Raw genomic sequence first — 83,020 nt, 5'->3', positions numbered from 1 at the left:
AGGATACCGTTTACAAGACATTCTTCTTCAGTATATATACTATTTGCTTGTATCTTACAGCTAGTTTTCTACTTGATTATTTCCTCTTTAGATTTACTTTATAAATAGCCTCTTAGTGCTAACTTGTAATATTTTTAACTCCGGCTCCTCCAAGACTAACAGGACACCATGAGGCTGAATTTGGCTATAAATATGAATCGGTGCCTCTTTCAAGCTAATTAAATTAATACCTGGGAATTGTAAGTTTATTTCCATAACGATCCTCCTCTGTTGTCTAGGAGCATCAAAACTAGAGTATCTATAATAACGAAGAATGATGAATGTAAAAAATTTTATAATTTTTTATTCATCACTTTTACTTAGTATCTAATTTTCCATGCCCTGGTGTTGCGTTTTGCAGCTTTGCTCTAATCTGCTTGCGCTTTGAAAAGTTTAACAGCCAGTAAACTTACATAGCGATAAGAAATATGAAAACGATGTGATTAAGCAATTCTGTATATGTGTAGCTATGTTAAGAAATAGAATTCAGGAGCCAGGAGCCAGAATTCAGACTCCTGAATTCTTCTGTAATCAAATCCAAGAGGTGAACCACATTCGCAGTTTATAATCGTGAGGTGAGAGGGGTAAACCCAAATAAATAGGCATCCAGAAAATAAAAGCAGCCAGAATGATAAAAGTAATGGTGACACCTAGCGCCCGGAGTTGTTGATAATAACTGCGAAGGCACTGATCAACAAACCAAGCGATTGCTAAAAATATAAACACCACTGCACACATATAGTGGTATATAAAAACGCACCTTGTCACTTTTACCCAAGGTAATAAGTTAGCAGCATAATTTAGAACTAAATACAAAGCAATCCAAGTATCAACATTAAGAGTTGTAGGTACTGAAAAACGCTTTTCTTTCACCCAAAGACTTATGGGTTGTGACACCAGCATCCCTATTAAAAACAACATGGCAGCAACACCAAACCACCACAAAAATGGATTGCCCATTGCATGGACATCATAAATAACTTGTCCAGCACCGTTAGGCAAAGGCGGGCCCATCACAGGTAAGGGTTCGGTGATACTTTTAGCCGTTTGATAATAGTATGCCATTGGTCGAGTCATCAACGGCCATTTGTACCAGGCAGCACAATAAGGATGCACGTTAGGACTATTCCCACCTAGCTGTAAGTGAAACTTCAAAATTTGCTGATGTACTGCAATAAATCCATAGGTTTTATCTAGTTGAAGGTGAGGAATCCAGATGATGCTGTAAATCAAAGCTGGGATAATTCCTAGATAAAACAGCATGTGAAAAACATTTAGCTGAGTTAGGTTTTGTAGTGGTGTCTGAGATGAAGGAGATGAGGGAGAATAAGTACTAACCTCTGCTTCCTGTGCTGACTCTGCTCCTCTACTCTCGCTGCCTCCCGTCTCTTTCAATGAAGAAGATGCAAAAAAGAGTTTGGAGTTAAGAAAAGAATGTATTAAATAGATTACCCAAGCTGCTATCCAAATGAGATAAGCACCTGAGAGGAACCATAAACCGTTCCACTTAGTACCGACTGACGCACCAAAAGCAATGCCAGCAAAGATTAACCAAAAAGAACGCCGTCGATTTTGGTTATCTAATGCCAATAATAAAAACCAGTGCCCTAATAAACCAAAAATGACGATATAAATATTACTTAAAGCATAGCGAGACTCAACTAGAAAGATGCCATCACAAGCTGTAAACAAACCTGCAAGCAGAGCAAAGCTACGACGATAACTCAATTGATAAGCGATCGCAGCCACAACTAAAGGGATAAATGAGCCAGTGAGAGCATTAAACCAACGATAAGTCCAAGGTGATCGCAATGATCCTGTTAATCCATTTACTGTATCGTGCCAAAAAGGAATGTGACTGCCAATCCAAATGCCGATGCCGATCATATATTGACTTAGCGGCGGATGAGCATTAAAAAATGGCGTATGCGTGAGATAATTATTACCGAATTTGGCAAAGTAAACTTCATCAAATACCAGAGTGTTGAATCGCTCCAGCCCCCAAAACCTCAAGGCGAGTGACAGAATAAATACACTCCCCATCCCAATTCCGAACCACTTTTTAGTCATTTGTCATTTGTCATTTGTCATTTGTTATTCTCCCCCTGCTTCCCCTGCTTCCCCTGCTCCCCCTGCTCCCTACTCCCTCTCTAATCTTCAGGTGCATCTAGTTGAAACAGGAGTAGTTCAATACCGTAATACTTGTTTGTCCGCCCTATTGGTTTCATACCCAATCGTTCTGTTACACGGATTGAAGCATGATTTTCTGGCTTCACTACGGCATAAATCACTGGCAAGTTCAAAACACTAAATCCGTAGTTGAGCATAACTCGTCCGGCTTCTGTTGCATACCCTTTACCCCAAGAAGCTCGCCTCAAGTGCCAGCCTACTTCATAATCTTGAGTGGGTAAAACATCTTTGTTGGGCAATTGTTTGAGAATAATAGTTCCTACAATTGTTGTAGTTTGCTTTTCGACAATTGCCCAATATCCAGTACCATTGTTGAGTCGGTGCGAACGCTTGATGTTGTCAATCAAACGCTGACGCTGTGATTCAACACTTGTGACGCGAGAAGCTTTACCAAGAAAGTGCGTAACTTCGGGGTCATTATAAATTACAAACGCTTGTTCGGCATCGCGTTCGGGTATCCAACTGCGAATAATCAAGCGTTCGGTTTCCCAAAGATTTGTCATCTTGCTTTTGGCTAAACTAAATTGCCATTCTGCAAAATACTAAGATACTTATGGTTGAGCAGTCAAAAGTTTTATAGAGAATTACACAAACGAAATATGGCGATCGCTATGCTATGGGCAATTATCCAGAAGTTTAACTACCCTTGGCTATGCAATCGCAAATTCTGAATCTTTCCGCAGTTCTTCAGACCGAAATCCCAATACAATCCGATCCTTCGGCACACCAGCCCTTACGAATTCCGTTGCTAACCCCTCTTCAGTGCCATCACGTTGAATCCAAATTTTGTCATCAATAATATCAATGTGAATTAGACAGCCGTGAACGCGGCGTGTTGCAGTTGGAGAGAGTTCTGGCACTGGCTCTCGGCCAAGAATCATTACCAAATATCGATCCTGTTCTCGATCAAAGATAGTTTCATGCTGAATATTGCCGTAAGAGTAAGGAATCTTTGTATGTTCAGTAAGAATGCTGCAAATTAGCTGCCTGTATTGCTCCAGATTAGCCATCGGACAATAACCTCTCGCTTTGGATTAAAAACGATCAGAGGAATTTTGTAGTCTTCCAATATAAGTTTACCAAGCGGCTCTTCCTCAAAAATATCAGTAAAAACATCCTCATGAACAGCGATATACAAAACCCTATCTGGATAATTGCGGGACATTACAGCAAGGTAGGTAAAGTACTGGCCAATCGCCTGTTCTAGGTCTGCTACTTCTGAGTCGCCACTGAAGGTTTTGATTTCTACAGCAATCTTCTGTGTTCCTTTTTCTGCAATGAGCAACTTTTCGGCTGCCAAATCCACGTAAAGATCCTTTTTTCCCCACTTTAGATGAAAGGGATCGTCTGTAACAGTCCAGCCATCTTTAATTAGGGCATTCTTCAAGTTTTCGTGGTAACGGTCTCTAACTGGCATAAATTACTCGAATTACGAATTAGTACCTTCGACTTTTGCCACTTCCAGCATTGTCTTTAAAACTGAATCTGGATTCAGACTAATCGAGTCAATTCCTTGTTCAACCAAAAACTGGGCAAATTCTGGATAGTCGCTGGGTGCTTGTCCACAAATGCCGATTTTGCGATCGCATTTTTTCGCCGTTTCGATAACCATTTTTACCATTCGTTTCACAGCTGGACTGCGTTCATCAAACAATCGCGCTACCAACGCTGAATCCCTATCTATCCCCAATGTCAACTGAGTTAAATCATTAGAACCAATCGAGAAGCCATCAAATACCTCAGCAAATTCCTCAGCCAGAATAACATTACTGGGCAACTCGCACATCACATAAACCTGCAAGCCGTTAACACCCTGCTTTAAACCATTTTTTGCCATCTCTGCTAAAACCAAACGCCCTTCATCGGGAGTACGACAAAACGGAATCATCGGGATAACGTTCGTTAAACCCATATCTTCCCGTACCCGTTTGAGGGCATGACATTCTAGGGCAAAAGCTTCTCTGTAGCCTTCATCATAGTAACGTGCTGCTCCTCGCCAACCCAGCATCGGGTTTTCTTCGTGGGGTTCAAATTGTCGCCCACCTAACAAATTGGCATATTCATTACTTTTAAAATCTGACATTCGCACAATTACTGGTTTGGGATAGAATGCCGCCGCAATTCGACCAATGCCTTGGGCTAATCTATCTACAAAATACTGGGGTTTATCGTCGTAAAGTGCAGTAATTTCAGCAATTTTAGCTTTAGCAAATTCATCTTTTAACAAATCATGGTGAATCAATGCCATTGGATGAATTTGAATTTGGTTAGCGATGATAAATTCTGTCCGTGCTAAACCTACCCCATCGTTGGGAATTGCCGATAAACTCAATGCTTCTTGAGGATTACCCACATTCATTAAAATTTGAGTATGGGTACGAGGTAAGTTTTCTAAAGCAACTTCTTTAACTTCAAAAGGTAATAACCCTGCATAAACTTTTCCTTCTTCTCCTTCAGCACAAGAAATTGTTACCTCTTGACCAGGTTTTAAAATTTCTGTAGCATTGCCGCATCCGACGATCGCAGGTACACCCAATTCTCGCGCAATAATTGCTGCATGGCATGTTCTGCCCCCAGAATTAGTAACAATTGCACTGGCGCGTTTCATAATTGGTTCCCAATCAGGGTCAGTTCTTTCTGTCACCAAAACTTCCCCAACTTGGAACTGTTCGAGTTTCTGAACATCTAAAATTAGGCGTGCTTTCCCTTGACTAATAGCTTCCCCAATTGCGCGTCCTGTAACAAGAGGGATTGGGGATTGGGAATCAGGAAGTGGGGAGTGCGAAGATTTTTCCCCATTCCCTATTCCCCATTCTCTATCCCCCAATACCAACCGATAACTCCGCAGTACATTTCCCGTCTTTTGCGACTGAACAGTTTCGGGACGCGCTTGCACAATAAAAAGTTGATTAGTAATTCCATCTTTTGCCCACTCGATATCCATTGGAGTGGAAATACCGTGGACTTGGGAATAATGGTCTTCAATTAAACACGCCCAATTTGCTAGTTGTAAAATCTCTTCATCACTCAGGGCAAATTTACCTCTTTCGCTGGGTGAAACAGACACATTTTTCGTAAATTTTGAACCGTCATCATAAATCATTTTTAGTTCTTTACTGCCCAATTTTTTATCGATAATTGGGCGGAAACCAGCTTTTAAAGTTGGTTTGAAAACATAGTATTCATCAGGATTAACAGACCCCTGGACAACATTTTCGCCTAAACCGTAGGCGGCTGTAATTAATGCCGCATCCTTAAATCCGGTTTCTGTGTCAATGGAGAACATCACCCCAGAGGTTGCTAAGTCAGAACGCACCATTTTTTGCACGCCTACAGCTAGAGCAATGCTAAAGTGATCAAATCTTTTGGTGTGGCGATAAGAAATAGCGCGATCAGTAAATATGGAAGCAAAGCATTTATGGCAAGCTGCTAAAACTCCTTCAGCGCCGACAACGTTAAGGTAAGTTTCCTGCTGTCCAGCAAAACTAGCGTCTGGAAGGTCTTCGGCGGTGGCGCTAGAACGAACTGCAACATCTGTCTCTGCGTTGTATCGTTCACACAAGCTCTGGTATGCTGTAGCGATCGCCTCTCGCAATTCTACAGGAAATGGGGTGTGGATTAATAGCGATCGCGCTTTTTTTCCCCGTTCTCGTAAATTTTTGACATCTTCAACATCCAAGTCAGCAAAGAGTTTGCGTAGCTTTGCTTCTAAACCTGCTGATTTGATGAAATAACGATAAGCGTAAGCAGTGGTGGCGAATCCTGTAGGAACATTAATCCCTTTGGGCGTTAGCTGTTGAATCATTTCGCCCAGCGAGGCATTTTTACCACCAACTACCGGGATATCAGCAATACCAACTTCATCAAACCACAAAATGAGCGATCGCTCTTGGGAAGATAGAGATAATGTGCTTTTAGATACTGTAGCCATAATTACCTTGTAAATTTATACTCAGTTTCTCAGTGCGTAACCGCTAGTATATTTTTCCCATATTCAATTTTAGATATTACAGCTACTAGCGTGATTTTGTATTGTGCAATTAAATGCCAAACTATAGTCTATAAATAACAATTATTCGGGATAATAGCTGTATCGTAATATTGGATGTAATGCACAATGGCACAACTAGAACGACTGCTGAAAATGGCAGAAGATGAGTTAACAGAGTACAGCACTGATGCCCGTAAAATAGAAAAACTACGGCGCAAAATAGGTTTATCAGTGTCCGCAGCCGAACAGAGGCAGGTTAAAGAGGCATTGCTCGCTAGTAAGCAATCTTCTAATATGATTACTCAAATTGTGGAAGAACAAAGACAAGCAGCAGCTTTACCTTTTTGGGGAATTGCTGGATTGGGTTTGTTATTCGGAATTTCTTTAAATCAACCTGTATGTTTGTTAGCTGCTATAGTTGGAACTGTATTAGCTTTTAGAATTCAGAAATGGGGTTGGGAATTACAGGCAAGTCGTCTATTGTTACAAACATTGGAAGACATTGAAGCGCGTATTGCCCAACCGAATAAGTAACAAAACAGATCCGCTATATAGAGAAAATATCTCTATATATTTGTATATTAAAATACTAAATTATTGACTAGTCACTTGATTGACACCTCGTAATTACTTAACAATTCCTTTGGGATCACCATAGCAAAAAAAATTACATATTGGATTTGATTCAGATATTTATTCATATAGTTTGCGTGCAATAAATGCTACATGACCTTTTGACAGTAGGTATTTACCATAACTATGGGTTGTTTCAACTTCAAAGCCCACGCGCTGGAGTTCACTTTCAAGAGTTATCGCTTCGTATAACCGCAAGTAGTGTACTTCGTCAGATCGTCTATAATGTTCCCCTAACTTGCGGAAACTGATAATTCGACGAGTCAAAGTTATTTGCTTTTGATCTTCTTCCTTTTCAACTAATACTACCCAGCCCTCTCCTTCAGTGAATCCCTTAGTTGTGGTTCCCTGTGCAACTTGTCCTGTTGTTGCAATGTCGAAGATGAATACACCCCCAAGAGTTAAGGCATTATATATGCGGTGGAACAGTTGAACAAGAATTTGGCGATCGTTGTCTGAATCAAAGAGGTAGCTCAGGCATTCACCAATCGATGTGACAGCATTGCACGGTGGAATATCTGTCTTGAATAATGAATCAATCCGAAATTCAGCATCCGGCACTCTTGTTCGTGCAATATTAATCATCGACTCAGAAATATCAACTCCGAGAACATGATAATCAGCCTTGCTAAGTTCTTGTGCCCATAACCCGCTACCGCAACCCAAGTCAACCACTAGTCCACTATGTATTTTGTTTTGAGTCAAAATTTCTAAGATACCGGGAGCGGATTTGAGAGCGAAGTCACGGAAACCGTGATCATGAATAAATGCGAGGTCTTCTTTGTACCACTTCTTCATAAAACTTATATCTGTAATGAAGCTATTCAATAAACTATTTTCTCAACGAATAGTAAGATTTTTGATTATGCTTCTTTTTAGATTGAGGACTAAACTTAGCATCTGACAAAAAGTGTTTGGATTACAAAAATTCTTATCTTTATAGCGGTTCTCGTTTACGTAAGGTACACCCGTAAGGGCACGGCACTGCCGTGCCCTTACCCTCGCAATATAATCTTGTACCGCATCTGAATGGGAACCGCTATACTTATTACCTCTTAACAGCAATCGTATAACTAGGTAAATGTGAGGCATCTGTTTGAGTTTTCACAAGTCGCAAGTCATTATCTATATATAAATTCTCAAACACTTGAGAAGTTACTAAAGATGTTTTTTGAAATCCATTAACATGATTTATCTCTATATTGTCTAGTTTTAGAGCTTTAGGTAAAATCCCTTTTGAGGCGTTCATTTTGACTTTATTGTTAACTACATGAGTAAACCAGTTGTAGACTGATTCTAAAGTTAAAGGAATTTCTCTATTTGTAAAAGCCTGAAATCTATCAATGTTTTGAAGATACCATTTACCATTTTGAACCCCATATTTTTGGATCAACATGAAATCATAAGCTGGTAATCTTGATTGAAAATTATCGGATAAAGACTGCTCTTTGCCCATTATATAGCGAGCTACACTGGCACAGTAACCATCATGCTGGAAAATTTGGAAGGACTGCTCTTGTATTCGTTGCGGTAAACTTTCATGAAACGATATTGTAGACCAGATTGGTGTCCAAACACCCACTAAAAGCCGTAATTGCTCTGTAACACTAAAAACAGGATTCTGTTGGCTCAATTTTATAAAATAGGGAAGCAATTCAGTTTTATAAAATTTTATTTCGTCATTTAAAACTTCTGAATTTCGACCTTGAACTCGTGCCAAAATTTCATTTTTAAATTTTAGTTTTTTTGGAGCACTTAATTGATTTTTCAGTAAGAGGTCGAACATTACCATTTACCTTTCCCTCATTTCTTTAGATGACTTGGTTGGTAAGTATTAAAAACTGCTGAGTTTAGCGATTATAAAGGTACCATCTATTTTTTTATTTTGTAGCTTAAGGCTTTTTGCCCCTCTTTTTAACAGTTTTTGGGTGCTTATCTGCTTGATATTACTTATTTTAACTTACAAAGTGGTGTGATCCAGATCACTGTAAACTAAAATATATTGAAGAAGTATTTAGAAATCAGAGTATTGCATACATAGACATATAGCGGCTGACCATCTGAAATTTCTACAATTCTCTTTCCGATGCCCAAGTATTACGCTATTTTACAGTGCCTTCTTTCGTAATTACTCAGCGACGATTTACAAGTAACGCACTAAAAAAGCCAACTTGATGCGTTACGCTGACGATAACGATTTATTACATTGTAATGTTAATGACTAACATTGTAATATTGAGGATGATACAAACTTACCGCCAGAATATAAAGCTGAGGCATTAGAACAGGTAAAAGCTTTAGCAGAAGTGGGGAAAAGTCTTCAATAACCGGCACTGCAAAAGGCGGCGAAAACGGCTATTAAGATTTTAAAAAAGACGATCGCTAGTTTACCCAGTGCCACAAAGTTGTTTGAACAGTCGTAGGGGCGCAAGGCTTTGCGCCCCTATAATGCGCCGTTACATTGAACTGCGATCGCTGCGATCGCACCCTTCCCTTGTTTAACGAGAGTAAGGATTATTGAAGGTTTCCCAGGCAGCTTTTGCCGCCTTTTGCAGGCGATAGCTGAAGTCTAGTAGGTCTTTCATCAATAAATGCCAGTTTCTCTCAGCTTCATCCTGAATTATCGCCCAAGAGTCTTCTAAGCGATCGCGTTCTATCAGTTTCCTTCCTTCAATTAATTCTCGTGCTTGACGCACAGCTTTTAAATATGTTTCACGAGTGATAGTACCTGCTGAATCAGCCTCAGATTGAGCGCGTCTTTTTAGCGCCTCAATTAACGCTTTGGTTTCGCGCTTCACCTCATCAGTTTCACCAACCATTTCAGTTTCTACTAATTTGTCAGTTTCAGAACTGATTTCTACAATTACTATGGATTCGGTAGATTCAATTACTGTGGTTTGAATGGGTTCGATATTGTTAGCATTCATAGTTAAAACCTCTTTAATTGCAAAGCTTACTCTCGAATCAGAATTGCATCCTGTACTGGTAGTCATGAGTCATTGTAAATTTCACAAATAACAAATGACTCATGACTAATGACAAATTAATAAACTTTTGCTGGCAGTTGTTGCTCTAATTTTAGCAATGCTGCAACTCGCATTTGTGTAGCAGGGTGACTGGAGAACAAGTTACCCAAAAATTGTCCAGAGATAGGATTGATAATTAATAACGGCTCATAAGCTGGATTAGCATTTAAAGGCATCTGCTTTGCTGTGGCTTCTAACCTTTGTAGCGCTCTCGCTAAGGCGCGGGGATTACCAGTTAATCTAGCTGAACGTGCATCAGCAGAAAATTCTCGTGTGCGCGAAATTCCTAACTGAATAATCGTCGCAGCTAATGGCGCAAGCATTACTGTTAATAAGACTCCCAAAGGATTTGCACCTCTGCTGTCATCTCGTGAACCACCGCCAAACCATAAGCTGTAACTAACCATTTGCGCTAGGAATGAAATCGCACCAGCAACAGTAGCAGCAACAGCTTGTGTGAGGGTATCACGATTAATAATGTGGGTGAGTTCGTGGGCGATAACGCCTTCGAGTTCGTCCTCTGGCAATATCTTCAAAATGCCTTCGGTAACAGCAACAGCAGCGTGTTCTCGATCGCGTCCTGTAGCAAAGGCGTTAGCACCTTGGCTTGGAACAATGTAAACTCTAGGCATGGGAATATTAGCGCGATCGCTTAATCTTTGCACCATCCGATAAAGCCCCGGTGCTTCCCTTTCACTTACAGGCTGGGCGCGGTATGCTGCCAGGGCAATCTTATCTGATTGATACCAAGAAAACAGGTTTGTTACTGCTGCCAAGGCAATTCCGATAAGTAAGCCACCAGAACCGCCAATTACCCAGTAACTAATTGCGATCAAAAGACCACTTAGCGCAGCTAGCAAAACAGCCGTTTTCAATTGATTTGTCATATTTTCGCTCTCCTGCTAATGCTGTATTACTTTTCTCTTAAACAGCATTCATTAAGCTACATTTTGATTGTATCCAGCTAAACTTAGATATATGGTACAGAAAACCTATCAGATAAGTACGGTTTTCCTACTTAACTTCTATAAATACTAATTATAGTTCTTTTTGATATTTGTTCTTTTGGGAAGAAGATTTATCTAGGACTTACACATGAGTTAGGGAATAACGAACCACAGAGACGCAGAGGACACAGAGAAATGAGAGTTTGAAAGATATTTTGCGTAAGTCCTACATCTTTATAGATATCATAAATGCATCTATCTATAGGAATAAATTGTTTATCAAAGTAGAAATTACAAGTATGAAAAAGCAATACAAAAGTCAAAATGGTATTGTTGAATTAATTAAATAATATTTATGGCGATGGAGCTCGCCAAAACCGCCTTTCTAGTACTGGTTAAATTCATAACTGGAAGGCTGATGGCTCCTACTTTCTTCGCTGACTGCGGGAGAGTAGGGCTTGGCTAAATGCATTACCTGACTCCCCTGTAGAAAGTGTAAGTCTACAAATCGCGCCTCAAGGAGTTATGAAATGCTAGCTAGTGTATTGTGGATTTTAATGATGGGCTTTTTTGCCGGTCAACTTGCCCGTCGTTTAGTAGCTCCGCCTTTAATTGGCATGATTTTAGTGGGGATTATTCTTGGCCCCCAAGTTCGGAATGTCATCAGTTCAGATGTGCTGGGTGCTGCTGATGAGTTAAGATCTTTGGCAGTAATGATTATTTTAATGAAAGCCGGACTGGGTTTAGATAGAGAAAAGCTGTCTCAACAGGGAACTGTGGCGCTACGTTTGGGATTTTTGCCAGCAGCAACAGAAGCGATCGCGATCGCTTTTACCGCTATGATAATTTTTAAATTTGACTTTCCCACTGGGTTACTGTTGGGCTGTGTGATTGGCGCGGAATCTCCGGCTGTAATTGTTCCAGGAATGCTCAGGCTCAAAAGTTTAGGCTGGGGTGTTACTAAAGGAATTCCCGATGCAATTTTAACTGGTAGTGCTTTATCTGATGTACTGCTATTGCTAGTCTTCAGCTTACTGCTGAGTTTCTTAGGTGACGGAGGTGTTGAGCAGATTGTCCTACCTGGGGGATTCACTTTGACTGCTCTCCAACTGCTGCCGTTCCAAATTATTATGCAAATATTGCTAGGAGTATTATTTGGCTATTTAACAGCTCGTTTATTAGTTCTACTATTAATTAAACAAAAATGGGCTCAGAATATCGTTCAAGATACTGTGATTGCTGCCAGTTTAGCCTTGCTTTTGGTAATTGTCGCTCATGCCTTACCTTACTTTTCTGGTTATTTAGCAGCAATGGCTATGGGCTTTTTCTTAATTGAATTAGATGCTCCTCTAGCCCGAAGATTACGGGGCGGATTTGACAGTTTATGGATAGTAGCTGAGATTTTTTTGTTTGTCTTATTAGGGGCAACTATTCAACTGCAAGTATTAGAGAAAATTCTGTTACCAGGCATTTTAATTTTAGCAATTGGTTTACTAATTGGTCGGATGCTGGGCTGGTATCTCTCAACTTTGGGTAGTAATTGGAATTGGCGAGAAAGATTATTTTTGCTCCCAGGAAACTCAGCAAAAGCTACAGTCCAAGCTGCTATTGGGGCAATACCCCTCTCCCAAGGAATTGCGGGGGGTGAGATAATTTTAGCGATCGCAGCTCTTTCAATTTTAATTACTGCACCGTTAGGAGCTTGGGCAACCATGACTTTTGCCCCGAAATTGCTCACAAAAGGCGAAGTTGACCCCACCAAAGTCACAGTTGCTACTCGTACCTTGTTCCTGGCAGCAGTGGATACATCGAGTTTAGCCACAGAAGTTTTAACCAAAGTGGCAGATTTAGCACGCCGCAGTAATGGGGAAGCGATCGTTTTACACGTAGTTAACACTTTGAACCAGCAAAATATCCAACAAATCGAAGAACAAAGCAAACAGTTGTTATCTGATATCACGTATGAATTTTTGACTGTTACAGGTGTGATTCCAGAAGAGATTATTCGCATTGCTCAAGAGTATTGTGTCACTGCGATCGTTATGGGAAAACGCGGGCATAAACCTTGGGAGCAAGTATTAATTGGCTCAGTCTCACAAGCAGTTTTAGAAGCTAGTTTAATACCTGTCATTGTGCTGGAAAACCGTGAGCATAATGCTACTTTGGATTTTAGATTTTGAATTTTTGATTTTAAATTTACAGCAGATTGCAACTTCTCTGCGTTCCCTGCGGGATGCTACGCAAACGCGCAGCGTGTCGCAGATAGAGGCTACGCCAACGTGAGGTACAAATATATCGTAAGGGTACAACAATGTTGTGCCCCTACCGATGTACTTTATTTACATTAAGCAAATTGCCTTAAAAATTTAAAAAAGCAAGGAATATGATGTTTAGTATGATTACTTTGTTCTGAATAAAATCTTCCTATTTCTAACAATAGTTGATCTTTAAATGTCTCAACTGAAGAAGTCCAGTCACTTGGTGGTTGAATTTGGTTCCAGTAATACTTAGCTTTTTTGAATGCCAGTAAAGCTAAAATTAACTCATTCTCCTCCGTATTATTTTGAGCATTTTGAAACTGTTCTTTCCATGAATCTCTCAATTTATCTATTGCAGTACAATCTAATTCAGAGCAATGGCTAATGCGATTAGATACTTTTGATAAATTACTTTTTAAATCAGAATCAGTAATGATAGCATCTGCCATAGTCACATAAATTTCTCTAAGTAGTAGAGAATTACTATCATAAAGTGTAGAAAAAGTATCAAATACTGGTTGTAGCTCAGGTATGATAAAATATGCTTCTTTATGTATTAAACCCGTAACCCATATACGATGCTGTTTTGCATTTTCTTCGTTTATGTTGAGTTTTGTATAAAGATTACAGAAAATTGCTTCTGTATCTGAAAAACTATAATTATATTCTTTTTTTATATTTTGTGTTTGTAGATCAACATCTACGATTGCAAACAGTTTTTCTAAACTTAAATATGAATTATTTTTATTTTCATTATACAATTTTGAAAGAGTAAAATATGTATCTAATACATCTTTACGATCTCCGCAGTTAAAAAACTCTGTTCGATATTGACTCCATAATTTTGGAACACACGCCTTGTAAAAGTTAGAATCTGGCATCTGTTCCATCTTGCTATATGATTGAGGTGATGGTCTGCCTTCGGTATCCCAAATACCACCTTCGCCTTCGCACAGTACAACGATCTTATTTTTAATTCTACGAGAGCCAATGATTATTTCACAATGTTGTTTTAGTTGTTCCGGCTTAAGACTCATATTTAATTTTTAGCTTCTGGCTTTAAAAGTTTTGGTTCTAGTTCCTTAACGTGAGCAGGTGTAAGAGCTTGACATAACTCGTATGAGTGAGTTGCAAGGATATATTGATTACTGGGTGACCATTGGTTGAGGTCTGCAATTATTTGATATTGCCAATCTGGATGAAATGCTATTTCAATTTCATCCATTAGCACAATTGCATTTTCTATATTATGGTACTTTATCCACATATAAATGCTTAATCTTTTTAACTCGCCATGACTGAGGTCTTCGGGATATAGTTCTAATCCATCTTTATCTAATTTAAAACTGACACCTGATAAATCTGTATCTACATTTATATTTTTATTAGACAATATTATATTTAAATCATTTATCAGTGTTTTATAGCTATTACCATACTCGCCTTTTTTTATAGCTTCTGCAAAGTCCTCGTCTCGAGCAGACTTAAAGGCTTCAATAAGGATATCTACAGCCAGAAAATCATAGGTAAAAAAGCCTGATAGTTTAGACTTGGCTAATTTAAGCTGTGAATAGTAGTCAGTTTCGTTATCCTGCTTTTTAAATAAGAGTTTTCTAGATTCTTTAGAATTAAAAAGAAAAACTTGGGTAGAAGGAGCCGCAAGAAATATTTTTTGTGATAACTCTTTCATAAATATTTCTATTTTATTCATATCTATGTTGTTGATTCGGCAAAGTAAAACTTCTTCTTCTTCATTTTTGTTACTATTAGCTGAGTAATTACAAATATATAATAAATTTTCTGATTGCAAATATTTTAAAACTCTTTGGAGGATACGTTTAAGCTGCTCACGTTGTTCATAATATTTTTCAAGATTTAATTTAAATATATCGAGTCTTGTTTGAACTTCTTCTTTAAATTCTTCTATAGATGTATTTGTTAGTCCTAATCTCGACATTAGTTTAAGAGTTCTAAATCCAAATAGTCGAAGTTCATCGATTAAATCTCTCAATATATAACGTCTATCCTCACTACTCTCAATTTTTATCACACTATCTAATTTAGTAATAGCTTTTTCTAAATCTTGTATTTCCTTTTCAGTAATTGAAATTTTATTTATAATTTTATCTAATTGATTGGAAGCAGAGAATTGTAAATAATTATCATTATCAACCTCAGTATTATCATTTGATATTAATAGCTCCCTAAGATAAGAATCGTTATAAGATAAAAATTCAAGCTTTACAACTTTATCTTCATTCCAGATATCAATTATGGCTAATACTCTATTGTTAGAATTGTTATTAATCGTAAATCCATAAAGTATATTTTTCACAAAATCTTTTTTACCAGAATCACTAGAACAATGCAATAAAACAAAAATTAATTGCAAAAGTGTACTTTTACCACCACCATTTTGACTACCAAGGGGAAAAATACTGGGGATAAATTCTGGTTCAAAAGTTATATCAACGTTCTTTAAAATGCGAAAATCTGGAACTCGAACTCGTAGTAATTTCATAAAAAGCTCCTATTGCCAACTTGATACTAACTATCTTGGATTCTCAAGTAGGGTGGCCAGTGTCCACCCTACTTGAGACTTCCAAATTGAGTTTAACTAAGATACTTAGACTGAATGCAAAAAATGCCTTACACCTTAAACTTCTCTGTAATCCGCTTCATCGCCTCTTCGACATTCTCCCGGCTGTTAAACGCCGAAATGCGGAAGTAACCTTCACCCGCAGCACCAAAGCCAGAACCAGGTGTTCCTACAACGTTGACAGTTTGCAGTAACTTATCAAAGAATTCCCAACTGGATAAACCATTAGGAGTTTTCACCCAAACGTAAGGTGCATTCACGCCTCCATAAACTGATAATCCGGCGGCTGTGAGTTTTTCGCGGATAATTTTGGCGTTTTCTAGATAGAAATTCACCAATTCCTTAATTTGTGCCTGTCCTTCTTGGGAGTAAACAGCTTCGGCTCCCCTTTGGACGATGTAAGAAACACCATTAAATTTGGTAGACTGGCGGCGATTCCAGAGTTTCCATAGTTCCACATCGGAACCATCAGCAGCTTTTCCTGTGAGTGTCTTCGGTACTACAGTTAACGCGCAACGAGTTCCTGTAAAACCTGCATTTTTGGAGAAAGAACGAAATTCGATCGCAACTTCTCTTGCACCTTCAATTTCATAAATTGAATGCGGAATGGACGGGTCGGTAATGTAAGCTTCGTAGGCTGCATCAAAGAAAATAATCGAGTTATTAGCTTTGGCATAGTCCACCCATGCTTTGAGATATTCTTTAGTAGCAGTTGCGCCAGTGGGATTATTGGGAAAGCAGAGATAAATTAAATCGACTTTCTTTGAGGGAATTTCGGCGGTAAAGTTGTTATCAGCCGTAATTGGTAGATAAACTAAACCCTCAAACTCGCCTTTATCGTTGGCATCTGCCGTATTTCCCACCATAACGTTAGTGTCTACATATACGGGATAAACGGGGTCAGTAACGGCAATTATGTTGTCATGACCAAAGATTTCCAGAATATTACCGGTGTCGCACTTGGAACCATCGGAGATAAAAATTTCGGAAGCATCTATATCCGCTCCCCGTGCTTGGAAATCGTGAGTAGCAATTTTTTCTCGTAACCAAGCGTAGCCTTGCTCTGGGCCGTAGCCTTTGAAGGTATTGCGATCGCCCATTTCTTCCACAGCCTTTATCATAGCTGTGCGGCAAGCCTCCGGCAGAGGTTCGGTAACATCACCAATACCCAAGCGGATGATTTTAGCATCAGGATTGGCTTCTGCAAAGGCATTCACCCGTCGAGCAATTTCTGGAAACAGATAACCCGCTTTCAGTTTCAGGTAGTTGTCGTTAATAGTTGCCATGTGTAAATATGAAAAACGCCCTAAAATAGCTTACTGCTAATTTATGAGGGCGATAACTTTGTTATGAGGAGTGGGGAAGAGGGAGCAGGGGGAGAATAACTAATGACAAATGACTAATGACAAATTAGACATTTACTGGCTGTTTATTATCGGCTGAATAACTGTTGCGATCGCTAATTCCTAACTGCGTAAGCGATTCTTGACCTGTAATTAATCTTGCTCCGCGATTACGGGTGAAATAGTTCCATGCCCATTGAATCATTACTACTAATTTGTTGTTAAATTCAATTAAGAAGTAGATGTGAATCACTAGCCAAAACAACCATGCAAAGAAACCTTTCAGCTTCATAAAGCCCAAATCTACCACAGCAGAATTGTGCCCAATCATCGCTAAACTACCATAATCAACATAAGCAAAGGGCGGTAAACTGTTACCTGCAAGCCGCTTTTGGACTAGTGTTGCTACATATTCGCCTTCTTGCTTCGCTACAGGTGCAACACCAGGTAGCGGTTTACCATTTTGATGAGAAAAATTTGCTAAGTCGCCAATTACAAAAATATTGGGATGTCCCTTAATACTCAAGTCAGGTTCGACGATAATCCGTCCAGCGCGATCGCATTCAGCACCTGTGCGTTCTGCTAGCACTTTCCCCATTGCTGAAGCTTTCACACCTGCTGCCCATAATACCGTTTTTGAGGCAATTTCTTTCACTTCATCGCCTTGTTTGAGGGTAACAATGTCATTTTCAATATTCGTTACCAGTGTTTTTGTCTGCACAACCACCCCCAAGCGCGTTAAAGATGCTTCCGCTTCTTGTGATAACTCTGGTGCAAAGGGTGGCAAAATCCGATCTAGACCTTCTAATAGCAAAATCTTAGCTTCTGAGGTGTCGATGTTGCGGAAATCTTCTTTAAGAGTTTGATTTGCCAATTCTGCGATCGCACCAGCTAACTCTACACCAGTTGGGCCACCACCAACAATTACAAAGGTTAACCAAGCCCGGCGTTTTTCTGGATCGGTTTCTTTTTCTGCGGCTTCAAACGCCGTAAAAATCCGGCGACGCATTTCTATGGCATCTTCTACTGTTTTCAAGCCTGGGGCAAATTCTTCCCAGTTATCTTTGCCAAAATACGAATGCTTCGCACCTGTAGCGACAATTAACGTATCGTAATCTATTGCTTCGTCACCCACAGTCACTTGTTTTGCTTCTGGATCAATATTATTCACCTCTCCCAGCAGCACTTTCGTATTCTTGCTCTTGCTGAGGACAGAACGCAACGGTGAGGAAATATCCGCAGGAGATAGCGCACCTGTGGCGACTTGGTATAAGAGGGGTTGGAATAGATGAAAGTTACGTTTATCAATCAGAGTAACGTTTACCGCCGCCTTAGCAAGTGTTTTGGCCGCATAAAGTCCACCAAAACCACCGCCAACAATAACTACTTGATGAGGTGGATTATTGTCAAGTGAATTTACCATAAGAAATATTATCGGGTATTCCAACTATTGTAACTATTCTTAACAAATTTGTATCAAAATTGTCATCATATATTTTGTATTCCTGTTTACATTTGATGAAGTATTAAAGTAATCAAAACTACAAGACAAACAGAACTTTTCAATATGGAGGCGCAGATAATAAGAGTTGGCAATATTTGAATCGCTCTTTGCTTGTGTAAATTTATCAACGGTAGATGTAGGATTTATGCAAATTCACTCAGAAGTAGTTGATTCTGCGGTTTGTGTCGAACGTGGTGAATGCGTTCGCCGCCAACGGGTAAAACCATAGAAAAGAGCAGCAAAAATTAACAAATAAGGGCTGTAAACAATTAACCAAATACCCAGCTTGAGTAAGCCAACGGAAAATGAACTAAGGGAGTGAGTAGATTTGTTCCAAGTCTCCTGAACTTGCAAACCAAAGGCAGGTTGTGAACTGGTGCTAGAAACTGCTGCTTGTAAATTCAGCGTAATAGTGGAATAAGCAACTTGATTTTGTAGGCTTTTGAGTTGGGCATTAATTTGTTCTATTGTTTGTCTAACATTACTTAATTCTTGAGCAACAGTAAGCACATCTCTAACAGAACCTGCCCGATCCATAATTTTTTGCAAATTGGCTTCAGTTTTTTGCAAATTGGTTAATCTAGCTTGGAAATCCACCAGGCGATCGCCCACATCTTCGGCAGTGATATTACGGCTCTCTACAGTGCCCAATTTAGCTAGCCGTTCTAAAGTAGATTCCAACCGATTCTCTGGTATCCGCAATTGTATTGTTGCTGTGTAACGCGGGTTGTCGTTTTTGGGTTGTTGTTGTTTCAACCCAATTAAATCTCCTTGCTGTTTATTGATAATTTGCGAAACAGCATTAACAGTCTGCTCTACAGAGTTGACAGTCAAAGAGATTGCTGCTTTTTTGATGAGTTGGGGACGAGAACGGACTATTGATGCAACTTCGGTTTTTTGGGAAATACTTCCTTCATTAGCAAGTAATTGATTTACCGCGCCATTGGCTGCAATTGGAGGTGCAGCCTTATTTGCCGTCTGTTCGGAAGAGGCACAACTAGTGAAAATCAACCCTCCTAATAACGCACTTACAAAAAAAGCAGATGTGCGCGGTAATTTTGTTGAAGCGTACATAATCTACCCCTAGATGGATGAAGTTAACCCCAGTATTGCTGAAGTAAAACTCAAAGCCTGTATTGTTGCGATTTATGTAACAGGATTAGTCATTTTTATTTACAGAGAATGAGAATTCATCTTGATGAGATATTTCAAAAAGATTATTAGCAAGTCATTTGAGATTATTTCAAAAAATATCTGCAACAAGTCTGTTTGCCAATAGGGTCGTAAAATTGCTTTCTGGTAGTTGATCGTTTTGAAATTGTTTGATTTTGAAAACAAGTTGGATCTGCGATCGCTGCTTGCAAATCTGCCTTTATACCAATTCAAAATAGCCTACGGTATCTTGTCGGTCAAAATTCCCTGGCACTTTCAGCAGCCTGTCTCAATCCTAAAAAAGCTTCTTTTAGAGGTTGGCTAACAGCACTATCTGGTTCTGTTAGCACTAGCTGTTGGTAGGCTGATAAAAATTGCGATACCTTCGGTAAGCTGCGCTAACGCAGCCGATGGAACAAATGCAGAAAGTGACCTACAAAGCTGATACAATCCAAAACCACAATCTCTATACCATCTGTACGGTCGTACAGACTTGAGGCATATTCCTGAATAGCTTCCTCTATCACATCCGTCGTGATAAAAATATAGTTGTCAACCCGCTTGCCTGTACTGTTGATTTTTTGCAAGGCACGGTCAATATCTGCTAAGGTGACACGTCGGGTCTTCATTTCATAGCTGGTAATCACCTTCTCGTCATCAACTAAAGTAATTTCCAAATCTCCCAAAGCTCCAGTCTGCTCGTCCGCTGCATTATGGGATTCTAGAGGTAAAAAACGCTCCCCAATATATTGTTCTGCTACTTGATAGGCAGCAGCAACAATTAGTACAGGAAGACGGCTTGAACCTCGGCAAGCCAAATGCTGTTTCAGGAGTGTGATAATTTCCTCTGCTGACAAAGGTATTGCATCTTCCGACTTCTTCAGGTCGGCTAGTAGTGTTTCCATGCGCTGCCGCTTCTCGTTGCGAGCAATAATTAGACAGCGAATAGTTTGGGCTAGCAGTTCCTCAGCAGTTATTCTGCCTTCATGAACATCATCAAGTAATTCCAAGGCGACTTCGTAGAGTTTAGGCGGTCGTCCCACTAGATTGACTGCTGGGGTTAAGGTGATGTTACGATTCCGCAGGGCAGGAGTGAGGAACGCAGTAGTGGGATTGCAAGGCAACTCATGCTGGTTAATGAATGCTGTGATGTAACTTTCATCGTAGTAGCGTCCAGAGTAAGCATCTGGTGTGCCTATTTCGGTGTAAGGCTTACGGATATCAACATTCCCACGGTGAATTGCTGCCAAAGAGCAGGCCAGCAACAAACGAACTACAGCACGATTGCCTACATAGCGCGATACATAGTCAATTTTTTCAGCAATGCTGGGATTGGTGACAATCGGTTGGACTATCGATGGTTCGGCTTTTTGTAAAGCTACATCAAGGATAGCTGCTGGGGTTGTGGACATGGAGCGATTTCTTCAACAGTAAGTGTGGAAGCTTGAGGGTCATAATTGAGCCAAAGTACTTCTTGCCGTAACTGCTTGATGGAATGGCAGTGTTTCACGGGCGCTTTAATGCAGTTCCAGTCACTATATAGTTCCTGCATCAACGAACAATCATAGCCTGAAAGGGCAACTTTACCTTTGACTGAACGTAAAACATCCGCTAGTTGCCGATGCTGGTCGTCGGTCATTTCATAAGCGTAAGCCTTGCTATCCCCACGGGAATCGTGCGGGTACGGGGGATCACAGTAAAATAATGTTTCTGGACTATCGTACCGTCGAATAATATCAATTGCTCGGTCGTTCTCAATTTGCACGCGTAGCAACCGTTGCACGATTTCGGGCAGATCCTCAACACTACCAAGCCACCGGGAAACTGCACCAGCCATTCCAGCGCGGCTAGTAAGTTTGCAGTGCGCCCATCGTCCAACACTGGCGGTTTGTGCCAAGCCTGTTCTCACTTGTCGCGCCCGGACGAAAAATCGTCTAGCCTTTTCCAAGTCTGATAAACTCTCTTCTTCCTTGGTAATAGCAATCCGAAATTCTTCACGCGAAAATGGGGTTAAACCAATCGCCTCGATGAGTTGGTCTTTTTGGTCGCGTAGTACGCGAAAAAAGTTGACTACCTGGCCATCAATATCATTGTAGGTTTCCACAGGTGAAGGCTCCCGGTTCAACAACACGGCTGCTGAACCGCCAAAGGGTTCGCAGTAGTGGGTCGTTTTTGACAACAAGGGTAAAAGCCAGTCTAAATGACTGTACTTGCCGCCATACCAACCAAATGCAATTTTCTTTGCCATAAAAGCCAACCTCAAAGGCAGTGTTTTACCCAAAACCGAGGATAAGGGTAAAACGCAATTTATTATATAGTGTTGAGAAATAAAGTATAAACAAACAAGAATACTTACATTATTTTTTCAGAGAATAATGTAAATATTCTTTTTCGGTAAGGCGATCGCCAACAGTATTAGATACGTGTAATTTCCGGGAAAATAGTCTGCAAAAGTTTATCCTGTCTGAGTTTTATACCAGCCGGAGTAGAACGGAGCATCTCTAGAAGCTAATAACCTTATTCCAGATAATTGCAGTGAGTTCCATATTCTTGACTTCGGAGGTGGTACGCTCACATTCTGAAGCTACCAAGTAGGCAAGCAACCAAAAGCCATTGAACAAAGTCCAGGTAGCGGTAACGGGATGAAAGCAATCATGAGCGCTTGAGTATTGCCCTAGCGTGTATAGATACAGGTGGTATTCAGTTCAAAAAAGAGGGAATACTAAACGTAAGTGAAAGGTTACTACTTAACAATTGGATTTTTTGTTAGATAAAGAAGTTAGGCGATTATTGTCGTCGTAAACACTCCCCCTGAGTTCAAAAAGATAAATTCAATAATTGACAGTTCATCTGTGTTACTCAATTTGAGGTACAATCGTAAGCCTGCCAATAAATGACGATGCTTGCTGACAGGAGATGCTTCTATGGCCCGGATGTATTATGACGAAGATGCCAATTTAGACCTTTTGGCTGGAAAAACTATTGCTATCATCGGCTATGGTTCTCAAGGTCATGCCCACGCTCTCAATCTCAAAGATAGTGGTTTGAATGTGATTGTGGGACTATATCCGGGTAGTAAGTCAGTAGCAAAAGCTGAAGCTGCTGGGTTAACTGTGAAGAATGTTGCAGATGCTGCCAATGCTGCTGATTTCATCATGATTTTGTTACCTGATGAAGTCCAAAAAACGATTTATAAAAACGAGATTGAACCCAATCTTAAAGAAGGAAATGTGTTAGCTTTTGCCCACGGTTTCAATATTCATTTTGGGCAAGTTGTACCACCGGCTAACGTAGATGTGGTGATGGTAGCACCCAAAGGGCCGGGGCATTTAGTACGACGGACTTATGAACAGGGTGAAGGCGTACCAGCGTTGTTTGCAGTTTATCAAGATGCCAGTGGTCAGGCACGCGATCGCGCGATGGCTTATGCTAGAGGTATCGGTGGTACTCGTGCCGGTGTTCTCGAAACTACTTTCCGCGAAGAAACCGAAACAGATTTATTTGGTGAACAAGCGGTATTGTGCGGTGGTTTGAGTGCTTTAATCAAAGCTGGATTTGAAACTTTGGTAGAAGCTGGTTATCAACCAGAATTGGCTTATTTTGAATGTCTGCATGAAGTCAAGCTGATTGTTGACTTGGTTGTAGAAGGTGGTTTAGCTAAAATGCGCGATAGCATTTCTAACACTGCTGAATATGGCGATTATACTCGTGGGCCGCGGATTGTTACTGAACAAACCAAAGTTGAAATGCAGAAGATTCTCAGTGAAATTCAATCTGGGCAATTTGCACGAGAATTTGTTCTAGAAAACCAAGCTGGTAAACCAGGATTTACCGCTATGCGTCGTAAAGAAGCTGAACACAAAATTGAGGAAGTTGGCAAAGATTTACGCGCTATGTTTAGCTGGTTGAAAAAAGCCTAACCAGGCGAATGGAATTCGCAGCTATACAAACAAAACCCACCTTCGTGGGTTTTAAATTCTTTGAGTCCGCCTAGGCGGACTTGGTTTGTATAGCCGCGATTTCTAATCGCCTGGTATATTTGCAAAAGTGAGATGCTCCCTTACTGAAGTCACAGATATATGAACGAAGCCATCCTATTGCGCTGCACGAAGCACGATAGGATGGAATAATCTATGGGAAATAAAGTATTTATCCCAGGGCTAAAGTTGATGGGCTTTCTACTTTTGACACAGTAAATGCTAAAGAAAATAACTGGTTTTTTTATCCTTGTAATTGTTGCAAACATGATTATAGGATGCCTTTTAACCACTGAAATGTCGGTGCAAGCTCAATCAATATCAACAGATGTGATTTCGGTAGATGGTCGCAAGTTATTTGAAGTGAGTGAAGCAGGACAATTTAGTGCTGAAAGTCGTGCTGCGGATGCCAACTTAATTTTAAGAGAAGTAGTCCGTTTCCCAGATCCTGTGAAGGTCGAGATTGTAGAAATTAATCAATTACCTGTAATTTTGGTGAATAGCCGCCATTTACTGACGGTAACACAAGAAGATACTTTTACTGGTAGAACAAAACAAGAGCAAGCAAAAATTTGGGTACAACGAATTCGTGAGGCAGTTCAGCAAGGTCAAGAAGAACGAAGATTAAGTTATTTTTGACGGGCAATATTATTTGCAATTTTATCAGTATTGGGTGCGATCGCTCTGCATTTAATGTTAGGTTGGGTTTGGCGCTATTGGTTACGGCGGCTGCTTCCGAGAGAAGTGAATCACCCCGAAACTGGAGCGCAACCCAAAGGAGTTGAATTATTTTTAAAATTGACCCTGTTTGTAGTGCGATCGCTGTTATGGATAGCGATCGCAATCTATATTACTGACTTATTTCCTTTAACACGAGAATGGAGTAGGCGCATTGCCAACATTCTTTGGATGAGCTTAACGTCACCAGTAATTAGCATTGGGGAAAGCTCTTATTAGGTAATCAATATAATTATCTTCATCAGCTTATTTTTTGGAGTATTGGCTACAGCTGGAACTCTGACTAATTTGCTGCGATCGCGCGTACTAAACATGACCAATGTTAGCCGTGGTGTTCAAGAATCAATTGCAGTTTCTATCCAGTACAGTCTGATTTTTATCGGTACAGTTTTGTTGCTGCAAATTTGGGGTTTGGATATCAGTTCCCTAGCAATATTAGCCAGTATTTTTGGTGTAGCCATCGGGTTTGGTTTACAGGGAGTTGCTAAAGAACTAGTTAGCGGTTTTGTGATTACCTTTGAGCGTGCTATTGAAGTTGGTGACTTTGTGGAAATTGGCGAATTTATGGGAACCGTAGAGCGATTAAATGCTCGCAGTACTCATATTCGCAGTTTAGACGACATAGTAGTTATTGTACCCAATTCGCGTTTGTTAGATACAGAAGTAATCAATTGGAACCATCGGGGTTCGGTATCTCGTTTAGTATTCCCTGTGCGCGTGGCTTATGGTGCAAATATTAGTACTATCCGCTCTGCATTATTAGAAGTAGCGCATGAAAATCATGATATATTAAAAAAACCAACACCTCTTGTTTGGTTTCAACAATATGGTGAGGATTTTTTAAATTTTCAATTGCTAGTTTGGATTGCTAAACCTCGCAAACAGTTTCAGATTAAGAGCGATTTATATTTTAAAATTGACGAAACTTTCCGGCAGCAAAATATTAATATTCCTTTTCCACAACGCTCACTACATTTAGATTCTGCAAGTTTACCCTTACAACTTTCACCCCAGTTAGAAAATTCTTTATCTCAACTTTCTGAAGGTTTGATTGCTTTGTTAAAAAGCCAGTTGCAGACAGACACTTCAAATGATGCTACTAATGAATCTGCAAAAAATCAACAGGAAAAATAAACAGTAATATATTTTGTTGGATGTTGACATCAAGTGCTGTTAAGTTCATCCCATCCTTTAAAATGGGATGGGATATTTGTTATTTAGAAGTCCCTAAGTTACCACCCCATTGTTCCTGGGCTACCTTTAAATGGCCCGACAATATCAGCAGTAATCCATCCTCCGTAGAAATCACCCGGTTGAGACATAAGTAGCTCATCATTTACATAGCAAGCATCCATTAAGCTAGGGTAAAAAGCATAGTATTCTTGAATCGTTACAAAATCAGGTGTGGGTTCAATATATCGCCAAGCAGCGTTCCTTATATACTTTTCACCGATGCTGATATCAAAATATTGACACTTACCTTTCCATTCACACCAAGTTTTTTTAGGTGTTTCTATCAGATATTCTAGTTTAATGTCTTCAGAAGGAAGGTAATAAACAGGAGGATGGCTAGTTTCTAGGACTCTTTTAGCTTTAGTTGTTTCTGCTAAAACAGTACCATTACAAATTATCCGAATTGATTTGTTGCTATCTTCTAAACGAGCCGGACGGGGATAATCCCAAACTGATTCTTGACCGGGTTGTGGTGGGATTGCATTTGGTCTCATTCTCTGTAATCTCCTTTCAAATGTCTTGGGCAATTCTAAAACCAGAGTGTTGATAAAAGTAGGGACGAAACCAGTTGCGATATGTTGGTAATGCCATTGAACCATTAGTAGCCCAAGAACCGCCGAGCATCATCTGATGTTTATCATCAAAAAAGGGTGCTGCTTGATCTTCGTAAAGCGGATGAGGTTGAAATCCTGGTAGGGCGTTGAAAGTGTCCCCCAACCATTCCCAGAGATTTCCTCTGAGATCGTAAAGTCCAGAAGCACTATTAGCTGGTTTGAACATTCCCACTGGGCTGGGGGAAATGAATTGTAAGTTGAGATTATAGTTATTTGATAACTGGTTATCCTCAGAGATAAGTAAAGCTTGATTCCATTCAGCTTCAGTCATCAAGCGAATTTCTGAGCCTTGAAAACGACAAAATGCGATCGCTTCGTAGTAATTGACTTCTACAGGCCAGTCTAAGGGTAAGTCTATTTCGTCGAATGTGGCTCGATAGCGGTAGCCATCCTCGAAAGGTATCCAGAATTTGGGATGTTGGACGTTGTAGAGTTGCTTCCAATCCCAAGATTCAGCATTCCAGTAGTCTGGATTGTTGTAGCCACCAGCCTGAACAAATTTCAGATATTCGCCGTTACTGATTAGATATTGACTAGCTAAAAACGGTTTAACTTCAACAGTGCGATCGCCATATTCGCTATCCCAACCAAATGTAAGATCATCCTTGGGTTTTCCTAGTTTCACCACACCGCCTGGAATGGAGCGCATTTCATTATTGGGAATGTTCGCGTTGCTAGGTGCGTAATTCCAGCCTTGGGGACGTTTTAAGCGATCGGTAGGCAATTGACGCACCAGCATCGAAGAGGTTTCAAAGTGAATGCGACTATGTTCTATCCCCATCAGCAAAGCCCAGAAGGGATGCTGTTGATGAATGGGGAGATCCAGGGGAGTATTTTGAATTACCTTTGCGATCGCCTCTTGTGCCTTATCCCGATATTGCCAAACTTTTTCTACATCAGGCCAGCTAACCCCTTGCATAGCTGCTTCGAGTTCTGTCGGTGTTTGTGGATCAACTCCGATTTCAAATAGGGTTTCGTATTCTGAATTAATTCGAGCTTTGATTAAACCAACGGCAATTAACTTGTTGATAAAAAAAACGGCTGAATGACCAAGATAAAAAATTAGACGGTTTCTTAAAGGATCGGGGTTAAGATAAAAAGTTTCTTCCCCGACCAAACTTTTCATAAGTGTTTCTTCAAGTCGCCAAGAAGTCTCAAAGTAGTTGAGCAGGCTTTGTGAACTGCAATCATTAAGTCTGGGGACTTGAGTTGATGTCAGTTTATTTATCGTTTGAACTAAAGCCATGAGATTTTTGATATAACATTCATCAGACAAATTACATAAACTAACACTTCTTATAAAAAAAAGTTTTGTTCATCATCTTTTGTCTTGTGTCGTTATGATCAGACAATCTGCTCAATTTGTAAATACATAAAAGGTATAGTTTAAATTACTTTAATTACGGCTTGCCAAAATAATATAAATAATGTAATAACGTTGCTCAACAGGTATAGGCGAGTTTAAAACATTTATTAACTGTCTTCTTGCTATCAAGTTAAGATTGCAACTAATTAGAGAAGCATACGGCGATGCCTTCACAGTAGGCATCGCGGATTTTAGATATAAATCTAAAATCCCAAATCGAGTTACCGATTCACCGCCGCAGCTTCTCTTGCTGCTGCTGCTTGATCTGGGTGGATACCTAAGCGGGTGAGATTAATGCGACCTTTGTTATCAATTTCGCGCACTTTGATAATCACTTCATCGCCCACCGCTACTTCATCCTCAACTTTGCCAACGCGGTAGTCAGCTAGTTGTGAGATGTGGATCATCCCTTCTTTTCCAGGCAGAAATTCTACAAATGCACCTATGGGTATAATTCGAGTGATGCGCCCTGCGTAAACATCCCCTTCATGCAGCTTGCGAGTCATGCCTTGGATGATGTTTTTGGCTCTCTTGGCCTTGTTCTCATCCACAGCAGAAATCGTCACGGTGCCATCATCTTCGATGTCAATTTTTGCACCAGTTTCCTCTGTAATACCCTTAATAGTCTTGCCTCCAGGGCCGATGATCAGACCAATCATGTCTGAATCAATCTTAATTGTTAGCAGACGTGGGGCATAAGCTGAGGTTTCAGTCCGTGGCGTGTCAATGCAGGCAAGCATTTTCTCCAGAATGTGCAACCGGGCTGCTTTAGCTTGGTGAACGGCTTGGGAAATAACCTCCAACGACAAACCGGAGATTTTCATATCCATTTGCAAGGCGGTAATCCCGGTATCCGTCCCGGCAACTTTGAAGTCCATGTCGCCCAAAAAGTCTTCAATGCCCTGAATATCGGTGAGGATTCGCACTTCGTCCCCATCCTTAATCAGACCCATTGCTGCGCCACTGACGGGTTTGATAATTGGTACACCAGCATCCATCAAAGCTAGGGTGGAACCGCACACTGAACCCATTGAAGTGGAACCGTTGGAAGAAAGTACTTCCGATACAATCCGAATCACGTAGGGAAATTGTTCTTTTGACGGTAGCACAGGTAGTAGCGCTCGTTCTGCTAATGCCCCGTGACCAATTTCGCGCCTTCCTGGGGCCCGCATTGGCTTGGTTTCCCCGACTGAGAACGGCGGGAAGTTGTAATGATGCAGGTAACGCTTGTGCTGATCTAGCTGCATATCATCGTTAAGGTTTTGAGCATCCCCAGGTGTACCCAGAGTACAAGTGGATAATACCTGAGTTAGTTCCCGGTTAAATAAACCGCTACCGTGAACTCGCTTTGGTAAGACATCAACTAAACAAGAAACGGGACGCACTTGATCGAGTTTACGACCATCAACGCGGACGTTATCTTCAATAATTTGTCGCCGCATGAAGTGTTTGGTAATATCTTTAAAAGTGTTACCAAGTGCCTTCTTATTTGCAGTTGCGGCAACTCGAATTGGGTCTTCTTCTGGCAGTTCGGTAATCGTCGCGGCAATTTCATCCTTGACGACATCTAAAGCTGCATCGCGTTCGGGTTTGGTGAAACTAAATTGAGACAGGATTTTCTTAATCTCACCGCTAGCGCGATCGCGGATATAATTTTCCAGAGTTTGGTCTACTTCTGGTGGTGCTTCTTGCACTATTACCAAACCCAGTTCTGCGATTAAATCTTGCTGCGCTTTGATTAAGTCCCGCACTGCTTCATAACCAAAGTCAATCGCCTCGAGAATATCTCGCTCTGGCAACTGATTGGCTCCCGCCTCCACCATGATTACGCCATGTGGTGAACCTGCTACTACCAGATCCAAGTCTCCAGCTTCGGTTTCTGCATAAGTGGGGTTAATAATGAAATCATCTCCCACTAAACCAACCCGCACTGCTGCCATTGGCCCATTAAAAGGAATCTGGGCAATCAGGGTAGCAATTGAAGCACCTGTAACTGCTAGCACATCGGGTGGAACTAACTCGTCCATCGACAGCGTTAAGGCAATAATTTGCAGGTCATCCCGTAGCCATGAAGGGAACAGGGGACGCATGGGACGGTCTATAAGACGACTGGTGAGAATTGTTTTTTCTGGTGGACGACCTTCGCGCCGCATAATCCCTCCGGGAATTCTACCAGCGGCATACAGCCTTTCTTCGTAATCTACTGTGAGTGGAAGAAAATCAATGCCTTCTCTGGCTTGCGATCGCGTAGCTGTCACTAAAACGGATGTGTCCCCTGATTCTATCAAAACCGACCCACCTGCCTGGGGAGCTAGTAAGCCTACTTTCAGCCGAATATCCCTTCCATCGAAGGATATTGACTTATCAACTTCTGCCATTCAGTTTTTTTTCCTTCTCTTTCGCTATTCTCTTTCTGTGGCAATCCTAACATTTATGTACTATGACTGGCTTCTGGTACATACAAAGATAACTATTGACTGATGACTGTTAACGGTTAACCGTCAACAGTTAATAAATCCAAAGTGCGATACATGATCAGCGCGTCTACTACTTCATCCTCTAGCTTCGCTGCACGCTCAATGCGCCCAATGATCTCAAATCCTAACGACTGCCAAAGGGTAATTGAAGGTATATTAGTTTCAAAGACCAAATTGAACATCACTGCTTCGTACCCCAGGTTTGCTGCTATCAAGAGCATTGCCTCCCCCATGAACCGCCCAATCCCCTGACCGCGTAAGGCAGGTTGTACAATAAAACCAGCGTTGCAAATATGGCAACACCGACCGGGAAAGTTGGGTTTTAAATAAAACGCCCCTAATATTTCTTTTGGCTTGTGTGTACCATCCTGACCAGATGTCCTGACAACAAAGGCATCCTTACTCAACCAGTAAGCTGAAAATTCTGCCTGAGATAGAGGTTGCTTTTGGGGATAAGTTTTACCTTCAATAATTACAACATTGAGTAATGCTCTTACAACCTCCTGTTCTTGAGGATGCATATAATCTAGTTCCACTAATATCCCATTTTTTAAAACTTTAATTAGGGGGAAAATCATTATTAATAATTTTTAAATGAAATATTTGTTTAAATATTAATTATATGCGATTTTGAGCTAAAAAATCTTTTCGTGAAGATGTAAAAAGTAGAATAATTGCAATTTTCATTATTGAATTTTACGAGAAACTGAGTAATTAGCAAATGGCGATTTTACACTGTAATTGGTTACTAAAAAATCAAAATGGTTGTTTATTTATTTGGGGGGAAACTTGGCGATCGCCACGAGTGAATTTTGAGTCTAATGGATCTGGAGATATCCCATTACATCCATTGGCAATGACATCAGTGGAGTTGAGTGAGTGGTTGGTTTCCCAGAACATGGCAATTACCAACTTCATCCAGCAACCTCAAGTTGCGTTCGCCCCTGGCGTTGGCGGAGCCATGGCTACTACTGGGCAAACACGTAAAGCCGCCAGTCCTACCCAGATAATGCCAACGCAGTCGCAGATAATTGCCGTGCCAACTTATATCCCAGAAGGCAGTAGCGAAGGAACAGCAGGGATTTTCCCGGTACATTCTGCCAGCTTAGGGCTAGATACAGACTCCCCACAATATTTGCAACCGTGGCGAGTTGAAGGTTTTTGTCTCAACCCCAGCGAGGCGGTAAAATTTCTCGCTGCTGTTCCCTTAAATGCTGCTAAAGGGGAAGATGCCTTTTTAGGAGGAGATTTACGTTTTTGGTCGCAAGTTTCCCGGTGGAGTTTAGATTTAATCTCACGGTGTAAGTTTTTACCAACAATTAACCGACAATCAGATGGTGCTGCTGCTAAATGGCAAGTACTTTTAGATAGTGCTGTAGATGGAACTCGCTTAGAAAAATTTTCTGCGAATATGCCGTTGGTTTGTCGGACTTATCAGGAGGAACTAGGGACTGGGGACTGGGGGCTGGGGACTGGCGAGGAGTTTTCCCAATCCCTACTTTATATAAACTTCCCTACTGAACCTCAAGAATTACTTTTGGGATTTCTTAACAGTACGATAGATGCCCAAGTGCGCGGGATGGCGGGTTCTCAACCTGCAACTGAAGCTAAGGCGATTGCATCTTTATCATCTGGGGTGCGGCAGTGGTTGCAAGCTTTAACTAGTGCATCTCATACAGTTAATGCAGATTCAATTGAACTCAAACGACTGGAAGCGGCACTAAAGGCTTGGACTATGCCGCTACAATACCAATTAACTCTTAAAACTCTATTTCGTACCTGTTTTCAACTGCGTTCTCCAGAGTCTGGCGAAACAGAGTGGACATTGGCGTATTTCCTGCAAGCGGCTGATGATCCTGAATTTGTGGTGGATGCGGCAACTATTTGGAATAATCCACTTGAACGATTGGTTTATGAAAATCGGACAATTGAGCAACCACAAGAAACATTTTTGCGAGGTTTGGGGGTAGCTTCCAGATTATATCCAGCGATCGCACCCAGTTTTGAAACCGAATATCCTCAATTTTCTCGGATCACCCCCATGCAAGCTTATGAATTTATCAAAGCTGTAGCTTGGAGGTTAGAAGACAGTGGTTTAGGAGTAATTTTGCCTCCCAGTTTAGCGAACCGCGAAGGATGGGCGAATCGTTTGGGTTTGAAAATTTCAGCCGAAACCCCAAAGAAAAAGCAGGGGCGTTTAGGGTTGCAGAGTCTGCTAAATTTCCAATGGCAATTGGCAATTGGAGGACAAACTATTTCCAAAGCTGAGTTTGATAAACTTGTGGCTTTAAATAGTCCGCTAGTAGAAATTAACGGTGAGTGGGTGGAATTGCGCCCCCAAGACATTAAGACAGCCCAAACTTTTTTTACCACTCGCAAAGATCAAATGGCCCTTTCCTTGGAAGATGCCTTGCGTTTCAGTACAGGGGATACCCAAGTAATTGAAAAATTACCAGTGGTCAGCTTTGAGGCATCTGGGGCATTGCAAGAGTTAATTGGGGCGTTAAGCAATAATCAAGCGATCGCACCTTTGCCTACACCAGCAGCCTTTAAAGGACAGTTGCGGCCTTATCAAGAACGTGGTGCTGCTTGGCTGTCTTTCTTGGAACGTTGGGGCTTAGGCGCGTGTCTCGCAGACGACATGGGACTCGGTAAAACCATCCAGTTTATTGCTTTTTTGTTACATTTAAAAGAGCAGGATGTATTAGAAAATCCAACACTGCTAGTTTGTCCAACTTCTGTTTTAGGCAACTGGGAAAGGGAAGTCAATAAATTTGCACCAAGCCTGAAAATTTTGCAATATCACGGTGACAAACGCCCAAAAGGAAAAGCGTTTTTAGAAGCAGTGAAAAAGCACGATTTAATCGTTACCAGCTACTCACTGCTTCATCGAGATATCAAATCATTGCAAAGTGTCTCTTGGCAGATAATTGTTTTAGATGAAGCCCAGAATGTGAAAAATCCAGAGGCGAAGCAGTCAAAAGCAGTCCGGGAATTAGAAGCGACATTTCGGATTGCGTTGACGGGTACACCTGTAGAAAATAGGCTGCAAGAACTATGGTCTATTTTAGATTTTCTCAATCCAGGGTATTTAGGCAACAAGCAATTTTTTCAGCGTCGGTTTGCCATGCCAATTGAAAAGTATGGTGATACCGCTTCTTTGACTCAATTACGTTCATTAGTTCAGCCATTTATACTGCGGCGATTGAAAAGCGATCGCGAGATCATTCAAGATTTACCAGATAAGCAAGAAATGACCGTATTTTGCGGTTTAACTGGTGAACAAGCTGCACTTTATCAACAAATTGTAGAACAATCTTTAGTAGAGATAGAATCTGCTGAAGGATTGCAACGTCGAGGGATGATTTTAGCTTTGTTAATTAAACTTAAACAAATCTGCAATCACCCAGCCCAATATTTGAAACAGGCGACATTAGAGCAACATAATTCAGCAAAACTTCTGCGGCTAGAAGAAATGTTAGAAGAAGTTTTAGCAGAAGGCGATCGCGCTCTAATTTTCACACAATTTGCTGAGTGGGGTAAGTTACTTAAACCCTATTTAGAAAAACAGCTTGGGCGAGAAATATTCTTTTTATATGGCAGTACCAGCAAAAAACAACGTGAGGAGATGATCGACCGTTTCCAACACGATCCTCAAGGGCCACCGATTATGATTCTTTCCCTGAAAGCGGGTGGTGTCGGACTGAATTTAACACGAGCAAATCATGTATTCCACTTTGATAGATGGTGGAATCCAGCCGTGGAAAATCAAGCCACAGATAGAGTATTTCGAATTGGTCAAACCCGGAATGTGCAAGTACATAAATTTGTTTGCACAGGCACTTTAGAAGAAAAAATTCATGACATGATTGAAAGTAAGAAACAACTAGCTGAACAAGTTGTAGGTGCTGGTGAAGAATGGTTGACAGAACTGGATACAGACCAACTTCGCAACTTACTAATACTTGATCGCAGTGCAGTAATTGACGATGATGCAGAATAAGTTTGTAGTAAGGGCTTTAGTTCTTGAATTTAGGGTTATGGCTACCCACTACAAAGTAAACTCATTCTTAACTTTTATTCCTTTGCGGTCTTTGCGTTCTTCTCCCTTGGCGCTAGCCTCTCCCTTTGGGAGAAGGGGAAACGCTAACGCGAATGCAGTTCGTTTCTCACCCCCCTGATAAATAACCAAATAAACCACTAGATTAAATATGCGATATTGAATAAAGGCGAACTACCTGCTGATTTTATTGCTACGGCATTGCCCAAGGGCGTAGTCGATGTCTTGAAGCAGGGCAAAGGAAGGGGGTGTTTACGTCCTCCAGAGGCAATCAGAGGTCTTACATACCCCCTGATGGAAGCATGAGCATCTACACTTATTATCTAATTGAGCCGTTAAAGGGGGAGGCTAATAAGCCAGGGGATTCCAAAGTCATGCTCTCAAACCTGATCAATCATTTGGGTAAAACCGTACTAGAGAGCGCCAGCACCCTATGTCAGGCTGAACAGGCTCCGTTTTTTGATACGGCGATGAAAGATTTTCCTATTGCCATGCTGCGGGGGGGTTAGGTTTTTCGTGGGTTTTTCCATGACGTGAAAAGTCAGTGTTTATGTAAAGTTTCGGCAGAAGGCAGGCAGAATACTGCCTTCTGCCTCTCTTGTTAATATTTTGATAGACAGTATGCATTTCTCCTCGCTATGTTACGACTAACTGAAGTAAAGCTCCCGCTTGATCATCCTGAAGATGAGATCAAGACTGCCATCCTCAAAAAGCTGCAAATCACGGACGAAGATTTGATCAGCTATTCCATCTTCAAGCGTAGCTACGATGCCCGTAAGAAAGGAGAGATTACCCTTGTTTATATTCTGGATGTAGAAACGACTCAGGAAACTCATCTACTCAAGCGTCTGAAAAAAGATCCTCATGTAATGGTCACGCCAGACATGAGCTATCGCTCAGTGGCACAAGCACCAAGCAATTTGGCGATTCGCCCCATCGTGATTGGTACTGGGCCTTGTGGATTGTTTGCGGGTTTGATGCTGGCGCAAATGGGGTTCCGTCCCATCATTTTAGAACGTGGGAAACAAGTTCGCGATCGCACTGCTGATACTTTTGGCTTTTGGAAGAAAAAATCAGACTTCAACCCCGAATCTAATGCCCAGTTTGGCGAAGGTGGGGCGGGTACATTCTCCGATGGCAAACTCTACAGTCAAGTCAAAGATCCTCAGCATTATGGGCGCAAGGTATTAACCGAACTCGTGAATGCAGGAGCCTCACCAGAAATTCTCTATATCAACAAACCGCACATCGGCACTTTTAAACTGGTGGGAATTGTCCAAAGTATGCGTGCCAAAATCGAATCCCTCGGCGGTGAAATTCGCTTTCAAAGCCGGGTGGAAGATATCAACATCGAAAATGGGCAGGTGCGGGGAGTCACCCTCGCCAGTGGGGAATATATCGCTAGCGATCATGTGGTTTTGGCTGTGGGTCACAGCGCCCGCGATACCTTCCAAATGCTATACGATCGCGGGGTTTACATTGAGCCGAAACCATTTTCCATTGGCTTTCGGGTAGAACATCCCCAGACTCTCGTCGACAAATGTCGTTTCGGCGCTCAAGCTGGTCATAAGGTTTTAGGTGCTGCTGATTACAAACTGGTTCACCACTGCCAAAATGGTCGTTCCGTCTATAGTTTCTGTATGTGTCCGGGGGGTTTGGTGGTCGCAGCTGCATCAGAACCGGGGCGACTTGTCACCAATGGGATGAGCCAATATTCTCGCAATGAGCGCAATGCCAACAGTGCGATCGTTGTGGGCATCACACCTGAAGATTATCCGGGAAATGCTTTGGCGGGAATTGACTTCCAACGGCGCTTGGAAGAACGAGCTTTTGAATTAGGCGGTGGAACTTATGAAGCTCCAGGACAGTTGGTGGGAGACTTTCTCAACCATCGCCCTTCTACAGCATTCGGCACTGTTAAACCGTCTTATACACCTGGGGTACATTTAGGTGACTTGAGTGAGAGTTTACCAGATTATGCGATCGCAGCCATCCGCGAAGCCCTTCCCGCTTTTGAGAAACAAATTAAAGGATTTGCGATGAATGATGCCGTGTTGACTGGGGTAGAAACCCGCACATCATCACCGATTCGGATTAAACGCAATGAGTATTATCAGAGTTTAAATACAGTCGGTCTTTATCCGGCTGGGGAAGGCGCGGGATACGCCGGAGGAATTCTCTCAGCTGGTATCGATGGGATTAAGGTAGCGGAAGCGGTGGCTTTAAGTATTTTGCAAACCGTAAATCACAAAATCTAAGGCAGGGTAGCTCATATCATGTCCGGCTAATTAGTTACAGTTACCACATCTATGCAAAAATCGGAAAACCCTCTTTCCCCCTGCTCCCTGCGGTCTTAATGATAAGTCTTTAACCGGACACGATATCTATCATGTTCGACTTAATACTTATGTCATTGCGAGCGTAGCGCGGCAATCCCAAACCTTTGCGATTGCTTCATTCCACTTCGTTGCATTCGCAATGACATATTATAAGTGATTTGCCGAACATGATATCACTTGATGGTTGCTACTCTGCCTTCCTGCGGTTAGTTGCTCACCATCAAGTGAGCCACCCGTTCTGCTAAAGCAGCAATAGTCATAGAAGGGTTGCGTCCAACAGCTTGAGGTAAAATTGCCCCGTCTGCGACGTAAAGATTTTTGTAGCCAAAGACTTCGCCTTTATGATCGACAACGCCATTTTCAGCAGTTGTTCCCATTTTGCAACCTCCCAGAGGATGCACTGTCAACAAACTGCGGAGAACTGACCAGTATAAAGGAATGTAAAGTTTACCCCCGTTAGCTTGGGAAAGTTGCTTTTGCACATTCAGTATCGCATCAATTGCAGACTTTGAGCGCTGGATATTCCAGTCAAGTTTTAAGTCTGTTTCCCAAGGTTTGAGCCAGTTGCGACCGAGAGAAAGTTTTCCATCGGCAGCATCAACACCCGCACCTAGCCAAACCATAACATTGCTTAAGGGATTCTTTTCGTCCAGTCCACGTTGCAAATGGTTGCGTAAAGCTAGGGCGAATAGGCTGAATCTGCCAGAATTCACTTTGCTGCTAATGGCATTGAGCAACATATTGGGAAAACCATCATCTTCAATAATAAAACTTTCACCTTCAAAGCTACCGTCGGTAAAGTCCATACCTGCGGTAATAGTTGGGCCAATGGACTGTTTAACTTCAACATCTTTACCGTAGAAGTCGGGGGTAAGAACGTTGGCATTGGCACTCCAATTTTTACCAAGTTGCTGACTAATTTTAGGTAAAGTGCGGTACTTATCGCGGCTATTTAATAGCAACTCAGTAGAACCAAGGGAACCTGCGGCGATGACAACTATTTTGGCCCTTTCTTCACCACGAATTAGTTTGCCGTCTTCGATGCGGTCGAAGATGACGCGATAGCCGCCCTCATCTGGTTGAATATAGCGTACCAAGTGGAGCGATCGCACTTCTGCACCTTTGTTTTCTCCAGCCGGGATATAGTTCAAATCGAGGGTGTTCTTGGCGTGAACATCACACCCTAAATCACAATTACCCAGATGGATACAAGTGCCTTGTTTTTGCCCTTGGGCATTGACAAATTGCCGCGAGTGCTTTTCATTCAAGGGGTCTTCCAGTTGGTAGTTCCAGTCTGGATCGAAGGAGATTGCTAAGGGCATACTTTGGAAGCGATCGCTATATCCCACCTTTTGCGACGCTTGTTGCATCAATTTTGCCCGTTGGGTATGCTGTCCTGGAGGTATAGGACGCACACCCATCATTTTTCGCACGCGATCGTAGTAAGGCAGCAATTCACTGTAAGTAATTTCCGGTGGCCAGCCTTGCTCAAATCGCGTGGGATTTGCTTCTAAAACCACGCTGGAATAGCACAGAGAACCACCACCAACCCCCGCCCCCTGAGCTACAGCCATCCCTTTAAAGAAACGTAAATCGAGCCAGCCATTATATTTTTGCGGCTGGGTGTGTTCATAAATCCAGGCATCTTTGGCTTGACGTGGGTATTGGTCTTTAGTCCAACGCCGACCGCGTTCTAACACCAAAACCCGCGCTCCTGATTCAGCCAAACGGCAGGTAACTACTGACCCACCAAAGCCGCTGCCAATAATGATGACATCAAATTGCTGGCTCATATAATTTACTTAATCACTACAGGGTCTGAAGGGCGGGCAAGGCTATCTCTTTTTGGTACAGGGATATCGCGGGGAATCCAAAAGTGTATCCGTTTATCACAACCCTCACAGATGGCATAGTCATTCAACTCAATAACACCCAACTTCGTCCACTCTTTTTCATCGAAGTTTTTGACGTTGATGGTGTAGACCAAGGTATGGTTAGGATACTTTTCTAGCCGCAGTTCATCCCGAAAGTCTTCCGCATCGATTTTAGGTGTGCCTTCTGCCACTCTGAGCATAAACAAGTCTGGGGTAACAACCTTGCCTCCTGGCTCGACACCGAGGGTGGAGATCGGAAAGACTTGGCGAAACCCTGGTCTTTTATCTACTAGTCGGAAAATCACGCGGTTAACAAGTTTGGCTCCAATATCTGGGCCAACGTCAGGAAAGTTAGTTAACTCAGTATCGGTAATATGCTTCGTCTTGATGCCTGTCAGATAATCAACAGTCACGAAATTACCTGGTTTTGCCTTTTCATCAGGATTGAGGGTAGGATAAACCTTGCCAGCTAAACCTAAGGCCCTGCGATCGCCCCGTTTAATTCCAGCACCAGCAACGGAAAGACGAGCGAATACTAAACCTTCCGAACCCTTGCTAAAATAGCCCGTGTAAGGTGAATCCTCAGTGATTTTCCAAAGACCTGTGTAGCAAACACCATTAGCGTGGATTAGCTTGTCGTAATGGGGGCGGATATCTCGCCTGTCGAACAAATTCCGCGCTGCGTCATTAAACAATTGGACAAAGGTTGTCAGTCCCACACCTTGTTGGTAAGGCAATGGTTCACCATAGGGCCCACTAAAACCAACTTCTTTTACTTCTTTGTAGGTAGACCCGTCATACTCGAAAACATCGTTGTCTGGGGTAGAAGGTTGAGGTTTGTTGAGCATAGTCAGTATCAACAATGGGATTTGGAATAAGCACAAAACTAAGTCAATAATCCCGAAGGCAGGATAAATATTGGGGTAAAGAAAGAAAAAGAAGAGAACTCCAGGCGGGCGGGCAAAGGTCGCTAATACGGCGTTGGGAGTGTAACGGTAGGGGTCATTTGCTCCAGGAATGTAGAACAACGACAGCAGAACCACTAACAACCCAGCAAACGAAGTCCATACCGGGTCTTGGCTAGGTCTTTGGTGAAGTAATTCCAGCAACCAATTCGGTGCAAAGATCGCCGGCAAGCCAATTACCCAATCTTGAATAATACCTAGCCAGACGATGTGGCGAAACCAAACAGCATATTTATTCATAGCTTGGTTATAAAGTTTTAAGATATTCGACTAAAGCTTGTTTCTCTTTGGCGGGTAAATCAGTGCCATAGAGATGTCCTTGATTACTATTGCCGGGAACACTAATGTCGTATTTAAAACCTACACGTTGTGCTTCTTCTCCTTCGGAAATAAAGCCAACTTTTTTCTGGTCGTAAACATCAAATCCTCGGTAAAAAGATTGGGGACGATTCTCTGGTTTTTCTAACAAGTCTTGTAAGGATGGCACCGAACCGTTATGGAGATAAGGCGCTCTTAACCAAAGACCATCAAGGGAGACAGATACATAACCATTAGTCTTCCGCAACTCGCTGAAGTCCCAAGGATAGCCATCACCAAATTTGTTGTAAGTATCTGCTGCTTGCTGCGTCCACATATCTAGACGGTGGCGGTCAGTTCCCACTTCTTCAACAGGAATCACCTTACCAGTTCTTTCACCGCCAAATGCGTGACAAGATGCACAGGTACTGCTAAAAATACCTTTCCCTTGTGTAGCTAGTTGCTCATTAACTGCAAACGGATATTTAGGAGGTGGTAATTCCGAAATATAATCTTCTACCCGTTGGAGATCCTTTACTGGTAGAGATTCTTTAGTTGCACCGTCACCAATAGCGCCAGTCTGCACTGTTTCTCGCAGCGAAGTTTCTAAACCATCCCAATGCAGGGCAAAGTTTTGGTGTTGCTTCTGATTCCACAAAGGCATCATATCTGAGTTACCAATGGTGTCATCTTTAGGCAACCTTAAAGTAGTGAACTTCACAGGGTTAAACGGGTCAATTCTACCCGCCCCCCAATTGGGACGAGAATCAGTCCAAGCAAAGTCAGCTTTTTGTTGTAGCAGCCCTTTCTTTGTTTGGGGAATAATTACAAAACGATAAAGCAGGTTTTCCCACCAGGGAAACTCATGGCTATATTTAATTTCGTCAAGGATATAGTCAGCTTGAAATCTGGAGTCGCTAGCAGCGTTACTAAGAAAACGAATATAGCCTTGAGAATCAAATTTATTCGACGGCCCAGCTGCAATGATTGTTGGCTTATCTTTGAGGTTTTCTCGATAAGTAGCATTATGACAAACAGCACAAGTTATTCCAACTCTCGGAAACCCAATGGTTTTTTTAGAAAAACCCACTGGTAGCTCTTTACCTTCTTCCCATGTAATTCCTAAAGAAGTATAACCGCCTGGCCCTGGTAACTTATCGGGAAATATACGCGGCAATACTAACCAAATCCAATATGGTACACCTTGCGCCTGTTCTGTACCAATAGAACCATATTTAAAATGATCCTCTGGTGACTTGTAAACTTCGCTAGGAACTTCGCGGAAAAGGTTGTACCATCCCGCATAACCCACAACCCCAAAAAGAAGGACAATAACTACAGCAATTGAGGTGATTATTTTCCCTAATTTTGACTTAAGTATTGCCATAAACTTAGGTTTCTCCTTGCTAAAGTGTCCTTCAAAGTTTCTTCATGTACTCAACAATTGCATCTTTCTCTTCTGGGGAGAGATCAACGCCATACAAATGACCGCTATTGCTATTACCTTCAAGTTTTGTATCAAATTTGAAGTATTTTTTACCATTTTCTTCGGCAACATCAGAGACAAAGCCAACTTTTGCTCTATCAATAACGTCATAGCCCCGATAGAATACTTGTGGTCTGTTCTCTGGTTTTTCTAATAAATCCCGTAAGGTGGGGACTGAACCATTGTGTAAATAAGGGCCGCGTAACCAAACACCATCAAGGGGCATATTTGCATAGCCATTAGTCTTGCGGAAATTTTTAAAGCGCCACGGATAACCCGCGTACAAGGTATTTTGGTTAGAGATAGTTTCATAAGTAAATGAATCTAGGCGATGCCTGTCTGTTCCAATTTCTTGAATTGGAACAACTTTGCCTGTATAAGCGCCACCAAAAGCGTGACAACTAGCGCAATTACTTTCAAAGAGTGGTTTTCCTGTGGTCGCTAAAGTTTCGTTAACTTCGTAGGGATATTTTGGTGGTGGTAGTTCCCACAGCCAATCGGCGATACGATCAATCCGAGGCAAATCAATGGTGGTGGGTGTGACTCCAGTTCCTAAAGCTGCGCTCTTATTGCGTTCATCAACCGAAGTATTATTACCATCCCAATGTAACTGCAATCCTTCGCGGGGTTTTTGATTCCAAATTGAGGGGAAATCAGAAGTACCAATCAGTTCATCCTCACGCAATTTATCCATTGGAAAATGGAATTGAATTGCTTTATAAGGATTAAAAGTATCTACTCTACCTGGCCCCCAATCTGGTTGTTTTTCAACAAAATTAAGTCGATATGCCTGATTAATTAGCGCATCTCTAGTTTGGGGAATTGCAATAAAGCGATAAAGTAATTTTTGAATGGGATTAAGACCACCACTGATTTTTTCAATTTCTGGCAACATCCGGTTAGCAGTAAAGCGCTCATCCACACCAACTGCTGATAAGAATTTGATATATCCCTGCAAATTAAGTACATTAGCAGGCATCGTAGTGATCACTTGATGTTCGCTATTCGGGGTATCTCGCAGCGTTCCTGTATGACATACAGCACAATTCAACCCAATGCGATCAATAAAAACTCTCCGTTGCGAAAAACCTATAGGCAAATCTTTATCAGGTTCTTTGATAAATTCCAAGGATGTATAACCTTTACCAGGTAATTTATCTGGGAATAGTTCTGGTAAAACTTTCCAAATCCAGTAAGGGATGCCATTGATGGGTTCGCTGCCGATTGAACCATATTTAAAGTGGTTTTCAATGTCAGCATAATCCACCGGGGAGTTAGACAAAACAGGCCAAAGCAAAAAGACTGCTACTGCTACAACACCCACAATCACAACCCAAATTCGCTGGAAAACTCCCTTGATTGAAGTCGGGAGTTGGGTAGGGTTTGTTTGTTGAGTCATGAAACACTCCCTATATTGCCGAGATTATCTGTAAGCGAAATTGTCAATTTAATACCCATCGCTTTTTATCTAGATAAATTTGCAAACTCAGTTTGATGAAAGACTGACATTACTTCTGCCATCATTTCTTCATAGCTATCGAAGCGATCCTGCTCGTAACAACCTAAGGGATTTTCAATTACATTCAGCAGACATTTATTGCAATAGGTACAGGGTTTGTCTGCCAGGTCTTTACCTGCTTGAAAAGATTTAACTAGGTCATTGTTAGCAATCAGGGTACGAGCCATTGTGACGCCATCGCAATACTTATCATTAATTGCCTGACGAATATAAGAAGCCTGCTGTAAACCACCAGTACATAGTACGGGGATATTAACGTGCTTTTTAATTTCTCTAGAATCTAATAAGTTTCTGCCTTGGTTCTCTATTAATAACTGCTTGATTTTGGGATCTTTTACGTCATCACCACTAAATGCCTGAGGTGGCAATTGCTTTTTGACGCGGTTCCATAAAAGATTGAAAATTGGATGTAAAAAGGCTTTGCGGAATAAAATGTAGTTGCGTGTGGTTTCTACACCACTTGATAACATCGCGTCATAGGTTTTAGAAATGATATCAAAATTAAAATCACCAATGGGATTGAGTGGGTGCGGAAATAAGCTACCAGTTGACACATGCACGCCATCAGCTCCAGCTTCTTCCGCCCATTTACAAACTTGGATGGATTCTTCTATGGTATTACCTGGTTTTTCCCAAAAGGTAACGGCGTTGTTATAGTCAACAGCACTAATTTTGAATTGCAGGTGAAAGTCGTTGCCTACTTCTTTGCGGATTGCTCTAATTACATCTAGCAAAAACCGCGCTCGATTCTCTAATGAACTACCATATTCATCTTGGCGATCGTTAATTCCAGAACTGAGAAATTGGTTAAAAAGATATCCATTAGCACTGTGTAATTCTACTCCATCCAAACCTGCTTCACGGGCACGTCTAGCACCATCGGCAAAGTATTGGATTGTTTGTTTAATTTCTGCTAGTGTCATCGCTTGACACAAAAAGCCGTGGAATGGCTCAGTTTGGCTGGTAGAACTTAACGCTTTTTTTCCTGAGTTTTCGATACCAGCAATATCCTGCTGTCGCCCAGAATGGCTTAATTGCAAGATAAATTTACAGTCGTATTCGTGGACTTTTTCTCCTACTTTTCGCCAAAAAGGAACGGTTTTATCAGAGTCAATTGTGGCGTAATTGGGCATAATTCTTCCCCGGATGGCGACTGGGACAAAGGAACTAATAATAGCCCCTACACCACCACGAGCAAATTTTTCTTCCCAGTTGATTCGGGCTTGAGTACCTGAACCATCGTAGTTATCCCACCTGCCGGAAATACTAGAGCGAAATATCCGATTTTTTACTGTGAGATGACGAAATCTCAATGGTTCAAAAATAATATCGTTTTCCATGTGTTCCTCTGTCTTTAACTTGTTATTTTCAGTAATAAAATTAGGTGGCAGAATTTTTGGTAGCGCTAATAGCCTCGCCACAGACTGATATTTTCATCGTCTCTGGGAGGGAAGTTTTTTATGTCTACAAATCCACAGTGCAGGTTTTCGGATCAAACGCTAAGTATTAAGTTTTTGTTACTTAGTTTTACTTACCAACCTTCAACATAGATATTTACCTTTATTGGTTTTTACAGTTATATAAAGACTTTTGCAATTTGTAAACCTACGGTATTTACACAGAAATTCTTAAAAGAGATGGAAATTTTCGTCTTTTTATCTCTTTTATAAGGTTAAGGCAAGCTTAAAAGAAGCACTTAACAATCTGTTACAAAGATCACCAAATACATAGGTAACGGATATAACGATAGCAAATTGGTTATTGAACACCATTGTAAATTTACAATTTTTTAAATTTTTGGTTTATAAATGTATAAAAGTTTATTGATGACGTTTTGCGAATTTGTGTAGTAAGTTCATATATAACGAGCCTCAGTAAGGTACATTTTAAATCATCAAAATATCCCAAGACTAAATCTGGAAAATGGGAAATTATTGATGGATTATTAGTGTGCCTCTGCAAATGTGAGGTGCAGTGAATAAGGTTTAGGTCTTACAACTAGAGAGTTTTATGAAAAAGACAAGTCTCATTTTTAAGGGCTGTCTGCTCCTGCTGTTCGTGACTATGTTTATAGTCTGCGGCTTTTATGGAACGCCTACAGCTCTAGCTGATGAGTATAGTGAGACACCTGCGCCCATAAGTAGTCAATACTCCAATACTGATGCAAGTGAATATCCGGATAATTGCGAGGGTATCGGTTATCTCCCAGAGTACACAACGGAGAATTTGACAGATGCCGAGAAACGGGGCCGTTGCACTTGGTACTTATGGACTGGCGGTAACGCTAAGTACTATCGTGATTTAGCGAAGCGAACGCATGGTAGTGCTGACCTGCTAAAGCTGATTGACTCAAAAGATCATGACGAGCGATTCAAGTTATATGGCGCAATTAACGATCCTGGATGTGAAAAATCCACAGAAAAAGATGAATACGGATTGCGTCTAGATAAATGTAAAGACCCGCTTTCAACTGGCGTTATTGGGTTGCGTAAATTCCCTAACCCCAATTTCGACCAGGCAAAATGGAACCCTGACGAGTATTTCAAAACCTCAAAAGTTGAGCCTCCCTACTTGATCGGGCAATCTTGTGCCATCTGTCACGTAGCGTTAGATCCTCTCAACCCACCCAAAGACAACGAACACCCAAAATGGGAAAACCTAGTAGCAGCATTAGGTAATCAGTACATCAAAGAAAGCGAATTCTTCGGAAGAAGTATCGCTGACAATAGTTTTGTTAAGCAAGTACTAAAATCTCAGAAACCGGGGACTTCTGATACTTCGCGGATTGCCACCGATCACATCAACAATCCGAATGCGATTAACGCCATTTTTAATTTAGGCGATCGCCCCACATATCCAGAGGTGATGAACGATGGTTCAACCAAGGATGTTAATCATATTCTCAAGGATGGTGCAGACTCTACAGGAGTGGCAGCAGCCTCACTACGCGTCTACGTCAACATTGGGATGTGCGGTGATTACTGGACAAGTCTCCATGAGCCTTTATTAGGCAGAACTCCCCAAAAACCTTTTGATATTGAAAAAGCGCGGAAGGAGTGCAAAGACTGGAGAGAGACAGAAGCACGCATGGCTGATGCAGAATCATTCCTGAAAACCATCAAGCCGATGCACTTGAAAGATGCGCCAGGTGGTGAAGAGTTCTTAACTAAAGACGAGGAAGTTCTCAAACGTGGTAAACGTGTTTTTGCCAGTACTTGTGCTGGTTGCCATTCCAGCAAAAAGCCAACTGCTGAGATTGCTGCTGACCCCGAACAGGCTCAAAAATGGTACGAAGAGTCTGTACTTAGCAGTAATTTCTTAGACCACAACTTCTTGTCTGATGACCAGCGTTATCCGGTAACACTAATTGGTACTAATGCGGGGCGATCGCTGGGGACAAATGCTACCAAGGGGCATATTTGGGATCAGTTCTCCTCGAAGACCTACAAAGAACTACCATCACCAGGTAATTTGACCCTGTACAACCCCTTCGATGAGAAAAAACCCATCGAATTTAAGATACCAAACGGTGGTTTGGGATATTACCGTACACCTTCACTAATAAGTATTTGGGCAACAGCACCACTTCTTCACAACAACGCACTAGGACTTTACAATGAAGATCCTTCAGTAAAAGGGCGTGTAGCAGCCTATACGGATGCGATGGAGAAGCTATTGTGGCCTGAAAAGCGTGAAGGAATTATCAGCAGGACAAATCGAGATACCAAATTAGAGCTTCCCCCAGGAGATCCGAATCCGAGATTTAGGCTTCCTGTTCCTAAAGGTACACCTGTAAATTTACTGGCAAGCATCAATATCAGAGAGGCGATTACATCTCTCAATCTGAGTAGCCTTTTCCAAGACTTGAAACCAGGTGGTGGAATTAAGGGTAAGTTGGCACGCGTGCTTTTAAGAGCTAATAAGTCTCCTGACTTCGTTGAAGATGAGGGTCATTATTTTGGCTCGAATCTGCCAGATGAAGATAAGAAAGCTTTAATTGAATTTGTGAAAACTTTCTAACACCAATATGCCGGGGTTCATAATATTTGACCCCGGAATATCCCTCCAAGCTATGCCAGTTGCTTGACTTCAAAAGCTACGGTGTACACACAAGTCCTAAGAACTTAGCTTGATAAGGCTTGACTTGTTACTGGGCTACCGCCTGGGAATGCATTCATTGAGTCTCTGGCTTAGTTTTTGACCCCAATCGGCATTCCTAGCCTCCAGGCTAGGAATGAGTCAATACAGGACTTTGGGCTTATCTTAGTACCATTCGTATATACACCGTAGTCTTAAAAAGGTTTACTCTAATTTCCTTTTTTCTCAGAAGGTTTAGGACAGATAAAACTTTAACTCAAGCGGATTTATTTCTAAGACAAGTTGTCTTGATACTCTATACTCGTTCTCGGTTAAATCTGGGAACGAGCAAAAATATTTATTAAATAGTGAGGATATATATGCAGTATTTACCAATCATCTTTGTTCGTGGATATGCAGGTACACAAAAAGATGTTGAGCAAACAGTTAATGATCCGTTTTATGGATTCAATAATGGTTCGACTCATATTCGAGTGGATGAAAAGGAAAATCCCCAGAAGTTTTTTTTCGAGAGTCCATTGCTGCGGCTAATGACCGATCATGGTTATCAACCGATTGTTGACAATCAAAATGTGAGCAATCAAATTAAAAGATTATCTAACCAACTTTATAAAACTATTTGGATCTACCGATTTTATGATGTAACTACACCTAGTTTTGGTTCTTCAAGTGTAGTTAGGCAGGAGATGGAAGAGATAGCGAGTGGTTTAAGAAAACTGATTCAGAATGTGAAGCAAACCACAGGTGCAGCCAAAGTTTACCTTGTGGCGCACTCAATGGGAGGACTTGTTTGCCGCAGCTTGATTCAAAAGATTTATCCAGAAAAAGGTGAGAAAGCCGTCGATCACATTGACAAATTATTTACCTACGCCACACCTCATGGTGGTATTTATTTTGAGGTAGGAAGTGGGATGCTTGAAGAACTTAGAGACAGGTTCCAATTGAATAATTCTGATGACTTTGGGCCTCAACGGATGTATCAGTACTTAACACCTCGTGTCCAACGAACCGATAAGTTACCCGATAAATTTCAGCTAGAAAAACTACAAAGTTTAGAGAATAAGTTTTCGCCAGACCGCGTTTTTTCTTTAATCGGAACTAATGCACATGACTATGAAGATGCTTTTGGTCTTTCACGCAAGACTGTGGGGGTCAAAAGTGATGGTCTAGTTCAGATAGATAAAGCTTACATCGCAGGATCTCATCGTGCTTATGTTCACCGTACTCATGGTGGACGTTATGGCATATTGAACTCCGAAGAAGGTTATCAAAACCTGCAACGTTTTTTGTTTGGTGATATCCAAGTGAAACTGTCTTTGAGCAATATCCAGCTGAAAGACCGAGACAAGAATTTTTATCAACTGGAAACTAGAATTGCTTTGCGTGGTCTTCCTGTTCCTATATATGAGCAATCGATCGGTCATTATTGTCCAATCACACAAGAGTTAACTAGAACAGATAAACCCGTTCCTCTATTTACAGCTTTTTTAATACCAAGAAACTCAGCCAGTGATAATAATGTCTGTAGATATGCTCTGCGTTTAGCACTGCATTCTTTCACAAAACAAGAGACAAATTGGTTGCGTGATAGTCATCTTGACCAAGTACCCCTGTGGTCTGACTATCTAATTACTGATGTTGCCGAATCAAATAGTACTTATGGAGCTATATACAGTTGGAATTCTGATGCAAAAGAGCCATTAATCAAGTTAAATTCCAACCGAGAATCCAGTTCTGATATATATGTTGCGTATGTTCCTTTACCTGAACGTGGACAAAAAGTTTTAGGAACAAACGCGTCAGTTCGCTTGGAAATTTCGCGCTGGCAATAAATGTGATTGTTAAGTACTGTGGAGAGTGCTTGTTATAGTGTAGTCAGTGATTAGTTATAGTTAATTAGTGCTTTTTAATTATTCTGAAGAGAGAATAAGTAAGGTTAAAGAGCGTTAGGTTACTAATGACTGATGATTCATAAAACATCTCCGAAAAACTTTAATTTCTGGAGATGTCTATTAGTTTTCAACGGGTTGCGCCCTTTCTTTCCCTAACTTCTCTACGAGACCCTAGGCGAACAAGCTAAAGCTTGTCAGGGAGGAATATTAGCTCCGAGACTGGGTACAGGGAAAGAGTCTTTTTCCCAATTTGGTTAGGGTTTGAATCCTCATCAAAATTGTCCCAGTCCCCAATCCCCAGTTCAATCTGTTAAGAGAGGAAAAATTATGCAGAGTAATCGCAAACAAACGGCTCTTATTACTGGTGCATCTGGCGGCATCGGTTATGAATTCGCTAAGTTATTTGCTCAGGATGGTTACAATCTTGTGTTAGTAGCTAGAAGCGTGGACAAGCTGAATGAAATTGCTGATGAATTTAAAAGTAAATTTGGCATTGGTGTCAAAGTTATATTCAAGGATTTATCTAACCCATCAGCACCAGAAGAAATTTTCACTGAGTTAAAACAAGCATCTATCAGAGTTGATGTGCTGATAAATAATGCTGGGTTTGCTACCTACGGATTATTTAACGAAATTGACCTTAATTCTGAACTGCAATTGCTACAGGTCAATATTTTATGTCTGACACATTTAACCAAGTTATTCCTCAAGGATATGGTTAAGCAGGGGTCTGGAAAAATATTAAATGTGGCTTCGACTGCTGCTTTTCAACCAGGGCCACTGATGGCAGTTTACTACGCTAGTAAAGCATACGTCTTATCATTTACCGAAGCGATCGCTAATGAGTTAGAAGGTACAGGTGTCTCGGTGACAGCACTTTGTCCAGGGCCTACAGAATCAGGTTTTCAACAAAGAGCCGCAATGGAAGACTCAAAGCTAGTAAGCGGTCAAAAAATTATGACTGCGGATACAGTAGCCCAAATCGGCTATCGTGGTCTATTAGAAAACAAAACTGTTGTTGTTCCTGGAATTAAAAATAAGCTCCTTGCGGAATCTGTAAGATTTACTCCTAGAAAGCTAGTGACTAAATTAGTGAGAAGTATGCAGGAAAGTAAGTAAGTTTTACCATAGCAATCCTAAATCAAACGCGCAGAAACAAGATCCCGGACTTCTTAAAGAAGTCCGGGATCTGCGGGTTGCAATTCTCACGAGTCTCTAATTACGAATTATTTTAATCTCCCTGTGGATGTTCATCCCACAACGTTGTCACTTCCCGTAAACTCTGATGATTGCCATTGCCCAAAATCAGATGATCTAGTACGGGAATGCCCAAAAGCTGCGCCCCTGCTAACAACTGACGCGTCAATTCTATATCTTCTTGGCTGGGTTCAAGGTTCCCAGAAGGATGATTGTGGGCAACTATTACCCGCGTTGCGCCTTGACGAATAACTTCTCGAAAAATATCACGAGGAGAGGCTAGGGTTTCGGTTGCGGTGCCAATAGTAATTACTTGCGTACCCAATAAGCGATTCTTGACATCTAACAGCACCACTGCAAAACGTTCTTGTATCTGCCACATCAAATCTTGGCTAAGGGTAGCAGCAGCAGCAAGTGGGCTATCAATTAATGTGCCATCGTTGGGACGAGATTGAAAAGCGCGTTTACCCAATTCTATTGCCGCTAAAATACTTGTCGCCTTCGCTGGGCCAACACCAGAAATTTGCATCAACTCAGCAGGGCTAACTTCTCGCAGAACTACCAAAGGATCGCGTTGGTGTTTGCCTAATTCGCTCAAAATATATTGTCCCAAACCCACAGCAGATAATTTTCCTGGCCCTTGACCGGTGCCTAGAAGAATTGCGATTAACTCTGCTGTGGCTAAAATTTTGGCACCATGCGTCATTAATCGCTCACGCGGACGCTCATTTGTAGGAAGGTCGGCAATTCTGAGGCAATAGGTCATAGCAAACTAAGAGAATACTCACCCTAGATGGAACTATCTTTATTTATCCCTTGTTTGCTCTTAAAATCATCTTTATTTGAGAAAATCTTTAATTTTGGTAAGTTTTTATGGGTAATCTTATTTGTAACTTTCAAAGGGAACACTAAAAATAATATGATTTGGGGCGATGCCTACGGCGGTAAACTACGCTATGTTTGATGATTTATTCAACAATCTCAAAGGTTTTATTGACTCTAAAATCCAAGAAGTTGGTAACGATCTGCAAAAACGCTTCGGCGTTCCCGAACCCGCAGAGCCATTTGTGCTGATTCGTCGATTCACACCTGCCGATTTCACGGTGACAAGGGGAGGCATTGCAATTTTCGGAGAAAGTTGGCGAATTGAAGCCTATGACGACAATATTCAGCAGTTAATGATTAGTACAAATCCTTTGCGAAATGTCATCTTGTTTGAAGTTGCAGCGCCCGATGTCCAAGAGTGTGTTCTTGCTTGTCAATTTAACGCGAAAGCGCTAGACACAGAAAAACCAATTAATGTGAGTTTAGGTTTATGTAGGACAGGACAATGGGGCGAAATGAGAACAACTTGATGGTCTACAGGAGTTTCACCAACGGAAAATTTTAAGCCTTACGAAGCGCGTGCCCATTTTAAAAAAGAAGCCGATGCTGCTAAAGTTCAAATTAGCCCTCTTCTGTCACTCTCCGGGAAGGCTATCGCTAGAAGCCTCATGAGGCAATCAATACAAGTTATACTATTAGAAAAAAATAGGTCTTGTATTTGTTATTAGAAAATAATCGCGCAATCGCTTGCTATACAAAAGCTCTAGATTTTAGAAAAGGCAAATGTTTTCGGAGAGTGACAGAAGAGGGTTAGTGTGCAATTTGAGAGTAGTGGCATTCTTGAGATTAGAGATATTGAACTGCTGCAAGCACCCGTCAAGTCACTATCATGATAAGAATTAGACATAGGAGAATATAGAGACATAGCAGTGTTACGTCTCTACAAGGGTTATGGATAACGCATATTTAATTTCACTAGATGTCTACTGATAAATTTGCGTTGCTTTGAGCATGTGGTAGGTAATGATTAACTGAGTCAAAGCCAGAGGATAACTTTGCAGTGTTTCTCCAGTTGTACCAGCAATTTTACCCAGTTCTGGATTACTTTCGCGATCGCAAATACTTCGTAAATGGGGCATATCAGAACAAATAATATGCTCTAGCTTATTCACCTGTTCTAAGGTGGCGTGTCCATCAACTTCTAAGACATCCACCGGTTTACTCATATCTCTGTCTAGTCCCAGGCGAATCGCTGAGTCAGAATTACCATAACCAGGGTTGATAATCTGCGTAAAATCTGGGTGGGGAATTGACGGACGTAGTACCAAACGCACATTTAAATGTCCATTGGTTTCATCATCTTCCCCAGTAGGTGGATAAAAACTAATAACTATATCAGACCATTGCCGCTGCGGACGAATAAATTGTGCTGAGTCTGATTCCCGTTTTTCTAATTCTGCTAATACCTGTTCAGCAGTGTAACCCCGTTTTTGGGTATCCCGCTTGACTTTCCACTTAGTGCGTAGTTCTTCAGGAGGCGCAAGATAAACTTTTACATCGTAAGAGTCACGGGCAACACGGGTAGAATAACCGAGTAATCCCTCAATAATTACGAATTTATTGGGCTTGATATACTGCGGTGGTTCGAATGTGCCGGTTTTATGGCTATAAACTGGTTTGAGAATTGGTTGTCCTGTGCGTAGCAACGACAGGTGTTGCTGCATAATATCTAAGTGGTTACAATCAGGGTGGAGGGCAGTGATGCCAATCTCTGCACGTTGTTGGCGATCGTAACGGTGATAATCATCTGTGCAAATGAGCGTAACATTTTCTGGGCCGAGTACCTGAGCGATTCCTCGCGTTAGTGTTGTTTTCCCAGCAGCGCTGTCGCCTACAATACCAAGAATTATTGGACGGCTCATCATACCTCCCAGAATAAAAGCAAGTTTAGTAATAAAATTTCCCTACAATAGTTTTTATTCTAGAAGGGTTTAGGCAAGTAACTCAAGCAATGGCTTGGTATGCAATATCTCTACATATCTCTACATATAGAATGTCTGTGTGCTGGTTTATTGCATAATAATTACAAACTACATCACTTTCAGAGTCATTTGTATCCATAACCACCCGAATTCAATATATTTATTGCATAAATTCTCAAAACTTTACCTGAAACCTGATTTACTAAGGTTTTAGCTTTAGTTTTACCCCACCCTAACCATCAGTGCGATTAAGTCGGTAATGTTTGGGATTTAAGAAGAAATTCGACTTGTGTGTACACGGTATGTCTGAAGACTGGGAATGTATTCCAAATGGGCTGCCTCTTCTTTCTTGACGAGAGGCAAAGCCTCCTAGAAGGCGTTCCTAGGCTGGAGCCTGGGAACAAGGCAACACAAGACTTTGGGCTTATTTTAGTGCCATTCGTCTATGGGGTTTAGACAAAAGAGGAACGCACGGTATGACCACTCAAACACTAGGACTCGAACAAAACCTCTATGACTATTTACTGTCAGTTTCTCTGCGAGAACCAGAAATTCTAACTCAACTAAGACAGGAAACAGCCCAGTATCCAATAGGTAGAATGCAGATTGCTCCCGAACAGGGGCAGTTTATAGCGTTGCTGGTGCAGTTGTTGGGAGTTAAGAAAACTTTGGATATTGGGGTATTTACAGGTTATAGTGCCTTGGTGGTGGCATTGGCGTTACCAAGTGACGGTAAGGTGGTAGCCTGTGATGTGAGTGAGGAGTTTACAACGATCGCTCGGCGCTATTGGCAGCAAGCAGGAGTGGCAGAGAAAATTCAATTACATATTGCCCCAGCTTTAGAGACTTTGGATCGGCTATTGACAACAGGAGAAGCAGAAACATTTGATTTCGCCTTCATCGATGCAGATAAGAGCAACTATGATGGCTATTATGAGCAATCGCTGCAATTAGTGCGTCCGGGAGGACTGATTGCGATCGATAATGTCCTCTGGTCAGGCAGGGTTGCCGACCCCCAAGTGCAAGATAATAGAACTAAAAGAATTCGTGCTTTTAATCAAAAGCTGCATCAAGACGAGCGAGTTAATCTTAGTTTAATAGCGATCGCTGATGGCTTAACTTTGGCACTGAAGAAGTAATCCCAAATAAATTACCCCAAGCTGAGGCGAAGCCAACTTGGGGTTTCTACTTGTAGTAAAGAAGATATACTTATAGGTCAGAACTTCACCGTAGTAATTCCTCAACTTGATGTTGGCTCCACAAAGTTCTGTATAAACCCTCTTGTTGCAAAAGTTCCAAGTGATTGCCTACCTGGACAATTTTCCCCTTTTCCATCACAAAAATTCGGTCAGTAGCCGCCGCCGCTGATAATTGGTGCGTAATAAAAACTACTGTTTTTCGTTCAGTACCACCAGAGAGATTTTTGAGGATTTGCGTAGCTGTTTGATTATCTACACTAGAGAGAGCATCATCCAAAATTAACACTGGAGCATTTACTAGCATTGCTCTAGCTAAAGCAGTACGTTGTCGCTGACCGCCAGAAAGAGTAATACCGCGTTCACCAACAAGAGTTTCATATTGCTGGGGAAAATTGTGAATTTCTGATTCAATTTGAGCAAGTTTAGCAACAGATTCTATCTGCTCTTGTTCGCTAACAGGATCGCCGTAGCGGATATTATTTTTGATGGTGGTGCTAAATAAAAAGTTATCTTGAGGAACGTAGGCGATCGCACCTCGTAAATCTGCCAAAGCTATCTTGGTAATATCCACCCCATCTAAAAACAATTGTCCTGATTCAATATCCAACAGGCGCGGCAAAGCATTGGCCAAAGTGGATTTCCCTGAACCAATCGCCCCAACAATGGCCACGGTTTCTCCCGGAGCAATGGTAAAGTTAATATTTGCTAAAGCTGGAGTCGTGGAAGCAGGGTAATTGTAGGTGAGATTTTTAGCTGTCAGTTCTCCTTTAAGTTCAGCTATAGGCAAATGGATTGCATCGGCTGCATCTTTAATTTTCGGTGTGACAGAGAGAATAGATTCAAGGCGATCAATACTAACTTCACCCCGTTGATAGGCAGTAATTGTGAATCCTAAAAAGGCTGTAGGGAAAACTAAACGCTCTACATAAATTAGCAATACTAAAAAGTCGCCAACTTGAAGCGTCCCAGAAGATATCCGCGCCGCCCCTAGCCAGATGATTACTAGTGAACTGACGTTAGCTAGTCCGCCAATAAGCGAAAAAAGTGTATTGCGGATTTTTGCCAATTCCAAGTTAGCAGTTAATAGCTGCTGATTTTTCTTGGAGAAGGCTCGACGCTCGTTTGCTTCTTGAGCATAGATTTTTATTAAGGCAATGCCACTAATATCCTCCTGAATGAGTTCGCTGATGTCAGAGAGTTGCTCTTGGACTTCTGCTTGTTGTTTGCGTAAGCGATCGCTAAACATGCTCACTAACAAGAGCATAAAAGGGTAAACTGCCAGGGAAGCTAGTGTGAGTTCCACACTAATCGTCAGCATGACTGGCAGTGTCAAGGCGTAAGCAAAGAAGGTATTTGCCAAGCTCAAAATTGCAAAACCCAACAACCGCTTGATATTATCCACATCACTGGTAGCTCGATTAATCAAATCGCCAGCAGTATTACTAGCAAAATAAGCCGGCTCCAGCTTGAGTAAGTGTTCAAAAATCCGTTGTTTCAGGTCAAATTCCACCTGCCGCCCCACCCCAAATAGCCAAATACGGGATGCCATTCGCATTAGCCACATCGCCGAACTTAGTAATACAATGATTACTACGTCATGTATTATTTGGTTTAAGATGAAGGTTGTGGAGAGTTTGTCAACACTAGCACGAATCAACAAGGGGATATAAACGCCCAGTGCATTGACAGACAACAAAGCGAGAATGCCTAAAGACACCTCCCGCCAATGGGGTCGTAAGTAAGCACCGAGTTTAGCGATTCGTCGAGATTTTGCCATTAAAGCAATTTTGCAACTTTATCATCCTAGATTAACTGCTAGTCCAAGAAGGCAGCTATTTAGGGGAATAAGGATTGAGGATTGGGAATTGGGGATTGGGGGCTGAATCCCTGTTTAAATTTTCCCAATCTCCAGTTTTTATTTCAATGAAACCCTTGCAAATTCGTAATTTTGAATTTCGCGCAGCGTTATTAAAGCGTGGCATAGCGGTCTTTTTAGTATTTTTCTTACTTTATTACCGCTGAACACGCAAGAACCTGTAAATTTCAACGAGATAACTTTCCCAAGTTCTTGTTGTCAATTGCAACGTGTCTGAATTTGGTACAAAGTCTTCAAGCCGTAAACCTCGTGTGCGAATATCTTGGGGATTTCCTTGTAATAAGTAGGGAGGCACTCTCAAATTATAAGAAAAAATGCTATCCCCAGTCACATCTGAAATGCCCATTGTCGTGGTTTGTTGCCCCAATGCCACCAGTGTCCCAGATGTTGGTGCAGCAGTTGCTACATAAGTTTCACCTGCCATTGCTCCTAAAGGTGCCCGATAAAGGAAATAGGCAACTGCTGGTGTACTTGCTAACAGCAAAATCGTTAGTGCCCAACCGATTAAGTATCCTCCTGGTTTCTCTATTCCACCTCCTTTGATTTTCTGAGCTGCAAGAATCATCAGTAAAACAGATGCTCCTAAAGGCTTGAGTGGAAAAGACAGCATCCTCCACAGTGACGCTACAGCTGGTTCAGTGGGGTTAAGAAATGATAAGGCTACGATTACCAAGATAACGACTAAGATTAATCGCCCGACAAAGCTTCCAGAGGGATAAAATCGCTGGAACAGAGAATATACGACAGTGCCAATCAGCAGCCATAGCAGTACCCGGCTTAACAATAGAAACATACATTAACTCTCAAATTTTCTGGTGCGGTGAGCCAGTGTGGTGGTGAGGCAGCCCCCTTTAATCGGGGTTTCCATGCCACTTCTTCAACCGAGGGAACCCCGGTAACGAAGGCATTGGCTCCCCAGAAGGAACCGCCGTCCATGATTTCCCTGCATGAAACCACTGGCGACTTCTTAGCTGTAGCAACACAAGAAGCGTTACCCGTAAGGGTCAACCTAGAGGTTTCGGGAAATAGATTTATTTTATTGTCAAATTGTAATCGCACCGTTTGACTTAAGATATCTCAAACCTCACACCCAAAGACTACCGTCGTAGTGATTTTAGTGCAATTTTTTGACACTGCGTCTATTATTTATAATTTTCCAGAAGAGTAATCTGGCACCGATAAACTAAATTAATTGAGTAATCCACTCAAAAGGAAAACTATGTCGCCTGGAAAGCCTACCATTTTGGTCACGGGGGGAGCTGGATATATTGGTTCGCATACAGTGCTTGCTTTGAAGCAAGCGGGTTATAACGTTGTCATACTTGATAATCTAGTCTATGGTCATCATGACCTAGTAGAAAAGGTTTTACAGGTAGAACTAATAGTCGGGGATACAAACGATCGCGCCTTACTAGATCACCTATTTAAAACCCGTGATATTGCTGCTGTGATGCACTTTTCTGCTTATGCCTACGTAGGAGAATCGGTGACTGACCCGGCCAAATATTATCGTAATAACGTTGTTGGTACTTTGACTCTGTTAGAAGCGATGCTGACGGCATCTGTGAAGAAATTTGTCTTTTCTTCTACCTGTGCCACCTACGGGGTGCCGGAATTTGTACCCATTCCAGAAAACCATCCCCAAAATCCGATTAATCCTTATGGCGCGACAAAGCTGATGGTAGAGAGGATTCTCTCTGATTTTGATGTTGCTTACGGTTTCCAATCAGTGCGTTTCCGCTATTTTAATGCTGCTGGTGCTAATCCCAATGGCTTACTGGGTGAGGATCACAACCCAGAAACCCATTTAATTCCTTTAGTGCTAATGACAGCTTTAGGCAAACGAGAATCCATCTCAATTTTCGGCACTGATTACCCGACGCCCGATGGCACTTGTGTTCGTGATTATATTCATGTTAATGACTTGGCAGACGCCCATATTCTGGGATTGGAATATTTATTAAAAGGTGGCGATAGCGAAGTTTTCAATTTAGGTAATGGCAGTGGTTTCTCTGTTAGAGAAGTCATTGCCGCTGCAAAACAGGTGACAAGAGCTTCAATCCCAATAGAAGAACGCGATCGCCGTCCTGGTGATCCCCCAATTCTCATTGGTAGTGGCGAGAAAGCTAGAACAATTTTAGGCTGGCAGCCTCAGTATCCATCCATCCAAGATATTGTTGCTCATGCGTGGGAGTGGCATCAAAAGCGACATAAGTAAGAAAAGGGGAATGGGAAATGGGGAATGGGGAAAGACTTGTTGTAAGTTCTCACTCAAATCACCTTGTCCCCCTGCCCCCTGCCCCTACTCCCCACTCCCTACTCCCCACTCCTCCTCATATTTTGCAGTACTACAACTAAGATGCCAATAAATCCGAGGATTGGCAGTGCGATCGCCCAAATTGGTAATTGCTGAGATTCATTTTCTCCTAAATTACCATTGGCATCCCGCAAGTTTCGTGTGTTTTGTGTAGATCCGCCTGCTACAGTAACTTCAAATTTGAACTGAAATGGTTTGAATCTTGCCCCAGAGACTGGTTTACCATTTAGTTGCAACTCATAAATCCCTGGTTTGGGAAAGACAACTTCCGCACCTGGGATGCCTTGATAGCGTTCAGCTGCCACAGGTTCTAACTCTGGTTCTAAGAGTGGTGGCTCTCCGGCTGCATAAGGTTGGGCATAAACAGCCAACTGACAATTACACTGTGACAGGGGAATCACCCTTCCACCTCTGCGGGTAAGTGCAAACCAAGCTTGGCTTGGTTCTCCAGCACGGGGATTATCATTTGGTTCAATGTGGAGAGTACCGCCGACATCTCCAGATATCTCTACCTTATGAGCAGATGCAGGGTAAATATTAGTTATTGATATAACTAAGCAACTCAGGAATAATAAGTACTTTATTGTTCCTTGATTCCAGGAAATGCCTTTGAGCGGGTAACGCCTCTGTTTTTGACTCGTTGGCATGGAGCCAAAAAATAAAGATGATTTACCGCGATTTTGTTGGGGGAACATAAAACTTTTCTACGGCTAACTTTGACCAAAAAAAGCGCGATCGCACCATCAATACACTGAGTGTAATAACTATCATCAGTACTGCCGCTAATTTATTTCCCCAAGTTGATTGCAAGGAACCCAGGTAATGGGAACCAATCAACACAGCATGAATAGCACTCAAGAGCAAGGCTGGCACACCCAATAGATGAATCTGTCGCCAACGCTTGCCCAAAGATTTTTGCAACGATTCCCAACTCGTAAAAGCGGCGGGGGACATTAATATCAATGCTACAGCACCCGCAGCCATACCCCACTGAAATTCTGGCGGTAAAAAAGAAAAGGCGGCAAAATTCCATTGCAACGAGTGTTCTATCATGTGGGTAGTGTGAACCACAGAAAGCACAAAAGATCCCACCCCCAAGGCGCGGCGGTAACGCAGTGGTGAAGCCCACAAGCCACTAATGGGACGCGCAATTAGCGCCAAAATTAAGCAGATTAACGCAGCGTGTCCGGTGTAATCTACCATTGTGTCACCAGTCCGCAACAAGGTGATAATGCCAATGGTGAGTGTCACCCAACCGCCTAATCGAAACAATTGATTGCGCCTGTCTTTACTTACCAATGATGTGGAAACGCCTACACCTAGCATAGTGGGCAGGGTTCCCAAGCCAAAAGCCAGCATAGTTGCCCCACCCATCCATAAATTGCCAGTTTCAGCAGCTTTAATTTGGGCAGCATACAGGAAACCACAGGGCATTAAACCCCAAGTCATCCCCAAAAGCATTGGTGTCCACCATTTGGTTTTTAAGGAAAGCTTAACCATTCCTCTGCTGAGGCGATCGTGTAAACTACCTTGTAATAAGGGGTGTAACACGGGAATGCGCGGTAGGAAATCGGGTTTTACTTGTCCTAAACCAAACCAAATCAGCATTATGCCAGTTAAAATTGCCATCCAACGCCGGAAGTCACTGCCAACACCCGCTAGCTGTCCACCTTGCAGCAATACCGAACCCAGCGCCCCAATGCCAGCGCCGACTAAAGCATAGCTCAACATCCGCCCCAGGTTTAGCAGGATATGAAATTTTAATTGCTGTTGCCAAGTGTCGGACTTTTCTAAGGTTAATGTGCGCCCTAATGAAGCTGTGTGTGGAACTTTCGGCTGATGAGACAGGGAAAACGCCACTGTTAGCGGGCCACACATCCCAAAGCAATGCCCAAAACTCCCCAGGAACCCCAGTATTGTGATCAGCAACAAATCTACCATAAAAAAATTCCTGAGTTCTGAGCCATGAGTCCTGAGTGTCAGAATAAAGATTTTGAAGAAGTAATAATAAATTCTTTTCTTCTTTGCTCAGTACTCAGCACTCCTCTAATGGGGCACTGTAAATGAAGTTGCGATCGCTGTCAAAAGACAAGTTGTCAAACTTGATATTCACTCTAGGAAAGAAAGCTTGCGTGTAAGTAGCTTTTTTGCTTTGTTGGATAAATGTAATGTAATCACACTAGCAAAAATGACATTTAGAGAATTAAATGACAGAAACTATTTTGAAGTAAATGCTATTCATGTGGAAATTCTGCTGCCCGACATAGTAGCACTAGCCATTCCAGAAAATAAACCTGGCGCTATTTATCATATAAAGCTAGTTGTTCAGATTACTAACAACACATTGGAGCCATTTACTATGAGTTTCGATGACACTTTCATTCCAGAAGTTGTGAACTCGGACGGTCAAACATTACAGGGAGTTTTCGTTATCTATGAGCAGGAACCCACAAATCAATCAAATATATCTCAGCAGCAAAACTGGAGGCTTAAATTGAGATGCTTATTTTCAAGATTAGTTAACTTTAACAGGCGAAAATATCCTATAAATGTCAATTTCTGGTTAGTCCAGCCTGGGAGTAAGAGCGCTTCTCATTTAAATGGAAGGCTGTTTTGGCAAAGTGACTTACTGATTTTAAAATTATCTACTAAAGACTTTTCTTTAGACTTTGAATACTTTAGACCTAGAACTTATTACTATTTTAATAATCTACAACTTGGAAATTATCAGCTTCGGTTCATTTATTTAAACAAATTTAGTAGTAGCTACAATGAATCAGATGCTATAGATGTCACAAATTTACCACAAATTGCATCAAGTCATTCAACAGCAGCCTTCGTTAATTTTCGCCTGATTCAACCTGTGGAACCTAATAATAGTGCTGTAAAAGTGGATGGTATACGTTTTGAAACCTTAATGCCAGAAAGAGTATTGACACTGCCAGAAAAAAAGCGCGGTATTAAGACTTGTATGCAGTTAGGGATTCATATTACTAATAATATGCTCGAGGCAGTCCGCTTTAGCTTTTTTGCCACTATAATTCCCCAACTTGTGGGAGCAGATGGTCAAGTACATTTGCAAGGGTATTATGGTAATCACATTAAAATACGATTAGAATCAGATTTTCCATTAGTTATGCCAGGAGAAAATTTTACCTTTTTTCTCTACTCCTTATTATATTGGCAAAAGCGCGATCAGTTTATTCTTCGCATCGAAGCTGGAGATGGAGGTTATTGTATTTTTACAGATATTAAAGCGGGTGTCTATCAAATTCGGCTTACCTATAATAACAAAGATGCAATGGCAGAGATATATGACCGAGAAACTAGGAATACAAAATTAATAGAAGGTATTTGGATGGGGATAGTATCTACACCTAAAGTAGAGTTTCGTTTAGTCTAACCTTGAACTTAAACGATGTCACAATTGCTATTTTCAGAAAGAGAAACACCATTTAAAGGTATTTAATTTTTACAAGTTGAGAAAATGGTAAAAATGACAGTTTCTGAATCGAATGGTACAAGCATAGAAATCGTTAATCCTAACACAATACTTTTTCCTACTAGAATATATCCCATTCCCAAAAAACAAATTGGGATTAATATTCCAATTAAATTCAGCGTGAGTATAAACCACACTAATTCAAATTATTTTTATTTGAACCACTTACAAGCTTTGATTCCAGAGCTTTTGACATCAAATGGACAGAGAATGCAGGGACATTTAGTTACAGACGATCTAGTTACTAATCAACAAAGTAAAAAGTTATGCCTGGGGATTTGCGCTAGCCTAAGTTTGGAAGCCAAGGATAAATCACATGAGAAAATGGATTTGGCTGATGCTGTTGGTGCTGATGGCAGTTGCCGTGGTAGGTAGCATAGGTAGCACGTTTTTTGAACAGCGTCCGTCGCCAGCAATTGTTGAGCGCACTCCAGTGGAAACACCCCAACCACAGCCAGAATCAAAGGAAGTTGACAGTGCGCCGCAAGTGTCTACTAATAAGCTGTTAACCCATATCCAAAAGTTAAATTTTCAGCGCTACACAACAACAGAGCGATCGCTTACTCGCACTTATATCACAACTGAACTCACAAAATTAGGCTGGAAGCCCAAATTGGAAAAGTTCTCTGAAGGTGTGAATATTTTTGCCGAACGTATAGGAACTAACAAAGCCTCTAAAGCAATTCTCGTGGGAGCGCATTACGACACTGTTGCTTTATCCCCTGGTGCTGATGATAATGCCAGTGGTGTAGCCGTAATGCTGGAAATAGCTCGGTTGCTTGGTTCCCGTCCTACACCACGAACGTTACAGCTAGCTTTTTTTGACCAAGAAGAAGCAGGACTTTTGGGTAGTCAGGCTTTCGTTAGCAAGACAGCACGCTTGCAAAATTTAGGCGGGGCGATCATTATGGATATGGTAGGTTACGCTTGTTACACTACTGGCTGTCAAAAATACCCTGCTGGATTGCCTGTTACACCTCCTAGCGACAAAGGTGACTTTTTGGCAGTAGTCGGTGATACAGAACATTTACCTTTGCTGAATGCCTTTCAAAACCCCTCAACTGCCTTGAATAAACAGGAATCAAATTTGCCAGCAGTCTTAACACTGCCGATTCCCTTTAAAGGTTTACTGACACCCGATACTCTACGCAGCGACCATGCACCGTTTTGGTATCAGGGGGTGGGTGCTGTGTTGGTGACAGATACCGCAAATTTACGCACTCCGTACTACCACAAACCTAGTGATATGCCGACGACTATCGAGCGATCGTTCTTCACAGGAGCAGCACAAATTGTAATTAATGCTACTACTAACTTGTTAGAAAAGGCTGAAGTTTTGGAAACTCAATCACCAAGCTAAATAAGTCGATTGAACTTAAGTGGCGATCGCTGCGGCGCGTGAATGAGAACTTCTCATCAAATTAGCCGATAAAATTTAACAGGTATAAATAGAGTTAGCATAAATTGCCATCTGAGATCGGTTACGCAAATTGAGGCGGCTTAAAAGATGAGTCACATGGGTTTTGACTGTTCCTTCTGCAATGTAAAGTTGTTCAGCGATTTCACGGTTAGTCAAGCCTTGGGCAATCAAGCGCAAGACATCTTGTTCCCGTGGGGTTAACTCAGTTAATTCTTTGTGGACTGGTTTTGGTGTAACAGCGTCTGGATCTGGGACGTTAACCATTAGCTTTTCCATTAGTCCTGGCCCTAGTTGAGTATATCCAGAATAGACAAACCGAATCGCCTGCGCCAACTCTTGGGAAGGCATATCTTTGAGCAAATAGCCCCTCGCTCCCGCACGGATGGACTGAGCGACATAGCGATCGTCATCAAATGTACTCAAGACTAAGACTTTGGTATCTGGATACTGCTGACAGATAATCCGTGTGGCTGCTCTACCATCCATCACAGGCATCCGTACATCCATCAATACTACATCGGGTTGTAAAGCAGCTACCTGCTCAATGGCTGTTTCACCGTTATCAGCAGTTCCTACCACTTGCAAATCTGGTTCCAGCGTTAGCATGGCTTTCAGACCTTGGCAGATTAAACTTTGATCGTCTACCAGTAACAAGCGAATCATGTGAAGTGCAACTTTACTTAGGTAACAACTATTTAATCTACCAACGCGAGGAGCAGAATTTCTGATTATTTTTTAGATATATTTACCTACCATTAAAGACTTAATCAGTCTAGCGATCGCAATGGTAATTCAACTGTGATTCGACAACCAGAACCAGGTTCAGTTTCCAGATGAAAGTAGCCTTCTAAAGCAGCAACTCGTTCTTGCATCCCTGTGATTCCAAATCCAGTCCTTTTTTCGTTGAGACTGAATCCCCGACCATTATCCTTAACTAGAATGCTTACAATGTCATTGGTAGCGACAAGCTGAATTTTGACTTCTGTGGCTTGTGCATATTTGCAAATATTGGTTAGGGCTTCTTGGACAATTCGGTATAAAGTTTTGACGATAGGCAGTGGTACAATTACTTTCAAGGTGATTTTAGTACTGGGTGACAAACCAGTGCTTTGGCGAAAATCTTCTACCAAAGATGCGATCGCTTCTTCTAAAGGTTGATCTTCTCGTACATCTTCTCGCAATGCACTCACAGATTGGCGCACTTCCTTCATCGCCATTTCTCCTAGTCGTTGAGCTTGAGTCAGAAATGACTCGGCTGAGGTAGGATCAACAGACCAAAGTCTAACAACCGTTTGGATCTGCACGTTAAGAGCTGTCAGCGCATGACCTAGAGAGTCGTGAATATCGCGGGCGATGCGATTACGTTCTTGCACAGCAGCGAGGTCTTCTATTTGCAAAGCATACTGTTGCAGTTGCTCGTGGGCAACAGTGAGATGTTTTCGCGTCTTTTGCTCGACTAGCAATATATTCACCAATTGCAAAACCAAGAATAATCCTAATGCAAACATCAGTATCTCAGCTAATTGATGCATCCAAAATTGCTGTTGTTGTGTCGGCGGCACCACCAGGATAACGCTTTGAAGATACTGTACCTGATGCACCAAAAACAAAATAAAGCATAAACCTGCTACAACTAAACGTCCAAGTGATTCAAATAGAAAGCAACTACGAATAACTACAATCAGATACAGCGTGGGTAAGATATGCAGATATCCCAATACTGTGCCGCTAAAAATCAAAATAATTGCGATCGCAGTATAAAGCACTTTCACCCAGGCATGACCGCTTGGTAATCTCAAACCCATTAAACCAAGCAAGACCAAGATCAGCACATGTTGAACAGGTATACTTCGGCGTTCTAAACCTTCAATTACAGCGAGTGAACCGCAACAGGTGAGCATCACCCATTCAGTGTAGAGCAGAAAGCGAAAAGGATTCGGGCGGATGGGAAATAACAGACTCATAGAAGTAGCTGGATGCAAAGCTTTCTTTCATTAATACTCTCAACTGTATCTATAGCACCACAACAAGTCAGATGTTTATAACTTTCGTTGTAACAGATGTTTTGATCCATAACGAAAGTTATAGACATATTTACTTAGTGGACGACGAAAGTTATAGAGAATTTCTCTAGTTAGTTGTGGTGCGATTCGAGACGTTTTTCAGATGTTTATGTTTTGTTGAATCTCTACGATCAATACAGTTCACAAGAGATAAATTTGCAAGCGTAAAGGATAACTATGGCAGACATTACTGGAAATAACGGCAATAATGCCTTGTTTGGCACAGCCAAAAATGACTTTATTAGTGGCAGAGCGGGAAATGACACTCTTGAAGGTAGGGATGGAAATGATTACCTCTACGGTGATAAGGGCAATGACATTTTAAGAGGCGGTAATGGCGACGATTTCTTAGTTGGCGAGCAGGGCAATGACATTTTAAAAGGCGATAATGGCAACGATTTCTTAGCTGGTGGTTTTGGGATTGATACACTCACAGGTGGAGCTGGTAAAGATACTTTCGATTACGCAGATATCCTCTTTCCTAACGGCTTTCCGGCACGAGGTGCCAACGGTATTGGTGTGTTGAATCAGCCAGATAGAATTACTGACTACCAAATCGGTGTAGATGATTTCGTCTTTGAAACTGGGCAACTCGGACTTGGTTTTGGTGAGCGCGTCAAATATAAGGAAGGCGTTAGCTCTAAACTATCGGGTAATCCCAATGTACTAGTACTGCTGGATGCATTTCCAAATGCTGCCGCTGCTGCCAAAGCCATTGCTAACAACAATGCTATTACATCAGATGCAGGATTATTTGTTTATTACAACTCTACACTTGGCATTTCAAGAGTAGTGTATTCTAGTGATTTAGCTGATGCCGGCCCAATCAGCGTTTTGGCGAATCTGACTAATCTTACAAGCTTGTCTAATCAGGCTAAATTTTCGCCTCAAGACTTCTCGTTTATCACTCTGACTTAACATGAACGATCTATAGCCCAAGCGAAGCTAGCTAGAGTTTTCTAAATTCTCTCATTAAAAACAGCAAAGCCAGTAGATAGAGTACAAAATTGCGTAATTACTCTATCTAACTGGCTATATTTCGGTAAAGTTTTGATAGTTTATTGTCACATCTCATTTTCCAAAAAGCGTTATTACCCTACTTGTTATGCTCTATTTATATTAATTACCATATTTATTTGCCTACGACACGCCCCACAAAGAGACATGGGGTTATAATTACGAATTAGGTTGACTAACTTTTGGTTCCGGGAAAGTCAACGTCCAGTTCTGTTTATCATTGAGTTGGAAGTACAAACCTTGGAGAATGAGCCGCAAAGATGTTCGAGTTCTAATAAACTTTCTCACCAGATAAGTTTCTGGTTCAGCAAATATATTATCAAAATTATTTTTATGACCGAATTGGTAGGAACAATAACTGCCAGCATCTTTAACTCTGACTACAAAAAATGGAGATTGTTTGTATTTATCAGGAATCATAAAGATTCCATACACATGGTGACGACCACGCCACGGCTGAACAACAACTTTAGTAGCATATACTTGGAAATTTGTAGTTTTTGATGCTAAAAAATCGTCGAGATTGCAATCAGAATCATTCACAGGCCACCACAGTGTAATAATACTCAGAGAGAGAAGCAAAATTAAAATATAGCGGAGTCTGTGACGCATAAAGCTAATGAAGATTTTTGATGCGGCTGGTAGAATTTGATGAGTAATGATAGTGCAGCTACAACAGTAAGACTATCTACCTACAACACCCCTGCAACACGCTCTAAAGGGCAAAGACAAAATATGAAGCGATCGCTCAAACATTTCTGTGATAAAAACTTACAATCACTCAATTTAGGATTTTAGATTTTAGATTTATTCCATATATAAAATCTGGTTGCACTGGATAAAGAATTTTGGATTGTTGCTGTTACACTATTAAACCTACCGGAGAAACAATCGGGTTTTTGTGGCTGTCAACACTGAATTTAGGCTTAAATTTTTAGCTGTGATGAATTCTACAATTCGTCGCTTTTAATGTAACTTTCTTCGTGTTAGTAGATACTTTGAGGAGATCAGAACGTAGGTGTTGCCCGTCGTAGACATCGCTATAAAGTTCAGGAAAAAATCTACTTTTATTTCTAGGGAATTAATAGAGTAGTCAAATACACAAATATCCGTTATATTCCCGTAAGTAACACTTGGTATAAATATTTATGAGAATAAGTTGGGGAAGTCTTAAGGCAGTTGCGGGTTTCTTTAGCGCAATTATACTTACACAGTTCGGGGCAAATACTTCGGCCACTGCGGCTGACACAGTTGTTGTGCGTCTGGGTTTATTTACAGAATCCATCTCTCTTGCTGAGTTGCAAAAAGCTGCAAAAACTGGGGAATTACCTGAGAGTTTGCAGTCTTACACTCAAGGATTATCTGAAGAACAACGACGCTCTTTCTTGGCAGCGTTGGGGATGAATATACCGATGAATGTTGTCACACTTGATAAGTTAATTAATACTCAGATTGGCACAACTATTCTCAATGATTTCGCTACTGCCTTAGCCCGAAAGGATAAAGCTGGAGTACAAGCACTGAGAGCAGGATTGGTACTAGGTGCTACTGCACCGCAGGGTCTTTCCATACTGAGTTTTATTGCTGCTTATCCCAGTAAACGCTTAGAAATTGATTTGCCAAAAGCTTTCGTTGTTGTAGGGAGTTTGAATACAACTTTCTGGCGCACCCAACAATTTATGCTAGCGTTGACCCGTAACGGCTTGTCGTCAGACATCGCTCCCCAACTCGACCCCAGAACACCGCAGATTGCTTTTCCTTTTGACCCCAGCCAGCCGGGAGTAGCTCAAGTAAAAGTACTCAACCTCAGCCTGAATGACCAAAAGCGCGACCGTAAAATTCCAGTTGATATTTACTCTTCAACTGCTGCAACTGCCGACAAACCCGTAATTGTCTTTTCTCACGGCTTTGGGTCAGTCCGCACAGATTTGCGTTACCTGGCTGAACATTTAGCATCCCACGGTTATGTAGTAGCAGCTTTAGAACATCCTGGTAGTAATGAGGCAAATACTAATTCAGCATTACAAGGCAAAACCAGAGTCATGAAGCCTCAGGAGTTTTTGTATCGCCCTCAAGATATTAGTTTTCTCCTCGACGAATTAGAAAAGCTCAACCAAACAGCTAATCATCCGTTGCGAGGGAAACTTGCAACTAATAAAGCGATGGTTATTGGCTATTCTTTGGGCGGTAGTACAGCTTTAGCACTTGCTGGAGCCGAGTTACAACTGGAACGTCTCAAACAACGTTGTAAAGAGAACTTAACTATCTTGAGTCTGGGAGAAAATATTCAGTGTATCGCTCAACAACTGCCAGAAAATAGCTATCAACTACGGGATACCAGAATCAAACAGGTGATCGCACTCAATCCTACAACTTCTCTGATCTTTGGCGAAACTGGATTAACTAAGGTGCAAGTTCCTACCCTAGTGTTAGCAGGTTCCGCAGATAAAACCACCCCAGCTTTAACTGAACAAATTGTGGGATTTGACAAAATCCCATCTCCAAAGTGGCTAGTTGGTATAGTTGGGGCTACTCATCTGAGTGTAAAAGACCCTAGTACAACTTTGGATCAGATAGGACAACCAAATACACCGATTAGTGGCGGTGAAATTGTAGGTGAACAAGCCGCTGATGTCCGCAAGTACGTTAAAGCTATAGCTTTGGCCTTTGCTTTCCAGATGACTCCAGAAGCTAAAAACTATGCTGTCTTTCTGACATCAGATTATGCCCAGTTTGCTTCAACGACTGCATTCCCATTTCGCTTAATTACGCAGATTCCTCCTGATGCTATGGCAGTGGTGAAAGAATTTGTTGGCAAATAAGGGACTTCCAATTAAAAAAATATCCAATTTTTTTGTAGGGGAGCCAGTGTATTGCCAAGAGTTTCCTGAAGGTCAGTTTCCTCGGATAGCGTAGCCTCTTTTCTACTAGAGGCTGCGCCAACAACTCTGCGTATCCCTAGGCACATACTGCACGGATGGGATATGTTTTTAACTGGAAGTCCTTAAGCGCTAAGTTTTTGCGCGATTACGCCCCGCGGTAGGATTCCCAAAGGGCTGTAGGGCGAACGCACTACGTGTCTGGTAAAATCTTTTTTAGACATCTTCAAAAATGAATATAGAGACGTAGCACTACTACATCTCTATAAGGGTTATGGATAATGCATATTTAATTTCTGGAGATGTCTTTTATAAAAAATACTTGCTCTATACCTTGTAAAGTTTTTTATTCTGGTTCTACTGATAGCCTATACCCTTGTTAATAAATTATCAATTTTATATATATGCCTCGAAAAACTCCACCTCCATCACACTCAACTAAAGCAACTCCACTAGCTCTTTCGCAATTACATATCCGCTTACAGTTTCTAGAAAAAGAACACCAATCGCTACTTAAACAGATTAAGAGAAAGCGCACAGAACTGAAGAACTTTGTTGAGCAAACGCGAATTTTTGCAACAGAAATGTTGCATAAAGCCAGTCCCAGTTTTCAAAAAATGGCTGAGTTAGACCAGGATATCCATGCTCTATTTGATGAAATTTTTACTACTAGAAAGTTTGGGAAACAAACCCTCAAAAATATAGAGGCAGTTTATCTTAATCTTCAGTTGACGGGGATTATTAGTCTTAAACCGAGTCACAAACACTTCAATACAGAGCTAGACGAATTGTCTGACAATCCCGAATCCGATTTTTCAAGAGAAACTGCTGAAGAGGGCTATGAACATTGGCAAACACAAGAGTCTGTAAAATCTCAGTCTGGAGCTAGAACAGAAGATAAAAGAAAAATTCGTGAAACATTTCTGAGGTTAGCTGAAATCTTTCACCCTGACAAGGTAAAAGACAACGAGACACAGAAATATTATACAGAAATCATGAAATCAATCAATCAAGCCTACCAAGAAGGTGATTTAGCAAGACTTTTAGAAATTGAGCTACTTCAGCAAGTTGGGGAAGTTATTGACAATAATAGCGAGGATGATTTAACTCGGAAATGTCGAACTCTTTCTCAACAAAACCAAATTCTCCTCACTCAATATGAAAACTTGAAACGGGAACTACGTTTGGCAAAAAATACTCCCGAAGGAACGATGGTTTCCGATTCTCGTAAAGCTGCTAAAAAAGGCATTGACTCTATGGCTATTATGGTAGAAACAATAGACAATCAAATTAACGTTGTTTCTCAGATTCGGGATTTTGTCAAGGACTTTAGAGAACAGAAGATCACTATCAAAGAATTCCTCGCTGGGCCACCAAGTTTGCACGCCTTAGACGAAGAAATTATGGAAGATATTCTTGAGCAGATGTTATCAGAATTAATAAGATAAGCTAATTGTTATTCATTTTTCCAGATTGATTCGTTTGTAGTAAGCGGCTATATAGCGTTTCTCACTTAGAGGTTGTTTGAAAAGTCCTCTTGTCGGTATCAAAAGTTTTAGATCCCCCTAAATCCCCCTTAAAAAGGGGGACTTTGACTCTGGTTCCCCCCTTTTTAAGGGGGGTTAGGGGGGATCAAAAGTGCCTAAATTTACAGAGAAATACTTTTCAAACATCCTCTTACGTGAGGTACACCCGTAGGGGCACGGCATGCCCCCTACACCTTGCGATATAATTTGTACCGCATTTGAATGGGAACCGCTATAAGCTTGCTTTTATGCAATTTAAATGCTCATTAGCTTATTAATTGGAGCCAGAGGGCATGGATGGGCTGATTTGTTGCGATCGCTATAAACTATCACTAACTTATAACTGTTGGCAGATGATTTTTTCAGATCACCTCCTTATATACCAATGAATATACTCATATATAAATGTGTTTTCCTGTTCTGATCTCAGCAATTAGATGCTTGTTCAAGATATGCCTGAATGTTTTAATTTTATTAAATAATTTACAATTAAATGTTAAATGGCTCTCAATAGATTGCCCGGTAGCTTTTGTAAATTAATAACTTTCTTTATATATCTTCGGTGATAACTTCCAGTGTTATTGATGACTAAGTTTCAGTACGCTCCAACAGGAATAAGTAGTCAGACATAATTAATTACACAATTACTGTAAATATTTTTGTTCGATTACTTAGCTGATTCTGATGAAAATTTTAGTGACGGGTGCTACTGGAAATGTCGGTCAAGAAGTTTTTCGCTTACTACTATCCCAAAATTGTGATGTCTGTGCCGCAGTTAGAAATCCAAACAGCGCTAAACAGATATTAGGCAGCAATATTCAGAGCGTCCCGTTCGACTTTACCAAGCCCGACACCTTTGATCGTGCTTTTCTTCAAGTCAATAAACTTTTTTTAGTGCGTCCGCCTGCCCTGAATAACGTTCGCCAACAAATTGCCCCAGTCTTAAATGCTGCAAAACTTGCAGGCGTTGAGCATATCGTATTTCTTTCAATACTGGGAGCCGAACGTAACCCTTTTGTGCCGCACTCTAAAATTGAACGCTATATCAACCAATTGGGCATTAGAGCTACCTTTTTACGGGCCAGCTTTTTTATGCAAAATCTTAATACCATACACAGAGAAGACATCAAAGCTCGTGGTGAATTGCTAATGCCAGCTGGTAATGGCAAAACAAGTTTCATTGATGTGCGGGATATTGCTGCCGTTGCAGTTCGTACTTTAATTGAAGATGGGCATCAGGGAAAAGCATATCCCCTTACGGGTACAGAAGCCTTAACCTATTACGAAGTAGCAGACATCTTCACATCGGTTTTAGGTAAATCGATACGGTACAATCCCTCTTTACTAAAGTTTGTTCGACAAATGCGCTTATCTGGGTTGCCAATGGATTTTGTTTTAATAATGATAGCAATCTACACTACCGCTCGTTTAGGATTAGCAGGCAACATTACATCTGATACACAGCAATTGCTTAATCGTTCACCGCTAACCATACGGCAGTATGTCGAAGATTATCGACAGTTCTGGTTATAATCCCTAACGCCAAAAAGCTATCAATACAAGCTTAATCAGCTTTTTTAATCTATGCGTTTCAGCATTTCTGAAACTGAAACCATCTTATTAATGGCGACTATTATTTGGGAGGAAATATTCTTAATCTCTTTGGTTGTCGTGGCAAACAGTATTATAGCTTATACCAAATTATTGTGAAGCTGCATGAAACTACAGAAAGCTGGAATGATTGCCAAGCATACTTTCTAGCCTTTTGATTCTATGCAACTTCATACAAAATTAGTATTACTTCCATTTATTATTTATCGAGTTCATATATTTATTTGAAAAAAAATATACTAACTTGATATTAAACTCATGGTTGCTGTTAGTTTATTGAATCTATATATTTAACTAAACAAGTTTATACAAACTTGATATTAAACTCATGGTTGCTATTAAAGCAATACTAAATTTTTACAGTAAAAATAACTATCTACGCATAAACTTTATAATATTTTTGCCAAAAATAATAGAAGCTTAAGAGTATAAAAAATTAGGAGCATCTGCTGGATAATACATCTGTAACCTAGTTAAAGTGCCAAATCTATAATAAACACAAGTGCTTGGTGCAAAAGGTGTTCGTGTCTTTAGTGGCGTAAATTTATTTAAATTCATCAAAATGATAAAGTCTTTTTATCTGCTCAAAGCTACAGACAAACACAACGTGAAAAAATATTAATGCTTGATAAGAGCTTGATAAAAGCTTGCTTTTTTACTTAGTTAATAATTAGCTTTAGGCACGTAAGCCTGCAAAACTAATTTTGGATTCAGACTTAAAAAATTACCTGTTTCACTCAATCTCATGCAACTATATACAACTCGTGAAATCGAACAACTCCAGCGGCACGAAGACCTTCCTTACTTAATTGAAATTATGGAGTGGGTTAAAAATTTTTTAGGAAGACCTCATCCTAAGTTAGGAAGAACCGGCGCAGTTTGTCCTTTTGTACCTCACTCTCTCAAATCAAATAGTATTCGTTTGGCAGTTATTCACACAAAACATTTGTATCCAGAGCAATTAGAAAAGATTGTTGAACGTTACCGAGATATCTTTCTGGAGATGGATGTTAAAGGGCAAGAATTAGCAATTAACAAAGCTTTTTTACTTATCTTTCCTGACATTCATATAGAAGATGCTCCTAAACAAATAGATAGTATCCAACAAAAACTTAAGCCTTTGTTTGTTGAGTCAGGATTGATGATAGGAGAATTTCATAAACGTAATGAAAGCCCTGGTCTGCATAACCCAAACTTTCGTCCACTTCGTAGCCCTATTCCCTTGTTGGCTATCCGGTTTATGGTTGAAGCTGACCTCCCCTTTCTTCAAAGTCCGGCTGATCCACACTTACGTATTCGTTATCTGGAAGCTTATTTAAAGCGTTTTGGCCAGAATTTTACAGATGAAACAAAGTTTAGAAATGCTCATCAAGCATTGGCTTTAGCGAAAGAAGAACTTAAAAAAGAAAATTTGGTGAGTTATTGCATATAAATATGTTTGAATTGGGGATTGGGCGCAACCGATATTCACCCGTTGCTTTTCGCCTCCAGAAAAGGTGGTGAGAGAAAGTGTCTATAAATGTTCTCGCAGGTAGATGCGATACAACTCTTTTAACTTGGCGATCGCATTGCAACTTCTATTTTCAGCCCTAATTTCAGCAATCGTGTGTTACTACAATCACACTGAGATGAAAATTACGTACTGGCGATCGCAACAAGTTCAATAATCTCGCCTGAACCGATACATCCAGCCAGACTGTCGGTTCATCCATTAATATTAGCTATAAGTTTGCCACCAATACCCAGCCAGTCGTAACCTTTACTGCATCCCTTTACAGTTCTTACGAGTAGTTAATTTAGTAAGCACTTGCTAGCTGAGGCTTACAATTAAAACTAACTGTCAAAGGAGAGCTAATCGTTATTGCTCCAACTAGAAGTAGGGGCGCAAGGCCTTGCGCCCCTACTACAGAATATAAAAATTCCGATTAAGTTGATAATATTTAGTTTATAAGCATACTCTTGTTTCATACATAAAAGCAAATAGATAAAATGGCGAAAGAAATAGAACGGAAATATTTAGTTTTAGGAGATAGCTGGAGAGGATTAGCTGAAGGCAGTGTCTATCGTCAAGGATACATTGCCACACAAGACAAAGTGGCTGTACGTATACGTGTAGTAGGAAAAAAAAGTTATTTGACAATTAAAGGCCCCAGTATTAAATATTCAAGACTAGAGTTTGAGTACCCTATTCCTGTTGAAGATGCTCAAGAAATGCTTGAGACGTTGTGCGAACGTCCCTTTATAGAAAAAGTTAGATATAAAATAGAGTGGCGTGGTTTAATTTGGGAAATAGATGAGTTTGATGGTGTTAATAAAGGATTAATATTAGCAGAAGTTGAACTTAGTGATGAAAATCAACAAATTGAACTACCAACCTGGATTGGGCAAGAAGTTTCTGATGATGCCAGATATTTCAACAGTAATTTAGTAAAACACCCTTTTTCCCAGTGGTAATTACTGAAATATCGGTGAGATACTAATTTGTCTCCCCTCTCTTTGCCAAGGCTACCGTGTACACACAAGTCTGAAATAGCTTTTATCCCCTCAACACTTGCAATGCCCTGCCTCCCAACGCAGTTGCAATGAGTAATAATACGTAGCAAAAACTACCTCAGAGAACCAAGAAAAGTTTAGTTGAAATCAATACCTGTTAAGGTGTAGTTCCAGTGTATTGAGCAACTTGGGCAAGTCCTTTTGAGAAACCTGACGTGTACCCGTCTCGACTGCATCAACCCAGGAAACGCTTTTCTCCATCGTTGTAGCGAAAAACGCTCTAGACCAGCCTTTTGCTTTTCTCGCTTCTCTAATGACATTACCTGATAGAGGCTGGATATTGTTTGCACTTAGCTGATTCGAGTCCACGGTCAAGCGTTCCTGTGCTTCTGCTGGTAAATGAAAACGCCATCTAGAATTGAGTATTTGATTCCAGTAACCTATAGGTCTTTTAGCAGTTTTGCTGCTTGTTAACCAAGCTGGGCCTGTTTCCAGTTCTGCTTGCCATCCAGCTTCTTTGACAACTTTCAAGTCAGTTTCCAAATCATCAGCCATTTGCCGTCTAAGCTGTCTATCTTGCTCTGCTGTTGACACTTTCTCTGCACCGTAAGCAATCTCCATCAGAGTCTTGCCCATTACACAATCCTGCAATTCCGGTTTAATTTGGAAGGTTAGCCAAACTAGCATTCTAGCCGCGCCAGCATTTTGTTTACCAATACTAAATAGTTTCTGTACGGTTTTCTTGGTAATAATTCCAGTGTAGTAGTGGTATTTAGATTTGTTGAGGAAGTATTTTGTCCATACTCCAGCTTGACCTATTACCTTTAAACCCACTAGCTTGTTATTGCCAGCTTTATCTGTTTCAAAATCCCGTATTATGCTGATGTCCCAAATCTTTAAATCAGCAACAGTAAAAGCTCCAGCTTTCTCCTGTTTAGGCCATGCAATACAAGCTAGTACTTGAGCAGGTTGCCGTAACAAGGAGTACAAAATACTCAATTTTTCATGCTTGCATAAATCCCTGCGTTTCACAAGCCCTGTGTATTCAAGTAGTTGCTTGTCATCAATTACAAAATTGCCTGACCAAGGTTTATCTAAGCTAGCTACTAGGGCACAGTAAATCAGGTGAATAGCACAGGCCCTTGGATCAAATTCGTCTATAACAACTAAAGCTGCCTCTTCTGCCAGAGTTTCTGGTTGTGGAGTTTCGGGATTATCTGTTACATAGTAAAAGATTTTTCCTTTTCCAGTTTCAGCTTCTTTTTCGTAACTAAAAGTATTATTTACCTGACTTTTCCATGACAGATTCATTTTTTGAGATAAGACTTCAGCAACTCCATACAAAACTAGCGACAATGCAGCAACATTAGTCTTACTATCAGGAAATAAAGAAGCTTTTTTGAATTGCCGAGGTTTTGCTGAATCCTGGTAATTTAATTCTAAATTTTGTTCAGATTTATTAACTCTATCTTGAAGAGGAATTTGCTTTTTTAGTTGAGTATTTGAGTGTTCCAGAGATTCTTCATCAATAGCAACATTAGTTTCCCTTGAATTTGGATTATGGGAAATGGTAATTCCCATTACCTGGTGAAATAGATGCAGAAATTTACAATATAATGTTTTTGCTAACTGTTTCATTTTTCTACTACCAATCTGCTGCTCACTTAGGTAATTTACAATGATAAAATAAAGACTGAGTTTCTTCAGATTGACCTTGCTATAATATAACTCTCAGCCGAGTTTCGTCACTTTAAACACCACCAATAATCCAAGAGATTTTCTACTAAGTGATACTAATCTAATAAAAAGTGGTCAAGTAAAAAAATTGATTTTTACTTGACCATAATTATCAGTGATGAGTTTAAGCATTCACTGATTGTAATTACGAATTGCAGCTTTGCTGCTTGAGGTTACTAGCGGTACTGTTGGTCAGCCGGATCTCCATAGGGGTCTTCGCTAGCTGGGCGGATATTACCATACTGCCTGTAATCCGCCGGATCGCCGTAGGGGTCTTGGCTAGCTGGACGGACGTTACCATACTGCCCGTAATCCGCCGGATCGCCGTAGGGGTCTTGGCTAGCTGGACGGACGTTACCATACTGCCCGGAATTTCCTTGGTTGCCTCTTTGCATCAACTTTTTCATAGCTAAAGCGGCGATACCAGCCATCGCTCCCTTCGCTAATGGATTGCTCATAATGTTACTACCTTGACCACCCATAAAGCTCCCCGTAGCACCACTCATAATTTGACTGAGTATATCTGGTTGTTGCTGGTGAACCCGGCCTGTCGTTTGAGCAAGATAATTTGGGTCTTGAAAGCGATCGTCTATACCATCTTGGTTTAGATCGGGAAAATTCAAGTTTGAAGAGCGCGTCTGCTGTTGAAGAGAGCGACCAAACTGCATCCGCTCTTGTGGTGACATCCGACTAAAGGCTTCTTGTGCAGATTCCTGATAAAGGTCTGGAGGTAACTGTCTAGATACTTGCTGATAACGGTTTAAAACTTCTTCATCTGAGTATCCCTCATGAGGTAAACCTTGCTCATAGCGGTTAACAAAATTGCGGTAGTCATTTTCTGGTGTCTCACCGCCACCGAAGATTTTTTCTAATAGATTCATTTGTGGCTCCTAAACTGTTATTTCACTAAACTATCAACGGTAAAGTAATTACTTTCAACATATTAATTGTTATATTTTTTCAAAATCATCTATCAAAGGTTACTGTTACCTTGAGAAAATTATAACTATTAGTATATAAAAGTCCAACTTAAATTTTGAAAGCATCCTGAAATTCAAAACCCTGTTGTACAAAAATTAGAGGTCAAAATCTTTTTAATAATTAAATAAGATTTCTATATACTAATATAAAACTTTAAAAAAAGAGTTTTCATAAATTTAGGCGTAGGTTGGGTTGAGGAACGAAACCCAACCTACAAATATTTTATTTTTTAAAAGTAATAAAAGACCATTAGGAGTATTATTAACTTTAAAATACGGAAAAAGTTTCTATTAAAAAATAGAATGACGGTTAAACGCCATCTATTTATAATCTGTACAAAAATTAATTTGTCGGAACAGTACCTGCACCCAAACCCCTTAAGTCTCGTCCTGTGGGTCTGTTGTTGTATCCTTGAAAGTCCCGGTATTGTTGCGCTTCCTCTTCTGGAACACGAATGCCCTCTTGTGGCGGTGTTACCCAAACAGGGCGATTTTGAGCATCTCGATAGTAAACACGCCCATTCTTAGAAAGGTAGTATTTCCCCTGCGCTCCCGTTCCTTGGGCATTCTTTCGCTGATTGTAGAGGTAGTAAAGTCCAGCAGCTCCTGCCAAGATTGCCACTTTCTGCCCTGTATTTAATCCCCTCCTAGCTTGGGGTTGATTTACGGGGGCGCGATTATTTAAATTTCTCCCAACAGTATCGTCAATTGGAGGTTGCGTAGCATTTTGGGAACCTCCGCCGCAGCTATTAAGCAGAGGGATTGTTAGTAATGTTGAAAGAAATACTGTTGTTGTCAGCGAAGCTAATCTATTTGTCTTGATCATACATTTTCTTTTCCGGCTAATTTAGCTGATATGGTATAAGATAGGACTTACGCAAAGGTGCTAAAAAGCTTAATTTATCGAACCGCCATCTTTACAAGAGGCTTCCGCCAACGTGTAGCGTCTCGTTAGAGAAGAACACTAGGAATTTACAGTTTTATACAATGGTCAAGCAAAACTCAGCTTTTTACTTGACCAGAAGTTCAAATACACTGTATCCGCCACGATACTTTAGTAGTTAGCTTAAAGTCTCTGATTCTTCTATGCCTAGAATTTGTTTTTTAAGCAAGCGAATATCTACTGCTAATTCTTGCCGAGTGGAATCTTTGAGCAAATAGCGGAAAGTAAACCAAATTGTGTAACCAAGTCCAATTAATTGGAGAAATGGAGAAACTAGGGGAATATCATTTATGGCGTTGAGTACCGCTAGAAAAATTCTTAGTGCCGTAACTGTTATCACAAGCAACGCAAAGCTAATAATCAGCAATTTGTATTCTTGGTAGAATCTAGCTATGTACTCAGGTATTTTTGCCAAAAATATAGAAATCTGGCTACCAATTTTTTGCCATTGTTCTTCATTTTCTGAGGCGGGTGGCAACATTGCCAGGTTTCCCGGCTCTGAACCTTTAAGTGCTTCTATCTGGTTTGCGGAGGCAGTATCGACATACTGATCTTGGTGTAATTTTGTATCCATAATTATCTCCTGATTTTCTGCAATAAGAGCAGTTTTAAAGTTTACACTCTGTTATTATCAATTTTTGCAACACTTGCTTTGCAACTAGATTTCTTACTCCTTAGCGGCACAGCTAAATATTTACAAACTTATTAGGACTTTAATAATATTTAGGCATTTTTAAATTTCCTTCTCATCAATCTTTTGGCATAGATTTTGTCTTCTATAAGTGTGATAGAGCAAGTATTACAACTTAAGCAAATAAATTTTTAACAATGTAAGGATATTGGATTTCAGTGTAAGGTGTTAATAAGCAGATCCAACTAGCTAGGTTTGATAGTATGTATTGATTTGGCTAATTTTAGTTTTGATATTTGCTGCTAGAAGCTAGTCACATAAATGCTAGAAACTAGTCACAGTATTTACAAAAATTTAATTAAAATAAATTTTATAAATAGTAATACATTAATACTAAAAACCTGTTTTTTATCATACTTGTGGGTTGTAAGACTATATTTAATTACTTCGATTGATTAAATATCAAGATGATTTAACTCAATCTTCAGAGAGAAGATGTATAGAAACTAAATTGTGTAATTTATAGAAAGACACAGGGAGATTTCAAGGAATAAAATAATGCCACTCCAAAAAATAGATGAATTTGATCCCGACTACCGTAATACTTTTGAAGGTAACGACATTAAAGGAATGGGTGTGTATGTTCAAGGAACTGATGAGAAGATTGGTACAGTAAATGATGCTGTAGTAGATGACCAAGGAGCATTCCGCTATTTAATTGTTGATATAGGCTTTTGGATTTTTGGCAAGAAAATCTTACTACCAGTTGGTAAATCGCGTATTGACTCTACAGCAAACCGTGTATATGTCGTTGGTATAACAAGAGAGCAAGCGGAAAATTTACCTGAATATCAAGAGCATACAACGCTTGACTACGACTATGAAGAGCAGGTGCGTGGAGGATATCGCACACCGTCTGTAGAAAGTTCAGCCACGCTAGGAGCGACAGCTGGCCGCACTACTCCTAGTCCTAATCCTAACAGCTACACTTACGCAGATGACGCGGATCTGTATGATGTCAGCGCTCACGAAGATCAAACCTTCAAACTCTACCAAGAAAGGCTAGTTGCTAATAAACAGCGCCGGAAAAGCGGAGAAGTATTGATTAGTAAGCATGTTGAAACCGAAACTGCAAGAGTTGCTGTTCCGGTGGAAAAAGAGCGAGTCGTGATTGAGCGAGTGACTTCTCAAGACACAGGCAAAGTTGTGTCTGCTGAAGCGACGGACTTCCGCGAGGGCGAGGTAGCGCATATAGACCTCTATGAAGAAGTTCCAGACATCCAAAAGGAAGCTTTTTTGCGCGAAGAAGTCAAAGTGCAGAAAGTTGTAGACAAAGAAACCGTTGAAGCTCAAGAAACCATTCGACGCGAAGAATTAGATGTTGATACTGATGGAACTCGAATAGAGAATAAAACTGACCGGGGTTAACCTACTTAAACTACAAAGGTCATTGCTTTTGAGCTAGTAGGAGCGGGTTTTCTATCTACTTCTACTCCAAATACTTTCGATTGATATTGCAGAAGAGTCATTAGTTTAGACGAGGTGGTTAAATTGAAAATAATTCAAAAGTTTCGTCGGGTTTTAACAGCTTTAGTCTTGGTATTAGTACTAACAACGACTGCCGCCTGTAGTGGTACTGTTCAAGCTAAACAACCAACTCAATTACCGTCTGGAATCAGTCATAGTGCCGACTATGCCTTGTTGTCACGCGGTAACAGTGTACAGGGTCAAGATTTTGGGAACTGGGTTGTCAGCACAGCCAAAGGAATTGTCCAAGATGCTTATGTACGTGACAACAATAAGTTAGGTGTCGTGATTGCGCCTCAAGTTCGCCCGACCGAAGTGCGACCATTAGCAAAATCCTTACTCCAAGGTTTTCACAAAAATTTCCCCAATCAAGACTTAAAAGTTTTGATGTATGCACCAGACAAAAAACTGATTTTGACGGCTCAGTATGATGTGCAATCTCAGCAAATCGAGTATAAATAGGGACTCATTTTTTGGAGAAAACCTGAGTTGATCAGTTGATTGCAAGTATAAAAAGGAGACATTTAAAATGAGCAGCAGTGACAAGTATAAACGCGAAATTCTCAACGAGTTGGCTCACGGTAATACAGAGTCTTTAGATGATGTTTCATCTGACCCAACTCAGGAATACCAAAATTTTGACGATTTTGCCCAGCGTTCATCTCACGATCAACGTCGGCAATTGTTTAGTAAATCTTTCAACCATAACAGCATTCCACCAAGCCAGCTGGAGCCAGAACTTCAAAAGGCGATCGCTCAGATTAAGCCTAATGAACGGGATGATGTTGCACGGGCATTTTTCAAACACTTAAAGCAAAGAGGTCTAGACGAGCGGCATCTGGAGCGAGATTTGGGGCTTTCTACCCACAACCCTAACCGCATAAGTGCAGATGACCTCAGTAAGCTGGCATCTTTCACATATCATAGCCATCCTGACATCTTCCAAGAAGTGATGGCTGAACAACCAGCAATTCTGAAGTTTCTCAGTAATCCAATGGTTGGAGCAGCTTTAGGAGCGATCGCCTCTAAATGGTTTGGTCGTCATAAGTAAGCATTTCCACTGCTAGGCGGAGAAAAGGTCGTTCGCCCAGGGCGGCCGCATTATGTCAACAAGGGCAGTATATTCTCGATAGAGCCTAAATCAATCTCATTAACTTATGCTTATTGCTAAAACTTTAGGCGTTGGCGTAGCCCCTCGCACGCATTGCTTTGAGTTCTGCAAACTAGACTAAGCGAGAAATACTGATTCTTTCGTTGATTTCTAATCTTGGTCGTGGTCAAGACTAATTTAGATGCGTTTGCCTTGGTCGTTCCCCTGTAATCATTAAATTTATTTTTTAGTATCAAGAGATGCTTACTCTTACTTAGTTTATAATACTGCGTAGTGTTATGTAATGCGCTTTGTAAAAATAACTTTTGGATATTTGATAATATGGCTCTAAGTATCTCAAATCTGTTTGATGTCGGTTTCTATCGTGCTGCCCATCAAGACTTAGCTGGTTTTAATGATGCTCAAGCTTTGTCACACTTCCAAAGCTATGGTCTAAGAAGGTCGTTCATTCTCACCGCTGATCAATTTGAGTTTCTACCGGGCTAGTAGTTCTGACCTACCAGACTTCAACAACGGACAATTATTGAATCATCTAGTGAATCACGGAGTAGCTGAGGGACGTAGTTTTTCGCCCAACGTTAGTCTTAACTACTATCGCGCTAACAATAGCGACCTTACAGGCTTTAACAATGAACAATTATTTATTCATCTCAAAGACGCTGGTATTTCAGAAGGGCGTTCTTTTTCTGCATTTTTTAATCTAATCAAGTATAAAAACTATAACTCTGACCTATATTCCTTAAGTAACTCTCAACTATTGAATCATTTTGAAATCAATGGAATAAACGAAGGACGTCAGTTTTCACCATTGTTTGATTTCAACTACTATCGTGCTAACAACCAAGACTTGACTAATTTAAGTAACAGCCAGTTGTTACAGCATTTTGAAATAAATGGGATAAATGAGGGACGTAAATCTTCGCCCTCTTTTGATGCTGGATACTATAAAGCCAACAATCCAGATTTAGCTTTTTTGCAAGGTATTAATTTAGTAGAACACTTTGGTTTTAGTGGTGTATTTGAAGGACGCCAAGCTGCTAATGACTATGCCGGAAATGCATTTAGCCTCGCCAATTGCCAATAAATCCAAATTATACTCGTGTACTTGAAAACGTCGGCTCATCTGATCCTTTTGACTACTATCGTTTCGATTTAAATTAAACTAGCACTTTTAGAATATTTAACTATAGCTTTTCTAAAAGTGTACTTGAGCAAGTATTTGATAGTAGTGGAAATGTTTTAAGTTCTAGAAATCCTGATGTATTCAATTCTGACAAGAGTCTTGTAGGCGATATATCTAAAGACTTTCAATTGTCTCCAGGTACTTATTATGTAGGTATCTGAGCACAAGAAGGGAATACTAATTACTTTTTATCGCTTTCTGATGGCACGGATAACAGTAACAATTCTGATATAGCAATCCTAAATGATTTATGAGAAAACACCATACTCATGAAGTTTGGAGAAGTCAAAAACTTGACAATGAATCGATAGCTCAAATAACGCCTTGACTACGGTAAAAGAATGACAGAAAAAATAAAACTCTCTAATTAATCGTTTTGCTTGC

At 41.0% G+C, this 83,020-nt stretch carries 70 protein-coding genes, 2 pseudogenes and 1 riboswitch; of the genes and pseudogenes, 32 read left to right on the top strand and 40 right to left on the bottom strand.

The features are described 5' to 3' along the window. Positions 1 to 114: 114 nt before the first annotated feature. From H6G97_RS16120 to ppsA, 6 genes and pseudogenes are all read right to left on the bottom strand, one after another. Positions 115 to 255: pseudogene (locus tag H6G97_RS16120) on the bottom strand (hypothetical protein); the annotation flags it as partial. A 315-nt stretch (positions 256 to 570) separates the two neighbouring features. Further along, positions 571 to 2,109 (bottom strand): dolichyl-phosphate-mannose--protein mannosyltransferase, encoded by a 1,539-nt coding sequence (locus H6G97_RS16115; protein ID WP_190941753.1) that lies wholly within the window; start codon positions 2,107 to 2,109, stop codon positions 571 to 573. A gap of 80 nt (positions 2,110 to 2,189) precedes the next feature. After that, a complete protein-coding gene (locus tag H6G97_RS16110; protein ID WP_190941752.1) occupies positions 2,190 to 2,732 on the bottom strand; it encodes a GNAT family N-acetyltransferase in 543 nt (180 codons plus the stop codon). A gap of 147 nt (positions 2,733 to 2,879) precedes the next feature. Beyond that, on the bottom strand, positions 2,880 to 3,239 hold the full coding sequence (locus H6G97_RS16105; protein WP_190941751.1) for a XisI protein: 360 nt from the start codon (positions 3,237 to 3,239) through the stop codon (positions 2,880 to 2,882). Further along, entirely contained in the window at positions 3,209 to 3,646 is a 438-nt protein-coding gene (locus H6G97_RS16100; protein WP_190941750.1) for an element excision factor XisH family protein, read from the bottom strand. Before H6G97_RS16100 ends, H6G97_RS16105 begins: the two co-directional genes overlap by 31 nt. 12 nt (positions 3,647 to 3,658) lie before the next feature. After that, the gene (gene ppsA / locus H6G97_RS16095) at positions 3,659 to 6,160 is read right to left on the bottom strand and encodes a phosphoenolpyruvate synthase (protein WP_190941749.1); all 2,502 of its coding nucleotides are present in this window, start codon (positions 6,158 to 6,160) and stop codon (positions 3,659 to 3,661) included. A gap of 186 nt (positions 6,161 to 6,346) precedes the next feature. Here ppsA and H6G97_RS16090 point away from each other — a divergent pair, with 186 nt between their 5' ends. Beyond that, positions 6,347 to 6,754 (top strand): hypothetical protein, encoded by a 408-nt coding sequence (locus H6G97_RS16090; protein WP_190941748.1) that lies wholly within the window; start codon positions 6,347 to 6,349, stop codon positions 6,752 to 6,754. Between the two features lie 159 nt (positions 6,755 to 6,913). Here H6G97_RS16090 and H6G97_RS16085 read toward each other — a convergent pair whose 3' ends face one another. The 4 genes from H6G97_RS16085 to H6G97_RS16070 form a co-directional block, all read right to left on the bottom strand. Continuing rightward, positions 6,914 to 7,651, bottom strand: a complete 738-nt coding sequence (locus H6G97_RS16085; protein ID WP_190941747.1) for a class I SAM-dependent methyltransferase — start codon at positions 7,649 to 7,651, stop codon at positions 6,914 to 6,916. A 250-nt stretch (positions 7,652 to 7,901) separates the two neighbouring features. After that, positions 7,902 to 8,645, bottom strand: coding sequence for a hypothetical protein (locus H6G97_RS16080; protein ID WP_242054950.1), 744 nt, complete (start codon positions 8,643 to 8,645; stop codon positions 7,902 to 7,904). 706 nt (positions 8,646 to 9,351) lie between these two features. Next, positions 9,352 to 9,780, bottom strand: a complete 429-nt coding sequence (locus tag H6G97_RS16075; RefSeq protein WP_190941746.1) for a hypothetical protein — start codon at positions 9,778 to 9,780, stop codon at positions 9,352 to 9,354. A gap of 116 nt (positions 9,781 to 9,896) precedes the next feature. Then, positions 9,897 to 10,766 (bottom strand): zinc metalloprotease HtpX, encoded by an 870-nt coding sequence (locus H6G97_RS16070; RefSeq protein ID WP_190941745.1) that lies wholly within the window; start codon positions 10,764 to 10,766, stop codon positions 9,897 to 9,899. A gap of 408 nt (positions 10,767 to 11,174) precedes the next feature. Next, positions 11,175 to 11,261: riboswitch (Fluoride riboswitch) on the top strand. A 95-nt stretch (positions 11,262 to 11,356) separates the two neighbouring features. Between H6G97_RS16070 and H6G97_RS16065 the strand changes: the two genes are divergently transcribed. Then, a complete protein-coding gene (locus H6G97_RS16065) occupies positions 11,357 to 13,006 on the top strand; it encodes a cation:proton antiporter (RefSeq protein WP_190941744.1) in 1,650 nt (549 codons plus the stop codon). Positions 13,007 to 13,170: 164 nt separating this feature from the next. Here the strand turns inward: H6G97_RS16065 and H6G97_RS16060 are convergent, their stop codons facing one another. The 7 genes from H6G97_RS16060 to H6G97_RS16030 all read right to left on the bottom strand — a co-directional run bounded on the left by H6G97_RS16060 (position 13,171) and on the right by H6G97_RS16030 (position 21,930). After that, the gene (locus H6G97_RS16060) at positions 13,171 to 14,121 is read right to left on the bottom strand and encodes a hypothetical protein (protein ID WP_190941743.1); all 951 of its coding nucleotides are present in this window, start codon (positions 14,119 to 14,121) and stop codon (positions 13,171 to 13,173) included. 2 nt (positions 14,122 to 14,123) lie between these two features. Further along, positions 14,124 to 15,605, bottom strand: a complete 1,482-nt coding sequence (locus tag H6G97_RS16055; protein ID WP_190941742.1) for an AAA family ATPase — start codon at positions 15,603 to 15,605, stop codon at positions 14,124 to 14,126. Between the two features lie 128 nt (positions 15,606 to 15,733). After that, the gene (locus tag H6G97_RS16050) at positions 15,734 to 16,969 is read right to left on the bottom strand and encodes an LL-diaminopimelate aminotransferase (protein WP_190941741.1); all 1,236 of its coding nucleotides are present in this window, start codon (positions 16,967 to 16,969) and stop codon (positions 15,734 to 15,736) included. A gap of 124 nt (positions 16,970 to 17,093) precedes the next feature. Beyond that, entirely contained in the window at positions 17,094 to 18,449 is a 1,356-nt protein-coding gene (locus tag H6G97_RS16045; protein ID WP_190941740.1) for an NAD(P)/FAD-dependent oxidoreductase, read from the bottom strand. Between the two features lie 234 nt (positions 18,450 to 18,683). Beyond that, entirely contained in the window at positions 18,684 to 19,604 is a 921-nt protein-coding gene (locus tag H6G97_RS16040) for a DUF4349 domain-containing protein (protein WP_190941739.1), read from the bottom strand. 476 nt (positions 19,605 to 20,080) lie between these two features. Then, positions 20,081 to 21,094 carry a restriction endonuclease, SacI family gene (locus tag H6G97_RS16035; protein ID WP_242054949.1) on the bottom strand — a complete coding sequence of 338 codons (1,014 nt, stop codon included), beginning with the start codon at positions 21,092 to 21,094 and terminating at the stop codon, positions 20,081 to 20,083. Continuing rightward, entirely contained in the window at positions 21,061 to 21,930 is an 870-nt protein-coding gene (locus tag H6G97_RS16030; protein ID WP_190941738.1) for a DNA adenine methylase, read from the bottom strand. The genes H6G97_RS16035 and H6G97_RS16030 overlap by 34 nt, the downstream gene beginning before the upstream one ends. A gap of 676 nt (positions 21,931 to 22,606) precedes the next feature. On the opposite strand from H6G97_RS16030, the gene ilvC reads away from it, so the two are divergent. The 4 genes from ilvC (at position 22,607) to H6G97_RS52470 (ending at position 25,531) form a co-directional block, all read left to right on the top strand. Further along, positions 22,607 to 23,602, top strand: a complete 996-nt coding sequence (ilvC, locus tag H6G97_RS16025; RefSeq protein WP_190941737.1) for a ketol-acid reductoisomerase — start codon at positions 22,607 to 22,609, stop codon at positions 23,600 to 23,602. 324 nt (positions 23,603 to 23,926) lie between these two features. Beyond that, positions 23,927 to 24,298, top strand: a complete 372-nt coding sequence (locus tag H6G97_RS52480; protein WP_242054948.1) for a hypothetical protein — start codon at positions 23,927 to 23,929, stop codon at positions 24,296 to 24,298. Positions 24,299 to 24,328: 30 nt separating this feature from the next. Beyond that, a complete protein-coding gene (locus tag H6G97_RS52475) occupies positions 24,329 to 24,616 on the top strand; it encodes a hypothetical protein (protein WP_242054947.1) in 288 nt (95 codons plus the stop codon). A gap of 42 nt (positions 24,617 to 24,658) precedes the next feature. Continuing rightward, complete coding sequence (locus H6G97_RS52470; RefSeq protein WP_242054946.1) at positions 24,659 to 25,531, top strand: mechanosensitive ion channel family protein; 873 nt, start codon at positions 24,659 to 24,661, stop codon at positions 25,529 to 25,531. A 98-nt stretch (positions 25,532 to 25,629) separates the two neighbouring features. Here the strand turns inward: H6G97_RS52470 and H6G97_RS16015 are convergent, their stop codons facing one another. From H6G97_RS16015 to H6G97_RS16000, 4 genes are all read right to left on the bottom strand, one after another. Next, a complete protein-coding gene (locus H6G97_RS16015; protein WP_190941736.1) occupies positions 25,630 to 26,124 on the bottom strand; it encodes a DUF427 domain-containing protein in 495 nt (164 codons plus the stop codon). Positions 26,125 to 26,140: 16 nt separating this feature from the next. Next, the gene (gene ovoA / locus H6G97_RS16010; protein WP_190941735.1) at positions 26,141 to 27,490 is read right to left on the bottom strand and encodes a 5-histidylcysteine sulfoxide synthase; all 1,350 of its coding nucleotides are present in this window, start codon (positions 27,488 to 27,490) and stop codon (positions 26,141 to 26,143) included. A gap of 341 nt (positions 27,491 to 27,831) precedes the next feature. Continuing rightward, entirely contained in the window at positions 27,832 to 29,988 is a 2,157-nt protein-coding gene (locus H6G97_RS16005; protein WP_190914286.1) for a polyribonucleotide nucleotidyltransferase, read from the bottom strand. A 116-nt stretch (positions 29,989 to 30,104) separates the two neighbouring features. After that, a complete protein-coding gene (locus H6G97_RS16000) occupies positions 30,105 to 30,665 on the bottom strand; it encodes a GNAT family N-acetyltransferase (protein ID WP_190941734.1) in 561 nt (186 codons plus the stop codon). Positions 30,666 to 30,808: 143 nt separating this feature from the next. Between H6G97_RS16000 and H6G97_RS15995 the strand changes: the two genes are divergently transcribed. The 4 genes from H6G97_RS15995 (at position 30,809) to H6G97_RS15980 (ending at position 36,405) form a co-directional block, all read left to right on the top strand. Further along, the gene (locus H6G97_RS15995) at positions 30,809 to 34,090 is read left to right on the top strand and encodes a DEAD/DEAH box helicase (protein ID WP_190941733.1); all 3,282 of its coding nucleotides are present in this window, start codon (positions 30,809 to 30,811) and stop codon (positions 34,088 to 34,090) included. 216 nt (positions 34,091 to 34,306) lie between these two features. Next, entirely contained in the window at positions 34,307 to 34,453 is a 147-nt protein-coding gene (locus tag H6G97_RS15990; RefSeq protein WP_190941732.1) for a hypothetical protein, read from the top strand. Then, a complete protein-coding gene (locus H6G97_RS15985) occupies positions 34,450 to 34,656 on the top strand; it encodes a hypothetical protein (RefSeq protein ID WP_190941731.1) in 207 nt (68 codons plus the stop codon). The genes H6G97_RS15990 and H6G97_RS15985 overlap by 4 nt, the downstream gene beginning before the upstream one ends. 129 nt (positions 34,657 to 34,785) lie before the next feature. Next, complete coding sequence (locus H6G97_RS15980; protein ID WP_190941730.1) at positions 34,786 to 36,405, top strand: NAD(P)/FAD-dependent oxidoreductase; 1,620 nt, start codon at positions 34,786 to 34,788, stop codon at positions 36,403 to 36,405. Positions 36,406 to 36,692: 287 nt separating this feature from the next. On the opposite strand, the gene H6G97_RS15975 is transcribed toward H6G97_RS15980, so the two are convergent. The 5 genes from H6G97_RS15975 to H6G97_RS15955 all read right to left on the bottom strand — a co-directional run bounded on the left by H6G97_RS15975 (position 36,693) and on the right by H6G97_RS15955 (position 44,048). Beyond that, entirely contained in the window at positions 36,693 to 38,279 is a 1,587-nt protein-coding gene (locus H6G97_RS15975; RefSeq protein ID WP_190941729.1) for a GMC oxidoreductase, read from the bottom strand. A gap of 5 nt (positions 38,280 to 38,284) precedes the next feature. Beyond that, positions 38,285 to 39,565: a hypothetical protein gene (locus H6G97_RS15970; RefSeq protein WP_190941728.1), complete on the bottom strand. Its 1,281-nt coding sequence runs from the start codon at positions 39,563 to 39,565 to the stop codon at positions 38,285 to 38,287. A 7-nt stretch (positions 39,566 to 39,572) separates the two neighbouring features. Beyond that, positions 39,573 to 41,009, bottom strand: coding sequence for a c-type cytochrome (locus H6G97_RS15965; RefSeq protein WP_190941727.1), 1,437 nt, complete (start codon positions 41,007 to 41,009; stop codon positions 39,573 to 39,575). A 31-nt stretch (positions 41,010 to 41,040) separates the two neighbouring features. Beyond that, a complete protein-coding gene (locus H6G97_RS15960) occupies positions 41,041 to 42,507 on the bottom strand; it encodes a c-type cytochrome (RefSeq protein WP_190941726.1) in 1,467 nt (488 codons plus the stop codon). Between the two features lie 65 nt (positions 42,508 to 42,572). Next, complete coding sequence (locus tag H6G97_RS15955) at positions 42,573 to 44,048, bottom strand: NADH:flavin oxidoreductase (RefSeq protein WP_338421726.1); 1,476 nt, start codon at positions 44,046 to 44,048, stop codon at positions 42,573 to 42,575. 589 nt (positions 44,049 to 44,637) lie between these two features. Between H6G97_RS15955 and H6G97_RS15950 the strand changes: the two genes are divergently transcribed. From H6G97_RS15950 to H6G97_RS15940, 3 genes are all read left to right on the top strand, one after another. Further along, on the top strand, positions 44,638 to 46,647 hold the full coding sequence (locus tag H6G97_RS15950) for a hypothetical protein (protein WP_190941725.1): 2,010 nt from the start codon (positions 44,638 to 44,640) through the stop codon (positions 46,645 to 46,647). Positions 46,648 to 47,084: 437 nt separating this feature from the next. Continuing rightward, positions 47,085 to 48,557: an esterase/lipase family protein gene (locus tag H6G97_RS15945; RefSeq protein WP_190941724.1), complete on the top strand. Its 1,473-nt coding sequence runs from the start codon at positions 47,085 to 47,087 to the stop codon at positions 48,555 to 48,557. 387 nt (positions 48,558 to 48,944) lie between these two features. After that, a complete protein-coding gene (locus H6G97_RS15940; protein WP_190941723.1) occupies positions 48,945 to 49,736 on the top strand; it encodes an SDR family NAD(P)-dependent oxidoreductase in 792 nt (263 codons plus the stop codon). A gap of 112 nt (positions 49,737 to 49,848) precedes the next feature. Here H6G97_RS15940 and radC read toward each other — a convergent pair whose 3' ends face one another. After that, positions 49,849 to 50,580 carry a RadC family protein gene (gene radC, locus H6G97_RS15935; RefSeq protein ID WP_190941722.1) on the bottom strand — a complete coding sequence of 244 codons (732 nt, stop codon included), beginning with the start codon at positions 50,578 to 50,580 and terminating at the stop codon, positions 49,849 to 49,851. A gap of 166 nt (positions 50,581 to 50,746) precedes the next feature. On the opposite strand from radC, the gene H6G97_RS15930 reads away from it, so the two are divergent. Continuing rightward, positions 50,747 to 51,169 carry a hypothetical protein gene (locus H6G97_RS15930; RefSeq protein WP_190941721.1) on the top strand — a complete coding sequence of 141 codons (423 nt, stop codon included), beginning with the start codon at positions 50,747 to 50,749 and terminating at the stop codon, positions 51,167 to 51,169. A gap of 453 nt (positions 51,170 to 51,622) precedes the next feature. Here the strand turns inward: H6G97_RS15930 and H6G97_RS15925 are convergent, their stop codons facing one another. Further along, complete coding sequence (locus H6G97_RS15925) at positions 51,623 to 52,561, bottom strand: phosphoribulokinase (protein ID WP_190941756.1); 939 nt, start codon at positions 52,559 to 52,561, stop codon at positions 51,623 to 51,625. 536 nt (positions 52,562 to 53,097) lie between these two features. Between H6G97_RS15925 and H6G97_RS15920 the strand changes: the two genes are divergently transcribed. Then, positions 53,098 to 53,760, top strand: a complete 663-nt coding sequence (locus H6G97_RS15920) for a class I SAM-dependent methyltransferase (RefSeq protein WP_190941720.1) — start codon at positions 53,098 to 53,100, stop codon at positions 53,758 to 53,760. An 85-nt stretch (positions 53,761 to 53,845) separates the two neighbouring features. Here H6G97_RS15920 and H6G97_RS15915 read toward each other — a convergent pair whose 3' ends face one another. Both H6G97_RS15915 and fraI read right to left on the bottom strand, forming a co-directional pair. After that, complete coding sequence (locus tag H6G97_RS15915) at positions 53,846 to 55,597, bottom strand: ABC transporter ATP-binding protein (RefSeq protein ID WP_190941719.1); 1,752 nt, start codon at positions 55,595 to 55,597, stop codon at positions 53,846 to 53,848. 235 nt (positions 55,598 to 55,832) lie between these two features. Further along, on the bottom strand, positions 55,833 to 56,489 hold the full coding sequence (fraI, locus tag H6G97_RS15910; protein ID WP_190941718.1) for a septal nanopore formation protein FraI: 657 nt from the start codon (positions 56,487 to 56,489) through the stop codon (positions 55,833 to 55,835). 27 nt (positions 56,490 to 56,516) lie between these two features. On the opposite strand from fraI, the gene H6G97_RS15905 reads away from it, so the two are divergent. Together H6G97_RS15905 and galE are read left to right on the top strand one after the other, a co-directional pair. Further along, on the top strand, positions 56,517 to 56,762 hold the full coding sequence (locus H6G97_RS15905; protein WP_190941717.1) for a hypothetical protein: 246 nt from the start codon (positions 56,517 to 56,519) through the stop codon (positions 56,760 to 56,762). Positions 56,763 to 56,915: 153 nt separating this feature from the next. Next, positions 56,916 to 57,914: a UDP-glucose 4-epimerase GalE gene (gene galE, locus H6G97_RS15900; RefSeq protein ID WP_190941716.1), complete on the top strand. Its 999-nt coding sequence runs from the start codon at positions 56,916 to 56,918 to the stop codon at positions 57,912 to 57,914. A gap of 98 nt (positions 57,915 to 58,012) precedes the next feature. On the opposite strand, the gene H6G97_RS15895 is transcribed toward galE, so the two are convergent. Both H6G97_RS15895 and H6G97_RS15890 read right to left on the bottom strand, forming a co-directional pair. After that, on the bottom strand, positions 58,013 to 58,708 hold the full coding sequence (locus tag H6G97_RS15895; protein ID WP_199349400.1) for a hypothetical protein: 696 nt from the start codon (positions 58,706 to 58,708) through the stop codon (positions 58,013 to 58,015). Then, positions 58,683 to 59,954: an urease accessory protein UreH domain-containing protein gene (locus tag H6G97_RS15890; protein ID WP_190941715.1), complete on the bottom strand. Its 1,272-nt coding sequence runs from the start codon at positions 59,952 to 59,954 to the stop codon at positions 58,683 to 58,685. Before H6G97_RS15890 ends, H6G97_RS15895 begins: the two co-directional genes overlap by 26 nt. A 187-nt stretch (positions 59,955 to 60,141) precedes the next feature. On the opposite strand from H6G97_RS15890, the gene H6G97_RS15885 reads away from it, so the two are divergent. From H6G97_RS15885 to H6G97_RS15875, 3 genes are all read left to right on the top strand, one after another. Then, positions 60,142 to 61,416 carry a hypothetical protein gene (locus tag H6G97_RS15885; protein ID WP_190941714.1) on the top strand — a complete coding sequence of 425 codons (1,275 nt, stop codon included), beginning with the start codon at positions 60,142 to 60,144 and terminating at the stop codon, positions 61,414 to 61,416. 93 nt (positions 61,417 to 61,509) lie between these two features. Beyond that, on the top strand, positions 61,510 to 61,890 hold the full coding sequence (locus H6G97_RS15880) for a hypothetical protein (protein WP_190941713.1): 381 nt from the start codon (positions 61,510 to 61,512) through the stop codon (positions 61,888 to 61,890). Beyond that, positions 61,832 to 62,875, top strand: a complete 1,044-nt coding sequence (locus tag H6G97_RS15875; RefSeq protein WP_190941712.1) for a M28 family peptidase — start codon at positions 61,832 to 61,834, stop codon at positions 62,873 to 62,875. The genes H6G97_RS15880 and H6G97_RS15875 overlap by 59 nt, the downstream gene beginning before the upstream one ends. 75 nt (positions 62,876 to 62,950) lie before the next feature. Here the strand turns inward: H6G97_RS15875 and H6G97_RS15870 are convergent, their stop codons facing one another. After that, positions 62,951 to 63,598, bottom strand: a complete 648-nt coding sequence (locus H6G97_RS15870; RefSeq protein WP_190941711.1) for a response regulator — start codon at positions 63,596 to 63,598, stop codon at positions 62,951 to 62,953. A 104-nt stretch (positions 63,599 to 63,702) separates the two neighbouring features. Continuing rightward, on the bottom strand, positions 63,703 to 64,899 hold the full coding sequence (locus tag H6G97_RS15865) for a sensor histidine kinase (RefSeq protein ID WP_190941710.1): 1,197 nt from the start codon (positions 64,897 to 64,899) through the stop codon (positions 63,703 to 63,705). Positions 64,900 to 65,175: 276 nt separating this feature from the next. On the opposite strand from H6G97_RS15865, the gene H6G97_RS15860 reads away from it, so the two are divergent. Continuing rightward, positions 65,176 to 65,916 carry a calcium-binding protein gene (locus H6G97_RS15860; RefSeq protein ID WP_190941709.1) on the top strand — a complete coding sequence of 247 codons (741 nt, stop codon included), beginning with the start codon at positions 65,176 to 65,178 and terminating at the stop codon, positions 65,914 to 65,916. A gap of 258 nt (positions 65,917 to 66,174) precedes the next feature. Here H6G97_RS15860 and H6G97_RS15855 read toward each other — a convergent pair whose 3' ends face one another. Further along, positions 66,175 to 66,627, bottom strand: coding sequence for a hypothetical protein (locus H6G97_RS15855; RefSeq protein WP_190941708.1), 453 nt, complete (start codon positions 66,625 to 66,627; stop codon positions 66,175 to 66,177). A 39-nt stretch (positions 66,628 to 66,666) separates the two neighbouring features. Here H6G97_RS15855 and H6G97_RS15850 point away from each other — a divergent pair, with 39 nt between their 5' ends. The 6 genes from H6G97_RS15850 (at position 66,667) to H6G97_RS15820 (ending at position 74,485) form a co-directional block, all read left to right on the top strand. Continuing rightward, on the top strand, positions 66,667 to 66,813 hold the full coding sequence (locus H6G97_RS15850; RefSeq protein ID WP_190941707.1) for a hypothetical protein: 147 nt from the start codon (positions 66,667 to 66,669) through the stop codon (positions 66,811 to 66,813). 350 nt (positions 66,814 to 67,163) lie between these two features. Further along, the gene (locus H6G97_RS15845; protein ID WP_190941706.1) at positions 67,164 to 68,837 is read left to right on the top strand and encodes an alpha/beta hydrolase; all 1,674 of its coding nucleotides are present in this window, start codon (positions 67,164 to 67,166) and stop codon (positions 68,835 to 68,837) included. 461 nt (positions 68,838 to 69,298) lie between these two features. After that, complete coding sequence (locus H6G97_RS15840; protein ID WP_190941705.1) at positions 69,299 to 70,342, top strand: J domain-containing protein; 1,044 nt, start codon at positions 69,299 to 69,301, stop codon at positions 70,340 to 70,342. A gap of 762 nt (positions 70,343 to 71,104) precedes the next feature. After that, positions 71,105 to 71,953: an SDR family oxidoreductase gene (locus H6G97_RS15835; RefSeq protein ID WP_190941704.1), complete on the top strand. Its 849-nt coding sequence runs from the start codon at positions 71,105 to 71,107 to the stop codon at positions 71,951 to 71,953. Between the two features lie 823 nt (positions 71,954 to 72,776). Next, positions 72,777 to 73,463: a DUF6875 domain-containing protein gene (locus H6G97_RS15830; RefSeq protein WP_190941703.1), complete on the top strand. Its 687-nt coding sequence runs from the start codon at positions 72,777 to 72,779 to the stop codon at positions 73,461 to 73,463. Between the two features lie 557 nt (positions 73,464 to 74,020). Continuing rightward, positions 74,021 to 74,485 (top strand): CYTH domain-containing protein, encoded by a 465-nt coding sequence (locus tag H6G97_RS15820; protein WP_190941702.1) that lies wholly within the window; start codon positions 74,021 to 74,023, stop codon positions 74,483 to 74,485. 186 nt (positions 74,486 to 74,671) lie between these two features. Here H6G97_RS15820 and H6G97_RS15815 read toward each other — a convergent pair whose 3' ends face one another. The 4 genes from H6G97_RS15815 to H6G97_RS15800 all read right to left on the bottom strand — a co-directional run bounded on the left by H6G97_RS15815 (position 74,672) and on the right by H6G97_RS15800 (position 78,758). Beyond that, on the bottom strand, positions 74,672 to 76,162 hold the full coding sequence (locus H6G97_RS15815; RefSeq protein ID WP_242054945.1) for a helix-turn-helix domain-containing protein: 1,491 nt from the start codon (positions 76,160 to 76,162) through the stop codon (positions 74,672 to 74,674). Positions 76,163 to 76,437: 275 nt separating this feature from the next. Further along, positions 76,438 to 77,142, bottom strand: coding sequence for a hypothetical protein (locus H6G97_RS15810; RefSeq protein ID WP_190941701.1), 705 nt, complete (start codon positions 77,140 to 77,142; stop codon positions 76,438 to 76,440). A gap of 442 nt (positions 77,143 to 77,584) precedes the next feature. Then, the gene (locus H6G97_RS15805) at positions 77,585 to 78,067 is read right to left on the bottom strand and encodes a hypothetical protein (protein ID WP_190941700.1); all 483 of its coding nucleotides are present in this window, start codon (positions 78,065 to 78,067) and stop codon (positions 77,585 to 77,587) included. A 235-nt stretch (positions 78,068 to 78,302) separates the two neighbouring features. Continuing rightward, the gene (locus tag H6G97_RS15800) at positions 78,303 to 78,758 is read right to left on the bottom strand and encodes a CAAD domain-containing protein (protein WP_190941699.1); all 456 of its coding nucleotides are present in this window, start codon (positions 78,756 to 78,758) and stop codon (positions 78,303 to 78,305) included. Between the two features lie 615 nt (positions 78,759 to 79,373). On the opposite strand from H6G97_RS15800, the gene H6G97_RS15795 reads away from it, so the two are divergent. The 5 genes from H6G97_RS15795 (at position 79,374) to H6G97_RS15775 (ending at position 82,537) form a co-directional block, all read left to right on the top strand. After that, positions 79,374 to 80,243, top strand: a complete 870-nt coding sequence (locus tag H6G97_RS15795; protein WP_190941698.1) for a DUF2382 domain-containing protein — start codon at positions 79,374 to 79,376, stop codon at positions 80,241 to 80,243. A gap of 123 nt (positions 80,244 to 80,366) precedes the next feature. Then, the gene (locus H6G97_RS15790; protein WP_190941697.1) at positions 80,367 to 80,804 is read left to right on the top strand and encodes a hypothetical protein; all 438 of its coding nucleotides are present in this window, start codon (positions 80,367 to 80,369) and stop codon (positions 80,802 to 80,804) included. Between the two features lie 67 nt (positions 80,805 to 80,871). Further along, complete coding sequence (locus H6G97_RS15785) at positions 80,872 to 81,393, top strand: hypothetical protein (RefSeq protein ID WP_190941696.1); 522 nt, start codon at positions 80,872 to 80,874, stop codon at positions 81,391 to 81,393. A 381-nt stretch (positions 81,394 to 81,774) separates the two neighbouring features. Next, positions 81,775 to 81,939, top strand: a complete 165-nt coding sequence (locus H6G97_RS15780; RefSeq protein WP_190941695.1) for a hypothetical protein — start codon at positions 81,775 to 81,777, stop codon at positions 81,937 to 81,939. Continuing rightward, complete coding sequence (locus H6G97_RS15775) at positions 81,920 to 82,537, top strand: hypothetical protein (RefSeq protein ID WP_190941694.1); 618 nt, start codon at positions 81,920 to 81,922, stop codon at positions 82,535 to 82,537. The genes H6G97_RS15780 and H6G97_RS15775 overlap by 20 nt, the downstream gene beginning before the upstream one ends. A 347-nt stretch (positions 82,538 to 82,884) precedes the next feature. On the opposite strand, the pseudogene H6G97_RS15770 reads toward H6G97_RS15775, so the two are convergent. Next, a pseudogene (locus tag H6G97_RS15770) lies at positions 82,885 to 83,020 on the bottom strand (IS630 family transposase); the annotation flags it as partial.

The organism is Nostoc flagelliforme FACHB-838 (genome assembly GCF_014698065.1).
GTDB lineage: Bacteria > Cyanobacteriota > Cyanobacteriia > Cyanobacteriales > Nostocaceae > Nostoc > Nostoc flagelliforme_B.
The sequence above is the reverse complement of the archived record's forward strand: the minus strand, read 5'-3'. Positions and strand labels throughout refer to the sequence as shown.

Excerpts from the sequence above, each read along its gene's own strand:
- H6G97_RS15915 (WP_190941719.1), bottom strand. The coding sequence starts at position 55,597 with ATGGCAAAATCTCGACGAATCGCTAAACTCGGTGCTTACTTACGACCC.
- H6G97_RS15875 (WP_190941712.1), top strand. The coding sequence starts at position 61,832 with ATGAGAAAATGGATTTGGCTGATGCTGTTGGTGCTGATGGCAGTTGCC.
- H6G97_RS16110 (WP_190941752.1), bottom strand. The coding sequence starts at position 2,732 with ATGACAAATCTTTGGGAAACCGAACGCTTGATTATTCGCAGTTGGATA.
- H6G97_RS15925 (WP_190941756.1), bottom strand. The coding sequence starts at position 52,561 with ATGAGCCGTCCAATAATTCTTGGTATTGTAGGCGACAGCGCTGCTGGG.
- H6G97_RS15995 (WP_190941733.1), top strand. The coding sequence starts at position 30,809 with ATGGCGATTTTACACTGTAATTGGTTACTAAAAAATCAAAATGGTTGT.
- H6G97_RS16005 (WP_190914286.1), bottom strand. The coding sequence starts at position 29,988 with ATGGCAGAAGTTGATAAGTCAATATCCTTCGATGGAAGGGATATTCGG.
- H6G97_RS15890 (WP_190941715.1), bottom strand. The coding sequence starts at position 59,954 with ATGGTAGATTTGTTGCTGATCACAATACTGGGGTTCCTGGGGAGTTTT.
- H6G97_RS15940 (WP_190941723.1), top strand. The coding sequence starts at position 48,945 with ATGCAGAGTAATCGCAAACAAACGGCTCTTATTACTGGTGCATCTGGC.
- H6G97_RS16090 (WP_190941748.1), top strand. The coding sequence starts at position 6,347 with ATGGCACAACTAGAACGACTGCTGAAAATGGCAGAAGATGAGTTAACA.
- H6G97_RS15815 (WP_242054945.1), bottom strand. The coding sequence starts at position 76,162 with ATGAAACAGTTAGCAAAAACATTATATTGTAAATTTCTGCATCTATTT.
- H6G97_RS15880 (WP_190941713.1), top strand. The coding sequence starts at position 61,510 with ATGACAGTTTCTGAATCGAATGGTACAAGCATAGAAATCGTTAATCCT.
- H6G97_RS16055 (WP_190941742.1), bottom strand. The coding sequence starts at position 15,605 with ATGAAATTACTACGAGTTCGAGTTCCAGATTTTCGCATTTTAAAGAAC.
- fraI (WP_190941718.1), bottom strand. The coding sequence starts at position 56,489 with ATGTTTCTATTGTTAAGCCGGGTACTGCTATGGCTGCTGATTGGCACT.
- H6G97_RS16080 (WP_242054950.1), bottom strand. The coding sequence starts at position 8,645 with ATGGTAATGTTCGACCTCTTACTGAAAAATCAATTAAGTGCTCCAAAA.
- H6G97_RS15945 (WP_190941724.1), top strand. The coding sequence starts at position 47,085 with ATGCAGTATTTACCAATCATCTTTGTTCGTGGATATGCAGGTACACAA.
- H6G97_RS16060 (WP_190941743.1), bottom strand. The coding sequence starts at position 14,121 with ATGAGTCTTAAGCCGGAACAACTAAAACAACATTGTGAAATAATCATT.
- H6G97_RS16040 (WP_190941739.1), bottom strand. The coding sequence starts at position 19,604 with ATGTACGCTTCAACAAAATTACCGCGCACATCTGCTTTTTTTGTAAGT.
- H6G97_RS15970 (WP_190941728.1), bottom strand. The coding sequence starts at position 39,565 with ATGAATAAATATGCTGTTTGGTTTCGCCACATCGTCTGGCTAGGTATT.
- H6G97_RS16075 (WP_190941746.1), bottom strand. The coding sequence starts at position 9,780 with ATGAATGCTAACAATATCGAACCCATTCAAACCACAGTAATTGAATCT.
- H6G97_RS15780 (WP_190941695.1), top strand. The coding sequence starts at position 81,775 with ATGGCTCTAAGTATCTCAAATCTGTTTGATGTCGGTTTCTATCGTGCT.
- H6G97_RS16100 (WP_190941750.1), bottom strand. The coding sequence starts at position 3,646 with ATGCCAGTTAGAGACCGTTACCACGAAAACTTGAAGAATGCCCTAATT.
- H6G97_RS15810 (WP_190941701.1), bottom strand. The coding sequence starts at position 77,142 with ATGAATCTATTAGAAAAAATCTTCGGTGGCGGTGAGACACCAGAAAAT.
- H6G97_RS15870 (WP_190941711.1), bottom strand. The coding sequence starts at position 63,598 with ATGATTCGCTTGTTACTGGTAGACGATCAAAGTTTAATCTGCCAAGGT.
- H6G97_RS16115 (WP_190941753.1), bottom strand. The coding sequence starts at position 2,109 with ATGACTAAAAAGTGGTTCGGAATTGGGATGGGGAGTGTATTTATTCTG.
- H6G97_RS15950 (WP_190941725.1), top strand. The coding sequence starts at position 44,638 with ATGAAAAAGACAAGTCTCATTTTTAAGGGCTGTCTGCTCCTGCTGTTC.
- H6G97_RS15985 (WP_190941731.1), top strand. The coding sequence starts at position 34,450 with ATGAGCATCTACACTTATTATCTAATTGAGCCGTTAAAGGGGGAGGCT.
- ppsA (WP_190941749.1), bottom strand. The coding sequence starts at position 6,160 with ATGGCTACAGTATCTAAAAGCACATTATCTCTATCTTCCCAAGAGCGA.
- H6G97_RS15865 (WP_190941710.1), bottom strand. The coding sequence starts at position 64,899 with ATGAGTCTGTTATTTCCCATCCGCCCGAATCCTTTTCGCTTTCTGCTC.
- H6G97_RS52480 (WP_242054948.1), top strand. The coding sequence starts at position 23,927 with ATGATTATAGGATGCCTTTTAACCACTGAAATGTCGGTGCAAGCTCAA.
- H6G97_RS15840 (WP_190941705.1), top strand. The coding sequence starts at position 69,299 with ATGCCTCGAAAAACTCCACCTCCATCACACTCAACTAAAGCAACTCCA.
- H6G97_RS15845 (WP_190941706.1), top strand. The coding sequence starts at position 67,164 with ATGAGAATAAGTTGGGGAAGTCTTAAGGCAGTTGCGGGTTTCTTTAGC.
- H6G97_RS16050 (WP_190941741.1), bottom strand. The coding sequence starts at position 16,969 with ATGGCAACTATTAACGACAACTACCTGAAACTGAAAGCGGGTTATCTG.
- H6G97_RS15930 (WP_190941721.1), top strand. The coding sequence starts at position 50,747 with ATGCCTACGGCGGTAAACTACGCTATGTTTGATGATTTATTCAACAAT.
- H6G97_RS15860 (WP_190941709.1), top strand. The coding sequence starts at position 65,176 with ATGGCAGACATTACTGGAAATAACGGCAATAATGCCTTGTTTGGCACA.
- H6G97_RS15820 (WP_190941702.1), top strand. The coding sequence starts at position 74,021 with ATGGCGAAAGAAATAGAACGGAAATATTTAGTTTTAGGAGATAGCTGG.
- H6G97_RS15920 (WP_190941720.1), top strand. The coding sequence starts at position 53,098 with ATGACCACTCAAACACTAGGACTCGAACAAAACCTCTATGACTATTTA.
- H6G97_RS16070 (WP_190941745.1), bottom strand. The coding sequence starts at position 10,766 with ATGACAAATCAATTGAAAACGGCTGTTTTGCTAGCTGCGCTAAGTGGT.
- H6G97_RS15975 (WP_190941729.1), bottom strand. The coding sequence starts at position 38,279 with ATGAGCCAGCAATTTGATGTCATCATTATTGGCAGCGGCTTTGGTGGG.
- H6G97_RS15980 (WP_190941730.1), top strand. The coding sequence starts at position 34,786 with ATGTTACGACTAACTGAAGTAAAGCTCCCGCTTGATCATCCTGAAGAT.
- H6G97_RS15960 (WP_190941726.1), bottom strand. The coding sequence starts at position 42,507 with ATGACTCAACAAACAAACCCTACCCAACTCCCGACTTCAATCAAGGGA.
- H6G97_RS15830 (WP_190941703.1), top strand. The coding sequence starts at position 72,777 with ATGCAACTATATACAACTCGTGAAATCGAACAACTCCAGCGGCACGAA.
- H6G97_RS15965 (WP_190941727.1), bottom strand. The coding sequence starts at position 41,009 with ATGGCAATACTTAAGTCAAAATTAGGGAAAATAATCACCTCAATTGCT.
- H6G97_RS15785 (WP_190941696.1), top strand. The coding sequence starts at position 80,872 with ATGAGCAGCAGTGACAAGTATAAACGCGAAATTCTCAACGAGTTGGCT.
- H6G97_RS16015 (WP_190941736.1), bottom strand. The coding sequence starts at position 26,124 with ATGAGACCAAATGCAATCCCACCACAACCCGGTCAAGAATCAGTTTGG.
- H6G97_RS15805 (WP_190941700.1), bottom strand. The coding sequence starts at position 78,067 with ATGATCAAGACAAATAGATTAGCTTCGCTGACAACAACAGTATTTCTT.
- H6G97_RS15800 (WP_190941699.1), bottom strand. The coding sequence starts at position 78,758 with ATGGATACAAAATTACACCAAGATCAGTATGTCGATACTGCCTCCGCA.
- H6G97_RS16035 (WP_242054949.1), bottom strand. The coding sequence starts at position 21,094 with ATGTCCACAACCCCAGCAGCTATCCTTGATGTAGCTTTACAAAAAGCC.
- H6G97_RS16065 (WP_190941744.1), top strand. The coding sequence starts at position 11,357 with ATGCTAGCTAGTGTATTGTGGATTTTAATGATGGGCTTTTTTGCCGGT.
- H6G97_RS16045 (WP_190941740.1), bottom strand. The coding sequence starts at position 18,449 with ATGGTAAATTCACTTGACAATAATCCACCTCATCAAGTAGTTATTGTT.
- H6G97_RS16085 (WP_190941747.1), bottom strand. The coding sequence starts at position 7,651 with ATGAAGAAGTGGTACAAAGAAGACCTCGCATTTATTCATGATCACGGT.
- radC (WP_190941722.1), bottom strand. The coding sequence starts at position 50,580 with ATGACCTATTGCCTCAGAATTGCCGACCTTCCTACAAATGAGCGTCCG.
- ilvC (WP_190941737.1), top strand. The coding sequence starts at position 22,607 with ATGGCCCGGATGTATTATGACGAAGATGCCAATTTAGACCTTTTGGCT.
- H6G97_RS16105 (WP_190941751.1), bottom strand. The coding sequence starts at position 3,239 with ATGGCTAATCTGGAGCAATACAGGCAGCTAATTTGCAGCATTCTTACT.
- H6G97_RS16000 (WP_190941734.1), bottom strand. The coding sequence starts at position 30,665 with ATGATTTTCCCCCTAATTAAAGTTTTAAAAAATGGGATATTAGTGGAA.
- galE (WP_190941716.1), top strand. The coding sequence starts at position 56,916 with ATGTCGCCTGGAAAGCCTACCATTTTGGTCACGGGGGGAGCTGGATAT.
- H6G97_RS15895 (WP_199349400.1), bottom strand. The coding sequence starts at position 58,708 with ATGTTCCCCCAACAAAATCGCGGTAAATCATCTTTATTTTTTGGCTCC.
- H6G97_RS15795 (WP_190941698.1), top strand. The coding sequence starts at position 79,374 with ATGCCACTCCAAAAAATAGATGAATTTGATCCCGACTACCGTAATACT.
- H6G97_RS15855 (WP_190941708.1), bottom strand. The coding sequence starts at position 66,627 with ATGCGTCACAGACTCCGCTATATTTTAATTTTGCTTCTCTCTCTGAGT.
- ovoA (WP_190941735.1), bottom strand. The coding sequence starts at position 27,490 with ATGGCTTTAGTTCAAACGATAAATAAACTGACATCAACTCAAGTCCCC.
- H6G97_RS15835 (WP_190941704.1), top strand. The coding sequence starts at position 71,105 with ATGAAAATTTTAGTGACGGGTGCTACTGGAAATGTCGGTCAAGAAGTT.
- H6G97_RS16030 (WP_190941738.1), bottom strand. The coding sequence starts at position 21,930 with ATGGCAAAGAAAATTGCATTTGGTTGGTATGGCGGCAAGTACAGTCAT.
- H6G97_RS15850 (WP_190941707.1), top strand. The coding sequence starts at position 66,667 with ATGAGTAATGATAGTGCAGCTACAACAGTAAGACTATCTACCTACAAC.